Genomic DNA, 113,973 nt, shown 5'->3' on the forward strand with positions numbered 1-113,973 from the left:
TTTCTCAATAAGGCAGAGGAATAAATTCCTCACTACAAACCTGATTACACTTTCTCAATAAGGCAGAGGAATAAATTCCTCACTACAAACCTTATTACACTTTCTCAATAAGGCGAATTTCCGTCATCGGTACTGGGTGGTTTTTGCCCAATTCCCAATTGCTTCTTAGACGATTTTAAGTCTTTCCAAAGCGCCTTAATATCTTTATAGGCTTTCTCGGCGCTAATTTTACCCCCAGTTTCTAGCGAGCAAATATAAGTTATTTTCTGAGCAAATTCCTGCAAATTGGCATTAAAAGCCAAGTTTTCAGGCGTAAAATCACCGTAGTAGCGACTGCGAGGATGTAAAAAATCTTCCCGCTCTTTCATTGCCCCCTCCTAATTCAACTTGTGGTTCTGTCTCTGCTATTAATAGCAGTCTTGGCACTTAGTATCGCCGCGCTAACTTACTTTTATTGTATTCCGCTGCTAACAATTGTGCTTTTTTGCTGTCTACTTCGTCTATTAAGGCAATTTTAACCTTTAATTACCCGTATTTTAACCTTGATTTAACCTAAAAGCACAAAAATTGGGAGATGCCCTGGTTGCATCTCCCTTTAGATAGACTTTACGGTTGTTTCTTAACCTGTTCTGAACCGAAATATTTATTTGCTGCACTCGCAGGCGGTGTGGCCGCAGCCGCACCCGTTGGGGTGGCCGTCAGCGCAAGCAGTGGAACAGTAGTTTTTGCCACTTTTTTCGATGGCTTCACTGAGGCTGACAACGCACAGGCAAGAAGGACAGGCGCATTTCATTTGGGTGACAGTGGTCATTTTACATTCTCTTGGTTTGTTTTGGTATACTAATATATGAGCATGTATTCAGATGTATGTCAAGGGAATGTAAAAGTTTTGTAACAAAAGGTTGGTCGATCGCGCTAATATGAAAATGAGAATTAAAATCAGCCGGGAAAAGATGTCACCGAAGTCTGCTGTTAACAAAGCGATAAGTCAGCCTGACCAACAAAACGATACACCAACTTGCGGGCGATCGCACGCAGTTAACCCAGAGCGGGCCGGGGACATCCAAACACAGATGCTCAACACCGCAAAAGCCCAGCGGATGGCAGAGTTTTTCAGTCTTTTGGGAGATGCGAACCGACTGCGGCTGCTATCTGTTTTGGCAAAACAAGAATTGTGCGTGTGCGATTTGGCCGCCGCTTTGAGTATGAGCGAATCGGCGGTATCGCACCAGTTGCGGGCGTTGCGGGCGATACGTTTGGTAAGTTACCGCAAAGTTGGCAGACAAGTTTTTTATAGTTTACTCGATCGACACGTTTTAGAACTTTACCAAGCAGTCGCCGAACACTTGGACGAATAATCTTAATTAGTCAGTTGTCATTAGTCATTAGTCATTAGTCATTAGTCATTAGTCATTGGTAATTTCTGTAGGGGCGAGTTCACCGATATCTATGATGCACATCCAGAATATGTGTAAACTCGCCCTCCCCAACCAAAGATTCAAGTCAGCAATAATCTGTAAAATAGCCCCGATCGCAAACCAGGGCTTATCCTAATATTATGCTTCGAGAACAGTGTGACCGGAAGCAACCACAGCTTGTTTAATAGACTCTTCCGAGGCTTGAGCTTCCACAGTCACAGTTTTGGCTGCTAAATCCACATCAATCTTAGCTTCGGGTTCAACAGTTTTGATGGCTTCGGTAATAGTGTCTCCGCAGCCGGAACAGACGATGGAGGGAACATGAAGTTTGAGTGCCATAATTAAGCGATATCTTGTAGATGACAGGATTGATTCTGCTTTTATTTTAATCAAATTGCGGTTGGCTCTCATAATATTTCGTAAAAGTTTAGCTGCGGGTAGAGACTTCGGCATTGCCTTTCACCGTGTCAGCCGCGCGCTTTCCGACAATCCGGCAGGGGTTTAAACCCCTGCCTCATAGCTACAGTCGGTTTTAACCGACTGTAGAGTCTGACGTTAAAAATTATACATTTTAGTCCTCTTTGAGAGGACTTTCGCTTTGAGACAGGGGTTTTCAACCCCTGTCGGACTCTTGGATTTACAGAGAACACTGGTACTAAGTTGCGTATTAATTTGACACGCTTTGGACAAAGCCTAATTCCCTACAAATATCACCTAACACTTAATACCTTTGAAGGTAAATTAGCCTCCGGTACCAACCGCCCGACGGCCACCGCCACAGGCCGCAAACTAGCAACTAAATCAATCATATCCGGCAAAGAAAGAGCTTGTCGCGCGTCAGAAACAGATTTTTCCGGTTGCGGGTGACACTCAACAATCAACCCGTCAGCACCGCAAGCAACCGCTGCTTTTGCCAGAGGTGCGACTAATTCCCGCTTGCCGGCGGCGTGAGAAGGGTCTACAATTACTGGCAAATGAGTTAACTGTTTCAGCGCCACAACCGCACCCAAATCTAAAACATTTCGCGTGTAATTGTCGAAGCTGCGGATGCCTCTTTCGCACAGAACTACATCAGGATTTCCGTGGCTGAGAATGTATTCGGCGGCCATCACAAATTCTTCAATCGTGGCTGACAAACCGCGTTTTAGTAAGACTGGTTTTCCGGCTTGACCGATCGCCTTTAGCAACTCAAAATTTTGCATATTGCGACTGCCTACTTGCAGCATATCAGCATAGGCGACAACCGGCTCGATTTGGGCGATCGACATTACCTCTGTCACCACGGGTAAACCGTAACGCCGGCTGACATCAGCTAAAATTTCCAGCCCCTCAATCCCCATCCCTTGGAAAGCATAGGGAGAAGTGCGGGGTTTGTAGACTCCCCCGCGCAAAGCCTGCACCGGTGCCACTGAGAGTTTGCTGGCGACTGTCTCCATTTGTTCGGAACTTTCGACGGTACAGGGCCCGCCGACGATTAACAATTCTGTGCCGCCGACAGAGACTGTTTCGGATAGTTTGACAATAGTTTGGTGTTCGGGATGAGATTTGGTTGCGAGTTTGGCATCTAACATGAGGGAATTCTCCTGGAAAATCGAGTGATTGGTTGACAAGAAAAAACCCGGAACCTTTAAGGAGTTCCGGGTTGGCGCGAAAAGACAGCACGACAGTTTACCCAGAACTCCTGCGGGGCCAAAAATAAAAGCCGTAGTACCAGTTACTGAATAATGTCATTGCTGTTTTCGCTTGTGCTTGATTGGTGGTTGGGACAAGAAGTAGAAAAAACAAAACCGCAGGTGTTAAGCTGCGGTTCGCCCGGATGTTCACTGTGAATTATAAATTCACTCCGGGCGAACTTGACCGTACCAAAAATAAAAATAGCTGTTGGTTGCGAACATAGGTGAAGCGATGCGATTTATTGATTAAATGCAATACTATTCGTTAAGCTAGCACATAAAAACTGGAATGTCAAGCTATTTTTAGGAATAAATTTGTAGGGGCGGGTTCACCAACAATATCTCACAAATACAAACCATCTAAATAAACCCGCCCCCTCCCCACCAATAACCTATATGAACTTTCCGTATAAGTCGATTTACCGTGTTCGTGGGGGCGGGTTTACGAGATTGTGGATTATTGACGATTCTTGTTGGTAAAACCCGCCCCTACAATTCTCGAAATGATTAGTCCCAGCCGAAGTCTCGATCGCACAATTGAGCTAATCTCTGATTGGGCGATCGATAATATGCCCTCAATTGCTCGTATACTGTCTCGCTCACGGGCGGATATTGGTTGGAATTGTATTTTTCGTAGGTTTCTAGTTGGTGCGGCGGCAAGCCTAGGAATTCTAATACACTGTTGTAGGTGCCGCAAGGATTTGCATACAAATCTTCGCTTTTGAGGATTAAAAGTTGTGATTTGGGGAATAGCTGCATCCACGCTGGAAGTTGCGAGGCGTATATACCGCGGCTTACATAGGCGTGATGCTGGTGTTCGTAACTGTAGTAATTTGGACTGGCTAGGATTTTTTCGATTTCGCCTTTGAGTCTTTCGGGTTCGTGGGCGATCGCACTTTCGAGAGACAGCGATTCGTATCCAATTTTTATGTAGTAATGATAGTGGGAAATTGCGCGCTCTACAGGGTTTCTGAGTAAGGCGATTATTTTAACTTTCGGACATAAATCGCGGATGCGCTGGGCGACTCGGGGATGAAAAATATAGTAGGGGCTGGCTTCTCCAGTTAGCAGGTGTTCGCCGCTTTGGGCTTGAGGAAATTGGGAATAATACCAGTCAGCCGTTTTGTCGAAGTTGAGGTCGAAATAATGGATTTCTTTTTGGGCGGCGGGGGCGATTTGGGGATGTTGGATCAGGTAGTTGTACAGGGATGTTGTGCCGCCTTTTTGGACGCCGATGATGATGAAATCGGGGGGTTTGGAGGGTTGTTTCATTGATTGGTGATGATATCTGGGGCTTCGGGGCGTGTCAATTTGGGCGCGGAACTGTCGATCAATATAGCTTACAGCCGAGTTGCGATCGCGCGATCGTCCAATTAACTCGGCGCGGTTGTCGTTTTTTTAGCCGATCGTGCTAGCATTACGTATATCTTGATTGCGCGCAATACGTAGTGAGTCGTTCTCGATCGCCAGATGCGAGAATGCAGATATGCGCGCAATCGAGATATGGCTAAAAAAATTCCACCTGACATGGCTGAGCTGAGCGTTTACGTAGACAAAAAGCTAAAGTTGCAATTCAAACTAGCTTGTACGGCCCAAGAAAAACCGATGAGTGAAGTCGTTGGTTTACTGATGAAGCAATGGCTAGAGATACAAGCAACCTCGCCAGAGTCTGAACCCAAGCGCGTCAAGACGGCCGCCAAAACTGAGGAAACAAATGTTGAGAGATTCAGACAACCCTGAGAAATCTTGGGAAGATTTAGAAGCTGAGCTAGCCGAAAACCCGGACAGACCTTTTTATGCCCGGAGTGACGCAGAAGCTTTTAAACGCTGCGAGAAACAAAATCGCGAAGCAACGAGACACTCGGATGTAACCGGGAGAGCCTATTACACTTGTGATGAGAAAAGAGGGAAAAACTCATGACTGAATATCGATTAACACCCGCAAAGTACCGCCACGTTCAGGTAGTGGTTTGTCTCAACCGCGTTCGATTAGACGGCTACGCTAACCCTGATGAGGCTTTGGCAAAGCTGAGCGAAATGGGTTACAGTCCCCAATTGCGCTATCAATGGAATCCAGAGCGAGATGAATTTGATTTGTATGCTCTGATTCATGATTTGCCGCTAGATGAGTCGCTAATGACTGACGAAAAGTGTCAGGAGTTTTTTAAACATTTTAAGCACAGTCAGATATATTCCATCGGCTGCGGACACGCTGACCCCGATTGGTTATTTGCTTGGGGCTTTAATGACCCGCGCCGTCATGCTACGCCGGAGGAAATTGAGCCTCTGCAAGCAAATGCTACCGCTGCTGCTTGATATTTGTGGGCGGGGATTCCGTAGGGGATAGGTTGGAGGAGGACACGGCGCCGTGCCCATTGGTGTCAGCAAACACGTCAAACGTATTGCCAATCTTCTGTCTAACGATTAAGGCTCGATCGCCCTGGCGCCCCCCTTCTTAAGGGGGGGACAAGAGCAGTACCGGTCTGCTGTCTGAGTCCACAATCATCTCGATCCCCCCTAACCCCCCTTAGGAAGGGGGGGACAAGAGCGTTTCCGGTTCCCCCCTTCTTAAGGGGGGCTAGGGGGGATCTAGACTCGGCTATAAGCGAGAGATACAAACGTAACCGGGAGCGCTTCTTTCCTAAAATCTGTAAAGAGCGCTGAAGGGCAACTACGTACCTTACCGATATGGCCTACAATCGCACAATTGAGTTAATCTCTGATTGGGCGGATCGAAATTATGTTTTCAGTGACAATTTTATGCGATTTTTCACTCCACCAGCTCATAACCAAGCTCTCTAGCTAAAGGATTTACCACGCTATTTAATAATCTCAATTCTTCGGGCGCTGCCTGACGCTTTGTACTGTATATGACTTTTTCGATAGTGGTTTTATTGAGCTTGAGTTCTAAATAATTTTCTAATTCAGTAAAATCAAAGTTTTCATTGCATAACTCTTCATATTTTATTAGCATTCCATTTACTTTATGACTGTCTGCAATGTATCCTTGAAGTAAATTTGTCCAGTGCATTCCAAACTGCTCTGGTGTGTATACAGGCTCGTTCGGCCATTTTTTGTACCAGTAAAATCCCTGAAAAGAAGCATAAGCATTATAAGGATTTCTATACAAAAATAGGAATTTTGCCTTGGGAAACAGCCATTTTAAGTAAATAGCGTGATCCATAGTCAACCTCACTTCTTTTAGCCCCCACCGCACAATTCCCCTTGCCTTTGCGGGTTTTTCAAAATGATTTACCAAGCAGGCAATATGAGATTCAAGTAAGTAATTTATGTCGGGATAAAGGTTGGCAATCCATTCACCAGCTAAGTCAGACAGTGGAGCCCGATCGCTTAAAACTTCATCAATGAACCATTCAGCAGCAGGATAGGTATCAGTAATTGATTTGAGCGGGCTAGATAAATGGTCGATTAATCCTGCGCGACCGTAGGGTTCACCCCATACGATGATAGAACCCGATGACATCACTAACCTTTGCAAAAGAGTTGACCCTGACCTCCAACCAGCAGAAAATATAAATACAGGACTGGAATCGGAATTACTTTTAATGTTCGGCCACCTGACCGAAAATGTTTTAAGGGCTTCTTCGATTGTGGGAACTTTTTTTAAGTCCTCTTCATGTTTGATTTTAAAGTCCATATTTAAAATTAGTGGCTGTTATAATTGATGTGGGTTGTTGGTTATTTAATTTTAGCGGCAATCTGCGAAAACTTCAACTCTAGTTTAAGTTTATATGCAAGTGGTATAACTCCAAATACCGAATCCGGCCGGCCTTTGATGAGTACGATCGCTCGCGCGATCGCTGTTGGCGGGCGATCGCTCTTCGGGATAGCCTTGCCGCGCGTACTTTTGGAGATCGCGGACATTCGATCGCGCCTTGGGGTTGGAGGAGGCGGGGCGGTGCCTGCGGGCGATCGCACAACAACCAAAATTCGATCGCACGATGGGGTTAGAGGAGGACACGGGACTGCCGTTTCCCTACAGATATCGCGTACAATTTAGTCCCAGCCGAAATCTCGATCGAGCAATTGATGTTTGGGAAATGTCTATTGAGCAGTTTTAAACAGTTGAGTTCTTACAAAATTAGCATACTCCTTGGCGCTCGACGTAACTAAGTGAATCCCATCATTAGTTTTCCACTCTCTTGACGGCGGTTCTGGTAGCCACTCATAGATATTTTCCGGAAAAATATCTCTCAATAATTCTCGCAGTTGCTTTTCCACGATTGTGTCCTTGACTCGTTGTTCATTAGGTACATCCATAAGAATAACTCGCACTCCTGCATTCTTTAATTGGGTAATTTTAGTTTTGATGTACTCAGACTCTTCAATGATTGCGTTCTTTACTCCTTCAGATATAGGATTTTTTTTTGTTTGTATTTGCTGTCGAATTAGCTTTTCTATTAATCCTGGATCTATCTGTTTTTGCGTGCTATTTGCTTCTTCTAAAAAACGAAAAGAAACTTTTTTTTCATTTGTAACGGCTTTGATTGATGATTGAATTATACTGCTCAATGGCTGGTATTCTTGTCTAAACATTGGAAATTGTAAACGAATAAAATAAAATAATGGTTGGTATAGGTTGCCTATAAAATCCTGGCTAGCTTTATATTTTTCACCTTTGAGAATTGTTTCGCTTAGTTCTACTAATAATATTTTGGGTTTAACCTTCTCTCTTTCAATGATTTGTAAGCCAGTTGGGCTAGACATTCCTAGAAGAGCTAGACTTACGGCTTGAGGGCTGATGTACTCTGGATCGAGCCGTGCAGTTATTGAACTTCCTACCAAAACTATTTCTCGCTCGGATTTTTGATGGTAAATGTAACGTTGAGCTTTTATCGTATTGCTCTGCGGCCCATTAATTCCATCGCTGGGTAACACAACTCCACCTAAAACTAAGGTATGATAGAGGGTTAAGAAAAAAATACAAATTAAGAAAGAAATAAAAATTGGGCGGAGTCTATTAGCCATGGAAATAAAAATTATTTACGACTATCTATATTATTTTAACAAGACTGATGCCGGAACATCGCACTTACAGGAACAAAGCCCGCCGCTGTTTAGCTTCAGTCTTGTTGACCCTCAAAAGAATCTAAGGGTGGGATCGGAATTACACGAAGAGGTAAATTAACCTGCTTTGCTGTGAGTGGGCGTTTGGGGCGGTGCGATCGCGATCGCTCTTTTTTGGCGATCGGACTCACTCTGACTCTGGGCACTGACAATATCATTGAACTAGACTAGAGTGGAGTTCCCCAGCCCAAATCCTTGCAGGGCAAATCTTTCGGGGAAAATATATCAGCGGCGAGTCCCGTTGCGGGTTTGTCGGTTTTATTTTTCACCCAAAGTACACATTTTGTGAAATTTTGCAAGGGCTGATATGGATGTTGTGGAAATTGGGAACTATGAGAATGAGCTCGTACTGTCCAGCAGTAACTACCTGCAATACTATCTCTGAAATTATTCAGGAAGGCGTCAATGTTTAAGAGCAAATTATCCAAAGTTATCGTATCGCTGCTGCGGCGGATTGCTGGTGTTACCAGATCCGGGGCCAAGCGGCTGATGAGAGCAATGCTGCAAGCCCTCATGGCTATGGGCCGCAGAGCAAAGTTGCCGGTGGCGGGGTTTGTGCTGCCGACGGTGACGATGGTGTTGCTGGTAGTGATATTGTTGACGGTGGCGATCGTCCTGCGATCGTTCGATCGGGGGAATATGGCTCGCAACGTGCGCGTCAACCAGCAGGTGCTGGCGGCCGCAACTCCCGCGCTCGATCGGGCAAAAGCAAAAATTCAGTTTCTGATGGAGACAACCCAGCAGAGGGGTACTCCTTCCGATGCAGATTTGTACCTGAAGATTGCCACCATTGACGACTATACCTTTGGGGGTGAGGAACGGCTGGTACTTAGAGCGGATCTGAACGGTGGAAGTATCGATCCCGCCGCCGATCCAACAAAACCGCCTGTCGATCCGAGCACAGGTGTGGAAAATGAAGCCATCAATACTGCTTGGAGATATCCCGTAGATACGAACAATGACGGAAAATTTGACACTTTTACTCTCTACGGCATATTCTTCCGCACCCCCTCAATAGACAAGAATCTCGGCCCTACTTTTGGCGAGTTCCTAAGACCCAGAAAGCCATTGGAAGCAAGAACGCCGCCGATGTCGGTGGGGGCAACCAATCCTCTTTGCAAGCAGGGGGGAGGTACAGTCGCTACTTTAGCCGGGGATTCAGGCTGGTACAGGCTAGACGGCAAACTTAAAAAAAGTTTCTTTGTTTATACGGTCAACGTACCGATGACACCGAGAGAAGCTGCTATCGATCCTGGTAAATATCAGGTATTCACAGGCACTCCCAGCATTTCAGCCCTGGAATATCAACAAGATCAAAGCCGCATTCCTCTCCCCAACAACGCAGTTGTTTATGAAGACGATTTAGATATATCGCCGGTGCCTCCGTTGAATCTAAACGGGCGGTTATTTACCAACAGTAATTTGCTGATATCAGGAAATCAGACTGATAACAGTATAAAACTTTATCAGGTCAGCAGCCCAGATTCTTGTTACTACGACCAAGAAAACAGCAAAGTTGTGGTAGCAGGCAATTTAGTAAATGGTATTTCGGGTAACAACACGACTAAAAAAATCGTAGACGTACACCGTTTCCAAAAAGCCAGCCTCCCTCCCAGTGGCAGAAACGGATTTATGCTGAGTAAAAAATTAGAAATTAAGACGGGAGAGGAATCATCTTCAAAGCCTAGCTTGGATGTTCTATACAACAACGAAGCCTATGCAGATCGCCTATCTTTGCTAGTAGCAGCGCAGATAGGAAACCCTGCCAGTCCCAATCCCGAAACTAACGATCCGTTGTCAGTTCAAAAGCCACAGCGACCGGACACCCAAAATCGCGAACAAGCACTGAGAGAATATTTTAAACAGCTTCTCCGGAAGGTTCCGTTTGCAGAAGTCCCGCTTAAAGAAAACGCAACAGCAGGCTACGGTCTTTCCTGGGAAACGCCGCCCGGAACCCCACCCATTCAAGGCACTCCAGACAATCTAAGACCAGTAGACGCATGGAGCATTCCCAGTGATGCCAACACCAAAATCACCCTAAATATTAATAAGCTAGAAGCAACAAACCCCGCAACAAAACCTGAGGAAGAAACTTTTCTGGGCGATCGCATTGTGGTAGGCAACAACTTGCCAGCCCTCAGATGGGACGGCACCGAGTTGACTAAGAAGCCGGAAACAGTACCCGCGAAGTGGAATGCGAGCGACCCCGGCACTACGCGCGAGCGATCGCCCCAAGTGACCAAGCTCGCTGACGTGGGAGCGACAGAACGCGGCGGTTTCTGGGAAGGAGAAGCAGCGAGAAACCCGAGAAATCCCTTGGACGGCAATGGCGGCTTGCGCGTAATTACTGGTGCAGGGGTTTACGAGCGCACAAATTCTTTCCTACCGCCCCCGAGTTGGGTAGATCCTGCAACTGGTTCCACTGTAACAGGGGACACGGCTACTTACAACGATCCGGCAACTCCCGAGACTGAAACGTTCCCCGTCGTCTGGCCGGACTCGATGCCGATGTCGCCACTGGGACCAGGGTCTCAAGTTTACAACAATCGTCTTCCAGGCGCTTATAGTCCGGCAAACTGGGTTCCCTTCCCCGGAACTGTGCCAGCCACACCAGCGCCTCCTTATCCTCCCGGAGGACTACCGTCGGAGGGGCTGCCAGTAGTAGCAGTATCAGGCTCTATCGACCCTAATACTCCCCTGTACGCTAAGGGCGATTTGCGAATGCGGGCGACAGTAGTTTACCACTATGCTGACGATGCCCGGGCGCCGGGAACTTTTAATGACAAACCCCTGGCCTGCGTCAGCAGCTATTACGACCCCAGCACTTCTTCCACGGCAAGAAATTTAAGTACACTTCCAACAGATTTCAGCGGCGATCCTACGCTAGGGGTTCGCGGTACTCAGATTGGCTCCAATAACGGTATCACCTACGGCCCCCCACCAGCGAGACCGGGCGGAATAGCAACAGTCGATCCTGCTACTGGGTTGTTGAGCGGTAGTGGCAATCCGAAGTTGGACAGGCAAGCTAATTTAGTTTTCCCTGACGGTCGTTTTGTCAATAAACCTTTGAGAGATGCTCTTCAGGCCGATCCCACTCCGAGTCCGGGACGAGAATTAGCACGAAAAGCTGCCATTGACTCTACTCTTTGCGCTCTGGGCATTCTTGATGGTACGATCGGCCGTGGTGGACCAATTCCCGACGGGGCGATCAAAGAAGTAGCATTTTTAAACGGCAGAGAAGTCAAGGCGATCGACCGCGATGACTGGAACACCAACGTTAACGAAGCCTTTACGCTGAGCAGCCCCACCACAGGTGCCCAAGCTGCAAATTTAACAGGGAACTACAATCTGCCTTTAGAAGAACGGCAACCCCTAGAAATTCGCGCCACTCGGATAGACCTAGATGTACTGCGAAAAACTCCATTTGGAACGGGCGAGTTTTTACTGCCAAACAGCGGAATTATCTATGCCAGTCGCGACGACGCGCTGCCCGATCGCAGTGCTCGCCCCGCTCTTGTTACAGGTGGCATAAATGAAGATAGAAGTGCAACACTCAGTCCCACAGATTCCCTGCTAGATCCTACTCGCAAGCCCAACGGAATTTTACTTGTTAATGGTTCAGAGCTAGGCAGAGTTCCCACCGCCACTACAGTGGCAGGCGTAGTTAAGGAAAAGGGGCTAACATTGGCCTCTAATTTGCCCGTTTACATCCAAGGGGAGTTTAACCGTCACACTGGTGAAGAATTTCAAGAAAAATTATTTACGAGCACAGGGAGCGATTTTAGTAGGTTTTACGATCGCAAAAACCTCAATGGGAACTTTGCTTGTCGCCCAAACGACCCGAGATTAGGTGGTAAGTGTACAACAGGCGACACTTGGCGTGCCGCAAACATACTATCAGATTCAGTCAACCTGCTTTCAGCAAATTACCGTTTTGGATTCCGCAACGAGGGAGATTTCGATCTGAGAAATAATGCCGGTGCTGCTGCTGTAATGCCTCGCAAACAACAAGGATTTTACAGCAACAACTTTGTCACGAACGGACTTTCCAGCGGGGCATTCACAGCAGCTACGGACCGCACTTTAGTCAACACAGGAGGCACGCAGCTTACAGACAACAACTACATCAAAAATAGCAATAATCCTGTTAACAGTTCTTACTTCAACAATTTCGTCACTCCAGTGCAGCGGCGCGGGACTTTCCCAGAGTATTTAATGGAGGTTTGTAACAAAATCCCTGTTTCAGCGTGTGAGGATAAGGACTGGTATGTAAATCCATCAACTCCTAAAAGGGCAGATATTACCATTACCCAGGCAGAATATACAGCCGGAGCCGGGACAACTGTTGTTCCCCCGGCACCAGAACTGCAACGCTTCCCTCGCCGTGTTGCTTTTAAGAGAACCGATCCTAATAACGGTACACCTGATGTAACACTGGTTACGCCAAATACTCCTATAGCATTAGGGATTAGTGGCACAACAGTTATTGACGGAGCTGGCATTCCAAAAGCTAATTCCCTGTGGTTTGCGACAACCGCTGCGTATCCCGCTACTGCAGTGACTTACGGCTCAGATAATCTTCCCTATGTGTTTAACCAGGCTCGGAAGGACGGGGGCGGTGCAGAACTGCCGCAATTGGCCAGAGACTCAGCACCCGTATACCCACTATCACCACCCCCAGGAACCTTAGCTCAAGGCTCGCAGCCGCTACTAATGCCGGTATTGCAGATCCAAACCGTGACAGTGGCGCCAACATCGGCTGCTTCATCGACCAGCTTGCCACCAGGTGGGGATATCGTGAAGAATACCGCGTGGCTGCCACTAGCCAGACAGACAACATTTAATATGGTTGCAGGCTCGAACGATACTCCTTCACGAGCGATGGGAAATGGCTTCGGCGACTTTAACGGCGGCTTGCAAAACTTGCCCAGATTCGTGGAAAACTGGTATGACGGCACAGCGGAAATTGCCGCAAACATCCAGGGTTCATTTATCCAGTTCAACCGGAGTGCCTACAGCACCGCGCCCTATCAGCCGATTATCAATCCGAATGCACCGCAGCAAACAAATTTAGAGCTGAAGTTGCGGAGTCTTTTCGATGCACCTCCACCTACTGCGTTGACTCCTCTGAACCCACCTGCGCCACTCCCAGCCCCTGTGACTTACAATGGCGGCGCTCCAGAAGTTTTGTACAGAACTGATAACTCCAGCGTTCCGGGGAAAGGTGGTCGCACTCCGTTCTTCAGCCCTCCTACTCGGAATTGGGGTTTTGATGTGGGATTGCTATCTCAGCCGGCCGACTTGTTTACCCAAAAGTTCACGACTCCTCCCTCAACACCAACTCCGAACGAGTATTTCCGGGAAGTAGCTCGGGATGATGAGTGGGTAAAAACTTTAATGTGTGCTGAACTTGCTGCATCTCCAGGGACGCGAGCTCTTAGTGGTTCTAATCTCCCGACAGGCGGCTGTTCTTAAGAATCTAACTTTCTGCCACGTAATTACTGGAGTTCTACTTATGAGCGAGCAAAAACAACACCAAAATTTATCCCAGTCGCGAGATGACGGCTACACGATTATCGAGTCATTGGTAGCGATGATTGTAGTTTCAGTGCTGATGATCGCGATCGCCCCCGTGATGGCCTTCTCAGTAGCAACTCGCGTCCAAGCGCGGCGGGTGGAACTAGCTACGCAGGCGGCGAGAGCTTACATTGACGCTCTCAAACCGAACCCGAGGACGGGTGATGCGGCCATCAAATTTGGTGGAAGTATACCAGGGTTCCCAACCCCTGGCCCAACAGGCGATTTGGCAGATGCACCAGTTCCGAAAAACGGCACCACTTTATACTGTGTTGACATGGATGGAGAAGGTTGTAGCGCTACTAGCAGTAAAGACTTTTACGTGCAAGGCGCTTGGAAAAATACAGATGTAACTACAAGCGATCCCACATCAAAAGGCTACCAACTCTTAGTCCGGGTTTACAGGGCTGATTCCTTTGCTGGGGTAACTTTGAGGCCTCCCAAGGATGCGAAGCAATCTGTTGTGGGTTCTGGTTTGGGCGACAAGACAATCCCAGTAGTAGAAATGTCTACAGAGATTCCTGCTACCGGAATTCCTTCACATAAGTCAATCTGCAATCGCCTCAAAACCGGAACTACTGTATGCCCATAATTACCGTGAGTGTGATTAGAATAAAATCTCTCCCAACCACTCGGCAAAGGAAGAAGTAAAAATGAAAAGTTTACTCAGGTTGCTTCTCAAAACTCAGCACCAGCCAAACCGCTCTGGGCAAGCTCAAACAGAAAAGGGCATGACTCTAGTAGAGCTATTGGTCGGAGCGATTATGGCATTTTTAATCATTACGCCGATGCTTGCCTTTGTAGTCGATATGCTGAATACCGACAGGAGGGAACAAGTCAAGTCAAATACCGAGCAAGACGTTCAGGCTGCCGTTGATTTCATCGCCCAAGATTTGAGTCAAGCTATCCATATCTATGATCAAAAAGGAATCAATGCTGTTAATAATAGCACTACTCCTACGAGTGGAAAATTACCTGCTCCTGCTAACGGAACTCCGATCCTCGTATTTTGGAAGCGCCAACAGATTAAAAACTCTCTTCCTATTTACCCTGCTGCTGCAAAGCCAAATACCTGCGATCCGAGTAAATGCAACGATACCTACGTACTTTCATTAGTTGCCTACTACCAGTTTAAAGATGATGATCGTACTTGGTGTCAGCCTTCAGGAAAACCTTGTCCTACCCGCATTGTCCGCTATGAAATTAAGGATGGAATAAAAGACCCGTCTACTTTGGCTTACTACCCGGATACAGAGACAACAGATGGTCAAGAAATAGATCCAGCTTTTAACCAACTGTTCGACCTCAACAAGCCAACAGAAAATGTGACTGTTCCGGGAGTGGTTCCAAAAAATAAGGAAGTTCTGGTTAATTACATCGACCACAGTACAGTTAACGTTCCACCTCTACCCGTCTGCAAAACTACTCTTGATGTCAAAGACCCACCAGCACCAAAACCACCACTAACTGAAGCAGATTTATTAATAACAGACCGCTCTACTAACAGCTTCTACGCTTGTGTAGATTCAGCAAGAAACATAGCCAGAGTTACTATCAGAGGAAACAGCCTGCGCCGCCTTCAAGCAGATGCTCCTTATAACCCCAACAATCCGGCCTTTTTCCCAACAGCAACCGTGCAAGTACAAGGTCGCGGCGCGTTAGGACAGTAACTTATACTTGAAACACATTTCCGAATCGTCCCCGCCGATCAAAAACAGGAGACTACAATGAAAACGCCACAAATATTATTAAAACTTTTGCAGAAATCTGCCGCCAAAGCCCGCCCTAATTTCAACAATACTGCATCCAGCAAAGGCGAGGTCGGGTACACTATTATAGAATTGCTAATCATAGTGCTTATTTTAGGTATATTTGCTTCGATCGCAGCTCCGGGCTGGCTGGGATTCATCAACCGACAAAGAGTCCGCACTGTGAACGATCGCGTCCTCCAAACCTTGCGCACTGCACAAAGCGAAGCCAAGCGAACTAAGCGAGATGTGACTGTTATATTTGACACCTCTGACCCGTCAAAAGTCACGTTTAACCCGGCAATAGCTACGGGTGGTAGTACGCAGCAATTAAATGGTGGAGGTGAAATTAAACCCGGACAGATTCAACTTGCTGTTATTGGTGGAGATACTCCTGCTCCTGTTCTTACTCCTCCTCTTACTGCTACTCAAAAATCGCTGACCTTTAAATTTGATGGTGCCTTCGATCCAAACAGTAAACCAACCCTACCTTTTATTGTCACAATTTCTTCAGTTAACGGTGGTACAAATCAGTGCGTAATTGTTCAAACTCTCCTAGGAGGAATGCGAACTGATGAGGGAACTGGTTGTCAATAATAGCTTTCAATGTATTTAATTTTAATCTCTAACAGCGATTCCCCATTAGTTATGAACCTCCAAAAAATATTAACATAAATTATTTGGTATTTCAAATCCCATTAAAACACTCAAACTATGCAGCTAAAACTAAAACAAATAAAAGTCCAACCAGGAAATCAATTACTACTAAAAGACATAACCTGGCAGATGTTTGAAACCATCTTAGCAGAACTCGGAGAAAACCGCTCATCCAGACTTTCATACAGCAACGGAACATTATAAATCATGGTTCCGTGCATGGAACACGAAGTTAACAAAGTCCTGATTAGCGACTTAATAAAAATTCTCCTCGAAGAACTAGATATAGAATTTTGACCGCTGGGTTCAACCACATTAAAAAATGCAAACATGGCTCAAGGATTAGAAGCAGACAACTGTTTCTACATCCAAAACGAAGCCGCAGTCAGAGGCAAAAATCGCATCGACTTAGCCACAGACCCCCCTCCAGATTTAGCCATCGAAATCGACATCACCTCCCGCACTCAATTCAACAACTACGAAGCATTGGGAGTTCCCGAATTGTGGCGCTACAACGGCCGCAGCCTCCAAATCAGCGTATTGCAAGATGGAAAATACATCAAGGGCGATCGCAGTCTCCAATTTCCCAACTTCCCAATAACCGAACTCAACCCCCAGTATATAGAACAAAGCAAAACAGCCGGCAGAAACGTCGCTATGAAAGCCTTTCGATCTTGGGTACGATCGCAAAATTAGCACTCCCGCACCCTCTCATCCACAGCGGGCGATCGCATCAATACCCGCAATTTCTCCCAAAGGGCGATCGACTCTCATCCACGGCGGGCGATCGAATCAATGGCGCGATTTATCCCCGCAGGGGATCTCTGTAGGGAAGCTGCACTGCCGTGTCCTGACAGCCATCTTGTCACAAAACATACATTTCAAGCGATGTCAGCAAAACAGATGTACTGCCGTATTATGACTGTTTTATAGTTATAAACTATACACTAAATGCGATGTCTGTAGGGAAACATCACTGCCATATCGGGCGCGCAGCTTTTGTGAGTAGGTATAAAATTTCAGTAAATACCGAGCTACACACTAACCAAACTCAAAAGTTAAAATCGACACATCAAAAAATACTTCCTCCCAGCCATTTTTCATTTCAAGCCAAATATCAAGGAGTGCATCAAAATGTTAATCAATAAAACGCTCAAAGGCAGAGCCGCTAAACCTGCCGGTGGTTTTACAATGGTTGAGACATTGATACTTATTTTAATCATCGGGATATTTTGTGCGATCGCCAGCCCCTCTTGGCTCATGTTCATCAACAACCACCGTTTGAAGGTATCAGTCGATCGGGCTTATTCATTAATGGAACTTGCACGCAGCAACGCCAAACGCGACAAAATTGCATGGCAAACCAGCTTCAAACAAGTCGGAGAAAACCTACAAGTAGCAGTCCACAAAGCCGAGATTACACCAGCCCAAGTACCAGCCAATCAATGGAAAAACCTCGAACACAAAATTAAAATACATACACATGAAACAACACTGCTTAAAGTAAATGAAAACAACAAAGCCACAGGCAATAAAACAATCCGGCGAGCCACCTTCAACTTCCGAGGTTGCGCCGTTTATAACGGTACCGACGAGTGCGGCCAAACAAGCCTACAAGCAAAAGGGAGACTAACACTCTTCCATCCTGATTTAAAAAATAGCGAACGGTGCGTCATAGTCTCAACTATTTTAGGACACAAGCGCATTTCCCAAAGACAGCGCAAAGCTCTAGACGGAAGATATTGTTACTGACACAACATCCAGGCCTCACCCTTGTACTCTTTTACCCCCTTCTTCGGGGGGAGCTAGCAGGGTGGATTAATTGTAGGTAAAAAAATCTGAAACTACTTAATAAAGGTACGTATTTGGGCTGAAGCCCTCTTTATATATAGCGGATCGAGCGAAAGATTCGCAGGCGTTGTTGGTTCGAGAGCCCTATAGGTTTATAGGTTATACAAGCTGTCAGTCATACCTCATCTTTTTGAGAAAGGCTATATATGTCTAAAGAGGGCCGGGGCCCAACTACGTACCTATCTCTCTCCCGACAATAAAACCACCCTACTTCTCAAGGGGGGCTAGGAGGATCGGGCTTAATCATCAGTTCATAACCCAAAATTCAAGGTAGGTTAAAAGAATAAAATTATAATACATCTTCCTTATTGTGCAGGACTACCGGCAACGCCTACGCACCTACCATCGCAAACGCGCGCTTCCCCGGTGCGATCGCACAACCGCCCCCTAAAAAGCTGAGCTAGCTCTCATTTAGTTTGCATATTGTAATTATTAAGATAACCTATACTTTTTTCTTGATGGCTTTGCGCTGCTCCCCATCCGTTTAACATCAATACTTAAATACATATGAGCTTATCTGCACTGCGCGAAAACTTTTGTTACAATAGTTAAGCTGTTACAAATCGTAACTTATGCTGGTTTCTATTTTAATAATTGACGTTGCCCTCGTTGCCTGGTCATTGCATCTAATGCAAGAGGCGATCGCGCAACGAGAATTTTCACTAATCCTAGCCGGCACCCTAGTTGCGGTTTCAGCCGCCGCCCTGGTAGTCGTCTACTTCCTCATGGGGTCTTGTTTGAGCCATTTAACCGAAATATCCCAGCACACCTACTAAATCGTAGTAGCGATCGACAATTGTCAAAAAGCGAGGAATTTTTTTGAAAAAAAAGCCAAAAGCCTTGCCAGTCCAAGGCTCTCAACTATTTTTTCAAAAAGGCTTGACAAACATCGGTCAGTTAAGGCATGATTGAAAACGCGAAAAGAAAGGGGAATTAGCTCAGTTGGTAGAGCACTACAATGGCATTGTAGGGGTCAGCGGTTCGAGCCCGCTATTCTCCATAAGATTAGACGGCGGTTGAAACCGCGTCTACAAAAACCAAGTCCAGATGGTGCGCGGACTGAAGAGAATAACATAATTTTCACCGCGTATTCTTCAACCCACGGAGATGGGTTTTGTCTGTATAGACGCGGTTTCAACCGCGAGCGTCTTCTGAAAGTCGATCGCACTTTCCCGTAAAATCAAAACAGTCTACCCGCAACCAACAAAGCGCTACCTGTGGCAAACTCAACTGAACCCAACAATCCAGAGATACCGAGTCAGCTCGCGCGATCGCCTCTCTACGAACTATCATTACAGCTCAAAGGTCGGATGGTGCCTTTTGCCGGGTGGGAGATGGCCGTGCAGTACGCAGGCATCAGCAGCGAACATCAAGCAGTACGCCAGCAAGCAGGAATGTTCGACATTTCTCACATGGGAAAATTCTGTTTGAGAGGGAAACAGGTAATAGAAAAATTTCAACCCTTAGTACCCTCAGACTTAAGCCGCTTGCAACCAGGACAAGCTCAATATACAGTCTTATTAAATGACAAAGGCTGCATCCTAGACGACATTATATTCTACAGCCAAGAACCAGACGCTATCACTGGCGAAGAACGTGCAGCAATCATTGTCAACGCCGCCACTCGCATCGCAGACAAAGCCTGGATAGCGGCCCATTTAGACTTGAGCGAACTTACTTTCACCGACATCTCAGAAAACCAAGTTTTAATCGCAATTCAAGGCCCGGAAGCAGTTAACTATCTCCAGCCTTTTGTCGAAGACAACCTCGCACCAATCAAAGCATTCGGACACTTAGAAACCAAGCTGTTGGGACAGCCGAGTTTTATCGCCCGAACAGGTTACACTGGCGAAGATGGATTTGAAATCATGATGGATATAGAAACCGGAAAACAAGTCTGGCAAAAATTCCTAAATGCTGGCGTTGTACCCTGCGGTTTGGGTGCGAGAGATACCTTGCGTTTAGAAGCAGCCATGGCACTTTACGGTCAAGATATTGACGACAAGATCACACCTTTAGAAGCTGGATTGGGTTGGGTAGTTCACCTCGATAGCAAAGGCGATTTTATTGGGCGTGAGGTTTTGGAACAGCAGAAAGCTACGGGAGTATCGCAGCGATTGATAGGGTTGGAAATGCAGGGGCGGCACATTGCGCGCCACGGCTATCCGATAATAGTTGCAGGGGAAAAAGTAGGAGAAGTTACTAGCGGTACATTATCGCCTACATTGAATCGGGCGGTAGCCCTCGCGGTTGTTCCGGCAAAATTAGGTAAAATTGGCCAGCAGTTAGAAGTTGAGATTCGTGGCAAAAATTACCCAGCTACGGTGGTGAAAAAGCCATTTTATCGATCGCCAAATCGCCCAAATTAAATAAAGTTCGATCGTTCGGACTTTAGTCCTCTTCCCGTATCTAAAGAAGGACTAAAGTCCTCACTACAAACTTAATGTTTCAGGTTCGATCGTTCGGACTTTAGTCCTCTCCCCGTATCTAAAGAAGGACTAAAGTCCTCACTACAAACTTAATGTTTCAGGTTCGATCGTTCGGACTTCAGTTTTTTCCGCCCTATGGCGAAGATTTGTCTGGCGAATTCGGCTCCTTTTTGGCGGTTTTCCCAAGTGATTCGGTGCCGGTGCCCGATCGCACTTCTGCAATTCCCAAGCCCCTAGCTAAGGCGATCGATCGCACTTTGGTTGATTATCTTGAAATTTACGAGAAAAGTGCCGCGGAATTTAAGCAAGCCCTAGTAAAGAGTTTGTCATAAAATTAGAATTTTTGCGATAAGATAGCAGATTGCAGGTCGATCGACTGCACGGCAGAAACCGGGAATCAGGGCAGGCAGAGGACGCGGCCTTACAGCAACCGGGTTTTCGCGTAGCTACATACCTGAAAAATGCTGTAAGTTTGTACTCAGAACTTGACCGCTTAAAGCTGAAGTAAGGAACGATTGAAGGCAAAAGAAAAATTCTCCCATTCCTCGTCTCTTCTTCCTTCGAGTGCCGATTTGCGGGCGTTGGTCTAAAATCAATACAGTCGTCCTCTGCTGCCTTGCTTTCAGCAAGATTTAAGCATACTTACCCTGCAACCTCATAATAATCCTTGTGCCTAACGCTTCCCAGAACCGCCAAGAGCTGGATCTGAAGACCATATTTCCATTCGAGCTAGATAACTTTCAGAGAGACGCGATCGCCGCCCTCGATGCAGGTAAATCCGTTGTCGTGTGTGCTCCCACGGGCTCAGGGAAAACTTTAATCGGCGAATACGCCATCCATCAAGCACTCTCTAGAGGGCGGCGCGTCTTCTACACCACTCCCCTCAAAGCTCTCTCCAACCAAAAGCTGCGCGACTTCCGCCATCAATTTGGAGACGAGATGGTAGGTTTGCTGACGGGGGACATCTCCTTCAACCGAGATGCGCCGATTTTGGTGATGACTACCGAAATATTTCGGAATATGCTCTACGGTACGCCCATTGGCGCTGTCGGTGCTTCCCTCACCGGAGTCGAAACCGTCGTGCTCGACGAGTGTCACTACATGAACGATCGCCAGCGCGGTACAGTCTGGGAAGAATCAATCATCTATTGTTCCAGCGAAATTCAACTCCTCGCCCTCTCAGCAACCGTTGCTAATAGCGACCAACTCACAGACTGGATTAACAAAGTCCACGGGCCCACAGAGCTTGTCTACTCAGACTTTCGGCCAGTACCGCTACAATTCCACTTCGCCAATCAAAAAGGCGTATTCCCCCTGCTAGACGAAACCGGCAAAAGAGCTAATCCGCGATTAGTCCCCAAAAAGAAGCAGCAAAAAGCAGAAAGAGGTAGCATTCCGACTCCCACTTTGACCGATGTTTTGTCTCGGTTGGACGATCGAGATATGCTACCAGCAATTTACTTCATCTTCAGCCGTCGCGGGTGCGACCAAGCAGTAACAGAAGTAGGCAATTTCTCCCTAGTTAACGAAGCCGAAACAGCCGAACTCAAACGCATCATTGACGATTTTTTACAGCGCAACCCAGAAGCAGAACGTTTCGGTCAAAAAGAAGCACTTTTAAAAGGCATCGCCGCCCACCACGCAGGCATTTTACCCGCTTGGAAAGGTTTAGTAGAAGAACTTTTTGGCAGAGGTTTGATTAAAGTCGTATTTGCCACCGAAACCCTCGCAGCCGGGATAAATATGCCCGCCCGCACCACAGTCATTTCCACCCTGTCCAAACGCACCGACAAGGGACACCGACTGCTAAACGCTTCAGAATTCCTGCAAATGGCCGGTCGGGCGGGTCGCCGGGGCATGGACGAGCTGGGGCACGTGGTGGCAGTTCAAACGCGCTTTGAAGGCGCAAAAGAAGCCTCCTATTTGGCAACAGCGAAGGCCGACCCCCTCGCCAGTCAGTTTACGCCCAGCTACGGCATGGTGCTGAATTTGCTGCAAACTCACACTCTCGATGAAGCTCAAGAGTTGGTAGAACGCAGTTTTGGTCAATACCTTTCTACCTTGTACTTGCAACCGCAGCAATCGGAATTAGACCGGTTGCTAGGAGAATTGGCGGTGCTCGAAGAGTCTCTGGCGGCCGGAGGTAATGTCTCCAACCTGGAAAAACAGTTAGCCCATTACGAAAAATTGCAGGGAAGGCTTAAAGAAGACAAACGTTTGCTGAAAACTCTATTGCAGCAAGCAGAAGAAGCGCGAATTAAGGAGATGTCCGTAGCTGTGGCTTTTGCAGTCCTCGGCACGGTTCTGAGTCTGAAGGGCAAACACGTCCCGACAGCCAAACGATCGCACACAACCCCCGTCCCCGCCGTACTCGTTGCCAAAATCGCAGGTTCCGGTCAAGCACCAAATTTGGTATGTTTGGGCAAAGACAACCGCTGGTATATCGTCGCCATTAGCGATGTCGCCACCCTCCACGCCCAACTGCCCCGCTTGAGTGTCGCAGATACCCTCAACCCGCCACCGGAATTGACCATGAGACTCGGCCAGTGCCGCTTGGGAAGTGAAGAAACTGCTGCAATTGCTCAATCGATTCCAGAATTGCCCGCACCGGAACCGAGCCCAGAGGCGATCGAGCAACAGCAGAAAATCGCCGCCCTAGAAGATAAACTAGAAATTCACCCAGTTCTAGAATGGGGCAATCCCGGTACTTTGCTCAAGCGCCAGCGCCGCCGCGAAGAATTGAAAAAAGAAATCCGCAAAAGCGAACAAGACTTAGAAAAGCAGCGAGCTCGCTACTGGGAGCAATTTCTCAACCTAATTGACATTTTGCTAAATTTCGGCTGTTTGGAAAGAGTAATTTCGGCACATGGAAACCGAGATAATTCCTCCGACAGGTTGGTGCCGACAGTCTTGGGCCAAGCTTGCGCCGCCATTCGCGGCGATAATGAACTGTGGCTGGGTTTGTCCCTAATGTCTGCGGAGTTTGACGAACTCGATCCCCACCACCTCGCTGCTGCTTGCGCGGCCTTGGTTACAGAAGTTTCCAGGCCCGACAGTTGGACTCATTACTCCTTGTCGCCGGAAGTTTTGGCGCCTTTGGACAATCTGCAAAAAGGCCTGCGCCGCCGGTTGTTTCAAGTGCAGTACCGCCACGAAGCTGCGATCCCGATTTGGCTGGAACGGGATTTAGTGACTTTGGTGGAACAGTGGGCTCTGGGCGTGGAATGGCTGGAACTGATTAGCCATACGAGTTTGGATGAAGGGGATGTGGTGCGGATTTTGCGCCGGACTTTGGATTTCTTGTCTCAGATTCCTCATGTTCCTCACCTGTCGGATTCTTTGCGGAAGAATGCTTGTCGGGCGATGCAGTTGATCGATCGATTCCCCGTAAATGAAGCTGCAACTCAGTAAACAAGGTTCGTAGTGAGGACTTCAGTCCTTCTTTGTGCAGCAAACAAGGTTCCTAGTGAGGACTTCAGTCCTTCTTTGTGCAGCAAACAAGGTTCCTAGTGAGGACTTCAGTCCTTCTTTGTGGAGTAAACAAGGTTCCTAGTGAGGACTTCAGTCCTTCTTTGTGCAGTAAACAAGGTTCGTAGTAAGGTTCGTAGTGAGGACTTCAGTCCTTCTTTGTGGAGTAAACAAGGTTCCTAGTGAGGACTTCAGTCCTTCTTTGTGGAGTAAACAAGGTTCCTAGTGAGGACTTCCGGACTAAAGTCCTCACTACGAACCTATTTGATGGCGGTTGTTCGATCGCACGCAGTATGAGACTAACCGTAGAGTGCGGAGCGGGCAAAAATTATTAGTCTATGCTTAAAACATTCTGACAGTAAACGCACCCTACAATAACTATGCCCTATGCCCTATGCCCTATGCCCTATGCCCTATGCCCTGTGCAGGCCAGTCATCCGCGAATCTTTCTGAGACTCGGCTATATTTTCCTGATTCAGGTTGCAGAACGAGATAAAAAATTGTATGGTGCGGATTAATTGCTCTAAATTGTTATTTAAATTTTGCTATAAATAATTAGTTTAAAGCCAGAGCCCTTTGAGGGAGAAATTAAAAGAAGACTATTCATTGCTTCAATCCTCGGACTGACCGGAAGAGGTAGCTGTCAACTGTCAACTGTCAACTGTCAACTGAATGAATAAGTGGTGTGGTGGGTAATTCTCGTGTCAATGCAACAAATCAAAAAGCCCGATCGAATTCCTGAAGCCTGCTCTCAGGCTCAAAAAAAACGCTTTTTCACCTTCTTGCAAAGAGTCTTAGTTGGAACTCTAGCGAGTACATTACTCAATCTCTCAATCCTATTTCCCTCTCCGAGTTTCGCAGAAGTAGTTTTGGGAGTTGTTCGCAGTTCCGAGAATTCCCCCGACTGGGTGAAGATTACCACGCGCCTCTGGGAAAGCGGCATTGCTTACAAACCAATCAATCTCGAAGACATCAAAAATTTGGCAGATTTAGCAGGCGTCAACGTGCTGTTTTTGCCCAATATTGAAACTCTGAGTCCGGCACAAATTAAAGTTTTAGAAGCTTGGACAAAACAGGGCGGCCGCTTGATTGCTTCGGGCCCAGTCGGCCGCAGTTCCCCGGCTTTGGTGCGTCAATCTTTACGATCGCTCCTCGGCGCCTATTGGGCTTTTCCGTTGACTCAGCGGGGCGCTGTGCAACCCCGCACCCGCTGCCGCGATCTCGCTTGCACCGCTTCTAGCAACTGGGTTCCCGCCGAACAAAAAAATGCCTCAGTCCAAGGCGGTGTCTTGATTCCCGCCGACGCGAACAGTCAAACAGTCGCTACTTGGAAAGATAGTTCCGGTTCCTCCGCTGCGATCGCCACCGATCGCGCTACCTATCTCGGCTGGCGCTGGGGTAGCGACGGTTCCCCCAATATAGACTCGGCTTGGCTGCGGGCCTCGATCGCCCGCTGGGGAGGAACAATCGGTGCGCCTGCTAAACCGCCAACAGCAGCCGCACCACCGCTGCCAAATCCCCCCTCAAGAGTCACGAGAAATACCCCCAGTTCGCCGCGCAATACCCCGCTGAGCCGACTTTCTCCTTCTCCCCCCCTTCCCGAACCCGTACCTGCAACTTTTACAGACCCTTCCGATCAGTCGGCGCCGGCAGGTTTGGACGTGCAGGCAAATTCCAATAAGCCGATCGTCAGCATTGAAGCCTACTTGATGCGCCAAGAACTCACCAACCTCCTCGGCAGGTTTGAAAGCGCCCTCACAGCAGCTAATTCAGGCAATACCGCCGTCAATCTCAATGCTGCTACCCCCCCTCAACTGGTGGCCTCCACCAACAGTGTCGGTGAACCTGCCCAGAGTCGCCCGTTGGTTTTGCAGGGAGCAACGACGCGGGCGATCGCCCAAGCCCGCCAGGTTTTGCAAAATTTTGACCAACTCCTGCAAGAGCAAAAATACGCCCAGGCCAGACAGCAGTGGGTGCAAGCGCGCCAACTTCTCTGGCAAAATTACCCCCAGGAAGGGCAGCGCGTTGGGGCGGAAATTCGAGCCGTTTGGCTCGATCGCGGTACGATCGTCGCAGCGCGATCGGAACAGGGTTTGGCCGCTGTGTTCGATCGGCTCGCCGCCGCCGGCATCAACACCGTTTTCTTTGAAACTTTGAATGCCGGATATCCGATTTATCCCAGTCAAGTTGCACCGCAACAAAACCCCCTCACAGTTGGCTGGGATCCCCTGGAATCTGCGGTTAAATTAGCCCGCGAACGAGGCATGGAACTCCACGCTTGGATTTGGACTTTTGCCACCGGCAATAAACGCCACAATACTTTAATTGGCAAACCTGGTTCTTATCCAGGCCCGGTACTTTCTGCCTATCCAAATTGGGCAAATATTGACAATAAAGGACGCACGCAAAACCCTAACGATGGTAAATTTTATCTCGATCCGGCTAACCCGGAAGCGCGCAGTTATTTACTGCGAATTATCAACGAAATTACCAGCCGCTACAAAGTAGATGGCGTGCAATTAGACTACATCCGCTATCCTTTTCAAGATGACAATGCAGGTTTTGTCTACGGTTACGGTGCAGCAGCAAGGCAGCAATTTAAACAGTTAACTGGTACCGATCCGGTCAATATCTCGCCGAGTTCCGGCAATTTGTGGCGGCAGTGGGTTGAGTTTAAAACCAATCAAATTAATAGTTTTGTAGCTGAAGTATCTCAGCTTTTGCGGCAGAATTATCCGCGCACAATTCTGTCAGTAGCGGTATTTCCGCACCCCGAAAGTCAGCGGATTTACAAAATTCAGCAAAATTGGGAAGTTTGGGCGCGTCAGGGCATTGTAGACTTGATTGTGCCGATGACTTATGCTTTGGATACTAATCGACTTCAGCGCATAACTGAACCGCTAGCAAAGGAACAAATGCTCGGTTCGGCTTTGATTTCTCCCTCGGTTAAGTTGTTGACTCTCCCGGAAGTTGTGGCGATCGACCAAATTCAAGCTTTGCGCGATTTGCCGACAGGGGGCTATGCTATTTTTGCGGTGGAAAGTATCAACAGCGGGATGCAGGGCTTTTTTAACCGCACTCAAGGGCGATCGGTACGTTCCACTTCCGCTTCCGAACCAATTCCTTACCGCCAGCCCTTTGCAGCAGCAGCTTCGCGGTATACTGCTCTCAAGCAGGAATGGAGTTTTTTGTTGGCTAACAATCAGTTGCGGGTGTCGGAATCTGAACTGAAAGTTCTCAAAAGTCGATCGGACGAATTGGGTCTTGCTTTGAGTAGATTGGCAGCCACTCCTTCTGGTGAAAGTCTAGCAACCGCTAAAAGATTGTTGGCGAGTTTTCAATCTCAATTTCAATCTTCGATGCGCTTGCATTCTGGGGAGAATAGCTATCAGGTGCAAACTTGGCAAAATCGTTTGGAAAGCTTGGATATGCTGTTGCGTTACGGCGAAAGGGTGGAGTTGAATCGCAGGTAAATGCAGGTGTTTCGGGTGCCGGTGGCTGCGGATAGTGCGATCGTACCCAATCATCGGCTCTGGGCAAAAATACGCTATAGTTATTTGAATTCATACCTGTACAGTTGTCAGTAAGCTAAAATCCCAGTCCTGCACTCATAGTAATGTCCATTGCCTGCAATAAGTGGTGGACATCTACAGCACTTTTCAGGTAAGTGCTCCATCATGTCCTCCGAGAACAACTACAATAAAATCGGTTTGTAGTGAGGACTTTAGTCCTCATCAAATCAAAGGACTAAAGTCCTCACTACAAACACTTTTTTTAGGTAATTAACTGGATTTGAGATGACTCGTTCGTGTATCGCTCCAAGATTTTAACATCTACTAATTTCCCTTGCCAATTTCAATTACTCTTAGGATGAATATGTTTCCTAAACCGCTGAATCGCTTTGCTACCAAAATTATCGGCAAAGCTCCATTACAAACTGTGCTCGTGGTTCCTTTTTTAGTGCAAATTGTCGGCACCGTAGGAGTTGTAGGTTGGCTCTCGTTCCAAAACGGTCAGCGCGCGGTCAACGATGTGGCCGCTCAGTTGCGGGGAGAAACTAGCGCTCGCATCAAAGACCGTATTGAAAATTATATGTCAATTCCCCACATTGTCAATCACCTGAACGTTCAAGGCATAAAATTGGGGCAGTTGAACCTAGAAGACAAACCAAAACTCGAACTTCATTTCCTCGAACAAATTCAATATTTTGATTCAATCAGCATCATTTACACAGGCAAAGAAAATGGATACCACTCGGGAGCAATCCGCACTAAAGATCGGATTATGATATCTGCTGCTGACAGTTCGACTGGCAATAAATTGGCTCGATATACTGCTGATTCTCAGGGAAACCGCGTTAAATTAATCGAAATTTCCCCCCAAAAATACGACCCGCGATCTCGTCCTTGGTACATAGCAGCGGCTCTAGCCAAAAAACCTATTTGGAGTCCAATTTATACAGACTTCTTGACCAGAGAACTGGCAATTACTGCTGCTTTGCCTATCTACGACAATGCTGGCAAGCTGTTAGGAGTAGCTGGCAGCGATTTGCTGTTTTCCAAAATAAAAGAATTTCTCGTCAGCCTCAAAATTGGCAAGTCGGGACAAACTTTTGTGATGGAGCGATCGGGGATGTTAATTGCCACTTCCACGCCCGGTAAAGAATTCGCAATGGAAGGTAAAGAAGCCAAACGCATCAAAGCTTCAGCAAGCGAGAATCCAATAATTCGCCAAACCGCACAGCATTTAGAAAAATCATACCAAAACTTAGCTAAAATCAATAATTCTCAACAGCTTGCGTTTGATGTTGACGGCAAGCGAAATTTTATTCAGGTAACTCCTTTTCAAGACGATCGAGGGTTGGATTGGCTGATTGTGGTAGTTGTGCCAGAGTCCGACTTTATGCAGCAAATTAACGCCAATACGCGCAGCACTTTTTTGCTGTCGGTTGCAGCTTTGATTGGGGCGACTATTCTGGGAATTCTTACTGCTAAATGGGTGGTGCGACCGATTTTAAAATTGAATGCGGCGGCGCAAGCTTTGGCACGCAATGAATGGGATACAAAGCTCGCTCTGAATCGCGAAGATGAACTCGGAGAACTTGCCGCTGCTTTCAACAGCATGGCAGAGCAATTGCAGCATTCATTTACTTCGCTCTCGGAAAGCGAAAGCCGAGTCAAACAATTTCTCAATGCAGTACCGCTAGGCATTTTTATTACCGAGCCAAACGGTCAACCTCACTACATTAATCCTACAGGAGAGCAACTTTTAAGTCAAGGCATTATCGAAACAGATGCCGAAAATTTGCGCCAAGCTTACAAAGTTTATTTAGCTGGAACCCAGGAAATTTACCCGGCGGAGCGCGACCCAATGTTAAATGCTTTGCAGGGTAAAAGTGTCACTGTTGATGACATTGAAATCTCCTCGAATGACAAAACTGTTCCCATGCAAATTTCGGGAACTCCTATTTACGACGCCCAAGGACATATCATCTACGGGATGTGCGCTTTTCAAGATATTACGGAACGCAAAATAGCGGAAAAAATGTTAAGGGAATACAACGAAAATTTAGCAGTCCAAGTTGCCGAACGTACCGCCGATCTTGCCAAGGCAAAAGAAAAGTTTTCTAAAGCTTTTCGTTCTAGTCCAAATGCAATTACGATCACAAGAATCCGTGACGGTCGTCATATAGAAGTCAATGACAGCTTTTGCCGGATGATCGGCTACAGTCGGGAAGAAATTATTGGTAAAACAGCGGTAGAACTCAATTTTTGGGCGAGTTTGGGAGAGCGCGACCGCATGATTCAAATGTTAAAAAATAAAACTGCCATTCACAATTACGAGCTGAGGTTTCGCAATAAAAATGGTACAGAAAGAACGGCGCTGCTGTCGATCGAAACTATCGATATTGACGGAGAAGCTTGTTTTTTGTCGATTTCTAGCGATATTACCGATCGCCAAAAAGCAGAAGCAGCCCTCCGGGAAGCAGAAGAAAAGTACCGCAATATTTATGAAAATGCTTTAAACGGGATTTTTCAAACTGCTGGTGACGGAAAATACATCAGCGCTAACCCCGCTTTAGCTGAACTCTACGGTTACGCATCGCCCGCAGAATTAATCGCAGCACAGCCGAATTTCAAAAACCGGCTTTACGTGAAACCCAACCGCCGCAGCGAATTTATAGCGTTGATCGACGAGTACGGGATACTGTCTAATTTTGAATCGGAAATTTACCGCAAAGATGGTAGCATCATTTGGATTTCTGAAAATTGTCGGGCTGTGTGCGATCCTGCAGGAAATTTACTTTACCACGAAGGTTTTATTAAAGACATTACGGATAGCAAACAAGCACAAATTAAAATGCAGCAGGCGAAAGAAGCCGCCGAAGCAGCAAACAAAGCTAAAAGTACCTTTCTCGCCAATATGAGCCACGAATTGCGATCGCCCCTGAACGCAGTCATCGGCTTTGCTCAAGTCATGATCCGCAGTAAAAATCTGTCTCCCGAAAATCAAGAAGATGTCGGAATTATTCTGCGGAGCGGTGAACATTTGCTGGCTTTAATTAACCAAGTTTTAGACTTGTCAAAAATTGAAGCCGGACGCACTACCATCAATGAAAAAAGCTTCGATTTATATAGACTTCTCGACGATTTAGAAGATATGTTTGCTCTCAAAGCTGAGGAAAAAGGCTTGCAATTAATCTTCGATCGAGACGCGGAAGTTCCCCATTACATTTCCACCGATGAAGTGAAATTGCGTCAAGTATTAATTAATTTGCTCAACAATGCAATTAAATTTACTTCACAAGGTGGAGTGTCGGTGCAAGTGAAAGGAGGAAAGCGGAATTTACACAAAAACAGCGCTGATGAAATGCCCGGCCGCTACTCGCTCCATTTTGAAGTTCAAGATACTGGTGCAGGCATTGCTGCCGAAGAAATCCATCAGTTGTTTGAAGCATTTGTGCAGACAACAACGGGTAAAGATTCTCAAGAAGGCACGGGTTTAGGTTTAGCGATCAGCCGCCAGTTCGTGCAATTGATGGGAGGTGAAATTACTGTTAGCAGCGAGGTTGGCAAGGGTGCACTATTTCAGTTTGACATCCAAGTTCATCTGGTGGAAGCTAGTGATATTGAAAGCAAAAAAGCTCTAGGTCGAGTTGTTGCCCTCGAACCGAATCAGCCACCTTACCGCTTGCTAATTGTGGACGACAAACCTTTGAACCGCCAACTGTTAGTAAAACTTCTCAGTCCGTTGGGATTTCAGTTGAGAGAAGCGAATAACGGTCAAGAAGCGGTGGATATTTTTAGGGATTGGGAACCGCATCTGATTTGGATGGACATGAGAATGCCTGTAATGGACGGGTACGAGGCAACGAAACAGATTAAAACTACAACTGGCGGGCAAGCAACGGCGATTGTGGCCCTGACTGCTAGCGTTTTGGAGGAAGAACGGGCGGTGATTCTTTCGACGGGTTGCGATGATTTTATGCGGAAACCGTTCCGAGAGGAGGATATCTTTGCGGCCATGGGGAAACATTTAGGAGTACGCTATATTTATGAAGAGCCAACAGAGGTCAGTGTGGCGGGTGCAGGGGAGTCAAGTAAGGAGGTGCTGACACCGGAGGATCTCGCCTCTCTTTCTCCAGACTGGAGGACTCAATTTAAGCAAAATATTTTGAGTGTGGACATGGAGGCGATCGCCAGTTCGATCGCACAAATCGGCACTATCAACCCCTCTCTAGCTGGCACGCTTCAAGATTGCATTAATAATTTTGAATACGACAAGATTTTGAACGTAATAGATCGCAGCGAACAACAGTAACTACCGATGAATTTAACTTTACCGAACACCAATCGAGCTAATATTTTAGTAGTGGACGACACGCCACAAAATCTGCGGCTGCTGACCGGAATTTTGAGCGAAAAAGGCTATCAAGTTCGCCCTGTTCCCAACGGCAAGCTAGCACTGTCTGCCGCTCAAAAAATGCCCCCAGATCTAGTGCTGCTGGATATTATGATGCCGGAGATGGATGGCTATGAAGTTTGTCAGCGACTCAAAGATTCTGAACTAACAAAAGACATTCCGGTAATTTTCATCAGTGCGATTAACGACGTGATGGATAAAGTTAAAGCTTTTGGAGTTGGAGGAGTGGACTTTATTACCAAACCGTTTCAGGTTGAAGAAGTTTTAGCCCGGATCGAAACTCATTTAAAAATTTGTTTGCTGCAGCAAAGTTTGCAAGAAAAAAATCAAGATTTAGCAACTGCTATTTACCAACTGCAAGCCACCCAAGAGCATTTGATTCAATCGGAAAAAATGGCGGCACTGGGACAACTGATTGCGGGCATTGCCCACGAAATCAATACCCCTCTGGGCATTATAGGTTCCTCTATTGATAATATTTCTAATTTCTGGGACGAAAATTTAGCAAAAATGCCTCAATTTTTTCAACAACTTACTGAAGAAAGTCAAGCTGGTTTTTTAGCTTTGCTGCACAGGTCTACCAATCAAGAAACGCTATTTACTAGCAGAGAAAAACGAAAGATTAAGCAGCAGTTGAGTAACGAGTTGATGGCAGGAGGCATTGAAAATGCTGAAGAAATAGCGGATAGTTTAGTTGATATGGAGATTTACGATAACATAGAAGAATTGTTGCCATTTTTAAAATTACCGGATTGGGAAGTGGTTTTCAATACTGCTTACCAGTTTGCGAGCTTTAAGAAAAGTATTAGCCTGATCCAAAGAGCGACAGCCAAGTCGGGAAAAGTAGTATTTGCCTTAAAAAGCTACGCTCATTTCGATAGCAAGCAAGAAAAAGTCCAGGCGAACTTGCACGATGGCATTGAAACGGTGTTAACTCTTTATCAAAATCAACTAAAACACGGGATAGAAGTAGTCAAGAATTATGGAGATTTACCGAAAATTATGTGCTATCCCGATGACTTAAATCAAGTTTGGACAAACCTAATTCACAATGCCCTGCAAGCAATGGATTATAAAGGTATTTTGATGATTGAAACTCAGCAGCAAGAGGCAAATATTGTCATCAAATTTACTGATGACGGCAAAGGTATTCCCCCACAAGTGCTTCCCAAAATTTTTCAGCCATTTTTTACGACTAAATCTGCCGGCGAAGGTAGCGGTTTGGGATTGGACATTGTGAGAAAAATTGTTGACAAACATGAAGGTACAATTGCTGTAGATTCGGTACCGGGGCAGACAAGCTTTACAGTCTCGCTGCCAATTTATTAACCAAAACTTACCCGCAGGGGGCTGATTCCCGGTGGCACTCGGGGCACTCTCGCTGACAAAGACAAGATTTATTGCGAGAAACCGGGTTTCTGTTCGGAAGTCCTATTAAAATAAGATAGGAGACAGATATAGTGCATCCTCGCCCCAAATCAATAACACAGAAGCAAATCATGTCGGTAAACCCATTAAAATAACAGCAGAGAGCAAAAGATGAATAAGCCTGTAATTCTTTGCGTTGACGATGAACCCGATATCTTGAAGACTCTCAAGATGCAGCTCAAAAATGAATTTAAAGATGATTACTTTTACGAATTAGCCGAAAGTGGTGATGAAGCTTTAGATTTACTGGAGGAGTTTCCAGAAGAAGCTGAGGTGATTGTGGTTGTTTCTGATTGGCTGATGCCGGGAATTAAAGGTGACGAACTGTTAATTAGAGTTCACCAAAAATATCCTAAAATCGTTAAGGTGATGTTGACGGGGCAAGCGGATAAAGCTGCTCTTCAGCGGGCAGTCAAAGAAGCCGACTTGTACTGCTGTTTGTACAAACCGTGGAAAAGCAAAGAGTTAATAGATACGATAAAATCTGGGCTGGCAAAGTTATCATGAAAAAACCTGTGATTGTGTGTATTGATGACGAACCTGATGTTTTGAACAGTTTAAAGATAGAACTGAAAAAGGCGATCGGGGATCGGTGTATTATTGAAACGGCTGAGGGAGGGGAAGATGCTTTAGAGTTGCTGGAAGATTTGCAGGCCGATGAATACGAGATTGCTTTGGTGCTTTCCGATTATATCATGCCGGATATTAAAGGGGATGAACTGCTTAAAAAAATCCACGAACGATCGCCGGAAACCCTGACTATTATGCTGACGGGGCAAGCTGATTTGGAAGCCCTGAGCAATGCTATCAAGTATGCTAAGTTGTACCGTTACATCCCTAAACCTTGGCAAAATGAAGATTTAAAATTAACGGTAGTAGAAGCAATTCACAGTTACTTGCAAGACCAAAAGTTAACAGATGAAATTCTGAAGCGGCAAGAAGTCAATGAGGAGTTGAAGCTAGTAAATGCGGCGCTGTCGGCGAGCGAAAGCCGCCTGAAGCAATTTTTAGCAGCTTTGCCGGTGGGGGTATCTGTTTACAATCCCGATGGCTCGATCGCCTATTTCAACCAAGCAGCGCGGGATTTGCTGGGTGCAGACACGATCCCGGAAAGCACTGCGGAACAATTAGCTGCAACTTATCAACTGTATGTTGCCAATACCGATCGGCTTTACCCGCCGGACAATCTGCCAATTTTGCGCGCGCTTAAAGGAGAATTTGTCAAGGTTGACGATGTAGAAATCCGTCAAGATGGCAGAATAATTGCGATCGAGATCAATACTACGCCGATTTTTGACGGTAGCGGAAATATTGTTTATGCGATCGCAGCTTTTCAAGATATTAGCGATCGCAAACAAGCCGAAAAAATACTAGCAGATTACCAGCACACCTTAGAAACCCAAATTGACGAACGCACAGAACAACTGCAACAAGCAAAAGAAGCGGCTGAAGCTGCAAACAAAGCTAAAAGTACGTTTTTGGCAAATATGAGCCACGAGTTGCGTACTCCTCTCAATTCCATACTGGGTTTTGCACAAATCATGGAAGGCAGCCTCAATCTTGCTGTCGAAAACCGAGAAAATATGAGAATAATTCGCCGCAGTGGCGAACACTTGCTCACCCTGATCAATGAAGTTTTGGACTTGTCAAAAATCGAAGCGGGGCGGATGATTGTCGATCCGAAAAACTTCGATCTCTACCGCTTGCTTGACGACTTGCAAGATATGTTTTTACTGCGCGCCAAAAAACAAGAATTGCAGTTGCTCTTCCAGCGCGAGGCTGAGGTTCCCCAGTACGTGCGAACCGATGATATTAAACTGCGACAAGTGCTGATAAATCTGCTCAGCAATGCGATTAAATTTACGCAAACTGGTAGGATTATATTAAGAGTTAGAAACTTAGAAAATTCGGGAATTGTTGATTTATTGGCGAGTCCAACAGCTTGCTTTGATACTACAAAAAGTATTAGGAATTTTTCCAGCGATAGAAGTGAGTTTGCTCTAGTTGAATTGAGGGATGATGTTGATGATTTAACTAGGGATCAGGTGGTTTTTCTTCAGTTTGAAATAGAAGATACAGGAGTTGGCATTGCTCCGGAAGAATTGGGCAATGTTTTTAAGGCATTTGTGCAAACAGCTTCCGGTCAAAAAACTCAGAAAGGCACGGGTTTAGGATTGACAATCAGCCGTCAATTTGTCCGCCTGATGGGAGGAGAAATCGTCGTAGAAAGTCAACTGGAACGCGGCACTACTTTTAAATTTGAGATTCCAGTCGGTGCGGTTGATGCTGCTGATATTCCCGCCCCGGAAATTAACCTCGAAGTTACTGGGTTGGAACCAAATCAACCCTGCTACCGGATTTTAATTGTAGACGATCGCGAAGATAACCGCCAACTTTTAGTCAAAATGCTTTCTCCATTGGGTTTCAAGCTGCAACAAGCTGCCAACGGCCGCGAAGCAGTAGAAATCTGGGAAAATTGGCATCCGCACTTAATTTTGATGGATATGCGAATGCCCGTGATGGACGGCTACGAAGCTACTAAAGAAATTAAGGACAGAATACAGCAGAGAGAGCAAGAGTACCAAGGAAGCGGGGAAATGAATATTTCCGGTTTCGATCCCCTGATTCCGAAGATTATTGCTTTGACAGCTAGTACCATTGAAGGGAGGCGATCGTTTGCTTTATTGGTGGGCTGCGACGATTTTATTAGCAAACCTTTCCACAAAACAGATATATTGGATACCCTCAACAAACATTTGGGTGTCAAGTATCTCTACTCTAACTCAACGGATTTGATGTCAGCGGGCGATCGCCACAATCAATCTGACTCACCCTATAATGTTGCGCTTGCTTATTTACCCACACTTCCCGCAGAATGGATAGATAACATGAGGCAGGTAATCCGCTGTGCTGATTTTGACTTAATTGCTAGGACGATCGAGGAAATAAGGGATGATCATCCTGAATTTGCCGAAATCCTCCAGGGTCATCTCGATAATTTTGATTACCAGAAAATTCTCAATTTAATTGCCGAGGCGGAGGAATCAGATCGTGGAGATGAAGGCGGAACAAACTGAAAACTATCAAGCAGATATTTTAGTAGTTGACGATACGCCAGATAATCTGCGTTTGTTGATTAGAATTTTGCAAAAAAATGGCTATAAAATTAGACCTGTTACTAATGGGTTTTCTGCTATAGATGCAATTCAGTCTAGCGTCCCTGATTTGATTTTGCTGGATATTATGATGCCGGATATTAACGGTTATGAATTATGTCAAAGATTGAAAGTGCAACCGCAATTTAGCGAAATTCCTATCATTTTTATCAGCGCGTTAGAAGAAGGAATAGATAAGGCAAAAGCTTTTGAAGTTGGCGGAGCAGATTATATCACAAAACCTTTTCAAGTAAAAGAAGTATTGGCGCGAGTGAGCAATCAACTTACTGTGCGTTCCTTGCAAATGCAATTGCAAGAAAAAAATCAAAAGTTAACCGATCAAAATGTCCAGTTGCACCAGGAAATTGCCGATCGCCGTCAGGTTGAAATGGAAACAAGATTGCTGCTGGAGGCAACTCAAGCTATTAGCAAGTCTGAGGATTTTGAATCTGCTATAGATGTGATTTTAGGTTTAATTTGCAAAACTATTGAATGGAATCTGGGCGAAGCTTGGATTCCTAGCAGTGACGGTGGCGTTTTAAGATGCGCTAGAGGCAGGTACGTCAGCGATTCGAGTTTTGCCCAATTCCGACAGACAAGTTGGCAGTTAACTTTCTCTCCGGGTGCGGGACTCCCGGGGAGGATTTGGCAGTCGCAGCAGTTTGAATGGATCGAGGATGTTGCTACTGCACCGGAACAAGTTTTTTTGCGATCTGAAATTGCGGTGAATGTGGGCTTGAAAGCAGCTTTTGGTTTGCCAATTTTGGTGGACAACCAAGTGTTAGCTATTTTGATTTTTTATCGCGAAAAAGTTCTGGAACCTCAGCCGCGCTTGGTGGAATTGGTGAGTGCGGTTGCTACGCAGCTCGGTTCGATGATTCAGCGGAAACAGGCTGAAGCAGCGCTGAAATTGCAGCAAGAGCAAACAGAGAAATTGCTGCTGAATATTTTGCCTAAACCTATTGCTGAGCGCTTGCAAAAAGAGCAAAAGCTGATCGCGGATCATTTTGATGAGGTGACGGTATTGTTTGCTGATTTGGTGGGTTTTACGGAGTTTTCGGCTCACAAAAGTCCGACGCAGTTGGTAGAAATTTTGAATGGGATTTTCTCGGAGTTCGATCGCTTGTCTGAGTTGCACGGGTTGGAAAAGATTAAGACGATTGGCGATGCTTACATGGTGGTTGGAGGTTTGCCGACGGCGCGCCCGGATCACGCGGAGGCGATCGCACTTTTAGCTTTGGAGATGCAGGCAGCTTTGAGAAAGTTTAATATCAAAATTGGAGAAAGTTTTCAATTGCGGATCGGAATTCACAGCGGTTCGGTGGTGGCGGGAATTATTGGGATTAGCAAATTTAGCTATGATTTGTGGGGAGATACTGTGAATGTTGCTTCGCGGATGGAGTCGAACGGATTGCCGGGTAAAATTCAAGTGACTGCGCCGACTTACGAGGGTTTGAAAGAGCAGTTTGTTTTTGAAGAACGGGGTCATATCGCGGTGAAAGGTAAAGGAACAATGCTGACTTATTGGTTGGTAGAAGAAAAAACTAAATCTATTTAGTTTTGAGAGGTCAATTTCAATTAATATTAAAATTAGATCTAAATCGCACTTTCTGGAGGACTCATCTGCATGCAAACAGTTGAAACAAAATCGCCGACAGCATTGAAAAGAGTCCTAATTGTTTTAATATCGCTGGTAGCTGTGGCGGTACTGGCGATCGCAACTTTTATCCTAATTCCCGGAGAAAAAACAGTGTTTGCTGGAAAAAGACCTACCAATATCGGCATTGTGTCAGGAAAACTGGCAGCGTGCCCTGCTTCCCCCAACTGCGTCAGCAGCTTCAGTCAAGATGCCGAACACCAAATTGAGCCTTTGGCTTACACTGCGTCGCCTGCTGAGGCTATGGCCAAGCTCAAAGGGGCGATCGAGTCCTCGGGCAAAACTAAAATTATCACCGCAACCGATAATTACCTCTATGCGGAGTTCACCAGCGCTTTGATGGGTTTTGTGGATGACGTGGAATTTTTGGTAGATGATGGGGCAAAGGTGATTCACGTGCGATCGGCTTCGCGTCTGGGAGAGTCGGATTTAGGAGTCAACCGCAAACGCATAGAAACCATCAGAGCTCAACTAAGTCAAGTCTAAACTTAAAATTTCTAGCTTTCCTGAAGCCCCTCTCCTGCAACATTCTGAAACTACCGGCACGTAGTTGGGATGCAAGCCCTCTTTGCGATATATACGTCTAAAGGAGGCTCAAGACCAACTACGTACCTAATTTTTATTTCGTTCCTCGCAATCACACTACCCCTAACTGAACCGTATGGTGACTCAATATGGAATTGAATTGCTGAGTACGCTAGTACCGACACCGCGCTGTATTCCTATAGTATTAAACGCCCTAAATTGAACACTTCAGACTTTAGGGAGAGGGAAGTTAAGCCATTAATTTCTACTATTAATTTAAGTAGAGCGACGAGGAAAAAACACATGGCACTTCAAAGAATTGCAGATTTTGAGCCTAACTATAAGGAAGAAATATTTGCCGGAGACGACATCAAGGGATTTGATGTTTATGCCGGCGACTCTGACGAAAAAGTAGGCACCGTTTATGACGCTTTGGTTGATGAAACTGGCCGCTTTCGCTATCTGGTAGTTGATACCGGAATCTGGATTTTTGGTAAAAAAGTATTGCTGCCGATCGGCTCGGCCCGGTTCGACTACGGAGCCCATCGCGTCTACGCCACAGGCCTTCGCAGCAAAGCTCAAGCAGAACAACTGCCGGCTTACAATGAATTAGAACCAGTAGATTACGATCGCGAAGAACAGGTAAGAGGCGTCTACCGCAATCAAGGCACAGCAGCAAGCACAGCAGCAGCAAGCAAAGCAACTCCTGCTAGCTACGATCGCAGCAATTACAGCTACGATATGGATCGCCCCCTCTACGAAACCAACGAACAGAACCACCAAAATCTCAAGCTTTATGAAGAACGCTTGGTTGCCAACAAACAGCGCGCCAAAACAGGCGAAGTAGCAGTTGGTAAGCGCGTGGAAACTGAAACAGCAAGAGCTTCAGTTCCCATTGAAAAAGAACGAGTGGTAATCGAGCGAGTCACACCAGTCGAAGCTGGTAGAGTAGTTTCAGTCGGCGAGGCTGACTTCCAATCAGGGGAAGTTGCACGCATGGAAGTCTACGAAGAAACGGCCGACATTCACAAGGAAGCCTACGTGCGCGAAGAAGTCAACGTCAGAAAAGAAGTTGTTCGCAGCACGGTTGACGGGGAAGAAACCTTGCGCCGTGAAGAATTAGACATTCAGACTGACGGAACTCCGGTTGTAGATAATAAAACTATCTAAACCAACCGCAGGAAGTCTTGAATAGGAATTACGCATTAATCACATAATTCTCTTACCGCACAGGTTTGAATTTGGCGATCGCGCAATTCCTAGATGACGCGATAGGCTTCAGTTAAGCCAGATCGTCCTGGCGCTCCCCCTTAAGAAATACGGTGGTTTTATTCTGAGGATAGGAGATATAAAACTACCAAAAGTATCGCTCAAAGATCGGCTCGCACTTGGGCCAAGGTACGTAGTTGCGCTTCAGCGCTCTTTGCTTATATTATAAAGAGCGCTTTCATCGCAACTACATACCTAATTTTTCTGACGACGATAACACAGCTATAACGGGGGGTGGAGTGCGAAACTTGTCGGTTTTTGGCAAAGTTTATGCACTTTCCCAGAAATAATTAGTTGAAAGCCCCAAGCTTTTTCGGGAGAAATTAAAATCAGACAATTCATTACTCCATTTCTCTTCCTTCTAGGTAGAGGTCGCTCTCAAACTGTCAATTGTCAACTGTCAACTGTCAACTGTTGAACCGCCTTTACCAATTCGCCCCAATTCATAATAAAAATCCCTAAGCAGGAAAGTTTAAAAAATGAACGGTCAAGCATCCGCCGGAAAAGTAGCCACAGCGAAATCAGCTACCCGTCTCAACCGGGTGCCGGAAAAAGTCAGAACTAAGCTAAAAAGTTTTACAGTCAAAGACAACCAAGGTCACTTGGTAGGCAAAATCAAAGATGTCTATTTCGATCCTAACGGTCAGCTAAACTTTGTGGTATCAGGGCTAGGTCGCGAAAATCCCCGCATTTTTTTATTAAGTATTAAGCTGCTCAAAAAAGTAGATTATCATCAAAAAACTCTGTTTGTAAGTATTAAGTCCGATGCGGTCGATCTGCTGCCCGGATTTGTGGGAACGGCAGAGTATGAATATTTAGGAAAATCCTCAGAACAGCTTGATGAAGTGAGCAATAGCGAGTCAACTAATCCCTCAACAGTTATGTCAAATCTAACAGATGCCGATCGCACAAATGAAAATTTGGATACGGATGAGCACGACGAAAACTTGGATGTGGTCGATCGAGAAGTAATTCGCCTGCTAGAAGAACGATTGGTAATCAATCGCAGCAAGCGCAAAGTCGGCGAAGTCATAGTCCGCAAAGAAATTGAGACTCGGATGGTACAAGTGCCGATCCAGTGGGAAAAGTTGATTGTCGAACAAGTCGGCGACGAGCCCAAGGTGTTGGCAGAGATAGATTTGGGCGAGGGAAACATCACCGGTATAGATTTGGCAGAGATTAAGAGCGATCGCCAGGAACCGACAGTTAAGGCAGAATTTACGTCTGTGCAGAAAGCTAGCAAAATCTTAAATGCGATCGCCTCTCAACCCCGCCACGGTTGCGTCAAAGTCCGCCTAGAAATAGTTTTGGAAGACAAGCAACTTGAGGATACGTACCAAAAATGGATGACGGAACACCATTCAGATGACCAAAATCAAATGAGTTTGTAGTGAGAACTAAAGTCCTCAGATTTTGAAGATCGCGAAAGTCCCAACGATCGAACATTTTGAAATTTTGGGCGATCGGCTTTTTCGACAAAATCTTACCAAATTGCGGTAAAATTGTGCTGGTCAAATTTAGAAGTATGTGAAAATGCCCAGCACCATCTCCGACATTAATGTAAAAACGATCGCAGGCGCAGACAAGCAGCTAGGAGAGTACGCTGGCAAGGTACTCTTGATAGTTAACGTAGCTTCTTACTGCGGCTATACACCTCAATACAAAGGACTCGAAGAATTGAGCCAGAAGTACGGCGCCCAGGGCCTTTGCGTGTTAGGATTTCCCTGCAACGACTTCGGAGCTCAAGAACCTGGAAGCAACGCAGAAATCGTCAATTTCTGCACTACCAAATACGGTGTCAGCTTTGAATTATTTGACAAAGTAAGCGCTAAAGGCAGCCAGCAGCACCCGCTGTACGCTAAGCTTACGAATGCAGTCGATCCCAAGGGCGAGGTTTCCTGGAATTTTGAGAAATTCTTAGTTAGCAAGCAGGGTGAAGTTGTTGCCAGATTCCGCAGCAGCGTGGGCCCAGATTCGCCGGAATTGATCGCTGCGATCGATCGAGAATTGGCAAAATAAAAAGTTATTGTAGGGTGCGTCAGGGCTGAATGTTTTAAATACAGACTAACACTTTTATCCCTGACGCACCCTACGGTTAGTTAGCTTGTTTTTTCTTCTCTTTTCCATTGTTGAGAAGCAATCAGCAATTAACAAATACCGATGATTGGATTTAATTGGAGAACGTTTTAATTTAATGGAAAACACATCGGGATTAGATTTAGCTGTAGGTTTACTGGCGTTCGCGATTCTGGGAGGCGGGCTGGCCATGCTATTTGTAGGTATGGCATCGTTCCCTAAAGAAAAGTAACAATAATTGAGATTATGTCCTAACTACGATCAAACTTTAAATTGGTTCGTAGTGAGGACTTCAGTCCTCATAGAAATCTGAGGACTGAAGTCCTCACTACAAACTTGGGATAAATTTCACAGCATCCAATTTTAACATTCGCAATTGACAACCATGCAAACTACCGAAAGCACCGTCAAAATTGTCCTGGCGCCGGGGAACTTGCGCCGCGTGCACCACATCGCTTTAAACGTGCGCGATATGGAAGCTTCCCGCCACTTCTACGGTACAATTCTCGGCTTGCACGAACTCACAGGTGCAGAAATTCCCGCAAGTTTAACCGAAATGGTCGCGGATGGCAAAGTCGCTAATTTCATCACTCCAGACGGGACTGTGATTGACTTATTTTGGCAGCCTGATTTGGAACCGCCAAACCCAGATCCCGAGAAAGCTTTTACTCGCGCCAACCACTTGGCCTTTGATATCGATCGCGATTTGTTCGATCGCGCCCTGGAAGTGCTAAAGTCTAATGAAATTGCGATCGACAGCGGCCCGGTAACGCGCGCTACAGGACGCGGCATTTACTTTTACGATCCCGATGGATTTATCATCGAAATCCGCTGCGATGCAGACAATACGGCGGTTTGAACCAGGTTTAGACAAACGAAGTCCATGCCAAGCCGGCTGAAGAAAATAACGTAATTTTAACCGCCCCCTCGGAAACCCGCTTGGAGTGGGTTTTGTGTGTGTAGACGCGGTTTCAACCGCCGTCTTATAGCGGTTCTCAAAAAAGTGAGGTATGCGCGGTTTGGCCTATGCCCTATGCCCTATGCCCTATTCCCAGTCGTCCGCGAATCTTTCGCTTGGAAGGCTATATCTTATTTACTAACAGGTTGCTTCGGCCAAGTAAACCTAAAAATTGCTCCCTCACCTTCCGCAGATTCCAGAGAAATAGTGCCGCCTTGAGATTCGACAATTTTCTTCACCAGCGACAAACCAATGCCAGTATTTTCAACTTTATCGCGAGCTTCCAAAGTCTGAAAAATCACAAAAACTTTATCGTGATATTGAGGAGCAATCCCCGGCCCGTCATCCGCTACAGCAAACTCGTAAAAAGTCTCTAACTCTTTAACCGATATGTGGACTTGACCGGATTCACTTCTATTGTGCTTGATGGCGTTGCTAATTAAATTAGAGAAAACCTGCTGCAACGGCAATCTTTCGGTCACAAAAGTTGGCATTCCCGGTTCAACTTTCACCTCAAATCCCGACGGCGGCGCTAAAGAATCAATAATTTCTGCTAATAATTTCCCAACTTTTACAGTTTCTGAAGCTACTTGAATGCGTCCGACGCGGGAATATTGCAGCAGTCCCTCAATCAATGATTCCATGCGGTGAACTCTGCCGCGCAGCAGGTTCATTTGGTGCAGAGTATCCTCTGTCATCGAGTCGCTGAGGTCTTCTTCTATCCAACTGCTGAGATTTGCGATCGCCCTGAGCGGCGCTTTCAAATCGTGAGAAACTACATAAGCAAACTGGTCTAACTCTTGATTCCGCTTTCTTAACACACTTGTCGTCTTAGCCAGCGTTTGCGCCGTCCAACTCAATTCTTCTGCACGCAACCTGAGCGATTCCTCAGCTTGTTTGCGCTCCCTAATATCTTCTACCACACCCATCAGAAAGTGAGTGCCATTTTGTTCTTGCAGCAGCGACACTGTCAAGTTTGCCCACACCAAATCTCCGTCTTTGCGAACATAGCGCTTTTCTACACAATAATTATCAATTTCTCCTGCTAATAATTGACCTAAAAGTTCCAATTCATTTCCCAAATCTTCCGGCCAAGTAATCTCCTGAAATTTTTTCTCGCTCAATTCTTGGCGGCTGTAGCCCAAAATTTCGCAAAGTTTTTGATTGACTAACAGCAGCTTGCCATCGACACTCGCTTGGGCCATGCCCACTGCCGCCTGCTCAAAGGTATCGCGAAACCGCTGCGCGCTTTCGGCTAAGGCAATTTCTGAGCGCTTGCGATCGCTAATATCGTTGCTGATTTCCAAAATAGCCACGGGTTTATCTTGCTCGTCGCGCTGCAAAGTCCACCGACTCGCCACCGTGATTTTTGTGCCGTCTTCCTTGGTACGCACCAGTTCTCCTTGCCAAGATCCCCGCTCGAAAAACACTTTTTGAATTTCCTCAAAAGGCTGCGGCCATTCTGTTTGCAAAAGATCGTGAAGATTTTTGCCGATTGCTTCCGACTTCCGCCACCCGTAGAGCCACTTCGCCCCCAAATTCCAATAAGAAATCGTCCAGTTTAAGTCGAGTACCGCGATCGTATCGTTCGCCAAATCGAGCATTTGCGCTTGCTTTCGCAGAGTTTCCTCAGCTTGTTTCCGTCCTCCCACATCGCGGCAAATCGCAATAAACAAGCGTTGATTTGCCAGACGCATTTCGCTGATGGCCAACTCCATCGGAAACTTGGTGCCGTCGCTGCGGACTCCCACTGTTTCTTCCTGGTAAGTCTTCAGCTTAGCATCGGGATTTAACACAAAATATTCGATCGCATAATCTCCCGCGCTGCTGTCCGGCTGCGGTTGAGCTATCAGTTGGCGCAGGTTCGAGCCAATTGTGCGATCGGCTTTTTCGCCAAAAATCTTTTCTGCCGCCGTATTAAAAGACTCAATATTTCCCGATTCGTCCAAAGTAATAATCCCGTCAGCCGCATTATCTACCACAGCTTGAATGCGAGTTTTACTTTCTTGCAACCCAGCTTCCCGCTTCCTCAATTCCTGCTCTAAACTATCAAATAAATACCAGGAAGCCGCTGCACCCAAACAGCCGACAAGCAAACCAGCAACTTGCAGGAAATTAATTAAATCTACCAACTCACTTACTCGTTGCTCTTGAGCTTTCTGGTAGGCTTCGCTGGCACCAGCAAACGCATCAATTTTTTCGCGCAGCTTATCCATCGTCAATTTGCCTTTAGCGAACAACTGAACTCTTGCCGAAGACTGCACTTTTGTTGCCGAACTTTCGAGCTGATTCAAAGTATTTTGCAAGAAATTTATTTGCTGTTCGGTAATTTTTTTAATTTCTTCAAATTTCTGAGCTTGCAGTTGATTTTCTGCCACCGAAACCCTGAGTTTAGCCAGCAGCGGAGGCAAACTCTTCTTTGCTTCAAAATATGGTTCGAGAAATTCGCGGCGCTTCGTCAACCCGTAACCCCGAATGCCAGTTTCCGCATCCACCACCGTTTTTAATAAGCGGTTAGTTTCCTGAAGTATTGCCTTATTAGTATCTACTCGCCTTCTTACCTGTATGGCATTATCCCGCAGCCCTGCAATTGCGCTCAGCGAAGCCAACAGACAAATTAGGGGGATAGCAACGATGACTGTTCCCCGCTGGCGAATTGGTCGGTCTGTCCATACAAAGTGGACGAAGCGATCGAGCAAATACTTCACGGATATTGTGAGGAGAAATTTTGCTGCCAGTATATCGCTTTTTGGCAATTTATGCTAGGGATAACTTGGTTTTGTTGCGACAGGCGATCGCCCGGGCGTAACCGTAGAAACTAGATTAGGCCCCGGCGATGGCTAGCTACTGACAGTGACAGCAGATTTTTTAGCAAGGTTTTTCAGCGGAGGCAAGGAGAAGGAAAAGCGTTTTTTCGGCAGCAAGACAGCAGGCACAGCAGAAAGACTTGTTTCTACTTTACTTTTCTGTTCGCTTTCGGCTTGTGGTTTCAAACTAGAGTCTGTTTCGCAAACATTCTGAACTGTTGGAACTACAGTCCATTTGCCTGTAACTGGATCGCGATAAGAAGTGAAAGGATTTATTTTTAGCGGTTGACTGCAAGGTTTAATCATCTCGATGCACTCCTTTAATTTTGAGAACTTGTGCACTGCTATCGGTGGCATTGCTATCTCGGCAGTGGAGGCAGCAGTTTGAAGGTTCAAGGGAGAAGGCAAAAAGCCGAATTGTGTTTCTGGGTTCTTATGCCTTTGATAATTCCTGATTTCCTGTTAACTTTTGCCTTCTACTGGTTAGCGACGATAGCATTACTTTTACCAAATTGCCTTTCTACAAGCAATACCCCCCCCGATCGGGTTGAGGTGCGAATTTTGAATGCAGCAAGGCGGTATATCCTGGTTGTGGCACCAGTTTGGGATAATGAAAGTATTCTAGGCTGGGAAAAAATGTTAATGTGCGATCGGCAACAGAGGTCGATCGCGATCGGTGTCACAATTAACAGGGGAATTAGTCAGTAGTCATTAGTCAGTAGTCATTAGTCAGTAGTCATTAGTCAGTAGTCATTAGTCATTAGTCATTAGTCATTAGTCATTAGTCATTAGTCATTAGTCAGTAGTCAGTAGTCATTAGTCAGTAGTCAGTAGTCAGTAGTCAGTAGTCATTAGTCATTAGTCAGTAGTCAGTAGTCAGTAGTCAGTAGTCATTAGTCAGTAGTCATTAGTCAGTAGTCAGTAGTCAGTAGTCATTGGTAATGGCGAATTATTGCATCTTTCACCAATCCGTTAAATCCGTTAAATTCCCATCGCGCGATCGTTGCCTTCTTCGCTTATTGCCTTCGGGAGCATCTCATTTTTGAAAAAAGCATTTTTCATTATAGTGCTGTCCCCGCTCGCGAGTATTGTACAGCTCGCGAGCGAGGACAGCACTATATGCAAAACTGAGATGCTCCCGTTGCTTTCTTCCTTCTTCCTTCTTCCTTCTTCCTAATGACTAATGACTAATGACTAATGACTAATGACTACTGACTACTGACTAATGACTACTGACTAATGACTAAATGACTAATGACTACTGACTAATGACTAATGACTAATGACTACTGACTAATGACTAATGACTAATGACTAATGACTACTGACTAATGACTACTGACTAATGACTAATGACTAATGACTAAATGACTAATGACTAATGACTAATGACTAATGACTAATGACTAATGACTAATGACTAATGACTAATGACTAATGACTAAATGACTAATGACTAATGACTAATGACTAATGACTAATGACTAATGACTAATGACTAATGTCAACTGTCAACTTTGACCTTTAATTGAACAGTAAAAGTAGAGCCAACACCTAACTGACTCTCAAGAGTGATATCGCCGCCCATTATCTGGCAAAACAAGCGGCTGATCGCCAATCCCAAACCAGTGCCTCCGTACTTGCGAGTAGTCGAAGCATCCCCTTGCATAAAAGGTTGAAATAAACCCTGCTGCTGTTGTTCAGACATTCCAATCCCCGTATCAGATACCTGCAAATAAACCCAATCGCTTCCCCGTGCTGGTTCCCGACTAGCGCTCAGCACAACCGTTCCACCTTCGGTAAACTTGAGGGCATTCGAGAGCAAATTGAACAAAATTTGCCTGACTTTAGTTAAATCTGCATACATTATTTCCAAATTTGGAGAGCAAGAGACTTGCAATTGATTGTGATTCTTTTCAACCAAAGGCTGCAAAGTTTCAACAACTTCTTCTATTAAATTGCCGAGGTCAAATTCTTCTAAGTAAAGCTCCATCCGACCGGCTTCTATCTTAGAAAGGTCGAGAATATCGTTAATTAAAGTCAGCAAGTGTTTGCCGGCGTTACGAATTTTTTGGGTATCGGGGATGAAGTCATCGAGTCCCGAGTCCAGTGCTTCTTCTTCTAGCATTTCGCTGTAACCGATAATCGCGTTGAGGGGCGTCCGCAGTTCGTGGCTCATGTTGGCTAAAAAAGTGCTTTTTGCTCTGGAAGCTGCTTCTGCTTTGTGTAAGGCTTCTTGCAAGGCAATTTCGGCTCTTTTGCGATCGGCAATTTCGCTGCGGAGCAGTTGATTGGTGGCGGTGAGTTGAGCGGTGCGCTGATCTACGGTCATTTCTAGCTGCGCTTTGGCTTTGGAGAGTGCTTCCTGAGCTCGCTGGCGTTCAAATCCTTCGATCGCCAGGGCGACTAAATTTGCCAAAGAATCGGCGAAGGTGCGCTCCTCCAGAGCCCACTGGCGGGGCGCGCCGATATGTTCTAGAGAGAGGATGCCCACGATCTGGCCGCCGAGCCTAATTGCTACATTTAAGATCGATGAATTTGGCTTGCTCTTATTCGGCAGCACACCGGAATGTTCGGCGATCGATGATAAGTGGCACAAATTTGTTTCGATCGAGTTGTGAGTGTTGGGCGCCGGTTCTAAATCATTGTCTTCAGATATGTTTTCGCCCGGTGCGCCGTCTTCTATATCTAAAATTGAAAATTTTAAATCGCTTGCTGATATGCACTGGCGGCTCAAATGATGCTCGTGAGTGCGATCGTACAAGTCGAGACAAACTAATTTGAGATTGGGGATTTTAAATTGAGAATGATTGACCGACTCGTTTTCCTCTGGGGCGGCCGCCTCTGTATCGAGTGATTCTTTTTGGTTGTGGGCGATCGCTCTGTGGGTAAAATTTAGCTGAGGATCGATCGGGTAGCCAGTTCCAAATCTGTCGCGGTTGTAAAGCCAGACGCTGACTTTTTCCACCTCTAAAGTGCGGGCGGCAGCCTCGGTAATTTCGCGAATTCCCACAGTCAGCGCACCGCTGTTGAGAGTCCTCTGCCGTCCTAGCTGCAACAAAGCCAGACTCTGGCGGCGGAGCCGCTTTTCGCTCTCTTGGAGAATGTTTTCTGCTTCCTTGCGCTGGGTGAGGTCGTACAAGGCGCACAATGCCGTCGGCTGACCGTTAAACAGCAGCGACTGAACCGAGATCGTCGCCCAGAAAGGGGTTCCGTCTGATTTTTTGCAGTGGAGTTCGTAGTTTTGCAGGTATCCGTCTTGGGCGAGGGCGTCGAGTACAAGGGGGCGATCGGCGGGGTTGAAGTAAAAGTCTGGGGTACAGCAGCCGATCAATTCTTCTAGGGGTATGTTTAGCAGAGAAGCCAATTGAGCGTTCGCATACAGAATTAAGCCGTCCGAGAGACGAGAAACCAATACCGGAACGGGAGTTGCCGAGGCGATCGCCCGAAACTGCTGTTCGCTTTCGCGCACAGCCAGCTTAGCTTGGCCGAGCAAGTGAGCTTCCATCGTATCCGAATGTTCGGTGGTTGTCTCCAGCAAGATTTCTAGATCCGACTTTTCGCGCTTCAAGTTTTCAAGTTCCGCACTCAGTCGCTGAACGTCCAAAAGTAGCTGTTCTCTCGATGGTTCTTCCTGCATGGCAATTGAAAATTGGTAATTTTTAGTCCGAGAGCGAAGTTTTTTACAGTTTGGTGCTAACTTAACTATGACTTATTCGCATTAACTTCAGGTGCCCTCATCCTGGTTCCCCAACGCGGGATAGGTGAACACCTTTACCTTGTGCGATTGACTATTCCAATTCTAAGTGCAAGGAAGGCATCAGCCGCTGCAAGTTCTTCAGCGATTTTCCCTGCCACGGTATCTGTTTAGAGCCTTGTATGGTGATTTGAATATTTTTTAGCTGGCGCACTTTGATGACAAATTTTGATATAATGTTAATTCCTGAACTATTTAAAAATTCTAGTTTTCGGAAGTCTAGAGTAATCATATTAGGCGAGGAGTCCGCCACTTCGTTGAGCAGATCGACGATCGGCGCGTATTCTTCCATCTGGCCGATCCGAAACGAGCCGCACCAGGTAACTGTTTGGGTAGCGCGATCGTACTCAATGCTGTAATCTTTAGTCTGAATATCCATACTTTTGTCACTTGTCGGTTATGAACGGTAAAGGGGCTTTGGCTGCGGGAGCGAGGATGGAGAGTCAGTGGATGTTAGATTAAAAAATTGAAGAATGAGAGATTTACTACTCCATAGATCAATCTGGGAGCAGGAACCTAATTCTAAAATTTGGGGCGGCTGGCGACTCCTGTCGGGGACTTCTATCCGTGTTTGGGCGGGGGTCACGCTGGCACGATCCAAACTGGGCCGTTTGCCTTTGTTTGTGTAACTTGCACTAGATATACTGCCAACTGTATCATTGTCAGAGGGCAGTTAGGAGTGTTTTTTGGGCTCGATCTGTTGCGATGCAATTTGAAAAAAATCATGCAACAGTAGACCAGCTCTAAACCCTGGTATTGATAACTTATTGCCCATCTCTAATCTTCTATACTCCAATGCGAAAATTGTATGAGTTGTCAAGGTTGACGAGACCTGGTTTTTCTGAAGCTCCGAACATCAATTCTATTTTTTAGATCTAGTTGCCATTGACAAAATTACCAAAATGTGAGAGATATTTCATATCTGGTACAGCAGTGAGTTGGAGAATATTTAATGGCAATTTCAGAAATTACAGAAAAGCTTTTGGCTGCTAAAAAAGCTAAGGGAATGAGTTTTGCTGAATTGGAAAAAGTTTTGGGTCGCGATGAAGTTTGGATTGCGGCGGTTATTTACCGTCAAGCTACCGCATCGTTGGATGAAGCCGAGAAAATTGTCTCGGCTTTGGGATTGGATAGCGAGACGGCTGCGGTGCTGTGCGAACCTCCGTTGAAAGGTTCTTTGGATGCAGCAGTTCCGGTTGACCCGCTGATTTATCGCTTCTATGAAATTATGCAGGTGTACGGGATGCCGCTCAAAGCAGTGATCCACGAAAAATTTGGTGACGGGATTATGAGCGCGATCGACTTTACTTTGGATGTGGAGAAAGAAGCAGACCCAAAAGGCGATCGAGTGAAAATAATTATGTCGGGAAAATTTTTGGAATACAAAAAATGGTAAGCCAGTTTGGTTTCGGCAGAAGGCTTGCTTTCGGGACTTATGTAGAAGGCCTTGCCTTCGTCAGAATTTTTTATTATTCCCAAGGACTAAGGTAATATAGGGGTATGAAGCGGTCGGACTATGCCAAGAAAGCAGGAGTTTCCTATAATACTGCTCGCAGATGGTGGAAATCTGGTCAGAGCGAGGGCGATCGGCAAGGAAAACCGAGAAGTGAATTTTAGAGTTGCAGTCGAGTTCAGCTAGCAAAGGAGAAGAAGAATGAGATTGGTAGAGCGTCACATTATTGATAAAAGTCACAGTTTCTCTAAGGAGTGCGACGATTTAGCATGGCGTTCCAAAAATCTCTACAACTATTGTAATTACTTAGTGAGGCAGTCTTTTGTTTTAGAGAATACTTATCTTGATAATTGCCAAATCTATCATGAAGTTAAATCTCATGAATCCTACAAGGCGCTTCCTGCCAAAGTCAGCAATCAAGTCCTGATTAGTCTGCATCGAAACTGGAAGTCATTTTTTGAGGCTATGAAGGAATGGAAACAAAATCCAGGCAAGTTTTTGGGCAAACCTAAATTGCCGAAGTACAAAGATAATCTCAAAGGACGTTTCTGCGTTGTCTATGAGAAAGGAGCGATTAGCAAGCCTGCATTAGTCAAGGGATTAGTAAAGCTTTCCAAGACAAGCATTGAATTTCCCACTAAATGTCAAAATGTTCAACAGATTAGAATCATCCCGCAATCAGGTCAGTATGTCATCGAGGTAGTCTATGAAATAGCATCAAAGCTTAACCAGTTAAACTTCCAGCATATTGCAGCAATTGATATTGGAGTCAGTAACTTAGCGGCAGTAACTTCAAATCAGAAAGGGTTTAATCCTTTATTGATTAACGGCAAGCCACTCAAAGCACTCAACCAGCACTACAACAAGCAGAAAGCTAAGCTGCAATCTCTGCTCAAAGGTAAAGCTCAAACATCAAAGCGAATTCAGCAATTATCCGCTAAGAGAAACAATCAAGTTGATGGTTACTTGCATAAGGCTTCTCGCTTAATCATTAATTATCTGCTCCCGAATGAAATAGGAACGCTGGTTATCGGTAAGAATGATTTATGGAAGCAGGAGTCGAGTCTGGGAAGAAGAAACAATCAACAATTTGTTTCTATTCCTCATGCAAAGTTTGTGGAGATGCTGACTTACAAAGCTGAGTTAGTTGGAATTAAAGTAATTCTCACCGAAGAAAGCTACACTAGCAAATCAAGTTTCTTAGATAATGACCCAATCCCAACTTATGGAAAGAAGGACTCAGCACTCAAGTTCAGTGGACGTAGGATAAAGAGAGGACTCTACAAGTCAGCAGGCGGAACAATAATCAATGCTGACGTAAATGGTTCTTATAACATACTCAGGAAAGTATTCCCAACAGCACTTGTGTATAGGGATAGTGGGCGTGCAGTTCGCCCGATTCGGATAACACCGAATGAATTTAAAAAAGCATGACAGGATATTTGTCCATGTTTTTGCTAACTGTTAACTTAGAAATAGAGTCCGCGAAGCTTGACTGGTTTTGGTGTCAGATCGGGAAACCTTTCTAGGGCTGAGCACTCGATCGAGCCCGCTGCAACTTCCCCAGTCAAAACAAACAACCGCAACCGTAAAGTAAGAGGCTAAATATGTCAAAATATGACTCCCATCTCAGATGCTCCTTTTGCGGTAAGTCGCAGGAGTACGTCCGCAAGTTAATAGCTGGGCCCGGCGTCTACATTTGCGATGAATGCGTGGAATTGTGCAATGAAATTTTAGAGGAGGAGTTCTTTGACTCTAGCAAAACAATTGGTCAACAGGTTCCCCAGTCAGAGGTGCGAGAGTCTCAGGGACAAGGATCGAAACGCCAGAGTCGATCGAGCAAATCGAAAATTGTTCTAGCCCAAATTCCCAAACCCACAGAAATTAAACAGCATTTAGACAACCACGTCATCGGCCAGCACTCAGCCAAAAAAGTCCTTTCTGTAGCAGTTTACAACCATTACAAGCGCTTGAGTGTAGACCAAGCCAAAGACAGCGGCAAATCTTCCCCCGACAGCGATGTGGAACTGCAAAAATCCAACATCATGCTAGTCGGGCCCACAGGTTGCGGCAAAACCTTATTAGCGCAGAGTTTGGCGCAAATGCTAGAAGTGCCGTTTGCGGTAGCTGATGCGACGACGCTGACAGAAGCTGGATATGTCGGCGACGATGTAGAAAATATCTTGCTGCGGCTGTTACAAATGTCAGATTTTGATGTCGAATCTGCACAGCGCGGGATTATTTATATTGATGAAATTGACAAGATTGCTCGCAAAAGCGAAAACACTTCGATTACCAGAGATGTATCGGGAGAAGGAGTGCAGCAAGCGCTGCTAAAAATGTTGGAAGGAACGGTAGTTAACGTGCCTCCCCAAGGTGGCCGCAAACATCCTTACCAAGATTTTATTCAAGTTGATACGAGCAAGATTCTATTTATTTGTGGCGGTGCTTTTGTCGGTTTAGAAAAAATAGTTGACCAGCGTTTGGGTAAAAAATCCTTGGGCTTTATTCAGCCAACAGAAACCGAAAGCAACTCGACTTTGCCGGCAAAAGATAAGCGGGCGGCTGATATTTTGCAGCAGGTACAGCCGGATGATTTGGTCAAGTTTGGTTTAATTCCTGAGTTTGTGGGGCGGATTCCGGTGGTGACGGTGATTTCGCCGCTGGATGAGGCGGCTTTGATGCAGATTTTGACTGAGCCCCGGAATGCGCTGGTGAAGCAGTATCAGAAGCTGTTGAAGATGGATAGTGTGGAGTTGGAATTTGACCCGGAGGCGCTGCGGGCGATCGCCCAGGAGGCCTACCGACGCAAAACCGGCGCGAGAGCTCTCCGCAGCATTTTGGAGGAGTTAATGCTGGATGTGATGTACGAGTTGCCTTCTCGCAAGGATGTGGCTCAGTGTACGATCACGAAGGAAATGGTCGAGAAGCGATCGACTGCGGAATTGCTGTGGCATCCGGCATGGCACAAACAGCACGAAACTGCATAATTTATAGTTTGTAGGGTGCTTGTGGCGCACCCTACAAGCTTGGCAAATTTACTTTATGACAGTTAAAAAAATGTCAGTCAATGTAGTTAAAGCCAGTAAAAAATCGAGATTGTCAGTATCCAGTTTGCTGCCGAGGATTGCAATTTACAGCGCGCTTGTGGCTGGCATCATGGCGTCATGTTACGATTTCAAACTCAATACGATCGCCCTGCCCTCGTCCCCGCCAAGGGGTCAGACATTTTTAGAAGGCAGACAGTATATTACAAGCATCAATAGAGGGCAGCAAGCTTACTATGCAGAGTACGGTCAATTTAGCGATTCCATTGCAAAATTGGGTCTGGGACTTAAAGAACAGACCAAGAACTATAATTACACGATCGTCTCATCAATGGGTCCGGTTCAAACTAGGCACAATCACCGCGAACCAGCACAATTTGAAAGCGCGATCGCGAGCGCCAAACCTACTGATAGGAACCCCGAGAGATCCTACACTGGCGCAGTATTTGCTTACAAAGAAAAGGGTAGCAATCTAATAAAAACTATTAGTGCTATATGCGAGAGCGATCGCGAGAACGGAACTTATGCAGAAACTTGGAACCCGCCAACTTTTGACGGCAAAGAAATTAAATGCCAGCCCGGAACAACTATGTTAAGGTAAAACCTTGAAACTATTTTGCGCCACTCTTTGACCCCCTAAGTAAAATTGAAACTGCCAATTGCCAGGTTTGTCATCTTGTTTAAAATTGTACCAGCACCAAGTATTTAATCGATCGCCCGTCGTTTTTAAATAAGATTGACTCTGGGCTGCGAATAGTCCTTCAGGGTTGACAACCTTACAATAACTTCTATATTTTCCTTCTGGCAAGTTAGTAGCACTTACACTAAAGTAGACTTTCTTTTTTTGTTTCAAAGACCAAACATCTCTAGTTTTTTTCGATTCTAATTCGTCAGTTAACATCACTTGAGTCTGAGTATTTAACTTTTCTGCGGTGATTACTGGTTTGAGATCGACAAATTTCCAGAGCAAAGGAATAAAAATAGCAGCAATTGCTGTTAATAATCCGACTGATATGAGTGCGAGTTTTGACTTGTTACGCTGCTGAACTACCTCTAGGGGAATCAAAGCATTGAGGGCAGCATCCGCCGAAGGATAGCGGTGTTTGAAATTAGGTTCCACCATTTTTTGCAGCCAGTCAAGAAACTCTGGAGTTAGCTGCGGCAAGCGATGTTTAAAATTAATCCGCCCGGTATCGTCCATCAAGCTGCCAATTTCGGTAGAATTGATGCCGATTAGCAAGCAAATTAGCGTCGCGCCGAGGCTGTATAAATCGGATGCGACTGTTAGCTGGCGGTTGAACATTTGTTCTGGCGGCATAAAGCCCAAAGTGCCTTTGACAACGCTGCTGGCGGCCACTTCTCCCCCCCCGATTCTAGCAAATCCGAAATCGACAAGGCTGACATTCATCCTGTCATCAACCAAGATATTTTCCGGCTTCAAATCTCTGTGGATAACTGGTGGCACCCGATTTTGCAGGTATTTGAGTATTTCTAAAACAGAGATAGCAATTTGCTTGATTTGTGCGGGCTTCCAGCGGTTAGAATTTGCCAAGGAAGGGGCATCTTTGTATTCTTGCACCATGCAGAAACCCGATGCAGTTGGGAAGGAATCTAAATACCGGGGAATGCTGGGATGGTCGAGTTCTCGCAAAATCTGAATTTCTTGTTCGCAAGCTTGATATTGAGCCCAATTAGCGCCTGTTTGGGCAAATTGAAATTGTTTGACGGCGACGGAACGTTTGGTATTAATTTCGGTAGCGAGATAAGTAACTCTACCGCCAGCGCGATTGTGTCCGAGTTCGCGGGTTATTTGATAGCCGTAGTTGGAAAAGTCAGGAAAAGCATTCATAGGTAAATAGTTGATAGTTGATAGTTGATAGTTAGTAGTTGAGAGTTGTGATAGTTAATAGCGAGGTTTTTAAAAGTTGGATTTAAAGCGAACTCTCGAAACAATCCGCCAACAACAGGCAGGAATGCAGACTCTTAATGTTTGGTAAGGTTTGTAGTGAGGACTTCAGTCATTGAGGTTGAAAGTCCTTGCTGCGAACAAGTTTTTACAGTTTAATTAAATTTGGTCGGGATTTGCGATAGTTGGCAAGCATTCTTTTTGGTTTAAAAACGAGCGAGTCAATTAACGGAATTCCAGTGACGGCTAGAGATGTTATTATCGTTCCTCCTACAACTAATATTTCTATTGTTTCAACCCCTTTTAAGGAAAAATCTAATCTTATAAACAGAAGAAATGCTACAGACAAACTCATACAAAATCCGGCAGTAAGAAAAGCTCTTTTGGTAGCATCTACTTCAATAATTTGTTTGGCTATCTGCTGGTCAATCAGCTTGTTAAATACCGAATAGACTATTTTGTAAATCAGGGATGCCAGCGCTAGAATCAAGACGAATCTAACGGTCTGAGTATACAATGAAAATGATAAAAGCAGCATAATAACTGCTACTGTAACATTTTCGATCATAAGATTCGTAATCCTTCGTCCTAGTATTAAGGCTGCAAGTAAAGTTACTGGGATCGAAACCAGCCCTGACCCAGCATACACAAAATTTATTAATTGATAATCGATCGTACCCTTCGCGATATCAACAAGAAGACTGGTTAGTATGCTGCTAATAAAACCCGAAAAAATCAATCCTATTAACCCTCCACATAAAGCTAGAAACCAATTAAAATCATATTTGTTTGATTGGGCTGTAATGGCGATTTCGGCGACTAAAAATCCCAATAAGCCACTGGTAAAACAGATTGGAAGCAGGATAGTAGTAGTCCCAGAATACAAAAAGATGTCAACCTCCGGAGGGACGAACTGATAATCAATCCAGTAAAATATGAAAACTGTTAACAGCAAACAGCACATAAAACTTGCTAATATCAAACAGAACATAAAAATCAGCCTGAATACCGACAAAAAATTAGTTTTTTGCGGTACGGGCAGCGGGGCTGTTGTAGCTTGCAATTCTATTGTATGAGTTTCGGGTTCAGAATTTGCGCGCAAGATGATTTGGCGGTTGTAAGTTTGACTTTCCAGCAATTTGCTCGTATCGACGGCGATTGTGCACTCGATATTATTGCTTTCAAATGCCTGCGGTTCAAAGGAGATCCAAGAGTGGTCGTAGGGCGTGTGGGGCGGATCGTTCGGATGCGGCGCGACTTCCCACCTGCCACAAAGCATTGTATCGGGAATTGGGTTGCTAATGGCAATAGTTTGTGTTAAGATTTCTCCATATTCTGTGGCGGTAAATTGAATGCGATCGCGCTCAAGCCTCACTTTCGGCAAACTGCTGGCATCAAGAGACCTCAAAGCCGTCAAAGCATCAGCCGCCGACTTGTATCTATCTTGAATTCTCGGCGCTACCATTGTTTCCAGCCAGTTCATCCAACCCTGCTGCAATGGCGGTACTAAATGCCGAAAATGAATGCTATAATTATCGTCGATTAAGTTGCCGACATCCCCAGATTTCGTACCAGTCAACAAACAAATTAGCGTCGCGCCCAAGCCGTACAAGTCGGATGCTTCTGTTAATTGCCGGTTAAACATTTGTTCCGGCGGCATGAATCCCATTGTGCCTTTGACAACGCTGCTGGCTGCGATGTTTCCGCCTCCTAAGCGCGCAAAACCGAAGTCTACTAAGTAAACATTTAACTCGTCATCGATTAACAAGTTTTCTGGTTTGATGTCGCGGTGGATTACGGGCGGTTTTTGGGATTGCAGGTAAGCTAGAATTTCTAAAGTGGCGATCGCAATTTGTTTAATATCCGGCGGCGAGAAATTACGGGCGATCGCACTTTCGGCATTTTTGTATTCCTGCACCATGCAAAATCCGCTGTCAGTCCCGAAAGCATCGAGATAGCGGGGAATTCCCGGGAAATCCAAACTTTCGAGCACTTTGATTTCCTGTTCGTAAGCATCGTATTCTGTCCAGCTAGCACCTAATTGGGCGAATTGAAATTGCTTAATTACAACGGACTTGTTTGTGTTAATTTTTGTGGCGAGATAGGTGACGCGGCCGCCCAAACTGTTGTATCCGAGTTCGCGGGTTACTTGATAGCCATGTTGGGAAAAGTTGGGAAAATCGTTCATAAGGTTCGTAGTGAGGACTTCAGTCCGCAGAAATATCAGAGGACTAAAGTCCTTACTACGAACGGGGTTAATTTATGTGGGTAGATATTAAAACTTGCTTTTACCAAGATAACTTTTTTGGGAAAGGGCGGCAAGTATGATAGGATTTGAATTCGCGATCGGTTCTAGCGGGGAGCAGCCGCCAGAGGAAACGGGGAAAGTTCGGTGCAAGTCCGGCGCTGTCCCGCAACTGTAATAAGGCTTGTAGTAAGGACTTTAGTCCTTCGCCTTTGAAGTCAGAATGCCCGCCGATATCTAACTAACTTTTGAACGCATCTACGAGGTATGGATGATGAATGGAACTAAACGAAACACTGTTGTACGCACAAAACACTGTCTTTTAGTTTGTACTGCTTGCGCTAGTGTTTGGAAAGACGGCAAGCGCCAAGGTAAAAGCGGCGGTCAACAATTCATGGAAGACTTATCGAAACTCGCTCAAGATTGGGAGTTTTGCGAGCAGTTTGATATTCTAGAAGTTGAGTGCATGAGTGCTTGCAGTCATTCTTGTGCGGTGTCTTTTGCTGCTGCTGGAAAGTATACTTATCTGTTTGGTGATTTGCCTGCCAATGAGCCGGAAAGTGTCGAGGCTGTACTCGAATGCGCGGGTCAATACTATGCTAAGCCGGATGGTTTGTTACCTTGGTCTGAGCGTCCTCAAGCTCTGAAAAAAGGCGTTTTGGCTAAGATTCCACCGCTGGGAAATTAGAGATAAGTAGCGAAAATTTGGCGTTGCTGAACTTGGGTATGAATTCACATTTTTTACCCTTGAGTAAAACATAGACTTTTTGGGCAGAACTCGATTCATACTGTCAATCAGCAATGCGATTGCGTGCTTAGGTGAAGGTTCGTAGTGAGGACTTTAGTCCTCTGTTTTGATGAGGACTAAAGTCCTCACTACGAACCTGTCGTTGATGCTTGCATTCTCAACCAGCTAAATACTTGTTCGGCGGTGATATTCAAGGGAATGATTTCGGGCACGGGAAGGACATCGCTACCTTCGCAAAATTGCGGTTGTTGATTGGGTAAAAATGCTAAAATCGATCGATCGCCTGGATCGACTAGCCATCCCAACTGACAGCCATGTTCGAGACAGTGAATAATTTTTTTAGTTACGCGGTTTGAGCTTTGTTCTGGCGATAGAATTTCGATCGCCCAATACGGTGCAATTAGCACATTGTCTACTAATTCGCCACTCTCATCAAATTGAATTTGTTCCCACAATAGTACAGAAATATCGGGAACAATCGAGCGCCCGCCAAACGTACACCGCAACTCTGGAAAAGCATAAGCTATCTTGGGAGTTTCCGTCACCTGATTAATTTCGTTACAGGTTCTCGATCGCAATAGGCTGTGCTTTGTTTTCGGCAGAGGTTTTTGTACGATCTCACCCTGAATGTATTCACTGGCTGGTTTAGTTTCTGGCAATTTCAGAAATTCTTCAACGGTGATGCGCTCAGTTGCGATCGTCATAAATAAATTCCTCCATGCTAGCGATCTTCAGTATAAGCGAAACAATATTTATCTGGGATACAACTGGTGTTAATTTGCCTAATTTTTGGGAACAATCTGCTGTTTAAATTCAAACACGTTAGGATTTTTGGGGTCATAAAAAGCCCGCAACCAATGCACGTTTGGAGAACCAAAAGTTTCAACTCTGGTAAAGTTTAGCAGTCTGGGGAGTTGGGTATCATCGTCAAAACGAGGTAAAGGTTTGTCGATGCGGAAATAGTGAGTATCGCCGTGCACGAATACGACTTGTCCGGGAAAATTGCGCGTTTCTGTTTCCAGAGTTGCGATAAAATCGTTGTATCCGGTTATTCTTTTGTCGGTTCGATCGAGTTCAAAGCCCGGATTTGCCTGTGCAACTAACATGATTCCTTTGCTGTTGCTGCGTTTTGCTGAAGCAAAAGATTCTTTAATCCAGGCTAAATTAGCGAAATTGCGATCGGCATATTCTTTATCCTGTTCGGGAGTCCGGCCAAAATTGTTGTTGCTTCCCGGCATATTTATCGCCAAAAATGTTATCCCGTTATAAATCCAGCGGACATTTTCACGATATTTAGCAAACTGCGAATTTTCGCTTTGGCGGGTGAGAGTTAAGGTACGTTTCCCCAAACTTTGAGTACCTTTGCTGAAGATTTCTCGCAGTTTAGCAAGTCTTTCTATGGGATTGTTGTAACTGGCGTTATTTGAACGGTGACAGTCAGTCCATTCGTTATCACCATAGGCGAGAATGAAGGGCATTTCAAATTTATTAAATAACTGCTGGCGGCTGACAAAAGTTGCATCATCGCAGACAGATCCACCGCTTTTGATATCGCCGTCGTGAATGACAAAGGCTGCGGGCGATCGATTGATATCTGCAATCAAATTCGGAAATTTTGCTTCTTGTTCTGCGCTGTAAGGCAAATCGCCAATTAAGGCAAATTCAAAAGGTCGATCGCTCGAACTCTGAGCGTAACTCAAAATACCAAAACCCGTAATTGAGAAGAAAACAATAAAGGCAATAATGAGATATTTTTTTGTCATTTATTTGGGTGTAACTAATCGAGTCATTATAAATTGCGTAATCCGAACAAATAACCCGGGTTTTTTAAGGAAGATTGAGAGTTTTTAGCCAATATTTTTGTTGAAAAACCTAGTTTCCAGCCAACGGTGTGCAAGGCATAATGATGATATCATAGATGCCGATAAATCACTCTTAAAAGTTATGACTTTTCGTCGGTTGCTTTCGGTAATTGCCGTGGTTTCGATCGCAAGCTGCGACATCCAAACGGCAAAAACCAATACACAGCGTACAGAAACTCCTAGCTTGCGGGGCCCGACGCCATCGCCAAGGGCAACATCTGTGCCGGCTAAACCCAAGTCAGAGATTAAAGAAGCGCAACTAATTGCTGTCGGCGATATCATGATGCACATTACGCAAACGCGATCGGGCTACGATGCAAAAAAGCAAACATACAATTTTGACAGCTTCTTCGCACCAGTTAAAAGTATCCTGTCAAAAGGCGATTGGGTAACGGGAAACCTGGAAACACCTTTAGCGGGCGAAGATGCGGGCGGATATACGGGATATCCGCTATTTAACGCACCGGCTCAATTACTGGATGCTGCGAAAAAAGCTGGATTTAATATCTTGACAACGGCGAACAATCATGCTTTGGATCGGGGGGAAATAGGGGTAATTAGGACGATCGCAAATTTGGGCGATCGCAAAATTGCATCAACAGGGACAGCCAAGTCTAAAGCAGCGGGCGATCGCACTTTAATCATCACCAAAAACAACATATCGCTAGCAATGCTAGCCTACAGCTACGGCACCAACGGCATCCCGATACCGAAAGGCAAAGATTACTTAGTTTCGCTAATTGACGAAAAACAGATAGTCAAAGATATCGCCAAAGCCCGAAAAAAAGGAGCAGATGCGATCGCAATTTCCCTGCATTTTGGCGACGAATATCAACGACAGCCAAACGCCCAACAAAAACAATTAGTTGAAAACCTCTTAAAAGCTGGTGCAGATATCATTCTCGGCAGCCATCCCCACGTCGTCCAGCCTTACAAAATATTTAAATTCAAAGGTAAGAATGGGAAAACAAGAAAAGCCGTAGCAATTTATTCTATGGGAAACTTCATCTCGGGGCAGAGCAAAGATTATACTGACTTAGGCGTAATTTTGCAAATAAATATCCGCAAGAAATTCCCCGAAAAGACTACAGAAATCACCAGCATCAAAATAATTCCGACTTGGGTACACCGCTACACTCTGAACAATAAATCTAAGTATCGCGTTTTGCCGTTAGAAATAACTGTCATTCAGAAAAAAGATGCGCTGCTCGCAACTTCGCAGTATCCAGTTTTGAAAGGATATCTACAAGAGATGAACGCTCATCTTAACTCATTAAACAGCATTCGTAAAAAATCCATCAAATAGGTTCGTAGTGAGGACTTTAGTCCTTCTTTATGCGGACTAAAGTCCTCACTACCAACCTGACTTTAGTCCTTCTTTATGCGGACTAAAGTCCTCACTACGAACCTGAACAATCATCTTAACTCATTGAACAGCACTCGGAAAAAATTCATCAAATCGGTTCGTAGTGAGGACTTTAGTCCTTCTTTATGCGGACTAAAGTCCTCACTACGAACCTGTTGTCTTTAAATGTATAATGGTTTTACTTCAACTGCTGAATCAGCCAATCAATCGCCCCTGCCACATCAGCAACCCACTCAACATTGGGAATCAAAGTCCGCTGCACCATTACAACAGGAATACCTAACTCCCTAGCCGCGATAATTTTCGCATAGGTAGCAGCGCCACCGCTGTTTTTGCTAACAATTGTATCAATCTGATATTCTAAGAGCAATTGCCGCTCATCTGCCAATGAAAAAGGCCCCCTTGCTAATAATAATTCACCGTGAGGAATAGGAGTATTTGGTGCTGGAGGATCGATCGCCCGCATCAAACACCAAACATCCTCCAAACCCGCAAACTCCGCCAATTCCTGCCTCCCAATCGTGAGAAACACCCGCCGAGAATGCCCTGACAAAGCCCTTGCAGCCTCCGAGTGGCTGGCGACTTCTATCCAGCGATCGCCCTCCACCCTCTCCCAAGGTGGGCGCACCAGCATCAAATGAGGGACATTACACTCAACCGCAGCCACCGCAGCATTCGCTGAAATCTGCGCGGCAAACGGATGAGTTGCATCGATTAAAAAGTCGATCGGGCTACAACGCAAAAACTCAGCCAGCCCAGCAGCCCCACCAAACCCCCCAATCCGCACCGTACCCGTTTTTGGGGTCAAAGGCTGTTTAGTCCGCCCTGCCAGCGAAGATATCACCTCCATATCAGCAATTTGAGAAGCTCTGGCAGCTAATTCAACAGCATCACCCGTTCCGCCCAAAATTAATAAGCGTTTTTTCATAAAATTAGTCCTAACATATCGAACCAATAGCCGGAATTTTGGTTAATAATATCTTTAAGTAAAGTTTCAACTGCCACCAAAGATGATTCGCTCACTTTTCACATTTTTTACAGTATTAATTGTAACCGGGTTAGTTTGGTTGGGAAATATCGCGCCCGCCGCCGCACAACTACAAGCAACAGAGCTCACCCCTCAGCAGCAGGAATTAGGAGAACTTGTTCAGAAAGCTTTTGAGGCTACAAACGAAGGCAAATTTCCCGCCGCAGAAACTTTGTGGACAGAAATTATTGACAAATTTCCCTCACAAGCCGCCGCTTGGAGCAACCGAGGCAATTCGAGAGTCAGCCAAAACAAACTACAATTAGCAATTGCTGACTACGAAAAGGCGATCGAACTAGCTCCCAATGCCCCCGATCCCTACCTAAATCGCGGTACAGCTTTAGAAGGTTTAGGAAAATGGGAAGATGCGATCGCCGACTACAATCACGTACTAGAATTAGACCCCAAAGATCCAGCCGCCTACAACAACCGAGGTAACGCCGAAGCAGGTTTAGGACAATGGGAAATAGCCATTAAAGACTACAGCAAAGCCTTTGAATTAGCTCCAGAATATGCCTTTGCGCGTGCCAACCACGCCCTCGCACTTTATCAAAACGGGCAAGCCAAAGAAGCAATTCGCAACATGAAAAACATTGTCCGCAGATATCCCCAATTTGCTGATATGAGAGCAGCCCTCAGCGCCTGTCTTTGGGAGGTCGGACAGCGCGGTGAAGCTGAGAGCAATTGGGTAGCCGCAGTCGGTCTCGATTCTCGCTACAAAGACCTCGACTGGGTGGCAAAAACCCGCCGCTGGCCGCCAGTTGTTGTTAGCGCCTTAGACAAATTCTTGAACTTGAAATAATCTCTAAATGGTAATGGGTAATGGAAAATTGGTAATATCGCATCCGAGCCATTAACCGCAGTAAAAAAGGTTCGTAGTGCGGACTTTAGTCCGCAGCATTTTGCGGACAGTAAAATTGGTTCGTAGTGCGGACTTTAGTCCGCAGCATTTTGCGGACGTGCGGACTTTAGTCCGCAGCATTTTGCGGACAGTAAAATTGGTTCGTAGTGCGGACTTTAGTCCGCAGCATTTTGCGGACAGTAAAATTGGTTCGTAGTGCGGACTTTAGTCCGCAGCATTTTGCGGACTAAAGTCCGCACTACAAACCTTTTTTTTATGGCTTTAGACCGGGATTGTAGGTATTTTGGGAATCAGCAGCAGGTTGGATTCTTACTTAACTAATTCTCCAATTCGTGCAGTATTCAATTCTTCGACATTCCTGAAAACTGCTGCTGCACCAGCAGTTTTTAGCGCCAGAGCATAGGATTCACAGCGAGCAGAATCATCCAAAACGTGAGGTGGCAAAATTCCTGCACCCAGCCAAAGCCGATTCGGTTGTAATTCCCGCGCTTTCACAACAGTGTAAATATCAGCAACAGTATCTCCGGCGTAAATTACGGGCAAATTGCTTTCTAAACCGTGCAGGTTTTCCAACTGTTCAATTGCTGCGAAAAGTCCAGTCGGATCGGGTTTTCCCGGTGCATCTTCCATGGCGACTAACACGGGGGAATTTAAACTCAGTTTCCCTGACAAAACATAAGCTGCTTCATCTCGCATCGCGCCGCTAAAAAATCCCCAAGCAACGCCTCCAATTGTTAAAGTTTCCAGGTAAGCTGGACTTAACAGCAGCGGTTCGTCACAAATATAACCAGTCCAATTTTTATCATCATTCCCGCGATAGCGACTTTGGAAAAAAGCGATTAATTCGTCATATTTGAAATCGAGTTGATTTCGCGATCGCCCAATCCGCTCAAAATAACGGCAAACCAACTCCAAAGACGCTTCCCAGTCATTATTCCACACACCCTCAGACTTGAGAGAGTCGATATCCACAGAATTCGGGCGAAAAGCACCAGCCGTGAAATGTTCTACCGCATCGGCGATCGCCCGCCGATAGGAACCGGACACATCCCGCACTACACCATCAATGTCAAAAACTAAAATAAATCTACTCATAACTTAATTATTCCTGTAGCTGGGGCGAGTGAGTTCATAAATTTTATCGGTTTCCAGCCCCTAAGCAGCGGTAAACCCAGCCGCGCGACAAAACTTTTAATCGCCGATGACTCATTATTGAACAGAATGTGCTACGCTTAGCGATTGTAGAAATTTTTAATAAGTTCGATCGGAACCCTGGAGGTTTGCTTGTCCAAGTTCATCTTAAAAGTTCTCTGGCTAGAAGAGAATGTTGCCCTCGCCGTTGACCAAGTTGTCGGCAAAGGAACTAGCCCGCTGACAGCTTACTTTTTCTGGCCCCGCAAAGATGCGTGGGAAGAACTCAAAAACGAACTCGAAGCCAAACACTGGATTGCTGACAACGATCGCGTCGAAATCCTCAACCAAGCTACAGAAGTTATCAACTACTGGCAAGAAGAAGGCAGACGGCGCCCGATGCCTGAGGCTCAGTCAAGGTTCCCCGAAGTGACTTTTACCGGCAGCAACTAAGCCCAGCTTGCAGTTGCTACATCTATAAATTGCCTGTGATGGCTGACAGGAAAACGATAGAGGGGGAGAAGGCGAGAGGATTTGCTTTTTCCACCTCTGAAAAATACAATTTAAATGCGCTACAGCCGATCGATATTTTAAATATCATCTCCGAAAAACAGGTTTGTAGTGAGGACTTTAGTCCCCATGAATTTAAATGCGCTACAGCCGATCGATATTTTAAATATCATCTCCGAAAAACAGGTTTGTAGTGAGGACTTTAGTCCGCAAAAATTGATGCGGACAGGTTTGTAGTGAGGACTTTAGTCCGCAAAAATTGATGCGGACTAAAGTCCTCACTACAAACCGTATTTTTTCAAAATAATCTGTTTTTTTTTAATCTCAAATTGTACAGTCAGCGATCGACAAACCTCCCTCGAACCTATTCTCAAAGCGTGTCTACCTACATCTAAAATCCTTTGTATCTATGGTTTGTATCAAAGTCTCGATCCCCCTAAATCCCCCTTAAAAAGGGGGACTTTGACAAGACTCTTGTCCCCCCCTTTTTAAGGGGGGTTAGGGGGGATCGAAGGCCTAATCGTCAAACAGAAGACTACATTTAACGCGCTTGTTGACACCAATAGCCTCTTCCTTCTTCCTTCTTCCTTCTTCCTTCTTCCTTCTTCCTTCTTCCTTCTTCCTTCTTCCTTCTTCCTTCTTCCTTCTTCCTTCTTCCTGGAACTTATGGGCGCCGAAAACACGATCGACCAAACCGAACAAATGCCGCTGGTAGTCAATCCCGAAATTCTCCAGCAAGCCATCCTCTACAAAATTAACACTCGCGTCACCGCACGCGGAGAATTAATTTTCCCCTGCGTACCGGGAATGGTAAACCACTATCTCAAGTCAATCGAAAAGCTATTTAGCACCCTCGACAGACCCCTGCCAGAAGACCGTAAAGAGGAACTCAGAAAGCTTTTAGCGACTAAATTAGAACAGGGCTACCGCACTTCAACAGCATCGATGATGATTCTGCAATACGAATCAGTGCAGCCGCCACAAACCGGTTTAGCTTGCAAAGTAATTGTCACTACTTCAACAGTAGGAGAACAATATAAAAGCTGGGTTGACACCAGAGAACCGCCTCTATTTGGTTCCCATCCCGATGCAAAATTGATGGCAACGGCTGCTAAATTGGGAAATCCCGATCGCATCCGCATCTTAGACGTGGGGGCCGGTACCGGGCGCAATACCTTACCGCTGGCGAGATTGGGCTATTCTGTAGATGCGATCGAGCTAACCCCAGCTTTTGCAGAACAACTGCAAGCAGCCGCAACAGCCGAAAACCTTCCCGTCACAGTAACAGAAGGCGACGTGCTCGATCCCTTAATGCGGATGAAACCAGCCCGCTACCAGTTGGCAGTTGCCGCCGAAGTCATCTCGCATTTTCGGGACATCGATCAAGTAAGGCTTTTCCTCGCGAAAATGTGCGATTTCCTCTGTCCCGGAGGCGTGTTGCTATTCAGCACATTCTTAACCGTCGGCGACTACCAGCCAGACGCCCTCGTGCGACAAGTTGCACAACTTTCCTGGTCTACTTTATTTACACCCCAAGAGCTCGCCTCCGCCATGGAAGGCTTGCCCTTAGTCCAAATATCCGACGAATTGGTGTGGGAATACGAACGCCAGCACCTGCCAAAAGAAGCCTGGCCGCCGACGCCCTGGTTCCCGAGTTGGGCCACCGGTAGAGATGTTTTCCCGATGGCAAATGGACGGCCGCCCATGGAATTGCGCTGGATTTTGTGCCGCCGCAGCTAAGTAAGAGTTGAGGTATGTAGTTGCGCTTGGGCGCTCTTTCATCAAGAGCGCCCAAGCGCAACTACGTGCCTTTAATACTTGAGGTAGGTTGTTGCGCTTCACAAGAGCGCCCAAGCGCAACAACCTACCTTGATTTGATGTTATTGTTCCGTCTCGGGCTGATTTATAAACTGCCCCAGCAATCACAGGTCTTGACAGGCGGTAATAGTTCCATCAACTCTTTTTATTTCCCCACTATAAAGACAACTTGTTGTCAAATGTTGCGGAGTTTTTACACAAAATTTACAAATATATATATTAAAATGTAAACATAGCGAAGTAGAATCGCCCCTGGGTGAGAAACCCGCTTGCTGATTAGATCCTATCTTGGCAAACCTGTGATTGCTTGCGATAAATTTGGTCGCTCTGGCGTTGAAATTACGTAAAATTCGATACGCCATCTACAAGCGGTGCAACTATACTTAACAATGAATCAACAAAACCTATTCCTCAAGATAGACGACACTTTAGGGGAAGAGGATTAAACCATACATTAGCTCGCTAATTGGCGAAGCTCTTGAGAACAAAATATGCTTTTAACACGTCCACTACAAGCGTTTGGAGCAATCTTCGGGCACAAACCTTCAACAAAAAGATCGATCGAGCAAAAAAGCAGTAAAAATTATTTAGGAGGGAATATTTATCCCGCTCCAAACCAACAACTTGACTGGTATATCATCCAACTGGAAACGCTGATGAGTAACGCAAAATCGAACTGCACGGATAGAGAGATTGCCGCTTGGCTGCGGGGATTGCTGACAATTGCTTGGGCTGACGGCAACTTTGACGAAAACGAGCAAAAAATGATTGCTAGCCTGACTCAGGATGAACTAAATCCGGTATCTTTTGAGACCGGTTTTGAACCGATTACCGCAGAGGAACTAGCTGCTGTGTTCGGGATAGGTACCACCAACGGGGAGAATTTTTTGAGAACAGCAGTCATGGTAGCCTTAGCAGACGGTACGTACTCGCTCTCGGAAGACGAGGTACTTTACAATTTTTGCACAGCTTTGGGTCACAACGTGGAGGCGATCGAATCTCTGCGACACACGATCGAAGACAGCAGCGATCGGCCTCCGGAATCAAGCAGCCAAACAGCCGTTGATTATGCAGCAACACCGCTTTCATCGGGGCTACATAAACCTCACCATAAAAATGTCCTGCAACCCGTCAAAGATTGGCTTGACGGCTGGGAAGTTCACGATCCGAGAGTGGCACGTTTTGTCTGCAAAATGATTCCACCGCAGTGTCCGTTTGAGCGAGATGTCGTGTTATTTGGCCGCAAAATCGTCCACATTCCGGCGATGTGCAAGATTAACCCGCTGTACGAACAATTGGTGGGGATGCGCTTTCGAGCTCTCTGCTATTTGGCAGATGATTGCAAGGAAGATGTATCAACCTATTGTTAGGGGCATTGGGAATTGGGAATTGGGAATTGGCCCGCGCAGGGCATTGGGAATGGGGAATTGGTAATTGGTAATTGGTAATTGGTCAATTTTGTGAGATTTTCGATTAATGACTGTATGCTATGAACCAATGACTACTAATTAGTTGAGTAGGAGGGTGCATTTTAGTTTGGTAAAAACATTTTTTGTTTGAGTGCTGTCACTGCTGGCGTGATTATATAAGCACCCGAGCGGGGACAGCACTACAAAAGCAAAACAGAGATGCTCCCGAGTAGGGAGTAGGATGTGTAATGCACACCAAAAGATCAAGATTGTAGTTGGATCTGGTATCATAACGAATGACTAATGACTAATGACTACTGACTGCTGACTAATGACTACTGACTATTAACTAAATTATGCAATTTATCGATCGCGCAGATATTCAAGTCGCAGCCGGGAAAGGCGGCGACGGTATGGTAGCTTTTCGCAGAGAAAAGTATATACCGGCGGGCGGGCCGAGCGGGGGCACCGGCGGGCGGGGCGGTTCTGTGTTTATGGTGGCGGTGGAAAGCCTGCAAACGCTGCTGGATTTCCAGTACAACCGGATTTTTAAGGGCGAAAACGGGAAGAAGGGCGCGCCGAAGAATATGACTGGTGCTTCAGGGAGCGATCGCACGATCGAAGTTCCCTGCGGTACAGTAGTTTACGATGCGGAAACTCAGGCAATTTTAGCAGATTTGGTGACGCCCGGACAGACTTTTTGTGTTGCCAAAGGCGGCAAAGGCGGTTTAGGAAATAAGTGTTTTCTGACCAATTCTAACCGCGCTCCAGATTATGCGATGCCGGGAAAAGAAGGAGAACACAAGTTTTTGCGGTTGGAATTGAAGCTATTAGCTGAAGTGGGAATTATTGGTTTGCCGAATGCGGGCAAATCAACCTTAATTTCTGCTTTGTCGGCGGCGCGCCCGAAGATTGCAGATTATCCGTTTACAACTTTAATCCCGAATTTGGGCGTAGTCAAAAAACCGACGGGCGACGGTACTGTTTTTGCTGATATTCCAGGATTAATTGCCGGGGCTCACGAAGGCGCGGGTTTGGGTTACGAGTTTTTGCGGCACATTGAACGGACTCGGTTGTTGCTGCATTTGGTGGATATTACTGATGAAGATCCGATCGCCGATTACATCACAATTCAGGAAGAGTTGAAGGCTTACGGGCGGGGTTTGGCGGATCGGCCGCAGATTTTGGCTTTTAATAAGGTAGATGCGATCGATCTTGAGGATGAGGAAATTGGAAATGCGATCGCGCGATTGCAGGAAATCAGCGGTGCTCCGGTGTTGATGATTTCGGCTGTGAGTCGAGTTGGGTTGGATGAGTTGATGCAGCAAGTTTGGCTGAAACTCGACGAGATGAATGAGGTTGAGGCGGAGGCGCTATCAGCAGTGGGAGTTTTGTAGCCCGGTTCTGAGTTTTCGGTTGTATTTAATCCTTGCATAATTAAGAGAAACCGGGTTTCTGCCAAAATCTCTCGCCACCAAACCTAAATTTTCCCAGAAACCCGGTTTCTTAATCTTTGCATAATTAAGAGAAACCGGGTTTCTGCCAAAATCTCTCGCCACCAAACCTAAATTTTCTTAGAAACCCGGTTCTTAATCTTTGCACAATTTCCAGAAACCGGGTTTCTGCCAAAATCTCTCACCACCAAACCTAAATTTTCCCAGAAACCCGGTTTCTTAATCTTTGCAGAATTAAGAGAAACCGGGTTTCTTCCGAAATCTTTCACCACCAAACCTAAGAAACCGGGTTTCTTCCGAAATCTTTCACCACCAAACCTAAATTTTCCCAGAAACCCGGTTTCTTAATCTTTGCATAATTAAGAGAAACAGCCGATCGCGCATTCCACTCAAACTCAACAATACAAACAACCGCAGCAACCATAATATCAGATAATTGGAAAGCAATTAACCTCCGCCACCAGCATGAGTATTGACCAACTAAACACAGACTACAGCATCGCCGGCCACCTCACCTTCGCCAGCGGAAACGGCGGTTTCCCGATGATTCACATCGACAACGGCCAAGCCAAAGCCTTGATATCTGTGTATTCCGGCCAAGTGCTCTCCTTCCAACCAGCCACCGAAACCGCAGATTTGATGTTCCTCAGCGACAAAGCTTACTACGCCGAAGGGAAAGCCATCAAAGGCGGTGTACCCATCTGCTGGCCCTGGTTTGGCCCAGATCCCGAAGGTTTGGGCCGCCCAGCCCACGGGTTTGTCCGCAATCGCCTGTGGAATGTCGTCAACACCGGTACAACTCCTGACGGCGCAACCCAAGTCACCCTAGGCCTCAAGGATACTGAGGAAACTAGAGCAATTTGGCCCCAAGCTTTTGAACTGGCGATCGCAATTACCGTCGGCACCACTCTCACAGTAGAATTAATCACCCGCAATAAGGGCGAAAAAGCATTTCCCCTCACCCAAGCCTTCCACACCTACTTCCTAGTCGGAGACATCAACCGCGTGCAGGTGTTGGGTTTAGAAAACAGCCAGTATCTTGATAAAGTTGACGGTGGAGTCGAAAAAACTCAAGTAGGTGCAGTGGTAGCAGTCGGTGAGGTCGATCGAATTTATCTCAATGTCACCAACGAATTAGTCATAGACGACGCCTCCCTCAACCGTCGGATTCGCATTAAATCATCTGGTAGTAAATCCGCCGTCGTGTGGAATCCCTGGGTGACAATTTCTGCAAACATGGCCGACCTCGACGATGCAGATTATCAGCGCTTAATCTGCGTGGAAACGACCAATGCGGCGACGGATATTGTCGAAGTCCCCGCCCATGGTGAGTTCAGTTTGCAGGCAATTTACAGCGTTGAGCGCGACTAAGGAATGAGAGTTTAATCTCAGCGGTGATGGGGCTATAATTTTCATGATAGAGTTGAAAAACTCTGTCACCGTAATGCCTAAGTCTTACCCTCAGAGATATTGCTATAATGAGATATCAAGAGAAGTTATGGACAAATCAACAGCTAATATCGTTTAAGCTTGGATCGGAATGATTTAACCGCAGAGAGCGCAGAGAACACAGAGTCAGAAAAGAGAGAGATGAATAATTCTAATACCAATGAATTTGATATAATATCCGAATATACTGAGTGGCAAAGTACCGAGTGGCAAGACTATTCATTAACGCAACTTTTCTACGAAGATGATGAAATTGAATATTCCTTGGAAGATGCTCAAGAAATCTATCAAATTAATCAATTTAAATCTACATAATGGATACAAATAAAAGACCATTCTTTGTCGTAAAATAAACCTCAAAGAACAAAAAAGTGATTTTTCTTATTGGCAAACTCAATCTTATCAAGCCAGACTTAAGGCATTAGAAGAAATTCGTCATAGTTATCACCAATGGAAATATAAAAATGCTGAATCAAGACTTCAAAGAGTTTATACAATTTCTCAACGATAATCATTAATTACTATGGCAAAAGACATATTTCATAACACCGTCAAAATCGCTCTTCAAAAAGAAGGTTGGCAAATCACCCACGATCCTTATCAACTGCGCTATGGTATAGCTGATATCTACATTGACTTAGCTGCCGAATCAGCGATCGCAGCCGAAAAAGAAGGCAGTCAAATCGCAGTAGAAGTAAAAAGCTTTATTAGTGGCTCTAACATTTCAGCATTTCACACGGCTCTTGGTCAATTTCTAAACTACCGAATTGCCATAGAAGTTTCTGATGAACCAGGGCGTATTTTGTATCTAGCAGTACCAAGAGATGCTTATCAAACCTTTTTACGTTTTGAACCAGCAAAAACTGTCATTGAGCGGTATCAGGTTCGGTTAATTGTTTATAATCCAAATAGTGAGGCTATTGAACAATGGATAGAATAAATGAGTATCGCCAAATTGTTTGTCAATTTCTCGAAGACTTCGCCAAAGACGACACCCAAGCTCAGTTAATTTTTGACCATTCACGCGATCGCTATTTGGTGATACATCATAGTTGGCGCGATGAATATCGCATATATGGTTGCGCCATGCACTTAGATATCATCGAGGGCCAAGTTTGGATTCAGCAAAATAGCACCGAAGTCTTCATCGATCAAGAGCTAATTCAGCGCGGTGTCTGTAACAAAGATATCATTTTGGGATTTCGCTCACCCACAATCCGCAAACATCTTGCCGCTATCCTAGACAGTCAAGAAAGTGATACAGTTTGACAAGGCTTTTAACAATGGGCAATTGATAATTGGATCGAAAGCGGGTTTAACTCCCTCACCTATAATATGGATTGTTTGAGGGTAGGGTTTGAATCTCCATCCAAAAAATTCACTGTCAACTGTCAACTGTCAACTGTCAACTGTCAACTGCTATACTTACCATCAATGATTATGCAAAACTATAACTGGAAAAAACTCCAAAATGGCTCGGACATTCGCGGTATCGCCCTCGAAGGGGTTCCCGGCGAAACAGTCAACCTCACGCCGGAAATTGCGACAATTTTAGGTCAATCCTTTGTCAGTTGGCTGGTGCAAAAAGTCAATAAACCTGCTGAAAAGTTGATAATTGCGATCGGGCGTGACAGCCGCCTCTCCGGGCCAACTTTAATGCAAGCAGTCATGGAGGGCATCGCCTCAGTTGGTTCTACAGTATATGACTTTGAAATGGCATCAACTCCCGCCATGTTTATGAGTACAATCACCCCCGGTTTTGAGTGCGACGGCGCAATTATGCTGACTGCTAGCCATTTACCATTTAATCGCAACGGCTTAAAGTTTTTCACCGCTAAGGGTGGATTGCAAAAAAAAGATATTACCGACATCTTAACATTTGCCGAAACCAATGAGTTTAAAAAAGCTGCCGTTCCCGGTACTATTACCAAGCATGATTTTATCTCAGTTTACGGTAATCAATTTGTCGAGAAAATTAGGGAATCAGTCAATCATCCCGAGAATTTTGAGCAGCCGCTGACAGGGTTGAAAATTGTTGTGGATGCGGGTAATGGTGCGGGCGGATTTTATGTTGATAAAGTCTTAAAGCCTTTAGGTGCAGACACGACGGGCAGTCAATTTTTAGAACCGGATGGTACTTTCCCCAATCACGTGCCGAATCCCGAAGATAAACAGGCAATGCAGTCAATTTGTCAAGCGGTTATTGCCAATCAAGCTGATTTTGGGATTATTTTTGATACGGATGTCGATCGCAGTGCGGCGGTGGATTACATTGGCAAGGAACTCAATCGCAATCGCTTAATCGCGTTGATTTCGGCGATCGTCCTACAAGAGCACCCAGGCTCAACCATCGTTACGGATTCTATCACATCCGATGGCTTAACGCAATTCATCGAACAGGATTTGAAAGGAATTCACCATCGCTTTAAACGCGGTTACAAAAATGTGATCGATGAGTCGATTCGCCTGAATGCAGCGGGACAGGAATCGTGGCTGGCGATTGAAACTTCTGGACATGGCGCTTTGAAGGAAAATTACTTTCTGGATGATGGCGCTTATTTGGTCAGCAAATTATTGATTGAATTGGCTAAATCCAAGCTGGAAAATAAATCTTTGCCCGACTTAATTGCGAATTTACAAGAACCTGAAGAAAGTTCCGAGTTTCGGATTAAAATTGGTGTGGACGATTTCAAAGCTCAGGGAAATTTGGTCATTGAGCAACTGCAAGAATTTGTCTCAACCCAAGCCGACTGGCAAATTGTACCCAATAATTACGAAGGTTTGCGAGTTTCCTGCACGTCAGCTAGCGAATCGGGCTGGTTTCTGCTACGCTTGTCACTGCACGATCCGGTGATGCCTTTGAATGTTGAGTCGAATGTTAAGGGTGGTGTTGCTCAAATAGTCGATCGGCTTTTAGCTTTTTTCCAAACAACAGAATCCCTTGATTTGTCGGCTTTATCGAGTAGATAAGGAAGACGGCGGTTTCAACCGCCTCTACAAAAACAAAGATAAAGAAGACGGCGGTTGAAACCGCGTCTACACAAACAAAGTCCGGATGGTGCGCGGACTAATGAAGAAAATAGAAGAAAATCACGTTATTTTAACGGTTCGCTCTTCAACCTGCGGAGGCAGGTTTTGGCTGTGTCGCCGCGGTTTCAACCGCCGAGTTTTCTCTTAATAAACCAAACCCAAGGAGGGATTTGATCGTGTGGCTTTTAATGATTAAATGTTCTGCGGAAAGCTGGACTCTCAATTCCAAAGCTTTCAAAGTCATTGCTGACAAATATCCGGCTACGCCTCTTTCTTCTAAAAAGATGAAAGGCGACGGTGAACGTATCATGGAATATCAATTGGAAAATGTCAATGATGTAGAGGATTTTATGGATGAATGCTTGACTTTAGAGGGTTTTACTGCTACTTTTGAATCTCTGTAAATATCAAATCGACTGACAGGGCTTATTTGTTACGTCTGAACAGTTTGGCGCCTCAGAAACCGGGTTTCTACGAGATTTTACGCCCAGCAATCAAAAATAGAAGGAAGAAACCCGGTTTCTCGCCCTCTCAAGAGTTTGGCGCCTCAGAAACCGGGTTTCTACGAGATTTTACGTCTAGCAATCAGAAATAGAAGGAAGAAACCCGGTTTCTCGCCCTCTCAAGAGTTTGGCGCCTCAGAAACCGGGTTTCTACGAGATTTTACGCTTAGTAATTAGAAATATAGGAAGAAACCCGGTTTCTCGCCCCCCATGCGTCACGCTTCTGTAAATCTAAAATTGACTGACAGCGCGATCGGCCTACAATAATTCTAGGATCGATCGCAACTGTTCAAAGCCTTCTTAAAATCGGTTTGAGCTGCGAATGCGTCCGTTGTAATTGACTGTGATTCTTCCTTCTTGGGAAACAGTCACAACCGTCTCAACCGTATATACAGACGAACCGGGTTTGTAACCTTGAAAAGTAAATGTCCAAGTACCGTCACCATTGTCAACAAAAGGCGATTCTGCTGATGCGCCGTGCATTGATGCTTCGGCTCGATATTTGCCCAAACCGCCGTTAGCATTTTCTGCTGCTTGACGGGCTAGGTTTTTCGCTCGATTCAGTTCGATATTATTGGAAATAACTGTAATATCCGTGAATTCACTTTGAGAAGAGCGAAGGGGATTGCTGAAGGCGGGGGAGACTCCCACGGCTAAGGTTGAGAGTGCTAGCAAACAAGCAAGTCGGGTGGTTAGTTTCATAATACAAACTCATTTATAGTTTGTAAACTCTACGGGACTTGCGCTAACATACCCGGAAGAGTTAAAAATTCTCTGAATAGCCTCGAATTTAGAGGTTTTTATCGGTTTGTAGTGAGGACTTCAGTCCTCGGATTTGGATGCGGACTGAAGTCCTCACTACGAACCTATTTTAGGTGAGGAATGCTAGTCCTCGGATTTGGATGCGGACTAAAGTCCTCACTACGAACCTAGAATCAATTAATTTTTAATTTTTACTTGGGAATCGGCGGGCGTTTCCCCGTCGTTCAAATAGCGGTAACTCATCTTAGAAATATCCCGAATCAAACTTTGAGCGGGCTTCTCGGTTTCCGGCGGATGCTTCACCATCACTGCTACTAAATAGCGCTTGCCGTTGGGCAAATCTACCATCCCCGCATCGGCTAGCATTGTATTGATGTTGCCGGTTTTGTGAGCAATCACTGCTCCTTCGCCCAAGCCTCTCGGTAGCAAAGTATCGTTTTTAGTTTGCCGCATGATTTGCAAAATTCGATCGCGCGATTTGACAGAAACCAAATTTCCGCGATCGACTTGAGCCATAATATTTATCAAATCCTTCGGGCTGCTAGTATTCGTTCCCTCCAAATCCGGCAACTTATTCCGCAGCACCGTCGCCCTCAATCCCCAGTTAGCAAATTGCTGATTTAAAACCTCCGCACCTCCCAACAACTCAATCATCATATTTGTCGCCGTATTGTCGCTGACAACAATCATCTTTTTCGCAACTTCCAAAGCCGAATATTTCTGGCCCGGTGCGTCGTCTTGCATATCCCCAGAACCCTCAGCAATATGTTCCGGTTTCAGCGTCAACATCTGATCTAACTGGATTTTGCCCTCATCTACTGCTTGGAAAAAAGCTACTAAAATTGGGACTTTAATCGTGCTCGCTGAAGCAAAAGGAGCATCGCCGTTAAAATTTAGGTAGCTTCCTGTATCTAAATCAACTAGAAATATTCCGGCTGTTAAAGTAGGATTTTCTGTTGCTATCACCTGAACTTGTGTTTTCAAAGCTGCTAATTCTTGATTCAGTTGCAGGGCTTCTGGGGTGGCTGGTGCGGCAACTGCGCTATCGGCTGGGTTTTTCTGGTCTGCGGGGGTTTCCTGTGTGGCTACGCCCGATCGACTTACAGCATTCACCACTGACAGCAGCGTACCGCAAATCACCGCCATCCCAACTCCCAAAATCAGCAACCGAGTAGCGTATACCAACGGCGGCACGTTCCGAGTTGCAGAGCGTTTTCCCGGTCTCTGATTCGCTTGGGGGCGCGGTTTCGGCACGGGGGCTTTTTTGAGCTTGGGGGCTGTTACCGGGTCTGGAATGCTCTCTGGCGGTGCGCTAACCCGACTTTTACGGGCTGGGGGGGGACTTGTCGTTTCGGGTTCGCTGATGGGATTGCTGGCCCGAGTGCTGACAGGGGAATTCGGTTCGGGAAAAGCGAACATATCGACAGCAGCGAGGCCTTTTTTGCGAGGTTGGCGGCTCTTCGCCTCCCCAATTTTGGTGGTTTTAGCGGTTTTGGGTTTTCTGGGATTAATTGCTGATTGGGGATTGGACAAAAAGTCCTGCGCGCTCAATTCTGCGGGGGTAGGTGCGGGAGATTTTGCTCTACTTCTGCTGCGGCTTGTTTGCGGTGGGAAAGTCGCAGTTTCTGATGTGGGAATTTCCCCATTGCTGTTTTGCGGTTGGGGAGGGCGGCGACGGCTGGATTTGCCAGACTCGGTTGAAGCGCCGGATTGAGGCGGCTGCGGGCCGGAGTTGGCAGAGGCTATCGAGGACATCACTGATAATATCGATCGTTTGGGAAACCGCTCTGCCACGTCTTACTCCTTCTGCACTGTAAATTTCAAGTTTAAGATTTTTTAGCTTAACAGCCAATCACTTTTAGATTTTAGATTTTAGATTTTAGATTTTAGATTTTAGATTTTAGATTTTAGATTTTAGATTTGGGATTTTAGATTTACTCCACACGCACCCGTGCACGCAATTGTCACCCAAGAAACCGGGTTTCTTGACTAAAAACCTAGGCTTTAAGGTAATTTCCCGGCAAGAAACCCGGTTTCTAATACCACTACACCTAGCTATCCGTTGGATTTTCCGGCAGCGCCCCATCCAGAGTATCAGAAACTGGCGATCGCGGATAATTTTTCAATCCCCATTCTGTTTGACGGATCGCGCCCCGCAGCATGGCGACTTCATCCACTGTCGGATAAGCCCTGTTGTACAAACGCCGAAATTTTTCCATCCGACTTGCTGCTGTGTGCGGCTGCAAATACCCAATTTTCAGTAGCAGCCCTTCTAATTGCTGGTAATATCCCTCCAAATTTTCCAACGGAGCACTGTTGGGAGAGGGGGAGAGGGGGAGATTGGGAGATTGGGCAAATATTGCCTCTTCCTTATTCTTTCTATCCGTTACATCCGCTACAGAATCCGTTGCTGAACTTCCCTCTTCCTTCTTCCCTCTTCCTTCTTCCTTCTTCCTTCTTCCTTCGTCTAGATACAATTCATAGCAGCAAATAGCTACGGCTTGAGCGAGATTTAAGGAAGTGTAAGCATCGCTGCTAGGAATCCGAATCAAGCGCTGGGCGCGGTTTAATTCGGCGTTAGTCAATCCACAATCTTCTCGACCAAAAATTAGGGCGCTGGGGGCTTCTAGCAACCAAGGTAAAGCATCTGCGGGTGCTTCTAGCGGCATTGGGTGCGATCGACAATCATCTCCTGTAGTTGCGATCGCCCTGACACATCCTACCAAAGCAGCCGGCAAACTCTCAACTACTATCGCCGTTTCTAGTATTGAGGCGGCGCGCACAGCCATCAACCGGGCTTCTTCCCCTAAATAATCGCACTGGGGATTCACCAAAATTAATTGGTGCAAACCCATATTTTTCATCACGCGGGCCACAGAACCCACATTTAAGGGCCCTGCGGGTTCGACTAAGACGATTCGGATGTTGGCTGATGCCGTTGCGAGCATTTTTACTGGGGAGATTTTTGGCTGAAATTGGGTTGTTTCTTCAGCAACAGGCAAGATGCCTGTTCCACAAGAATTTAATTCTCTTGTGGAACAGGCATCTTGCCTGTTCATAATCAGAATAATACAATATCTAAGTTAGTAATCCACTGTCAAAATTAGCATGGCAAAGCAACGATCGAAGTCCGATTTACCGACTAAGATGTGTCCGGTGTGCGATCGACCTTTTACTTGGCGCAAAAAATGGGCCGACTGCTGGGATGAGGTGAAATACTGCTCGGATCGCTGTCGCCGCCGCCGTAATAGCACAGAAAATTAAGAATGTCTTGCCATTTGCCAAACTGAGGCTAAGATTGCAAAGGAAAAATTTCACGGTTAGAAGTATGGCATCGCAACAGGTGCAACCAAAGCTAGTTATTCACGGCGGTGCCGGTAGTTGTCTGCAAAGCAAGGGCGGAATTGAAGCGGTGCGGAAGTCGCTTTACGATGTTTTGGAGGCAGTGTATCCGCTGCTGAAAAATGGCGCAAGTGCCGTAGATGCAGTAGTGCAGGGCTGTCGGTTGTTGGAAGATGACCCGCGATTTAATGCGGGCACGGGTTCTGTGGTACAGTCGGACGGGCAAATTCGGATGAGTGCTTCGCTGATGGACGGTTTGGCGCAGCGTTTCAGCGGCACAATTAATGTGGCTCGCGTTCAAAATCCGATCGAACTTGCTCAATTTTTGCAGACTTCGGACGATCGCGTACTCTCAGATTACGGTGCGGCGGAATTGCTGCGAGAACTTCACTTACCGATTTACGATCCGATGACGGATTTGCGGTTGCACGAGTGGATGCAGGAACGCCAAGGCAATTTTAACAGAGCAATGGCTAATGTGGTCGCGGAACCTGCGGGTGTTGGCACCATCGGAGTTGTAGCTTTGGATACTGAGGGACGCTTGGCTGCGGGAACATCGACTGGCGGCAAGGGTTTTGAGCGCATCGGGCGGGTTAGCGACTCAGCAATGCCTGCGGGAAATTACGCGACGGGCAATGCGGCGGTTAGCTGTACTGGTATCGGCGAGCACATCATGGATGAGTGTTTGGCGGCGCGAATTGTGATTCGGGTAACGGATGGTTTGAGTTTGAAAGCTGCTTTTGAGCGTTCTTTTGCGGAAGCTGACGATCGCAAACGGGATTTTGGTGCGATCGGGATTGATGCTAATGGTGCGATCGCGATCGGCAAAACTAGCGAGATCATTCTCGGTGCTTTTCACAACGGTACGGAAATGGGCGATACTTTGGAAACAAAGAAGGGAACGTTAGTTTTTGTTGCTTAAATTTGCATAGAAGCGGTGGTTTAGATTCCCGACTTCGCAGGAGTTGTCGGGAATCTCGATCGGCGTTAGTTTAATATCATGTCCGGTAGCCTCGTTCCGATTCGGACATGATATTAAGATAAGACGAACGGTAGCTATCTCGTAACGAGCCAAAAACTTCACCCCAAGGTCAGGATTCCCGCCGCCAAATCTACCACTAACCGTTTAGTTTTCAGCCATTCCATCCCGATGATAATTTCTGGTATCTCATCTCCTGCTACCACAGGAATATTAAATTCTTGACCGTCAATTTGCACAGTGCCGATATAAATATTAAAAGTACCTTCTCCTCGTGCAGTCTTCATGGGGTATTCATCATCTACAAGCAGCCAATTAAAATCTAAATCTTGGCTGTTTATCGCCAACCAACCGCTGAATCCTGTATCTAGAAGCGCATCCGCAAATATGACTTCCCCATCAGCAGCTACCAAACTTATTTCAAAAAATAGTTGATTTGTCTCTTCATCAAACTTTCCTTGAATCATAAAATACTGCCACAAACTCCGGTCTCATTCAAGCGCCGAACAACCATTAGTTTTTGGGGAGAATTTGTTAACAGCTTCCCAAAAGCGACGAGTTGATCTTTCTCAACAAAATATTCGCCACTATCAGGATCGATAACAACGTACCAATTGTAGTGAGTCGCCATGAGTTCGTCGCGGACTCGTTCAAAAATCGGGCGACAGCGCTGCCACCGCAGTTGGCTTTCAGCTTTTTGTTTTGCTTTCTCTTCGGGAGAAATCGGAGTTTTTTTGTATTTGTCAGAGATGTGGCGGGGTTTCCATCCGGCAGGTGCTGTTATCATAGTTTTTGTATTAGCTCTGAATCTAGTTTAGCAAAGATCGCCGACTCATTCCGGCTCCAGACTCAGAAATTAAGCGAATTTTTTCCTGCAATCTGGCAAAAACTACTTCACCATCAGTCACTTTTCCTTGAGCAATTTGCTCAGTACCGCTAGCAATTTTTTGTCTGAGTGCTGCCAGACGCTGCTGTTTCAATGCGCGATTTCTTTCTTCTAGCAGTTGCAATGCTTCGCTAAGTAGTTCTTGAACGCTGTCATAGTTGCCACCTTGTAATTGCGAGCGCACGTAATTTTCTTGTTCGGGTGTTAGGGTAACGTTCATTGTCTGGGCCCTTCTAAAAAACCTTAAATCAATTATACTATAATAATTTAATCATCACCATTCACCTCAACCATCTTAAATTCGCAACTGCCAAAGTTTAACTGTACCATTATCGCTACCGCTGACCAGAGTGTCGCCCAACTTCCCGATCGCCACCGCCGACACCGGGCCCGAATGTCCCTCCAAAGCGTGCAGCAATTCGCCTCGCAAATTCCAAAGCCTAACAGTACCGTCAAAACAGCCCACAGCAAAATATTTCCCGTCGGGGCTAATGGCGGCGGCGGAAGTGATGCGAATTCCGGTTTGCACCGAATGCAATAATTCGCCTGTTTCCAAATTCCACAGGGCGATCGTTTTGTTGGAATGACAGACTAGAATTTGGCTGTCTGGAGTAATTGCTACATAATTTTCGCTACCAAATGTTCGCCGCACTTCTCCCCCCGGTAATTCCCACAAAGTCACGGTAGCGCGACAGAAACCGCTGGTTGCATTCAGCCCGCTGGCTATTAACATTTTGCCGTTGGGACTCAGGGCGATCGCACTTATGTCATCTCCTTGATAGCCTTTCAAAACTTGCAGCAGTTGGCCGCTGTTGAGGTGTTGCAGCTTGACAGTGCCACAGGTGGTGCCGATCGCCAAAATTTGCCAGTCGGGACTCACAGCGACAGATTCGTGGCGGTGTACGTCTGCTAAACGCTTCATCTGTTCTCCATTTTGCAGGTTCCACAGTTTGACTGTACCCGCGCGCGATCGCGTCAGCAGCGTTTTGCTAGCGGGGCTGAAAGCAACTAGCAACACGGCGGTTGAATGTCCGCAAATAGTCCGCAGCAGTTCCCCGCTGTGCAAACTCCAAACTTTCACTGTACTGTCGTGAGATCCCGTTGCTAGTAATTGTCCGTCGGGACTGATCGCAGCCGAGAGAATGCTGTCTGAATGGTGGAGAGTGGCTTTTAAGACTGCGCCGGATGAGGTTTTTGGTTGTTTTTTATACCCGGCTATTACCAGCCAGTCGATCGCATCCCTCCAATTTTTGAGCGCATTTCGGGGTCGATTTGTCAATATTTCTATGTATCGGTACAAGGTTTTGGATAAGTCAACCTCTACACCCTTGATTTGTTTGTTAAGAAGTACCGCCATCTCGGCGGGGCTGTAACCGCACAGCAAGCCGCACAAGTGCCTTTTTTCCACGGGTGTCAGCCCTCTTCGGGTGTGGGGGGCGAATTCTAGTTTGGCATTGGCTAAGTCGCTGTAGAGCTTTTCGATGTCCCAGTCGTAAATTGCCCGTACAAACGGTTCTTCGGGTCGATCGAGGTTTGAGGGTGTCATTTGTGGCAGTCGCGATCGAGTTCCTAGTCAAATTCCTAACCAAAATCCTAACATTCGCTGTGCGCGATCGGACTGCTTTCACCACTAATCTATTTTTAACACAGCAAACAGCCAAAAGAGCTTTCGGTAAAAAATGTGCCGAAATCCTGACTTTTACAGTTTGCTAAATAATTCTACATTAACCGGAGAAATAAAATGCCTGGAATTGCGATCGCCTTATTTTTCGTCCTCGGTTTGGTTTTAAGTCTTGTTGGTTATATTTGGGGATTAGTTCAAGCTTTTGGAGAGGAAACTCTTTGGGGAGTCCTTTACTTGCTTGTTCCCTTTGCAGGCTTTGTTTTTTATGTCAAAAATTGGAGCAACACAAAAATCAGAAAAACCTTCTTGATTCAATGTGCTGGTTTGCTAATGTTTGTCTTGGGAGGTGTTACTACTTCAGTATTTTATGGCGGAAATTTCACACAAATATCCGATCCTAGCCAGAATCAAGAACTAAAAAATAACGATAGCTCTCCTTCTTCTTTTCCTTCGGATCTTAACACTTCTCCATCACCAAGTCAAGAATCATCTCCGGCTGCTGAGCCATCTCCTCAAAGTTTTATAGCGCCGATTCAAAAAGACGAATTCAAACAATCGATGAAACTTGGCTATATCTACTACGGACAGAGAGAATATCAAACGGCTTTAATTAATTTTAACAGAGCTTTGCAGGTGCGTCCGGGCGATGCTTATGCTATCAAGGCTGTTGACAATACCAAAATGGCGATCGCCGGCAGTCGGACTAAATAATCCACGTTCACATTCACTTGAAATTCATTAAACATAAAATCATGAAACAAACATCAGACAAACTAGAATTCGTAGAAATGTCCGCATTTTGGATACAGCTATTTGTTGGGGGGAGTTTTTTGTTGTTCGGTTTGTTTGCGGTTTTGTTTTCTGGAGGTTTTTTCGCTGCTTTATTTGCGCTCCTTGGTTTGGCATTGGTAATATTTGTAGAAATTGAGACTATTACCTTTGATAAAAATCTCGGTCATATGACCATCAAACGACATAAACCACTTATTGCAAAAAGGAAATTCCTCAAACAGTTTATTCAACGTATTTCAGGCATAGAAATACAGGAAACAAAACTTATTAACCACCTGCTTCAAGATATTTCAGGTGTGGAAATACAGGAAATTTCAGATAGTGAGAGTAATAAATATCGTATCTGCGTTGTATTGCACTCAGGTAAGCAGCGTGTTCCTCTAACTTCTGGTTTTACCACTGGTAGTTTGGGAGGCTATCATAAACAAGCTGAAGTCATTGCGATATTTTTGGGTATCCAAAATTACGGTATAGACGGCTTTCCCACAGACAGATCTAACGAACTTCAATGGAAGACTATAGAAGAGGAAATTGCCCACTGGAAAACTGCGATCGAAAGTGATTCTAATGATGCTGATGCTCACATGAGATTAGGATTGGCTTTGATTAGTCAAGACAAAACAAACAATAAAGAACAAGCAATGGGCTACCTAAAACAAGCCGAGGCTCTTTTCAAAAGTCAAGGTTATGACGAGGAAGCTATGCAGGCGGCTCAACTTTACGGTGCGGCTTATTGGGGAATGCTTGGAAAGTGAGGTTAATCCGATCGAGATTGATGCACTTAGACTCAAGAAACCGATGTTTCCCCACCAGCAACTCAAGAATCATCTCCGGGTACTCAGCCATCTCCTCGACTTGATGCAGCATCTGTACCCGGTAACAAAGATGAATTCAAAAAATCAATGAAACTTGGCTATGTCTACTACACGCAGAGAGACTACCAAACGGCTTTAATTAATTTTGATAGAGCTTTGCAGGTGCTTCCGGGCGATGCTTATGCTATCAAGGCTGTTGACAATACCAAAATGGCGATCGCAGGCAGTCGCACTAAATAATCCGTGCATGACAAATTGCGTACAGCAGAGAAATCAGTAATTTAGATCGTTCTCAAAAATAACAGGATAAGCTTATGAAAGTTCTCAAGCAAACACCAACTAAACTAATAATTCAAAATTCTAGCATCTGGGACGGTTTAGTCTTAATTTCTCCCTTCATTGTAATTGGATTATTGCAGATCATCTTGGCGTCCAACTGGATCGGTGGAGGTATATTTCTGTTATTCTCGCTGTGCTTGTTGGACGGCGCGATATCTGAAATATATATCTTTGATAAGATTTTGGGGAAAATGACCGTTAAACGACGGGGTTTGTCGCTTAATCATGTTGTCGAACGATCGATTCGCGATATTTGTGCAGTCGAATTGGAGGAAATAGGAGATGGCGAAGGAAATTATAGCTACTATGTTGAGCTATTGATGTTGGGGTGCGATCGCATTTGTTTGAGAAGCAATTCAGTAACAGAACAATGCCAAATGGTTGACTTGATTCGCAGCTATGTCTCGACGTGCGATCGCAGTCATAGCACTGAAGCAATATCTTTGCCCAGCAAGTGCACCGGAGGCCTTGTCAAATAATCTGTGCATGATAAAATTGACGCAAAAAAGAAATTGCCACTTCAAGTTTTTGTGTCATCAAAAGGATGAATTCATGAAAAAACTCCAGGGAACACCATATAATGAACTAAAAATTCAAAGTTCTAACATCAGGCTGAACTTGTTATCTAGCTTGTTCTTAATTATCGCTGGATTATGGCTGGTTTTTTATGCACCAAATGCAACTCTAAGTTGCCAACGTATAGAATCTAAACAAGGCAATTGTAAACTCACAAAAACGATCTTGTTGGGTTCAAATACTCAAGAAATATCTCTGGATAATTTAGTGGGAGGCAAAGTTACCAAAGGTTCCAAGGGTAGCACCAGAGTTGAACTGTTAACCAAATCAGGGGGAATTCCGTTTACGGATTACTACACTACTTCTTGGGGGGATAAAAATGATCTTGCTAATAAAATCAATGATTTTGTTGCAAATCCCGATCGCAAATCGTTGAATCTCAGTCAAGACGATCGCCGGGGTGCATGGATATTTGGGAGCATATTTGTGCTGGCTGGGGTATTACCATATGTTTGGAAGCGCGAAAAATTAAATCTATAGCTTTGATAAAATTTTCGGTAAAATGACTGTTGAACAACGGGGTTGGCGGGTGAATAATTTTACCGAATACTTTTATTCCGAGATTTATGAGTAGAAGTAGGTACTGGAAAATATAAAAATTAACGTATTCGCTATTATAGGCTTTCTCAAAAAAGTGAGGTATGCCCAATGCCCTATTTGGCCTGTTTGGCCAATGCCCATGAGTACCTCATCTTTCGCTCGAAAGGCTATCTTTCGTAGAAAAACCCGTTTCTAGGCTGAATTTTCAAGAATACAATTATGACTTTTATGAAGTTAATCAATGACATTTATGAATTGACCTGAAAAGAAAACTGTTGCATAATTGTAGTTAAGAGCTTTGCTATAGAAATCATATAATAACGAAAGTTCTTAGTCCCTAGTCTGCTAATTTTTGTAACCCCGTCAATCACTTACATCGGAGATTATACCTAACATGAAAGTTATTAAAAAAAACGAACATCTTCTAATGCTTAATAATTTATGGGAAATGATTTATAGTGCGATATCTCCTACCATATGGGTGACGGGATTTTCAGGAATACCTTTATTTATGATGTTCTTGATTATGGCATCTACTGGAGTGGAAAGACTTTCCTGCAAAAAGATTGAGCCAAAAAGCGCAAATTGCGAACTCAGTAGGTCAACTTTTATGGGATTAAATAAAGGCGAAGTAACCTCGATAGATCAAGTTCAGGGAGCTAGATTTGAGACAAGCAAGACCACCGATAGTGATGGCAAACCCATGACTGTGAACAATGTATTTTTGGTAAGCAAGGAATGGGAGTTTTTGTTGACAAATCAAAGTGCCAAGGATGCAAATTCGTTTAATAAATATATACAAACCTCGACCGGAGTGTTGGTGATAGAAACAGACAATCGGTTATTTGGTTTTGGAATAATGCTTTTTCCCAGTTTGTTTTTAGTTATTGGTTTTAGGGTATTTTCTGGTGTATTGCGTTATTTTATTGTTGAAACTTACATTTTTGATAAAGATGCAAGTACCTTAACTCTTAAGAAAAAAGGAATATGGGTGAAGGAAGTTGCCGAACGATCGCTCAGCGAAATTTCGGAGGTTAAATTAGAAACAATATACGGCGAAAACAGTATGTTATGGGAGGTTTGTTTGCTAATGAATGAGGGCGATCGCCTATCTTTAGGCAGTAGCTCAAATCAGAAAGAGCAACAAAAAATGGCTGATTCGATTCGCAGCCACCTCAATGGTTGATCCCTCTGAATATATACATAGACTTCAAGAGCAATCTGGAAAATTTTGCAGACTATCAATTAATTAAACGGGAGTGGATACCGATGATGAAAATAATTGAAAAAACCGAACATCTTCTCAAGCTTAAAAATGGATTAAGTTTGTCTGGTTTGCTATTTCCTACTGTATGGGTTACAGGATTTTCAGGAATACCCTTGTTAATGATATTTATCACGATGTCCTCTTCTGGAGTGGAAAGACTTTCGTGCACAAAAATTGAGCCAAAAATCGTAAGTTGCGAAATGAGTACATCAAGTTTTATGGGATTAGTTAAAGGGGAATTAGAGTCCATCCAACAAGTCAAGGAGGCTAGAGTTGACAAAATAGAGACTACTGATAGCGATGGGAATTCAACTTTCAAACAGAATGTATTTCTGGCAACTAACCAAGGAGATGTTTATCTACCGTACCAAACTGTTAAGGATGCAGAGTTGTTCAATAAATATATACAAACCTCTGTCAGTAAATTAGTAATAGAAAAAGATAATCGGCTAGCAAATTTCGGCTCGATACTTTTTCAGGGCAGCTTTGTCGTTATTGGTTTCGCTGCAATATATTTTGTGTTCCATAATTTATTCAGTGTTGAAACTTATATTTTTGATAAAAATGCAAGTATCCTAACTATTAAAAAAAGGGGGATAAGGGTGAATGAAGTGACCGAAAAATCGCTCAGTGAAATTTCTGAAGTCGAATTAAAAACAGTTCACGTACACAAAACAGAACATATGGACAGCTATACCTGGTACGATGTGCATTTGCTAATGAATGTGGGAGATAGCCTATGTTTAAGCGGTGGCTTGAATCGGGAAGAGCAACAAAAAATGGCTGACTTGATTTGCAGCTATTTGGACAAGCGATCGCACTAAATGAATGCACCTGCGACTTTAAGTACGCGCGGCGCAGCTATCCCTCTTGGCTGAATCGCCCAAATCAATAATTAACGATACTTAGGTAGGCGCTAATAATCTTTACATTCTGTTACATTATAAAGTTTTCTTCATTTTTGTTAGCCATTACTTCCTGTACAATCGCGCTATAAAGCTAAGGTTTCACTCCCAATGAAATAATTAATATATTTTTCAGATTCATCTCCTTAAATCACGGAAAGGTCTCTCAAACGCAGCCGCAGGTGAACTCGCGACATTTGTTGTCGGTTAGACATTTTAGTGCTAGCCTATTAGCAAGATAAAAAGGGTTATCCTATAGGATCGCTTCCAATAATATATAACTTAACAATTTGACGTAGCCTGGTCGGGAAGTCGATCTGTAACATCAGTTTTGGATTTAAAAGGTGAAGTAAATGAAAATAATCAAGTACACAGCAACGGAACTAATAATTCAGACTAAAAGCATATTAGATTTTTGGTTCCCTAGTTGTTTATTAATGACATTTGGACTGATCGGGCTGACTTTTGACTATCATGCAGCAACTTTGAGCTGCCAGCGATCGCACGAAAAACAAGGAAATTGTCAGTTGGTGCGATCGCACTTACTGGGATCGAACATCCAAGAAATTCAGCTTGCTGCTTTGCAGGGAGCTAAAGTTGAAAGATTTGGCTCCAAAAGCAGAGTTGTACTTGTGACGAAGGTTGGGGATGTTCCTTTCAGTGCTAACTCGACTAACTGGGGGAATAAAGACGCTGCTGCTTCGGACATCAATTTTTTTGTTAAGAATGCAAAACATCGCTTGCTGCGCTTAAGCCAAGACGATCGCTGGTTGGGATGGACAGGAGGCATATTTGTGCTCGCAGCAGTCGGAGTCATCGTCTTGGGAAATAAAGAAACCTACAGCTTCTATGGAACTTCCAACACCTTGACTGTTAAACGGCGGGGTTTGTTGGCACGTAAAGTAATTCAACGCTCTCTGTGCGACATTTATGGGGTGGAAGTCGATCGCACAAAAGATCGGGATCATGATGTTTGGTACGAAGTCAGACTGTTAGTTAGTGGAGGAGATCGCATATCCCTTCCCCACACTATGAGCCCGTACAAGCAACTAGAAATCGCCAAAGCGATTAATAACTACCTGCACGCGCGATCGCACGAAAGTGTTTGTAATGAGGACTTTAGTAAAAATTATGCGGAGTAAAGTCCGAACGATCAAACCTAGTTCTTTTTGCGGACTAAAGTCCTCACTACAAGCCTAGTTATTTGTTTCCATCTTTCAACTTCCAACCTGGTTTGACAACTTGGCGGGAACGGGCAATTACTAAGCAGTCATTGGGCACATCTTCTGTTACTATAGAACCCGCAGCTACATTAACATCTTCTCCCAAGGTTATCGGCGCCACCAAGACACTATTGGAACCTGTTTTGCTCCGATCGCCTATTTGAGTTTTGTGCTTGTTTTTGCCGTCGTAATTGGCGGTAATTGTCCCAGCGCCGATGTTGACTTTTTCTCCCAAAGTCGCATCGCCTAAATAGGACAAGTGAGCGACATTCGTGCGATCGCCTAGTTGAGCATTTTTCAATTCTACAAAATTGCCGACGCGACAGTTGGCCCCTATTTGCGCGTGTCCCCGCAAGTGTGCGTAGGGGCCAATTCGCGCATTTTCCGCCACCATACTGTCCGAAATTACCGAATAAAGCACAGTCACGTTTTCCTTAATTTGACTGTTTTCAATCAAACTACCGGGCCCGATGCGACTTCCTGAGCCGATCGAAGTTTTCCCCCGCAGATGGGTTTGCGGTTCAATTACCACATCCGGCTGCAACTCTACGGTATCATCGATCGTGATGCTTTGGGGATCGATCAGCGTCACGCCCGCCCTCATCCACTTATCCTTTACCCGCCCTTGCAAAATATCGGAAGCTGTGGCTAAATGTTTGCGATCGTTAATTCCCAAGATTTCTTGATAATCTTCAACATCCACCGCCATCACGGGAGAGAGAATACTTACCGTATCAGTTAGGTAATATTCTTTTTGGTCATTGTCTGCTTTCAAATCTGGCAAAATTTTCTCTAAATGCGGCCAGTGAAAACAGTAAACACCTGCATTAATTCGCTGGTTTTGCTTTTGATCTGTTGTACAATCGCGGTCTTCGACAATTTGCTGCACTAAGTTTTGACTGTCAGTAAATACTCGCCCGTATCCTTGAGGATTCGGCAAATTAGCTGTCAATATAGTAGCAGAGTTTTGGTGCTGTTGATGAGTTGCCATCAATTGTTTGATAGTTTCTGCTCTCAGCAAAGGTACATCGCCATTTAATACCAGCAAATCTCCTGAAAATCCCTGTAAGTGAGGCAGCAATTGCTGGATGGCGTGGCCTGTTCCTAATTGTTCGGTTTGTTCGACAAATTCTAGGGGAGGGAAATCGGATTTTTCGGATATTTCTTGATCTCCAATCAGCGCTTGTTTAACGAGTTCGCCTCGATAACCGACGATGACAAGTCGCCGGGAAATTTCAATTTCTTGACAGCTTTGGAGGACTCGCTCAACTAGCGATCGCCCGCCCAATTCGTGAAGAACTTTGGGCAAGTCAGATTTCATGCGGGTGCCGCGTCCAGCAGCTAAAATTGCTATTGCTATCATTGTGCGATCGAGCTATTTGCTATAAAAACTAGAATATTGACTAAATGATGATATCACTCGCTGTCCGTCGGTGGTGGTGCGATCGCACAATTTTTTAATCTCCAATCTCAAATCCAGGCGCCGCAGGTCTTTTTGCAGCCAGATGTCGGTTTGAGAGGCGATGCTTGCGGTATCTTGGAGTTGCGCGCGGTATCAAATTGCTGAGGACTGAAGTCCTCACTACGAACCTGAGTTCTGTTCGTAGTAAGGACTTCAGTCCTTCCCCGAGGGATGCAAGGGGGAGCGAGAGTGATAATTTGCATCTTTGAGCTTGAATTTACCGAGAGCGATTATATAGATTATACTGTTCGTTGAATTTCAGTTATGCTCTTTTCAGCTAAAAAAAACTATTGTTTCGTGACTTTTTCATTCCTTCTTCCTTCTTCCTGATGACTAATGACTGATGACTAATGACTAATGACTAATGACTAATGACTAATGACTAATGACTTCTTCCTTCCTTTCTGCATTATCAGGTGTCGAGCTATGACAGAGCTTAATTTTCAGGAACTTGCCAAGCAGGGAAATCCACAGGCGATCGCATCTTGGCTCAACAGCAACTTACAATCAGAAGGCATCACAGCCTCCGCGAATCTCGACGGCGACTGTTTGGATGTAATTTTGGAGGCCGAGCAATTACCGATAGAAGATATATTAGTTGATTTTGTCCGTGAAAAACTGACAGATTTGCAGCCGAAGTCGATTCGGAAAGTGAAGGTTGAGGGGCGAGAAAGCGGTGAGATTGGGGCTGTTTGGAGTCAAGAGTTTAGTTTGGAGAGCAGTATTTTGGAACCACACAACTTTGCGGGAGAAGCTGTCCCAAATATTGCGGTTGCTAATGTTGCTAATATGGACGATCGCACAGAAGGGGAGAGTACAAATATGGATGAGGAGAAATCGCCGGAATTGGCTGCATTTGAGAACCGATTGCGATCGACTTTCATTGTCGTCGGGCTGGTAACGGGTTTGTTGGCGATCGCCGTGGTGGCCTTTGTCAGTAAGATGTTAAACGAGCCGCCAGCCACTGCGGGGCAGAATCCAGATGAAACTGCCAATGTAGCAACTGTACCGGATACCTTTCGAGAGGCCGTTAACAGCGCCCTCAAAGCAGCAGAGTTAGGGCGAGTGGCAAAAACGAAGGAAGATTGGGCGATCGTTGTCGATCGCTGGCAAGAAGCGGTATCGTTGATGAGAAGAGTACCCGTATCCAGCGCCAACCACGAACTAGCTCAGACAAAAGTAATTGAGTATCAAAAATATCTGCTTTACGCTCAAGAATCAGCAGTAAATCCACCTCCCCTAGAGCCAACTCCCGCAACAGCAGAAAAAGCTACTTCTAAGAAAGCCAATTCCGAAAAAGCAGAACCGGAGAAACCAACTTCTAAAAAAGCCAATTCCGAAAAAGAAAGCTCCGAAAAACCTAATCCTAAGAAAGCCAATTCCGAAAAAGCAGAACCTCAGAAAGCAACTCCTTCTCGATAAATTAGTTCTGGACGCAACGAAAGGTACGTAGTTGCGCTTCAGCGCTCTTTGTTGCATATATAGCCTTTCTCAAAAAGATGAGGTATAGCCTTTCTCAAAAAGATTCGCGGATGTTGTTGGTTCGAGAACCCTATACGTTGATAGGTTCTACAAGCTGTCAGTCATACCTCATCTTTCTGAAAACCGCTATATAAGAAAGAGCGCTGAAGCGCAACTACATACCTAAGAATTAGCCTATATCTTCTGGTTTATTGGGTATTTATGTGTAATTGTCGATGTCCCACCCCAAATTAGAATAGTTATGAATGACAACAATTTAATTGTTTCCGCTGAATGGTTGGCCGCCAATACCCAAAATCCGCAAGTTGTAATTGTGGACTGTCGGTTTGCTCTCGCTGACGCAGAATTAGGACAAAAACAATATCAAGAAAGTCATATTACCGGAGCTTTCTATTTAGATTTAAACCGAGATCTCGCTAGTGTAGTTGGCACGCACGGCGGCAGACACCCGCTGCCAAATATTGCAGAATTAGCTGAGAAATTGAGCGCGATCGGCATTAATTCATCAGAAACTTTAGTCGTGGCTTATGACGATTCGCGGCTGGCTTTTGCATCTCGCTTGTGGTGGCTGCTGCGATACATGGGACACAGCAAAGTCGCTTTGTTAGACGGCGGTTTCAGCGCCTGGAAAGCGGCGGGATATCCGGTAACAAATACTTTGTCGGAACCCCGCGAGGGTAAATTCGTGGTGAAATTGCAGCCGGATATGGCGGTTGACATTGAGGCTGTAAAAGAGCGAAAAGACTTGCCGGAGACGGTTTTGGTTGATTCGCGAGAAAGTGAGAGATACGAGGGCTTGCGGGAGCCGATCGACCCCATTGCAGGCCACATTCCGGGTGCTGTCAACTACCCTTGGCAAGGGGTGACGGATGAAACTGGAAAAGTGCGATCGACCTCCGAACAAAAACAGCGGTGGGCGGAATTAGAAAAAGCCGAAGAAATCATCGTTTATTGCGGTTCCGGGGTGACAGCTTGCGTAAATTTACTCTCCTTAGAAATCGCCGGAATTCCCGATGCTAAACTCTATGTCGGTAGCTGGAGTGACTGGTGTTCCTATCAGTTGTAGGGTGCGCAATGCGCACCTCAATATATTCGTAGGGTGCGCAATGCGCACCAAAGCACCAAGAAGATTCGGCGGTTGAAACCGCATCTATACAAACGATGTCCGCCTCCGCGGACTAAAGAATGGTGCGCAATGCGCACCTTACAGGGAATCAAACTTATCTTCAACCCACGGAGGTGGGTTTCGTCTGTACAGACGCGGTTTCAACCGCCCGGTTTCTTGAACCCGCGGAGGTGGGTTTGGTATGTACAGACGCGGTTTCAACCGCCCCGTTTCCTAAAAATCGAAATAAATATAAGGCAAACCGCCCTCCGGGGCCAACATCCAAACCGCATACAAACAAAGCGGCACCAACACCAATTTCACGGGCCAATTTAACTCCAATTTCAAAGCCCGACTCAACGCATAATTCCCCAGCATCGCCGCAGCCACAGCAGCCAATATCCACGTTAAATGTATTCTTTCCAAACCCAAAGCTTCCACATAAACTTTATGCGAAAACTGCACGTCAGCAGGATGTCCCCACAAATGCGAAATCGCCCATCCCGAATTCTTTAAATCGGGAAGCCGGAAAAATATCCAACTACCAAAAACCATCGTTTGAGTTAACAGCCAACCCATTGCCATTCCGATCGGATTTTCCCACAAAAACTCGATCCGCAACTTCTTAAAAGTCACATCCGTCACCCGGTGCACCGCCAAAGCCAAACCGTGCAAACCTCCCCACACTATAAATCCCCAAGCCGCCCCGTGCCAAATTCCCGCAATTAACATCACCAGAGATAAATTCAGACAAGTGCGCCACAAACCAACGCGCGAACCTCCCAAGGGAAAATACAAATAATTCCGCAGCCAATCCCCCAAAGTCATGTGCCAGCGCCGCCAAAAATCAGCGATGCTGGTACTAAAATAAGGAAAATCAAAATTTGGCGGCAAATACCAACCCAGCAGCAAAGCAGTACCGCGCGCCATGTCAACGTAGCCGCTAAAGTCGAGATAAAGTTGCAGCCCGTAAGCAACAATCGCCAGCCACAAATCCTCGCTTCCCGCCCGCTGCAAGTTGGTAAAGCTTAAATCGACATAAATTCCCAAGTTGTCGGCGAAAAGACCTTTTTTTACTGCACCGAAGGCGATCGTCCAAAGGGCCTCAGAAATGCGATCGGGCGTCGGAAATTTCTGGGATTTCAGTTGATATATCAAGTTATGATAGCGAGTAATGGGCCCGGAAATTAGTTTCGGAAAAAACAACTTGTAAGCAGCAAAGTGCAGCAGCGAAGTAGCAGCCGGCGCGCCTCGGTACACGTCAATCAAATAAGCAATACACTCAAAGCAAAAGAAACTCAATCCCAGGGGTGCGATGACGTGAGTTTTTACCCAGTTAGCGCTATCTAAAGCAACAGGCCAATTTAACAAAGTGCCGATCGAACTCAAGAAAAAAGGTACATACTTAAAACCCAGCAGCAGCAACACATTCAGCCCTATTCCCAGCCACAGTACCAACAAGCGCCGGCGATTCCAAGATTCATTAGCAATCCGCCAATCCAAAGGTTCCCCGATCGCCATCGCCAAGCAGTAATTAAACACAACACCGATTAACAGCAGAGGAATGTACCAAATTTGCAGCGAAGCGTAAAAAATCAGACTTCCCGCCAGCATGACAAACAGCCGCCACCACCGCAGGGGAACCAACCAGTAAGCCGCGAACAAAACTAACAAAAACAGGGCATATTGAAGGGAAATGAAAGTCATGCGATTTTAGATTTTGGATTTTAGATTTTAGATTTAACAATTGGGAAGGGCTGATTCTATGTGGGTTCGCATCTTACCTACAGTTGCATTATTTTTTATCGATATTTTGCTAATACCAATTTAAAAAAAGAATGCAACAGTATTCTTCCCCCGCAATACAGCGGGGGGGCTAGGGGGGGTCGAAGAGTGTTGCACGATTTTAGAAAAATGGTATAAGAACGAGATTTATCATGGATTTTAGCCGATCGCAAACACGAACAAAAGCACAGTCTCAGTCCCTACGGTATAGTCGGCAACTGAGAACTGCTACATTTTACAGCACAAAGTTAAATGCTGTTGCAAATTAAATAAACTTCGTTTATGTAGACGCGGTTTCAACCGCCGCCCGATCAATCTTCAAATTATCTGCGTCGATCTGGGTTTATCTACCTTACATCTGCGGTTGACTATCAATCAAAAATTTATGCCATAAGTCTCAAGACTAGCCGATCGCAAATATTCACCATCGTTGGCGGCGCACGTCGCAGTACAATGAATTTCTGCCCGCAAGTCTTTCACCAAATACCGAAAAACTCTTTTGCTCCTTCACAATCAAAACTTTTGGTGTCCGATCCCGCCCAGCCGATCGCAAATTCTCCATCGCCCGCCCTGTTTCCTCTGGTTGAGATCCAGAAATTTCCGCAGATACTTCTGAATCTCCAACATAGGCGATCGGCAAATTCACCAAAAAAGTCGAACCCACCCCGGGCGAACTTTCTATTTCAATACTTCCCCCCAGAAATTCAGCCATTTTCCTACACAGAGACAATCCCAATCCCGTACCTTTCACGCCCTTCTGCAAGTGATTTTCTACTTGGACAAATTCTTCAAAAACTCGCGTTTGGTCGGCGGGCGGAATACCAATACCCGTATCAGCAACAGAAAAAGTAACCATTCCCCCCTCTCCCATTTCGGCCGCAACTCTCACTTCTCCCGCTTCGGTAAATTTCAGCGCATTAGAAATCAGATTTCGCAAAATCTGAGAAACTTTTCCCTCGTCAGTGGTAAGCGTTGGTACTTCCAGAGGCACTTCAAAAATTAGACTGACGGGCGAGTTTTGCGGTAGCAGGGGGCGCATCATTCCGCGCAGCGCGCTGAACAAATCTTCGACTTCAAAATCAGTCACGCGCACAGTTACTTTTCCGGCTTCGACTTTAGCTAAATCTAACGAATCATCAACAAGTTCTGCCAGAGATTCGGCGGATTTGCGAATAAAATTTACTTGCTTGTCTTGTTCGGGCGAAAGTTCTCCGTCGATGCGATTTAACAAGATTTCGGAAATACTGAGAATTGTGGTTAGCGGAGTGCGAAACTCGTGGCTCATGTTGGAGAGAAAGCTAGTTTTGAGTTCGCCCTCTCGCTGGAGAGATTCGGCTTTATCGTTCAATTCGGCATAAAGTGCGACGACTCCGCGATTGGTATCTTCTAGTTCTTGATTTAATTGTACGAGTTCTTCTTGACGCTGGCGGAGTTCGTCTAAAGTCCGCAGCAATTCTTGATTTTGCTGCTGAATCTCGGCGTAGGGATCTTCAGGAATTTGGCGTGCTAGTTTGTCAAGTAATTTGTTGAGTTCGATCGCACTCAGCGCAGGCATCAGCTTAGAAAACTGCTTGATTAATTGTACAGCCGTGCCGCGATCGGGCGCCGAATCGATTTGCACCTCATCCATCAACCGCTTTGCTGCTGCTAAACCCATTCCCGCACCAGTTTGCGATCGAAAATTGGGGCCCAAAACCGTCGGTAAATCAGGAATTCCCGGCCCGCTGTCAGAAATCCGAGTCCGAAAAACCTGCGGCGATTCCCCTTCCACAAAAAATTCTACCTTGCCGCCGCCTGCATATTTAAAAGCATTGCGAGCAATTTCGGAAACTGCTGTCGCGATGCGCGTTTGTGTTTGGGAATCGAATCCCAACAATGCGCCTATTTGGCGAGCTCTTTGGCGTACTTGTACGATGTCTTGTTCAAAGCGGACTTCCGTCGTCAGGATTGGGTAAATCATGCCATTTTCGATTTTCGATTTTCGCATTGAAGATTGGGGAATCACTGATGACTATCATGGTTTAGAGCTCACAAAGCAGTTTCATGCTTTTTGGGAACTAATATCAAGCTGGTTGTCTCACCTTGGCTACCACAACAGTCATGTCATCGCGGGTGCGTTTAAAGTCTCGGTAGAGTACGGCTGCGATTAAAGCCGGATGTCTCGCAGCCAAACCCGGGTAGCGGTTTAAATCCCACTGCGCCGCCAAACCATCGGAGTGCATAATTAACAAGGAATGGGACGACCAAGGATAGACAAATTCTGCTACTTTTTGCATCCGATGTCCCACAGTGCCGTTGTGGGAAACCATGCTGCGGGTTTGGTTATCTGTGAACACTACACCAGTAATGTTGCCAACTCCGGCAAAACAGATGGTTTTTTGAGTACGATCGATCAGGGCGATCGCAGCAGCCGCTCCTCTGGTATTTTTTAAAGCAGCGTGGGCCTTCTCCAAAATAGCTTTCGGCCCGAGTTTAGCGTTTTCCCCAAAAACTCGCACAGCTTCCTGCGACGCTTCCTGGGCCAAAACCCCGTAGCCAAGGCCATCAGCAACTAAAATCAGATTTTTGTTCAGGTAATTTTCCCTCGCCCAGGAATCGCCACAAATTTGCTCTCCTGCTTTCGGCAAGTGAACGACCCCAAATTCCAAGTAATTGCAGTTTTTGGAAGCTTCCCGGCTATTTTGTGCCACTTCCAGCCGCATTAACAAAGCAGTCCCCAGTTTCGGCACAGAATGAATATCAAAAAAACTAGAAAGGCGTTGAATCGCGCCGAGTCCGGTTCCCAGAGTTCCCGCAGTTGAAAAACCATCCCGCAAACACTGACCGACATTTGCCATACCCGGCCCCCGGTCTAGCGCTACTATTTGAATGCTATATCCTGTCGGTGTTTGTACCGTTTGCAGCAAAATTTCTCCTTCGCGGGCGTGTTTGACCAGGTTTTTTGCTGCTTCGGTAGTCACAATTGCCACTTTACCGCGATCGGTCTCATTAAATCCGACTTCCGCCGCGAGGGCGACAGCGATTCGCCGCGCTTCTGAGACTTGACTTTCTTCTATTACGGGTATGGCTACGGTATCGATCATTATTTTTGTAGTTCTAATCTTAAGGTGGTGCACATTTCAAAAGGAAGAAGTCATTAGTGGTTTCAGAAACCGGGTTTCTTCCTAGATTTATCGCAACCAAACACAAAACTCGTAGAAACCCGGTTTCTCGCCTCTCATCAGTCATCAGTGGTTTCAGAAACCGGGTTTCTTCCTAGATTTATCGCAACCAAACACAAAACTCGTAGAAACCCGGTTTCTCGCCCCTCATCAGTCATCAGTGGTTTCAGAAACCGGGTTTCTTAGAAGATTTATCGCCACTCAATGCAAAACTCAATGCAAAACTCGTAGAAACCCGGTTTCTCGCCCCATCTCCCCCTCTCCCCATCTCCCCCTCTTCCCATCTCCCATCTCCCCATCTCCCCCTCTCATCTCCAACGGACGATCGCAATTTTAGTCCCCTTACCCACCGTAGAAACAATCTCAAATTCGTGCATCAACCGCTTAGAACCGCTGAGCCCCAAACCCAAACCGCGATCGGAAGTATAACCGTCAGTCATTGCCAATTCGATGTCTGGAATTCCCGGGCCCTTGTCTTCAAATATCAGCCGCAGCCCTTTACGAGTACCTAATTGGAGCGTTTCTAGAGTTACAGTTCCCCCCTTGCCGTAGTCTACAGTATTGCGGGCGAGTTCGCTGGCTGCGGTAACAATTTTCGTTTGGTCTACCAAGCCGAATCCCATTGCTACAGCCCAACTTCGCACTTGCTGTCGGACGTGGACTATATCGGAGGACGATCGAATTTCTAGTGTCTCACGTTTTGACATGGCGGCTACTCTAGTAAAATAGAACTTCTCCACAAAACATAGAAGTTACACTCCTCAACCTAGTTCCTTTTCAGTTGACAGTAGACAGTTAACAGTAGACAGTTAACAGTTGACCGCAAGAGGGCGATCTATACCTGGAAGGAAGATGATTGGAGTAATGAATCGTCTGATTTTAATTTCTCAAAAACGAAAAGTTTTGGGGCTTTAAACCAATTCTTTCTGGCAATAAATCTTCACTGTCTCAAAAACGTATTTACAAACAAACCTGTTTTTAATTCTCCGTCTCTAAATACCGGACAATTCATCGATTATTTACACCTCTGAATCAGACAAACCCAAGGATTTTCGCAATAAATTCATCCCCTTCTCAACGCTTAAAGCTGTCCGAACTCCTGTCAAAGAAAGCCCCAATTCAACCAGCGTAATCGCCACCGCTGGCTGCATCCCGACCACAACTGTTTCAGCATCTAAAAATCGCGACATGGTAGCGATATTGTTGAGAATGCGACCGATAAAAGAATCTACGATTTCCAAGGAAGAAATTTCTATCAAAACACCTTTAACTCCCGTTTTTACTATGCGGTTTGTCAGGTCGTCTTGCAACGTCATTGCCAAGCGATCGTGCATATCCACTTGGATTGTTACTAGCAAAAACTCTCCCATTTGCAGGATAGGAATCCGTTCCATAAATTCACCTCTATTTGAGTTTTGAATTAAATGAATTTTTAGCAGCAATAAACACAATAGAGCGGTTTTCAATGTAAATAACAGAGGAATTACCAATTACCAATTACCCATTACCAATTACCCATTATCAATTACCAATTACCCATTACCAATTACCAATTACCAATTACCCATTACCAATTACCAATTACCCATTACCCATTACCCATTACCCATTACCAATTACCAATTACCCATTACCAATTACCAATTACCCATTACCCATTACTATATTTTATCTTTCCTCTTTAATATTTTTGATAGTTAAACCTTGGCGCTGCAAAGCGACTTTAAAAGCATCTGCCAAAGTAGCTTTGGTCAGAATATCCTGCAAGTCAACTCCCAAATGAACAATGGTTTGAGCGATTTGTGGGCGAATGCCGCTAATGATGCACTCAGTACCCATCAAACGGGCGGCGGCTACAGTTTTCAATAAATGTTGAGCGACTAAAGTATCAACAGTAGGCACCCCTGTAATATCTAAAATCGCAAATTCTGAGCCTGTTTCCATGATTTCCTGCAACAGAGTTTCCATGACTATTTGAGTGCGGGCGCTGTCAAGAGTTCCAATCATGGGTAAAGCGAGAATACCTTGCCAAAGTTTGACTACGGGTGTTGACAATTCGAGCATTTCTTGCTGCTGGCGTTCGATGACTTCTTCGCGAGCTTTGAGAAAGATTTCTGTCACCCAAAGACCGAGCTGGTCTAATAAGCTGGTGGACAGCCAAAGTTGTTCGACAAGTGCGTCGCGGTTTTGTGTCAATTCGCGACACAGCCGATCGAACAATGGCTTTTTGAAGCATAAGATAAAACTGGCTATCTCTGAGGGAGTAAAGCCTCTCTGAACGCGCGATCGCGAAACTTCGGCCAGCAGCAGCCGCATATTTTCCCACTCTGGTGTCTGGATGTCGCTCAAGTTACCGTGTCCCACAGCTATTTGGAGCAATTGCAGGAACTCTTGACACTCCGATCGCAATTCTTTGGCTCTCATCAAGTCGTCCCGCCGCAGCCCGGTGTTTTGCAGTTCTTTGAGCCAGTCTGCTAGTAACTCAGCTTTGTTTTTTTCGAGGATTTGGGCGATCGTGTGATTGCTTGTGAGTTCCATTAAAATTATCTCCTGCTTAGCAATTTGGATAAAATTGTACGAGCGATCGCACTCTTGGTATTTTGGATGGGGTAACTTCTGAGTTTAGCTCACTGTTTGCTATTTGCGATCGGGGGTTAAACGCCTAACTGCAAAATGCGTTTGACGATCGCACTGGTAGAACTCGGAACTTCTATTTCGATCAAAGAAATCTTGCCACCTCCGGCAATAACTGCCGGTGCTTCCGGCAAACTTTCGAGTTGATAGTCGCCTCCTTTAACGTATATATCAGGCCTCAGGATACTTATCAGTTTAGTAGCTGTAATTTCGGAAAAAATTACCACGGCGTCTACTGGTTTGAGAGCAGCCAGCACTTCGGCTCGCTGAATTTCCGGTACGATCGGACGGGGCGGCAATCCCGGCTGCTGCGGTTTGATAGCTTGCACGCTAACGTCGCTATTCAAGCCCACCACGAGCGATCGCCCCAAAGCTTTTGCCGCCTGCAAATAGCGGACGTGCCCCGCGTGCAGGATATCGAAGCAGCCGTTAGTAAACACGATCGGACGCCACTTTTGAGGATTGTCGGCGATCGATCTTTCAAGTTCTCCCAACCTGTAAACACCCGAAATCATTGCACTCATGACTAAAAAAATTGCACGGCGATGAATCATCCTAGCAAAAAATGTGAGACAAGAGCGCGTTTGCCATTGAACGAGCGATCGAGCAGCCAATAATTAGTAGTTCGCAATTAGTAATTGGTAATTAGTAATTGGTCACTCTTAAGCAGGAAGCAACAAACAAGAATGCCCTTCGGCTGCGCTTTCCGGCAAACAGAAGGAAAAAGGGGGAAATAGCTACTCCTGTATCTCTCCTCCCACCAAAAAAACCGATACTTGCTTTCCCACAGCCGCCAGCAGCCCCAAATTTGAGACTAAGAGTTCAAACTCCCAGATGAGTCTGTGCAGTAGTAACATTTTCGATTTTCCATGGGCGGTGAGCAACGAGCAATGACTTATTCCGTATGGATTCGATCGCGAGCCGAGAGTTGCATTATTTTTGCCAATAGGTCTAAATCTTAAATCCCAAACGGAAAATCTCAAATCGATCGAGTGACTGCCGGGAGCATCTGAGTTTTGGATTTAATAGTGCGAGGGTCCCCGCTCGCGAGTCCTGCAATACTCGCGAGCGGGGACCCTCGCACTATAATAAAAAATGCTTTTTTCAAAACTGAGATGCTCCCGTGACTGCCGTGTTGTGCAGTTGGTAATTCCAGGGTCAAAAGATTGGGAAACAATTATTTCTTTCAGCTCTCTGTGGATCAATTACTATAAGACAGGGGATGAAAGTGCAGCGCCATCACCGCAGGCGAGAGATATAGGGGGTGAAACCTACCTAAACCTTACCGCTCGTAAATGTCTACCCATAGCTACACAGAACTAAACATTTTGGGTAGGTGGGATGAGCGTGCATGACTGAGCCGTAAAAAGAGTTACCTGCCCGAAAAGCAAGGTTGGCTACGCTCTCAAGGTCATGACACCGGAGAATGAACGCTAGTTTTCCGCTCTGTCGCAACTATCAACTAAAGGCGAGACATCTAGAAAGCCCTCTGATACTGCATGACAAGCCTTAAGAGCATTGTCGAAGCAAACATTACTAAGGATTGGTCAAACCGACCAAAACACCATGAGCAACTACGTTTTTCTGATTGATGCAAACAAAACACCGATGAATCCCATTCATCCGGCTCATGCTCGAAAGCTGATGGAAGCAGGCAAAGCTGCCGTGTTTCGGCGTTATCCATTCACGCTGATCGTGAATCGGGCTGTGGAGAACATCGTCACTTATCCGCTCGCACTCAAGATCGATCCAGGTTCTAAAACGACCGGAATCAGCCTTGTCACTAACCAGAATGAGGCGATCTGGGGGATGGAACTGGAACACCGAGGGCAAGGCATCAAGGACGCTCTCTTAGCACGTAGAGCTGTTCGCCGAGGGCGAAGAGGGCGCCATACTCGCTACCGTCAGGCTCGGTTTCTCAACCGCAGTCGTGCAAAAGGTTGGTTAGCACCTAGCTTAATGCACCGTGTTTTGACGGTTGAAACGTGGGTGAAACGACTCTGCAAATTTGCGCCTGTGGCCCAAATCAGACAAGAACTTGTCAAATTTGATATGCAGCAAATGCAGAATCCAGAAATCTCTGGAACTGACTATCAGCAAGGAACTCTAGCAGGCTATGAGGTGCGCGAGTATCTTCTTGTGAAGTGGGGACGCAAATGTACTTACTGCTCAAAAGAAGGTGTGCCCTTGCAGATAGAACATATTCAAGCACGGGCCAATGGTGGCACTGACCGAGTTTCTAACCTGTGTTTGGCCTGTGAGAAGTGCAACTTAAAGAAAGGAAACAAAGACATTCGAGACTTTCTTAAAGGCAAGCCCGATCTGGTTTCTCGAATCCTCAAACAAGCTTCATCACCGCTAAAAGATGCGGCTGCGGTGAACTCTACTCGCTGGAAGCTATTCTTGATGCTAAAAGCAACTGGGTTGCCAGTTAAGACGGGGACAGGTGGGCAAACCAAATACAACCGTACTCGGTTAGGACTGCCTAAAGAGCATTGGTTAGATGCTGCCTGTGTAGGTGTGGTTGAATCTCTTAAAGTCTTAACCAGTAAAATTCTGCGAGTCAAATCGACAGGTCAAGGCGGACGGCAGCGATGTCAAACCGATAAACTCGGCTATCCACAGAAGTACCGTCCGTTGCGTCCGATTCATGGTTTTTGCACTGGTGACATTGTGAAAACAGTGATTCCTCTCATGTGTGAATGCTGGAACGTATATCGCGAGGCTATGCCCGTACAGCAATGGTAAGGGCGAAATCTATCTCACTTTCGGCAAAAAACGGATTGGTATCAAGCTCGAATATGTCGAAAAACCAATTCATCAAAAGGACGGTTACAGCTATGGGTGAAAAAGTACCCAAACAGGAAGGAATGTCCAAATATGTTGGGAAAACAACGAACAGTTTCTTACCCTCTCATCAGTCAACTCATTAAACAAAATTTCGTTGAATCTAACGGTGTAGAATTATCTAACAGGAATTATGAAAGCAACTAACAGCCGTCAATTTTCTTCAGTAGCTGCTCGTACTCTCAAAGTAGTCGGGATTATCTTGATTCTCTCTGCCTTGCTTAACAGCATTGTTCTATCGCTGCCGGGAGAAATCTCGGACATCAGCAATCGAGGCTGGCAGCTTGCCGCAGCAACTCAGATAGTTGACCGAGGCATTATTCCTTTGATGGGTATCGCCCTGCTGATGACGGGCTTTTGGGTGGACAGCAGCAGTGGAGTCTCTATTGACCGCCGCAATGTTTGGGTTGATTTGCGATTTTGGGCACTATTGATTTCCAGCTTGTTAGGGCTAATTTACCTATTGCTGGTTCCCGTTCATCTCAACAATACTCGCCTGGAACTCAAAGATGCTCTGGTTCTACTCGACAAAGAAGCCGGACAAGCAGAAGCTAAACTAGATGCACAAATTAAAAGCGAGCAGTATAAATCTGAGTTAGAACAGCGTAAAAGCCTTCTCCGCAGCCAGATAGGCGCGCTACTGCAAGACGACGGGAAGCTGCAACAAGAACTCAAGAATCCAAATCTTCCCAAGGAATTAAAAACCGTGCTTCAGGAGTCGAAAAATGACCCGAAAGCCCTCGATAAGTTCTTGGAACAGCAAGCCCAAGAACTGCCAAATCAAGCTCGCAAAGAGATTAGTACCCAGAAGCAACAAAAAGAGAAAGAGTTGAGAACTCGATCGAGAAATTCGAGTTTGCAGACTGGAATCAACAGTTTGCTGTTGGCCATCGGCTACATTACTGTTGGTTGGAGTGGACTCAGAAGTATGGGAATTATGCGGTTCGGCCACCGCAAAAATTGACCGGCGCAAAAACGGATACAAGCGCCACACCTAAGTCGTAGAAAGATCGAAATTTTAGACGCAAGTTCAATCTCCAGATTCACGGAGCTGCAAGTAAATCTAAAATCTAAAATCTAACATCTAAAATCGACTGACCGACGCCATCACCGAAAGCGTGCAAGTCGAGACATCCCTGAAAAATAAATACTTGATTTGCCGGATAGTTTGCCCTTACTGAAAGCTGGGAATGTTCTCAATTTATATTCTGACTTACAACGAAGAGATTGATATCGCCGCTTGCATTGAATCGGCACTGCTTTGTGACGATATCATTGTAGTTGATTCTTTCAGCAGCGATCGCACCCTTGAGATTGTTAAAAACTATCCGGTGCAAACAGTGCAGCACCGCTTTGAAACTCACGGACGCCAGCGGACTTGGATGCTCCAAGAAGTAGAATGCAAGTACGAATGGGTTTACATCCTCGAAGCTGACGAGCGGATGACGCCTGCACTGTTTGCTGAATGCTTAAAGGCGATCGAAAGTCAAGAATATATCGGTTATTACGTAGCTGAAAAAGTAATATTTATGGAGCGCTGGATTCGCCGCAGCACTCAATATCCGCGCTATCAAATGCGCCTGTTTCGCAAAGAGCGAGTATGGTTTACTGACTACGGTCACACAGAACGGGAAGTCTGCAACGGCCCGACTCACTTTTTGAAGGAAACCTACCCTCACTATACTTGCAGCAAAGGTCTTTCTCGCTGGATTGAAAAGCACAACCGCTACTCGACTGACGAGGCGGCTGAAACTCTCCGCCAATTAGCAGCGGGTCAAGTAAATTGGTGGGATTTATTGTTTGGCGCGTCGGAGGTGGAAAGGCGCCGCGCTTTGAAAGATTTTTCTTTGCGTTTGCCTTTGCGGCCTGTGGTGCGCTTTTTCTATATGTATATTTTACTCGGCGGATTTCTTGACGGTCAAGCTGGATTGGCTTGGTGCACGCTACAAGCTTTTTATGAATATTTAATATTGCTCAAAGTGTGGGAAATGAAGCATATGCCGCTGCCCAATTTAGATGCAGGGTCGGAACAGTCTATTTCGGAAGTAATAACAGTTGAGCAGTCTAAAGTTTCTTACAATCTTGGCGCTTCCGATACTCGCAGTTGAAAATTGGGAATTGGGAATTGGTAATTGGGAATTGGGAATTGGACACTGATTGAGTTGCTAGGGTGCTAGAAAACCCAGCCCTGTCAGGCGTGGTGAATTTGAACCAGAGAAAAAGTATAAAACCGCTATTTCAGCTCAAATCCGTTAGCATCGGAATGATAATTTTCTCTCGTCTTTCTCTGATTCTTCTGTGGTTGAATAATTCCGCAGTTACCGGATTTGAGCTGAATAGTTTTTATTCGGTCGCGTAATTGTGTACGTTCGTACACGAAAAAACTAGCGAAATTCATTAAGGTTTTTTTTTGCCGAAGATGAACGGCCGATAACTCGCGATCGACTAAAACAAGTCCGCCGCCAGATGCCGTCGCTGCAACACCGAGTTTTTCTGGGATCTCGAATCCGGTAGCATGGGAATGATAAATTTCTCTCCTCTTTCTCTGCTTCTTCTGTGGTTGAATAATTCCGCAGTTACCCGATTTGAAATCGCGAGCCGATTTTTCTCTCCTTCAAACAAGAAACTTTGCTATATGGAGTTACAGAAAAAACCCGGTTTCTTGAAGAACCGGGTTTCTGAATAACCTCAAAGTTTGATGCTTAATCAAGTTTTGATTGTTAACTCAAAACTCTCACAACTTAAAACTCTTGAGATTTTGCTCCTGTTTTTTCCCGATCGATCTTTAAGATCAACACACCCAAAGGCGGCAAACACAAGTCGATCGAATAAGCACTGTTGTGGAACCACCACTCATCAGTCCACTTACCCCCCAAATTCCCCATATTGCTGCCGCCGTACTCCCGCGCGTCGCTGTTAAACAACTCCGTATAGAAACCCGGTTCCGGCACTCCGACGCGATAGTGAGAGTGCGGTTGCGGCGTAAAATTGCACACCGTCACCACAAACTCGTCGCCATCCTTCTGGCGGCGCACAAAGGCCACCACGCTGTGTCTGTTGTCGCTGCAATCAATCCACTCAAACCCATCCTCAGCAAAATCTTGACTGTAAAGTGCCGTTTCGCTGCGGTACAAATTGTTCAAATCCTTGAAAAATAGCTTCAACTTTTGGTGTGGCTCAAATTGCAGCAACTGCCACTCCAAGTCGCCCCAAACGTTCCACTCTTGCCACTGGCCGAACTCCATCCCCATAAACATCGTTTTCTTTCCGGGATGGGCAAACATAAAGGTAAACAAACACCGCACGTTTGCAAACTTTTGCCATTCGTCCCCTGGCATTTTCCCGATGATGTGGGACTTGCCGTGGACGACTTCATCGTGGGATAAAGCCAGCATGAAATTCTCGCTGTGGTTGTACCACATACTAAAAGTTATGTTGTTCTGGTGGAACTGGCGGAACCACGGATCCATGTGGTAATAGTCGAGCATATCGTGCATCCAACCCATGTTCCACTTGAGGTTGAAGCCCAAGCCGCCCACATAAGTCGGCCAAGATACCATCGGCCAAGAGGTAGATTCTTCGGCGATCGACAGCGCACCTGGGAAATAGCTAAAAATTGTATGATTTGTCTGGCGCAGAAAATCTGCCGCCTCGATATTTTCGCGGCCGCCGTACTGGTTGGTCAGCCATTCTCCGGGTTCGCGGCAGTAATCTAAGTACAGCATCGAGGCTACTGCATCTACGCGAATGCCGTCGATGTGATACTTGTCAAACCAGAACAGAGCATTTGATACTAGGAAATTTCTAACTTCGTTGCGGCCGTAGTTAAATACTAGGGTTCCCCACTCTTTGTGCTCGCCCTTGCGGGGATCGGCGTGTTCGTACAAGTGAGTTCCGTCAAAGAAAGCTAAACCGTGGCCGTCTTTGGGGAAATGTCCCGGCACCCAGTCCACGAGTACGCCTATGCCGCTGGCGTGGCATTGGTCAACGAAATACATGAAATCTTCGGGTGTGCCGTAGCGGGATGTTGGGGCGAAATAGCCTGTTACTTGATAGCCCCAGGAACCGTCGAAGGGATGTTCGGCGATGGGCAGCATTTCGATGTGGGTGAATCCTAAGTCTTTGACGTAGGGAATTAGCCGATCGGCCAATTCGCGGTAAGTCAAAAAGCGCGCGCCCGGATTCAGTTCCGAAACCGGCACTGCTGGTTGTATTTCTCCGTTTGGCAGTACCGCAGGTTCGGCTGTACCCGCGTGCAGCCAAGAACCGATGTGGCATTCGTAAACCGAAACCGGCTGCGTTAGTTGGTCTGTGTGCCGCCGCTGTTCGATCCAATCGCTGTCGTGCCAAGTGTAGGTATCTAAGTCGGTGACAATTGAGGCTGTTTTGGGCCGTACTTCTTGCTGGAAACCGTAGGGATCGGATTTTTCGTAGGGATGTCCGTCTTGGTTTTTCACTTCGTATTTGTAGTGAGTTCCTAGGTCTAGTCCCGGAATGAATAATTCCCAGATGCCGTTTTGCGATTTCCGCATTTGATGTTTGCGGCCGTCCCAAAGGTTGAAATCTCCTAAGACTGATACGTTGCGGGCATTCGGAGCCCAAACTGCAAAATATACTCCTGTGATGCCGTCTACTTCGGTGAAGTGGGCTCCTAGTTTTTCGTAAATCCGGTGGTGGTTGCCTTCTGAGAATAGGTGCAGGTCAAATTCTGTGAGTTTGGGCGATCGAAAGGCGTAGGGGTCGTAGATAAAGCGTTCGTGTTCCCCTTCTTTGACCCGCAGTTGATAGTTTGCTAGTTCTGGGGTGTCGATCGTACATTCAAAAAAGTGAGGGTGATGCTCTGATTTCATTGGGTATTCGGCCCTCGCCTCGGGCAAAACTACCGATACTGCTTCGGCATTGGGCAGATAAGCTCGGACGGCCCAGACTTTTTTGCCATTTTCTTCGATCGCGTGGGGGCCTAGCACTTCAAATGGATCGTGGTGCTGATTCCAAACAATTCGGTCAATCTGTTCAAAGGGGACGGTCACGGGCATAAAACTACTTACCTCAATCTTTTGACTAAATGGTGGCTTTCAAAACCTAGAGGGGCGCTGCACTTTACATTTGGATACATTTTTGATCGCTAATGCTACCACGCTCGCTGCAATCGAGTGCGTGCTGTCGCCTTGCTGGCGATCGAGCTGTGCTTTTACTGCTAAGGGCTAACATCTAAGTATAGAAATATTAAAACAGATTGAAAAATTTATATTTTTCCGATAATATCCTTGACTTTTTTTAACCTTTGTGATACCTAAGTTTTTGGCAAATTCTGGTGGATTTGCGAACCGAGGGGGCCAAGGAGGGTGAGTTTGGCCGAGAACTCAATGATGATTAATTGGTGGAATTTTCAGGCTGGGGCGATCGCCCGCCCGCTACACTTTAAAATCCCGGAGGCAGGGTTTCCCCGCAAACTTCGTGAATGTTGACAATGCGCTCCAGCAGCCAAGGATACTCAATCCGGTATTGAGGAATCAAAGCTAAAGGACTCAGCAGCGCGACAGCAGTAATATCTGCCACGCTCAAGGAGTCGCCTACCAAATAGGAACCATCTTGCCAGCGACGCTGCAACAGGCCTAAAGCAGCGCTCAGGCGCAACTCGGCGAGTTTTGCAGAAGCGCGGTTAATGCCGAACTGGCGGCGCGCCAACTGAATCACTAACTGGCTCAAAAGAGATGGGTCGATTTCCTTGCCCGCACCGGCGCGAAACTCGTAGTAAACAAATCGAGTGGCAATGCCGATGCTTTCATCGAGCCAGTCTTCCAGCATCCAAGCCTCTGCTTGCAAACTCTCGTCTGCAGGCACCAGGGGTGGCGAAGGAAAACTATAATCGATCCAGTGCAAAATTTGCGTCGAGTCTGCGATCGCCCCTGGTTGACCTTCAAGTTGAGGCAGCAGTACCGGCACTGTCCTCAAACCCCCCGTGAGAGGCTTGAGTTTCAAAACGTGCAGGCCCGGTGTCAAATTTTCTACTTGAAAGGGGATGCCCTTGTAACCGAGGGCTAAGCGGACTTTGCGGCAGTAAGGGGAGGTGCTGAACTGTAGTAAAAGCATCTGACTATAAATAACACCCAACTTGAGACCTAGACTGATGAGATTGAAAAATGCGAAGAGCGAACCATTTTTCACGCTTGAGCCTAGGCCCGTTGGGGTTGTACTCCGCGATCGCCCTGGTTAGGGCTTTTTAGGAGAAGGGGAAGCAGTTCCACCAGCAGCCGGAGACTTTTCAGCGCCCGGTGACTTTTCAGCGCCAGGAGAAGCCTTTGGAGATTCCTTTGGTGTTGCTGGAGCAGAAACAGGAGGAGGAGGAGTTGTGCCGCCACCAGCACCGCCGGGAGAGGGGCTAGAGCTGGGGCTGGTGGTATCTCCTCCACAGGCGCCGAGGGCTGCTGCAATGCCAATTGCCAAAGTCAAACGAATTAATCCCTTGTTCATAAACACTCCTTAACATTCAAAACCCATCGCAAGGAAGGGAATAGTGTACTTGAGAAACAATGCTGGCACGAATAGATCGACGATTCGCTCGTTGATTACAATACTGCATTTATTAATAAATTTCACATTGATTCTGGCGAACCGGCAAAAAATTCATTTTTTTTGGCAAATCCTGAAGTAAAAGTGACCAGTGGTAGGATGGGTTGGTTGGTTTGTGAGGTATCTTTGGTAAGGATAACCGATCGATCCGAGATTTCCAGAAATTGGCGATCGGCAACCGCAAAAACTTCTAACCTCACTCAAACTGCGATCTGCCCCACTTTACGTATTGGTGAACTCTATGACTGCTGCTATCAGATCCCCGGATTCTCCTCGCCGCTCCCGATCGACCGGCAAGCCCACCACAGACGCTGCCAAAAGCAAAGTTACTTCTATTGCCCGAGCTAGACGGGCAAAAACTGGGCCCCAATTGCCTAACTACTCGCGGGCCGACGAACAGGCCAAACAGAAAGCCCAAGGATCGGTGCTGAAAGTGATGCCCGATCGCTCCTCGCATCCGATGTGGCTGCGATCGCTCCTGCGGGTGGAGCGCGCCTCCTGGGCCTGTGCGGTGCTGCTGTTGGGCGGTGCTCTGACTCTCTACGGTTTGACTGTTTACGGCGAGCAGCGCTGGAGTCAAGAGTATCAAAAGCTGGAAACTCTGCGCCGGGGCGAACAGCAGTTGAGTGCTGCTAGCGAAGTCTTGAAACACCAACTTGCTAAAGAAGCTGAAAATCCAGAAACCGGTTTGGTGGCGCCGAAGCCTGCGGACACGATTTTCTTGCGCCCGGCCCCGGAAAACCGATCGCCCGGTGCGGCGGCACCAAACTCCGAAGAACCTGCTCTCAAGAATCGATCGGGTGGCGAAACGCCACTGGGCTATTGAGGCAATGTCGATTTTAGATTTTAGATTTTAGATTGACTCGCAGCGCCGTGAATCTGGAGGCTTGAATCTTGAGTCTAAAATTTGGGGATATGCACAAAGATTGTCTGTCGGAGCTGCGGTATCCGTTTTTGGGCAATGTCAACGCGGAGAGGGCCCTCTTGGGAAGTGTCCGAGGGCCTTGCTTCGGGTTTGATTTTTGTGCAAGTGCCGATCGATTTTTTCATCCCAACCGTCGGTAAAAATTTTAAAATATTATTTTAAAATAATAGGACTTCAAAAAAATAATGCTAAAGTAAGCAGCAAATCCAAATCCAATATTTATAAATTATTGCCAATTATTCAATTATTCAATTCATAAATCTAAAATCTAAAATCTAAAATCTAAAATGGTAGAACTTGTCGGTGAACTTTGAATGCTATGAGCTACGATCCCCGTTTTGACCGCTACAGATCGCCGAATTTTAAACGTCCAAAAGCGTCGAGCGATCCCACTTGGTGGGGCAAGCCAGCCAAACCCAGAGTTGCGGCTACGGCTAGCAGCCAGCCCCGGCCACCGCTGGAACGTTTAAAACGCAACAAGTTCCGCTTGTGGGCTGTGTGGGTGGTGTTGATGCTCGGGGGGGTGGGGCTGGCAGTAAATTTGTTTTATTTGCAGGTGACGCGGGCTCCGGCACTCCGCAAACAAGCCGAACAACAGCAAACTCTCAAAACGAAGCCGTTTGTGCCGAGACGCCCGATCGTCGATCGCGCGGGGAATGTGTTGGCGATCGACAGACAGGTGTACACGCTCTACGCTCACCCGAAGTTGTTCAAGCACTCGAAGGCGGAGATTGCGGCCTCATTGGCTCCGATGCTGCCGATCGAAGTAGCCCCTGGCAATACGGCGGAAACTGAACTGCTGCGAAGGTTTAATCTGGCCGAAAGCGGTATTACGATTGCTAGTTCTTTGGCTCAAGAGGTAGCCGATCGCGTGGGGCGGATGCAAATTAAAGATAGTCCCGTGGATGGGCTGGAGTTGGTGCGGCAGCAGCAGCGTTTTTACCCGCAGCAGGAGTTGGCGGCGGATGTTCTCGGTTATGTGGATGGGGAACGGAAGGGACAGGCTGGGGTGGAATACAGCCAGCAGAATTTGCTGGAACGATCGATGCCGTCGATTCAATTTAGTAAGTCGATCGACGGGCGTTGGCTTCCCGATCGACTGACGGCGGGTTTTGTGCAGCTTGATGACTTGAAATTGCAATTGACGATCGACAGTCGCTTGCAGCGGGCGGCCCGGATTGCTCTGAAGGAGAAAATGCTCAAACACGAGGCGAAGCGGGGTGCGGTGATTGTGATGGATGCCCGCAACGGGGAGTTGCTGTCGGTGGTGGCGGAACCTTCCTACGATCCGAATCAATATTTTAATTTCGATTTGTCGCGCTATAAAAATTGGGCTGTAACTGATGTTTATGAGCCTGGTTCGACTTTTAAACCGATTAATGTGGCGATCGCCCTAGAAGCCGGTGCGGTCAAACCTAACAGTGTGTTTAACGACGAAGGTCGGATTTATATGGATGTCTGGACTATCCAAAATTCCGATTACAAACAAGCAGGCGCCCGCGGCCCTTCGACTGTTACGGAGATTTTGAAACATTCTAGTAATGTGGGGATGGTGCACGTAATGAACACCATGAAATCTTCTCTTTACTATCAAGCTTTAGAAAAACTGGGACTGGGACAAACTGCGGGTACAGATTTGCCTTTTGAAGTAACGAGTCAGCTTAAAAATCGAGACCAATTTATTAATTCTCCGGTGGAAGTTGCTACTACTGCTTTTGGTCAGGGTTTTTCGATTACTCCGATGCAGTTGGTGCAGCTTAATGGGGCTTTGGCTAACGGTGGCAAGTTGGTAACTCCTCATGTTGTGCGGGGACTTTTCGATCGGGATGGTCAACCTTTTTGGAAGTTGCCGAGGGCTGTTCCGAAGCAGGTTTTTTCGCCGCAAACTACCAAGCAGGTTTTGGAAATGATGGAAACTGTGGTGGATGGCGGTACGGGGAAAGCTGCACAAATTCCTGGGTATCGGATTGCTGGCAAAACGGGGACGGCTCAAAAAGCTAGCGCTGGTAGGGGTTATTCTGATAAGGCGATTATTACTAGCTTTGTGGGGATCGTGCCTGTGGAGGCTCCTCGGTATGTGGTGCTGGCGGTGATTGATGAGCCTAAGGGTGGTGGTACGGGGGGAGTTGTGGCGGCGCCGATTGTGGAGTCGGTGATGGAGGCGCTGATTTCGATCGAGAAAATTCCACCGAGTAAAAAGTAGGAAGTTGCGTGTTAAATGGAGATGATTCGCGTGGGACGGGTTCACCGATGCCTGATATCCTTGCAGAATATTTTGATTCATCCAACGAACCTATCTCCGCACCGAGATACAGATTGCTGAAGTTTCACTGCGCTGATGGTTCTGGTGCTAGCACTCACTATCGTACTGGAGATTGGTTCGTTGTGAGGGTTGAGGAGTACCCAACTGCAATACCGACTCACGAGTTTGAGGTGATTGTTGTCGGATATTGCAAATATCTACCCGTTCAATCTCCGTTGATGGTAATGCCAAAAGCTCAAATTGCGATCGACTCTTTTGGAGATGAATCGGTTTATCAAGAATTCCTTCAGAGCGAGACAGTTAAACCCACATTCCGCAGATATTCGATCGGATTTAATTTCAAAATAATTCAGAATCAAAAAAGCCTCAAATGATTGCTATGCAATCATTTGAGGCTTTTTT

98 protein-coding genes, 1 tRNA gene, 1 pseudogene and 1 riboswitch are annotated in these 113,973 nt (G+C 45.8%); of the genes and pseudogenes, 63 read left to right on the forward strand and 37 right to left on the reverse strand.

What is annotated here, in order from left to right:
• Positions 1 to 104: 104 nt before the first annotated feature.
• Both JGK39_RS15050 and JGK39_RS15055 read right to left on the reverse strand, forming a co-directional pair.
• Complete coding sequence (locus tag JGK39_RS15050; RefSeq protein WP_293128251.1) at positions 105 to 368, reverse strand: hypothetical protein; 264 nt, start codon at positions 366 to 368, stop codon at positions 105 to 107.
• Between the two features lie 275 nt (positions 369 to 643).
• Positions 644 to 811 (reverse strand): metallothionein, encoded by a 168-nt coding sequence (locus tag JGK39_RS15055; RefSeq protein ID WP_293253271.1) that lies wholly within the window; start codon positions 809 to 811, stop codon positions 644 to 646.
• 142 nt (positions 812 to 953) lie between these two features.
• Between JGK39_RS15055 and JGK39_RS15060 the strand changes: the two genes are divergently transcribed.
• Entirely contained in the window at positions 954 to 1,358 is a 405-nt protein-coding gene (locus tag JGK39_RS15060; RefSeq protein ID WP_293253465.1) for a metalloregulator ArsR/SmtB family transcription factor, read from the forward strand.
• Between the two features lie 198 nt (positions 1,359 to 1,556).
• Here the strand turns inward: JGK39_RS15060 and JGK39_RS33600 are convergent, their stop codons facing one another.
• The 3 genes from JGK39_RS33600 to JGK39_RS15075 form a co-directional block, all read right to left on the reverse strand.
• A complete protein-coding gene (locus JGK39_RS33600; protein WP_366048892.1) occupies positions 1,557 to 1,871 on the reverse strand; it encodes a heavy-metal-associated domain-containing protein in 315 nt (104 codons plus the stop codon).
• A 257-nt stretch (positions 1,872 to 2,128) separates the two neighbouring features.
• Positions 2,129 to 2,989 carry a 3-deoxy-7-phosphoheptulonate synthase gene (gene aroF, locus JGK39_RS15070; protein ID WP_293253273.1) on the reverse strand — a complete coding sequence of 287 codons (861 nt, stop codon included), beginning with the start codon at positions 2,987 to 2,989 and terminating at the stop codon, positions 2,129 to 2,131.
• A 609-nt stretch (positions 2,990 to 3,598) separates the two neighbouring features.
• Complete coding sequence (locus JGK39_RS15075) at positions 3,599 to 4,363, reverse strand: sulfotransferase domain-containing protein (RefSeq protein WP_293296704.1); 765 nt, start codon at positions 4,361 to 4,363, stop codon at positions 3,599 to 3,601.
• A 255-nt stretch (positions 4,364 to 4,618) separates the two neighbouring features.
• Here JGK39_RS15075 and JGK39_RS15080 point away from each other — a divergent pair, with 255 nt between their 5' ends.
• Both JGK39_RS15080 and JGK39_RS15085 read left to right on the forward strand, forming a co-directional pair.
• Entirely contained in the window at positions 4,619 to 4,831 is a 213-nt protein-coding gene (locus JGK39_RS15080; RefSeq protein ID WP_293296706.1) for a hypothetical protein, read from the forward strand.
• A gap of 177 nt (positions 4,832 to 5,008) precedes the next feature.
• Positions 5,009 to 5,407 carry a hypothetical protein gene (locus JGK39_RS15085; protein WP_293253282.1) on the forward strand — a complete coding sequence of 133 codons (399 nt, stop codon included), beginning with the start codon at positions 5,009 to 5,011 and terminating at the stop codon, positions 5,405 to 5,407.
• 454 nt (positions 5,408 to 5,861) lie between these two features.
• Here JGK39_RS15085 and JGK39_RS15090 read toward each other — a convergent pair whose 3' ends face one another.
• Positions 5,862 to 6,749: a sulfotransferase gene (locus JGK39_RS15090; protein WP_293296708.1), complete on the reverse strand. Its 888-nt coding sequence runs from the start codon at positions 6,747 to 6,749 to the stop codon at positions 5,862 to 5,864.
• A 27-nt stretch (positions 6,750 to 6,776) separates the two neighbouring features.
• On the opposite strand from JGK39_RS15090, the gene JGK39_RS15095 reads away from it, so the two are divergent.
• Positions 6,777 to 7,112: a hypothetical protein gene (locus tag JGK39_RS15095; protein ID WP_293296710.1), complete on the forward strand. Its 336-nt coding sequence runs from the start codon at positions 6,777 to 6,779 to the stop codon at positions 7,110 to 7,112.
• 44 nt (positions 7,113 to 7,156) lie between these two features.
• Here JGK39_RS15095 and JGK39_RS15100 read toward each other — a convergent pair whose 3' ends face one another.
• Positions 7,157 to 8,080: a hypothetical protein gene (locus JGK39_RS15100; RefSeq protein ID WP_293296712.1), complete on the reverse strand. Its 924-nt coding sequence runs from the start codon at positions 8,078 to 8,080 to the stop codon at positions 7,157 to 7,159.
• A gap of 504 nt (positions 8,081 to 8,584) precedes the next feature.
• Here JGK39_RS15100 and hpsA point away from each other — a divergent pair.
• The 23 genes and pseudogenes from hpsA (at position 8,585) to JGK39_RS15215 (ending at position 42,801) form a co-directional block, all read left to right on the forward strand.
• The gene (gene hpsA / locus JGK39_RS15105; RefSeq protein WP_293296714.1) at positions 8,585 to 13,654 is read left to right on the forward strand and encodes a hormogonium polysaccharide biosynthesis protein HpsA; all 5,070 of its coding nucleotides are present in this window, start codon (positions 8,585 to 8,587) and stop codon (positions 13,652 to 13,654) included.
• 40 nt (positions 13,655 to 13,694) lie between these two features.
• Positions 13,695 to 14,348, forward strand: coding sequence for a hormogonium polysaccharide secretion pseudopilin HpsB (gene hpsB / locus JGK39_RS15110; RefSeq protein WP_293296716.1), 654 nt, complete (start codon positions 13,695 to 13,697; stop codon positions 14,346 to 14,348).
• Positions 14,349 to 14,409: 61 nt separating this feature from the next.
• On the forward strand, positions 14,410 to 15,426 hold the full coding sequence (gene hpsC, locus JGK39_RS15115) for a hormogonium polysaccharide secretion pseudopilin HpsC (protein ID WP_293296718.1): 1,017 nt from the start codon (positions 14,410 to 14,412) through the stop codon (positions 15,424 to 15,426).
• Between the two features lie 57 nt (positions 15,427 to 15,483).
• Positions 15,484 to 16,101 (forward strand): GspH/FimT family pseudopilin, encoded by a 618-nt coding sequence (locus JGK39_RS15120; protein WP_293296720.1) that lies wholly within the window; start codon positions 15,484 to 15,486, stop codon positions 16,099 to 16,101.
• Between the two features lie 117 nt (positions 16,102 to 16,218).
• A pseudogene (locus tag JGK39_RS15125) lies at positions 16,219 to 16,857 on the forward strand (Uma2 family endonuclease).
• A gap of 438 nt (positions 16,858 to 17,295) precedes the next feature.
• Positions 17,296 to 17,913 carry a transcriptional regulator gene (locus JGK39_RS15130; protein ID WP_293253302.1) on the forward strand — a complete coding sequence of 206 codons (618 nt, stop codon included), beginning with the start codon at positions 17,296 to 17,298 and terminating at the stop codon, positions 17,911 to 17,913.
• Between the two features lie 671 nt (positions 17,914 to 18,584).
• Positions 18,585 to 18,788 carry a hypothetical protein gene (locus JGK39_RS15135; RefSeq protein WP_293146445.1) on the forward strand — a complete coding sequence of 68 codons (204 nt, stop codon included), beginning with the start codon at positions 18,585 to 18,587 and terminating at the stop codon, positions 18,786 to 18,788.
• 151 nt (positions 18,789 to 18,939) lie between these two features.
• Positions 18,940 to 19,012, forward strand: a tRNA-Ala gene (locus JGK39_RS15140).
• 217 nt (positions 19,013 to 19,229) lie between these two features.
• Positions 19,230 to 20,381 carry a glycine cleavage system aminomethyltransferase GcvT gene (gene gcvT, locus JGK39_RS15145; protein ID WP_293253305.1) on the forward strand — a complete coding sequence of 384 codons (1,152 nt, stop codon included), beginning with the start codon at positions 19,230 to 19,232 and terminating at the stop codon, positions 20,379 to 20,381.
• Positions 20,382 to 20,533: 152 nt separating this feature from the next.
• A complete protein-coding gene (locus JGK39_RS15150; RefSeq protein WP_293253309.1) occupies positions 20,534 to 20,773 on the forward strand; it encodes a hypothetical protein in 240 nt (79 codons plus the stop codon).
• A gap of 337 nt (positions 20,774 to 21,110) precedes the next feature.
• Positions 21,111 to 23,852 (forward strand): DEAD/DEAH box helicase, encoded by a 2,742-nt coding sequence (locus tag JGK39_RS15155; protein ID WP_293253312.1) that lies wholly within the window; start codon positions 21,111 to 21,113, stop codon positions 23,850 to 23,852.
• A 764-nt stretch (positions 23,853 to 24,616) separates the two neighbouring features.
• Complete coding sequence (locus JGK39_RS15160; protein WP_293253315.1) at positions 24,617 to 27,382, forward strand: family 10 glycosylhydrolase; 2,766 nt, start codon at positions 24,617 to 24,619, stop codon at positions 27,380 to 27,382.
• A gap of 403 nt (positions 27,383 to 27,785) precedes the next feature.
• The gene (locus JGK39_RS15165; RefSeq protein WP_293253318.1) at positions 27,786 to 31,730 is read left to right on the forward strand and encodes a PAS domain S-box protein; all 3,945 of its coding nucleotides are present in this window, start codon (positions 27,786 to 27,788) and stop codon (positions 31,728 to 31,730) included.
• A 6-nt stretch (positions 31,731 to 31,736) separates the two neighbouring features.
• Positions 31,737 to 33,161, forward strand: a complete 1,425-nt coding sequence (locus tag JGK39_RS15170; protein ID WP_293296722.1) for a response regulator — start codon at positions 31,737 to 31,739, stop codon at positions 33,159 to 33,161.
• A 210-nt stretch (positions 33,162 to 33,371) separates the two neighbouring features.
• Complete coding sequence (locus JGK39_RS15175; RefSeq protein ID WP_293253324.1) at positions 33,372 to 33,767, forward strand: response regulator; 396 nt, start codon at positions 33,372 to 33,374, stop codon at positions 33,765 to 33,767.
• Positions 33,764 to 36,337, forward strand: coding sequence for a response regulator (locus tag JGK39_RS15180; protein ID WP_293296724.1), 2,574 nt, complete (start codon positions 33,764 to 33,766; stop codon positions 36,335 to 36,337). Before JGK39_RS15175 ends, JGK39_RS15180 begins: the two co-directional genes overlap by 4 nt.
• Positions 36,312 to 37,973, forward strand: a complete 1,662-nt coding sequence (locus tag JGK39_RS15185; protein ID WP_293253330.1) for an adenylate/guanylate cyclase domain-containing protein — start codon at positions 36,312 to 36,314, stop codon at positions 37,971 to 37,973. Before JGK39_RS15180 ends, JGK39_RS15185 begins: the two co-directional genes overlap by 26 nt.
• A gap of 69 nt (positions 37,974 to 38,042) precedes the next feature.
• A complete protein-coding gene (locus JGK39_RS15190) occupies positions 38,043 to 38,558 on the forward strand; it encodes a DUF1499 domain-containing protein (protein WP_293253333.1) in 516 nt (171 codons plus the stop codon).
• A gap of 342 nt (positions 38,559 to 38,900) precedes the next feature.
• Positions 38,901 to 39,767, forward strand: a complete 867-nt coding sequence (locus tag JGK39_RS15195) for a DUF2382 domain-containing protein (protein WP_293253336.1) — start codon at positions 38,901 to 38,903, stop codon at positions 39,765 to 39,767.
• Positions 39,768 to 40,345: 578 nt separating this feature from the next.
• Entirely contained in the window at positions 40,346 to 41,257 is a 912-nt protein-coding gene (locus JGK39_RS15200) for a DUF2382 domain-containing protein (RefSeq protein ID WP_293253339.1), read from the forward strand.
• Positions 41,258 to 41,399: 142 nt separating this feature from the next.
• The gene (locus tag JGK39_RS15205; RefSeq protein ID WP_293253342.1) at positions 41,400 to 41,885 is read left to right on the forward strand and encodes a glutathione peroxidase; all 486 of its coding nucleotides are present in this window, start codon (positions 41,400 to 41,402) and stop codon (positions 41,883 to 41,885) included.
• 145 nt (positions 41,886 to 42,030) lie between these two features.
• Positions 42,031 to 42,174, forward strand: a complete 144-nt coding sequence (locus JGK39_RS15210; RefSeq protein ID WP_293181231.1) for a hypothetical protein — start codon at positions 42,031 to 42,033, stop codon at positions 42,172 to 42,174.
• A 153-nt stretch (positions 42,175 to 42,327) separates the two neighbouring features.
• Complete coding sequence (locus tag JGK39_RS15215) at positions 42,328 to 42,801, forward strand: VOC family protein (RefSeq protein WP_293253345.1); 474 nt, start codon at positions 42,328 to 42,330, stop codon at positions 42,799 to 42,801.
• Between the two features lie 230 nt (positions 42,802 to 43,031).
• Here JGK39_RS15215 and JGK39_RS15220 read toward each other — a convergent pair whose 3' ends face one another.
• Together JGK39_RS15220 and JGK39_RS15225 are read right to left on the reverse strand one after the other, a co-directional pair.
• Positions 43,032 to 45,656, reverse strand: coding sequence for a PAS domain S-box protein (locus tag JGK39_RS15220; RefSeq protein ID WP_293253348.1), 2,625 nt, complete (start codon positions 45,654 to 45,656; stop codon positions 43,032 to 43,034).
• An 84-nt stretch (positions 45,657 to 45,740) separates the two neighbouring features.
• The gene (locus JGK39_RS15225) at positions 45,741 to 46,013 is read right to left on the reverse strand and encodes a hypothetical protein (protein ID WP_293253351.1); all 273 of its coding nucleotides are present in this window, start codon (positions 46,011 to 46,013) and stop codon (positions 45,741 to 45,743) included.
• A gap of 30 nt (positions 46,014 to 46,043) precedes the next feature.
• Between JGK39_RS15225 and JGK39_RS15230 the strand changes: the two genes are divergently transcribed.
• Positions 46,044 to 46,415, forward strand: a complete 372-nt coding sequence (locus tag JGK39_RS15230; RefSeq protein WP_293253354.1) for a hypothetical protein — start codon at positions 46,044 to 46,046, stop codon at positions 46,413 to 46,415.
• A 796-nt stretch (positions 46,416 to 47,211) separates the two neighbouring features.
• Here the strand turns inward: JGK39_RS15230 and JGK39_RS15235 are convergent.
• Positions 47,212 to 49,347 (reverse strand): ATP-binding protein, encoded by a 2,136-nt coding sequence (locus JGK39_RS15235; protein WP_293253357.1) that lies wholly within the window; start codon positions 49,345 to 49,347, stop codon positions 47,212 to 47,214.
• A 151-nt stretch (positions 49,348 to 49,498) separates the two neighbouring features.
• Positions 49,499 to 49,843 carry a hypothetical protein gene (locus JGK39_RS15240; RefSeq protein ID WP_293253360.1) on the reverse strand — a complete coding sequence of 115 codons (345 nt, stop codon included), beginning with the start codon at positions 49,841 to 49,843 and terminating at the stop codon, positions 49,499 to 49,501.
• A gap of 573 nt (positions 49,844 to 50,416) precedes the next feature.
• On the opposite strand from JGK39_RS15240, the gene cynS reads away from it, so the two are divergent.
• The 4 genes from cynS to JGK39_RS15260 all read left to right on the forward strand — a co-directional run bounded on the left by cynS (position 50,417) and on the right by JGK39_RS15260 (position 54,565).
• The gene (gene cynS, locus JGK39_RS15245; RefSeq protein WP_293253363.1) at positions 50,417 to 50,860 is read left to right on the forward strand and encodes a cyanase; all 444 of its coding nucleotides are present in this window, start codon (positions 50,417 to 50,419) and stop codon (positions 50,858 to 50,860) included.
• A 258-nt stretch (positions 50,861 to 51,118) separates the two neighbouring features.
• On the forward strand, positions 51,119 to 52,351 hold the full coding sequence (locus JGK39_RS15250; protein WP_293253366.1) for a transposase: 1,233 nt from the start codon (positions 51,119 to 51,121) through the stop codon (positions 52,349 to 52,351).
• Positions 52,352 to 52,524: 173 nt separating this feature from the next.
• Positions 52,525 to 53,907: an ATP-dependent protease ATP-binding subunit ClpX gene (gene clpX / locus JGK39_RS15255; RefSeq protein ID WP_293296726.1), complete on the forward strand. Its 1,383-nt coding sequence runs from the start codon at positions 52,525 to 52,527 to the stop codon at positions 53,905 to 53,907.
• 55 nt (positions 53,908 to 53,962) lie between these two features.
• Positions 53,963 to 54,565 (forward strand): type IV pilin-like G/H family protein, encoded by a 603-nt coding sequence (locus JGK39_RS15260; protein ID WP_293253372.1) that lies wholly within the window; start codon positions 53,963 to 53,965, stop codon positions 54,563 to 54,565.
• Here the strand turns inward: JGK39_RS15260 and JGK39_RS15265 are convergent.
• Together JGK39_RS15265 and JGK39_RS15270 are read right to left on the reverse strand one after the other, a co-directional pair.
• A complete protein-coding gene (locus tag JGK39_RS15265; protein WP_293253375.1) occupies positions 54,557 to 55,813 on the reverse strand; it encodes a serine/threonine-protein kinase in 1,257 nt (418 codons plus the stop codon). The genes JGK39_RS15260 and JGK39_RS15265 overlap by 9 nt on opposite strands.
• A 205-nt stretch (positions 55,814 to 56,018) precedes the next feature.
• Complete coding sequence (locus JGK39_RS15270) at positions 56,019 to 58,058, reverse strand: serine/threonine-protein kinase (RefSeq protein WP_293296728.1); 2,040 nt, start codon at positions 58,056 to 58,058, stop codon at positions 56,019 to 56,021.
• 142 nt (positions 58,059 to 58,200) lie between these two features.
• Positions 58,201 to 58,365: riboswitch (cobalamin riboswitch) on the forward strand.
• A 21-nt stretch (positions 58,366 to 58,386) separates the two neighbouring features.
• Between JGK39_RS15270 and JGK39_RS15275 the strand changes: the two genes are divergently transcribed.
• Positions 58,387 to 58,803, forward strand: coding sequence for a DUF1636 domain-containing protein (locus tag JGK39_RS15275; RefSeq protein WP_366048894.1), 417 nt, complete (start codon positions 58,387 to 58,389; stop codon positions 58,801 to 58,803).
• Between the two features lie 188 nt (positions 58,804 to 58,991).
• On the opposite strand, the gene JGK39_RS15280 is transcribed toward JGK39_RS15275, so the two are convergent.
• Positions 58,992 to 59,567, reverse strand: a complete 576-nt coding sequence (locus JGK39_RS15280; protein WP_293296730.1) for a Uma2 family endonuclease — start codon at positions 59,565 to 59,567, stop codon at positions 58,992 to 58,994.
• A 78-nt stretch (positions 59,568 to 59,645) separates the two neighbouring features.
• A complete protein-coding gene (locus JGK39_RS15285) occupies positions 59,646 to 60,626 on the reverse strand; it encodes a metallophosphoesterase (RefSeq protein ID WP_293253381.1) in 981 nt (326 codons plus the stop codon).
• Positions 60,627 to 60,807: 181 nt separating this feature from the next.
• On the opposite strand from JGK39_RS15285, the gene JGK39_RS15290 reads away from it, so the two are divergent.
• On the forward strand, positions 60,808 to 62,031 hold the full coding sequence (locus JGK39_RS15290) for a CapA family protein (RefSeq protein ID WP_293253384.1): 1,224 nt from the start codon (positions 60,808 to 60,810) through the stop codon (positions 62,029 to 62,031).
• A 238-nt stretch (positions 62,032 to 62,269) separates the two neighbouring features.
• Here JGK39_RS15290 and JGK39_RS15295 read toward each other — a convergent pair whose 3' ends face one another.
• The gene (locus JGK39_RS15295) at positions 62,270 to 63,019 is read right to left on the reverse strand and encodes a cobalt-precorrin-6A reductase (protein ID WP_293253387.1); all 750 of its coding nucleotides are present in this window, start codon (positions 63,017 to 63,019) and stop codon (positions 62,270 to 62,272) included.
• Between the two features lie 82 nt (positions 63,020 to 63,101).
• Between JGK39_RS15295 and JGK39_RS15300 the strand changes: the two genes are divergently transcribed.
• Positions 63,102 to 63,920, forward strand: a complete 819-nt coding sequence (locus tag JGK39_RS15300) for a tetratricopeptide repeat protein (protein ID WP_293253390.1) — start codon at positions 63,102 to 63,104, stop codon at positions 63,918 to 63,920.
• A gap of 369 nt (positions 63,921 to 64,289) precedes the next feature.
• Here JGK39_RS15300 and JGK39_RS15305 read toward each other — a convergent pair whose 3' ends face one another.
• The gene (locus JGK39_RS15305) at positions 64,290 to 65,075 is read right to left on the reverse strand and encodes a TIGR01548 family HAD-type hydrolase (protein WP_293253393.1); all 786 of its coding nucleotides are present in this window, start codon (positions 65,073 to 65,075) and stop codon (positions 64,290 to 64,292) included.
• Positions 65,076 to 65,252: 177 nt separating this feature from the next.
• Here JGK39_RS15305 and JGK39_RS15310 point away from each other — a divergent pair, with 177 nt between their 5' ends.
• The 4 genes from JGK39_RS15310 to obgE all read left to right on the forward strand — a co-directional run bounded on the left by JGK39_RS15310 (position 65,253) and on the right by obgE (position 70,245).
• Positions 65,253 to 65,564 carry a 30S ribosomal protein PSRP-3 gene (locus JGK39_RS15310; RefSeq protein ID WP_293253474.1) on the forward strand — a complete coding sequence of 104 codons (312 nt, stop codon included), beginning with the start codon at positions 65,253 to 65,255 and terminating at the stop codon, positions 65,562 to 65,564.
• 723 nt (positions 65,565 to 66,287) lie between these two features.
• On the forward strand, positions 66,288 to 67,361 hold the full coding sequence (locus tag JGK39_RS15315) for a class I SAM-dependent methyltransferase (RefSeq protein WP_293253399.1): 1,074 nt from the start codon (positions 66,288 to 66,290) through the stop codon (positions 67,359 to 67,361).
• 569 nt (positions 67,362 to 67,930) lie between these two features.
• The gene (locus JGK39_RS15320) at positions 67,931 to 68,809 is read left to right on the forward strand and encodes a Mo-dependent nitrogenase C-terminal domain-containing protein (protein ID WP_293253402.1); all 879 of its coding nucleotides are present in this window, start codon (positions 67,931 to 67,933) and stop codon (positions 68,807 to 68,809) included.
• A 395-nt stretch (positions 68,810 to 69,204) separates the two neighbouring features.
• Entirely contained in the window at positions 69,205 to 70,245 is a 1,041-nt protein-coding gene (gene obgE / locus JGK39_RS15325; protein WP_293253405.1) for a GTPase ObgE, read from the forward strand.
• Between the two features lie 334 nt (positions 70,246 to 70,579).
• Here obgE and JGK39_RS15330 read toward each other — a convergent pair whose 3' ends face one another.
• Positions 70,580 to 70,726 (reverse strand): hypothetical protein, encoded by a 147-nt coding sequence (locus JGK39_RS15330; RefSeq protein ID WP_293322261.1) that lies wholly within the window; start codon positions 70,724 to 70,726, stop codon positions 70,580 to 70,582.
• 41 nt (positions 70,727 to 70,767) lie between these two features.
• On the opposite strand from JGK39_RS15330, the gene JGK39_RS15335 reads away from it, so the two are divergent.
• From JGK39_RS15335 to JGK39_RS15360, 6 genes are all read left to right on the forward strand, one after another.
• Positions 70,768 to 71,673, forward strand: coding sequence for a D-hexose-6-phosphate mutarotase (locus JGK39_RS15335; RefSeq protein ID WP_293253411.1), 906 nt, complete (start codon positions 70,768 to 70,770; stop codon positions 71,671 to 71,673).
• A 219-nt stretch (positions 71,674 to 71,892) separates the two neighbouring features.
• Positions 71,893 to 72,066, forward strand: a complete 174-nt coding sequence (locus JGK39_RS15340; RefSeq protein WP_293181301.1) for a hypothetical protein — start codon at positions 71,893 to 71,895, stop codon at positions 72,064 to 72,066.
• A 208-nt stretch (positions 72,067 to 72,274) separates the two neighbouring features.
• Entirely contained in the window at positions 72,275 to 72,691 is a 417-nt protein-coding gene (locus JGK39_RS15345; protein WP_293231397.1) for a XisH family protein, read from the forward strand.
• Positions 72,679 to 73,020 carry a XisI protein gene (locus tag JGK39_RS15350; RefSeq protein ID WP_293192269.1) on the forward strand — a complete coding sequence of 114 codons (342 nt, stop codon included), beginning with the start codon at positions 72,679 to 72,681 and terminating at the stop codon, positions 73,018 to 73,020. The genes JGK39_RS15345 and JGK39_RS15350 overlap by 13 nt, the downstream gene beginning before the upstream one ends.
• Positions 73,021 to 73,191: 171 nt before the next feature.
• The gene (locus JGK39_RS15355; protein ID WP_293296732.1) at positions 73,192 to 74,721 is read left to right on the forward strand and encodes a phosphomannomutase/phosphoglucomutase; all 1,530 of its coding nucleotides are present in this window, start codon (positions 73,192 to 73,194) and stop codon (positions 74,719 to 74,721) included.
• A gap of 248 nt (positions 74,722 to 74,969) precedes the next feature.
• Positions 74,970 to 75,185, forward strand: coding sequence for a hypothetical protein (locus JGK39_RS15360; protein WP_293253417.1), 216 nt, complete (start codon positions 74,970 to 74,972; stop codon positions 75,183 to 75,185).
• A gap of 399 nt (positions 75,186 to 75,584) precedes the next feature.
• Here the strand turns inward: JGK39_RS15360 and JGK39_RS15365 are convergent, their stop codons facing one another.
• From JGK39_RS15365 to JGK39_RS15375, 3 genes are all read right to left on the reverse strand, one after another.
• Positions 75,585 to 75,986, reverse strand: coding sequence for a hypothetical protein (locus JGK39_RS15365; protein WP_293253420.1), 402 nt, complete (start codon positions 75,984 to 75,986; stop codon positions 75,585 to 75,587).
• Positions 75,987 to 76,223: 237 nt separating this feature from the next.
• Positions 76,224 to 77,840, reverse strand: coding sequence for a serine hydrolase (locus JGK39_RS15370; RefSeq protein ID WP_293253423.1), 1,617 nt, complete (start codon positions 77,838 to 77,840; stop codon positions 76,224 to 76,226).
• Positions 77,841 to 78,097: 257 nt separating this feature from the next.
• Positions 78,098 to 78,994 (reverse strand): RNA methyltransferase, encoded by an 897-nt coding sequence (locus JGK39_RS15375; RefSeq protein WP_293253477.1) that lies wholly within the window; start codon positions 78,992 to 78,994, stop codon positions 78,098 to 78,100.
• A gap of 160 nt (positions 78,995 to 79,154) precedes the next feature.
• On the opposite strand from JGK39_RS15375, the gene JGK39_RS15380 reads away from it, so the two are divergent.
• Both JGK39_RS15380 and JGK39_RS15385 read left to right on the forward strand, forming a co-directional pair.
• Positions 79,155 to 79,310: a DUF2256 domain-containing protein gene (locus tag JGK39_RS15380; RefSeq protein WP_293216634.1), complete on the forward strand. Its 156-nt coding sequence runs from the start codon at positions 79,155 to 79,157 to the stop codon at positions 79,308 to 79,310.
• A gap of 64 nt (positions 79,311 to 79,374) precedes the next feature.
• Entirely contained in the window at positions 79,375 to 80,310 is a 936-nt protein-coding gene (locus JGK39_RS15385; protein ID WP_293253426.1) for an isoaspartyl peptidase/L-asparaginase, read from the forward strand.
• A 158-nt stretch (positions 80,311 to 80,468) separates the two neighbouring features.
• Here JGK39_RS15385 and JGK39_RS15390 read toward each other — a convergent pair whose 3' ends face one another.
• From JGK39_RS15390 to JGK39_RS15405, 4 genes are all read right to left on the reverse strand, one after another.
• A complete protein-coding gene (locus JGK39_RS15390; protein ID WP_293191276.1) occupies positions 80,469 to 80,834 on the reverse strand; it encodes an aspartyl protease in 366 nt (121 codons plus the stop codon).
• Positions 80,831 to 81,154, reverse strand: coding sequence for a hypothetical protein (locus JGK39_RS15395; RefSeq protein ID WP_293253429.1), 324 nt, complete (start codon positions 81,152 to 81,154; stop codon positions 80,831 to 80,833). Before JGK39_RS15395 ends, JGK39_RS15390 begins: the two co-directional genes overlap by 4 nt.
• A 22-nt stretch (positions 81,155 to 81,176) precedes the next feature.
• A complete protein-coding gene (locus JGK39_RS15400; RefSeq protein ID WP_293225000.1) occupies positions 81,177 to 81,473 on the reverse strand; it encodes a type II toxin-antitoxin system ParD family antitoxin in 297 nt (98 codons plus the stop codon).
• Between the two features lie 75 nt (positions 81,474 to 81,548).
• Complete coding sequence (locus JGK39_RS15405) at positions 81,549 to 82,799, reverse strand: WD40 repeat domain-containing protein (RefSeq protein ID WP_293243028.1); 1,251 nt, start codon at positions 82,797 to 82,799, stop codon at positions 81,549 to 81,551.
• Between the two features lie 195 nt (positions 82,800 to 82,994).
• Here JGK39_RS15405 and JGK39_RS15410 point away from each other — a divergent pair, with 195 nt between their 5' ends.
• The 8 genes from JGK39_RS15410 (at position 82,995) to JGK39_RS15445 (ending at position 89,253) form a co-directional block, all read left to right on the forward strand.
• Positions 82,995 to 83,588 carry a tetratricopeptide repeat protein gene (locus JGK39_RS15410; RefSeq protein ID WP_293253432.1) on the forward strand — a complete coding sequence of 198 codons (594 nt, stop codon included), beginning with the start codon at positions 82,995 to 82,997 and terminating at the stop codon, positions 83,586 to 83,588.
• A 41-nt stretch (positions 83,589 to 83,629) separates the two neighbouring features.
• On the forward strand, positions 83,630 to 84,424 hold the full coding sequence (locus JGK39_RS15415) for a hypothetical protein (RefSeq protein WP_293253435.1): 795 nt from the start codon (positions 83,630 to 83,632) through the stop codon (positions 84,422 to 84,424).
• A 147-nt stretch (positions 84,425 to 84,571) separates the two neighbouring features.
• Positions 84,572 to 84,724, forward strand: coding sequence for a hypothetical protein (locus JGK39_RS15420; protein ID WP_293253437.1), 153 nt, complete (start codon positions 84,572 to 84,574; stop codon positions 84,722 to 84,724).
• A 74-nt stretch (positions 84,725 to 84,798) separates the two neighbouring features.
• Positions 84,799 to 85,302, forward strand: a complete 504-nt coding sequence (locus JGK39_RS15425; RefSeq protein WP_293253439.1) for a hypothetical protein — start codon at positions 84,799 to 84,801, stop codon at positions 85,300 to 85,302.
• 73 nt (positions 85,303 to 85,375) lie between these two features.
• Complete coding sequence (locus tag JGK39_RS15430) at positions 85,376 to 85,879, forward strand: hypothetical protein (RefSeq protein ID WP_293253441.1); 504 nt, start codon at positions 85,376 to 85,378, stop codon at positions 85,877 to 85,879.
• A gap of 454 nt (positions 85,880 to 86,333) precedes the next feature.
• Complete coding sequence (locus JGK39_RS15435) at positions 86,334 to 87,125, forward strand: hypothetical protein (protein WP_293206497.1); 792 nt, start codon at positions 86,334 to 86,336, stop codon at positions 87,123 to 87,125.
• An 83-nt stretch (positions 87,126 to 87,208) separates the two neighbouring features.
• Positions 87,209 to 88,030, forward strand: coding sequence for a hypothetical protein (locus tag JGK39_RS15440; protein ID WP_293181351.1), 822 nt, complete (start codon positions 87,209 to 87,211; stop codon positions 88,028 to 88,030).
• Positions 88,031 to 88,464: 434 nt separating this feature from the next.
• The gene (locus tag JGK39_RS15445; protein WP_293296733.1) at positions 88,465 to 89,253 is read left to right on the forward strand and encodes a hypothetical protein; all 789 of its coding nucleotides are present in this window, start codon (positions 88,465 to 88,467) and stop codon (positions 89,251 to 89,253) included.
• 58 nt (positions 89,254 to 89,311) lie between these two features.
• On the opposite strand, the gene glmU is transcribed toward JGK39_RS15445, so the two are convergent.
• Positions 89,312 to 90,697 (reverse strand): bifunctional UDP-N-acetylglucosamine diphosphorylase/glucosamine-1-phosphate N-acetyltransferase GlmU, encoded by a 1,386-nt coding sequence (gene glmU / locus JGK39_RS15450; RefSeq protein WP_293253445.1) that lies wholly within the window; start codon positions 90,695 to 90,697, stop codon positions 89,312 to 89,314.
• A 525-nt stretch (positions 90,698 to 91,222) separates the two neighbouring features.
• Here glmU and JGK39_RS15455 point away from each other — a divergent pair.
• Together JGK39_RS15455 and JGK39_RS15460 are read left to right on the forward strand one after the other, a co-directional pair.
• Positions 91,223 to 92,218 (forward strand): hypothetical protein, encoded by a 996-nt coding sequence (locus JGK39_RS15455; RefSeq protein WP_293253449.1) that lies wholly within the window; start codon positions 91,223 to 91,225, stop codon positions 92,216 to 92,218.
• A 301-nt stretch (positions 92,219 to 92,519) separates the two neighbouring features.
• Positions 92,520 to 93,344, forward strand: a complete 825-nt coding sequence (locus tag JGK39_RS15460) for a sulfurtransferase (protein ID WP_293253452.1) — start codon at positions 92,520 to 92,522, stop codon at positions 93,342 to 93,344.
• Between the two features lie 273 nt (positions 93,345 to 93,617).
• Here JGK39_RS15460 and JGK39_RS15465 read toward each other — a convergent pair whose 3' ends face one another.
• The 7 genes from JGK39_RS15465 to JGK39_RS15495 form a co-directional block, all read right to left on the reverse strand.
• A complete protein-coding gene (locus tag JGK39_RS15465) occupies positions 93,618 to 95,090 on the reverse strand; it encodes an MBOAT family protein (RefSeq protein ID WP_293253455.1) in 1,473 nt (490 codons plus the stop codon).
• A gap of 499 nt (positions 95,091 to 95,589) precedes the next feature.
• Positions 95,590 to 97,128, reverse strand: coding sequence for an ATP-binding protein (locus JGK39_RS15470; protein WP_293253458.1), 1,539 nt, complete (start codon positions 97,126 to 97,128; stop codon positions 95,590 to 95,592).
• A 103-nt stretch (positions 97,129 to 97,231) separates the two neighbouring features.
• Positions 97,232 to 98,251, reverse strand: a complete 1,020-nt coding sequence (locus tag JGK39_RS15475; protein ID WP_293253461.1) for an ATP-binding SpoIIE family protein phosphatase — start codon at positions 98,249 to 98,251, stop codon at positions 97,232 to 97,234.
• A gap of 386 nt (positions 98,252 to 98,637) precedes the next feature.
• Entirely contained in the window at positions 98,638 to 99,036 is a 399-nt protein-coding gene (locus tag JGK39_RS15480; RefSeq protein WP_293254983.1) for an anti-sigma regulatory factor, read from the reverse strand.
• 312 nt (positions 99,037 to 99,348) lie between these two features.
• Positions 99,349 to 99,723, reverse strand: a complete 375-nt coding sequence (locus JGK39_RS15485) for an STAS domain-containing protein (protein ID WP_293146581.1) — start codon at positions 99,721 to 99,723, stop codon at positions 99,349 to 99,351.
• Positions 99,724 to 99,997: 274 nt separating this feature from the next.
• Entirely contained in the window at positions 99,998 to 100,867 is an 870-nt protein-coding gene (locus JGK39_RS15490; protein ID WP_293254980.1) for an STAS domain-containing protein, read from the reverse strand.
• A gap of 116 nt (positions 100,868 to 100,983) precedes the next feature.
• A complete protein-coding gene (locus JGK39_RS15495) occupies positions 100,984 to 101,478 on the reverse strand; it encodes an adenylyltransferase/cytidyltransferase family protein (RefSeq protein ID WP_293254986.1) in 495 nt (164 codons plus the stop codon).
• A 1,051-nt stretch (positions 101,479 to 102,529) separates the two neighbouring features.
• Here JGK39_RS15495 and iscB point away from each other — a divergent pair.
• From iscB to JGK39_RS15510, 3 genes are all read left to right on the forward strand, one after another.
• Entirely contained in the window at positions 102,530 to 103,711 is a 1,182-nt protein-coding gene (gene iscB, locus JGK39_RS15500; protein ID WP_293254977.1) for an RNA-guided endonuclease IscB, read from the forward strand.
• Between the two features lie 232 nt (positions 103,712 to 103,943).
• Entirely contained in the window at positions 103,944 to 104,774 is an 831-nt protein-coding gene (locus tag JGK39_RS15505; RefSeq protein ID WP_293254974.1) for an HpsJ family protein, read from the forward strand.
• A gap of 226 nt (positions 104,775 to 105,000) precedes the next feature.
• Complete coding sequence (locus tag JGK39_RS15510; protein WP_293254971.1) at positions 105,001 to 105,918, forward strand: glycosyltransferase family 2 protein; 918 nt, start codon at positions 105,001 to 105,003, stop codon at positions 105,916 to 105,918.
• Between the two features lie 633 nt (positions 105,919 to 106,551).
• Here JGK39_RS15510 and glgB read toward each other — a convergent pair.
• The 4 genes from glgB to JGK39_RS15530 form a co-directional block, all read right to left on the reverse strand.
• Positions 106,552 to 108,846, reverse strand: a complete 2,295-nt coding sequence (gene glgB, locus JGK39_RS15515) for a 1,4-alpha-glucan branching enzyme (protein WP_293254968.1) — start codon at positions 108,844 to 108,846, stop codon at positions 106,552 to 106,554.
• A 385-nt stretch (positions 108,847 to 109,231) separates the two neighbouring features.
• Positions 109,232 to 109,903: a glutathione S-transferase family protein gene (locus JGK39_RS15520; protein WP_293254965.1), complete on the reverse strand. Its 672-nt coding sequence runs from the start codon at positions 109,901 to 109,903 to the stop codon at positions 109,232 to 109,234.
• A 120-nt stretch (positions 109,904 to 110,023) separates the two neighbouring features.
• Entirely contained in the window at positions 110,024 to 110,284 is a 261-nt protein-coding gene (locus JGK39_RS15525) for a serine protease (RefSeq protein WP_293296735.1), read from the reverse strand.
• 122 nt (positions 110,285 to 110,406) lie between these two features.
• Complete coding sequence (locus JGK39_RS15530) at positions 110,407 to 110,583, reverse strand: hypothetical protein (RefSeq protein ID WP_293254959.1); 177 nt, start codon at positions 110,581 to 110,583, stop codon at positions 110,407 to 110,409.
• A 41-nt stretch (positions 110,584 to 110,624) separates the two neighbouring features.
• Between JGK39_RS15530 and JGK39_RS15535 the strand changes: the two genes are divergently transcribed.
• From JGK39_RS15535 to JGK39_RS15545, 3 genes are all read left to right on the forward strand, one after another.
• Complete coding sequence (locus tag JGK39_RS15535; protein WP_293254956.1) at positions 110,625 to 111,209, forward strand: hypothetical protein; 585 nt, start codon at positions 110,625 to 110,627, stop codon at positions 111,207 to 111,209.
• 418 nt (positions 111,210 to 111,627) lie between these two features.
• Entirely contained in the window at positions 111,628 to 113,511 is a 1,884-nt protein-coding gene (locus tag JGK39_RS15540) for a penicillin-binding protein 2 (RefSeq protein ID WP_293296737.1), read from the forward strand.
• Positions 113,512 to 113,558: 47 nt separating this feature from the next.
• A complete protein-coding gene (locus JGK39_RS15545; protein WP_293296739.1) occupies positions 113,559 to 113,945 on the forward strand; it encodes a hypothetical protein in 387 nt (128 codons plus the stop codon).
• Positions 113,946 to 113,973 lie beyond the last annotated feature (28 nt).

Source organism: Microcoleus sp. PH2017_12_PCY_D_A (assembly GCF_020738565.1).
In the GTDB taxonomy this organism is placed as follows: domain Bacteria; phylum Cyanobacteriota; class Cyanobacteriia; order Cyanobacteriales; family Microcoleaceae; genus Microcoleus.

Excerpts from the sequence above, each read along its gene's own strand:
- obgE (WP_293253405.1), top strand. The coding sequence starts at position 69,205 with ATGCAATTTATCGATCGCGCAGATATTCAAGTCGCAGCCGGGAAAGGC.
- JGK39_RS15455 (WP_293253449.1), top strand. The coding sequence starts at position 91,223 with ATGACAGAGCTTAATTTTCAGGAACTTGCCAAGCAGGGAAATCCACAG.
- JGK39_RS15315 (WP_293253399.1), top strand. The coding sequence starts at position 66,288 with ATGGGCGCCGAAAACACGATCGACCAAACCGAACAAATGCCGCTGGTA.
- JGK39_RS15400 (WP_293225000.1), bottom strand. The coding sequence starts at position 81,473 with ATGAACGTTACCCTAACACCCGAACAAGAAAATTACGTGCGCTCGCAA.
- JGK39_RS15345 (WP_293231397.1), top strand. The coding sequence starts at position 72,275 with ATGGCAAAAGACATATTTCATAACACCGTCAAAATCGCTCTTCAAAAA.
- hpsB (WP_293296716.1), top strand. The coding sequence starts at position 13,695 with ATGAGCGAGCAAAAACAACACCAAAATTTATCCCAGTCGCGAGATGAC.
- JGK39_RS15430 (WP_293253441.1), top strand. The coding sequence starts at position 85,376 with ATGAAAAAACTCCAGGGAACACCATATAATGAACTAAAAATTCAAAGT.
- JGK39_RS15525 (WP_293296735.1), bottom strand. The coding sequence starts at position 110,284 with ATGAACAAGGGATTAATTCGTTTGACTTTGGCAATTGGCATTGCAGCA.
- JGK39_RS15510 (WP_293254971.1), top strand. The coding sequence starts at position 105,001 with ATGTTCTCAATTTATATTCTGACTTACAACGAAGAGATTGATATCGCC.
- JGK39_RS15410 (WP_293253432.1), top strand. The coding sequence starts at position 82,995 with ATGCCTGGAATTGCGATCGCCTTATTTTTCGTCCTCGGTTTGGTTTTA.
- JGK39_RS15420 (WP_293253437.1), top strand. The coding sequence starts at position 84,572 with ATGAAACTTGGCTATGTCTACTACACGCAGAGAGACTACCAAACGGCT.
- JGK39_RS15470 (WP_293253458.1), bottom strand. The coding sequence starts at position 97,128 with ATGATTTACCCAATCCTGACGACGGAAGTCCGCTTTGAACAAGACATC.
- JGK39_RS15425 (WP_293253439.1), top strand. The coding sequence starts at position 84,799 with ATGAAAGTTCTCAAGCAAACACCAACTAAACTAATAATTCAAAATTCT.
- JGK39_RS15375 (WP_293253477.1), bottom strand. The coding sequence starts at position 78,994 with ATGCTCGCAACGGCATCAGCCAACATCCGAATCGTCTTAGTCGAACCC.
- JGK39_RS15100 (WP_293296712.1), bottom strand. The coding sequence starts at position 8,080 with ATGGCTAATAGACTCCGCCCAATTTTTATTTCTTTCTTAATTTGTATT.
- JGK39_RS15520 (WP_293254965.1), bottom strand. The coding sequence starts at position 109,903 with ATGCTTTTACTACAGTTCAGCACCTCCCCTTACTGCCGCAAAGTCCGC.
- glmU (WP_293253445.1), bottom strand. The coding sequence starts at position 90,697 with ATGATAGCAATAGCAATTTTAGCTGCTGGACGCGGCACCCGCATGAAA.
- JGK39_RS15300 (WP_293253390.1), top strand. The coding sequence starts at position 63,102 with ATGATTCGCTCACTTTTCACATTTTTTACAGTATTAATTGTAACCGGG.
- JGK39_RS15170 (WP_293296722.1), top strand. The coding sequence starts at position 31,737 with ATGAATTTAACTTTACCGAACACCAATCGAGCTAATATTTTAGTAGTG.
- JGK39_RS15330 (WP_293322261.1), bottom strand. The coding sequence starts at position 70,726 with ATGGTTGCTGCGGTTGTTTGTATTGTTGAGTTTGAGTGGAATGCGCGA.
- JGK39_RS15075 (WP_293296704.1), bottom strand. The coding sequence starts at position 4,363 with ATGAAACAACCCTCCAAACCCCCCGATTTCATCATCATCGGCGTCCAA.
- JGK39_RS15505 (WP_293254974.1), top strand. The coding sequence starts at position 103,944 with ATGAAAGCAACTAACAGCCGTCAATTTTCTTCAGTAGCTGCTCGTACT.
- JGK39_RS15395 (WP_293253429.1), bottom strand. The coding sequence starts at position 81,154 with ATGATAACAGCACCTGCCGGATGGAAACCCCGCCACATCTCTGACAAA.
- JGK39_RS15095 (WP_293296710.1), top strand. The coding sequence starts at position 6,777 with ATGTGGGTTGTTGGTTATTTAATTTTAGCGGCAATCTGCGAAAACTTC.
- JGK39_RS15235 (WP_293253357.1), bottom strand. The coding sequence starts at position 49,347 with ATGCAGGAAGAACCATCGAGAGAACAGCTACTTTTGGACGTTCAGCGA.
- JGK39_RS15090 (WP_293296708.1), bottom strand. The coding sequence starts at position 6,749 with ATGGACTTTAAAATCAAACATGAAGAGGACTTAAAAAAAGTTCCCACA.
- JGK39_RS15460 (WP_293253452.1), top strand. The coding sequence starts at position 92,520 with ATGAATGACAACAATTTAATTGTTTCCGCTGAATGGTTGGCCGCCAAT.
- JGK39_RS15225 (WP_293253351.1), bottom strand. The coding sequence starts at position 46,013 with ATGATTAAACCTTGCAGTCAACCGCTAAAAATAAATCCTTTCACTTCT.
- JGK39_RS15285 (WP_293253381.1), bottom strand. The coding sequence starts at position 60,626 with ATGACAAAAAAATATCTCATTATTGCCTTTATTGTTTTCTTCTCAATT.
- JGK39_RS15360 (WP_293253417.1), top strand. The coding sequence starts at position 74,970 with ATGATTAAATGTTCTGCGGAAAGCTGGACTCTCAATTCCAAAGCTTTC.
- JGK39_RS15050 (WP_293128251.1), bottom strand. The coding sequence starts at position 368 with ATGAAAGAGCGGGAAGATTTTTTACATCCTCGCAGTCGCTACTACGGT.
- JGK39_RS15215 (WP_293253345.1), top strand. The coding sequence starts at position 42,328 with ATGCAAACTACCGAAAGCACCGTCAAAATTGTCCTGGCGCCGGGGAAC.
- JGK39_RS15480 (WP_293254983.1), bottom strand. The coding sequence starts at position 99,036 with ATGTCAAAACGTGAGACACTAGAAATTCGATCGTCCTCCGATATAGTC.
- JGK39_RS15260 (WP_293253372.1), top strand. The coding sequence starts at position 53,963 with ATGACAGTTAAAAAAATGTCAGTCAATGTAGTTAAAGCCAGTAAAAAA.
- JGK39_RS15545 (WP_293296739.1), top strand. The coding sequence starts at position 113,559 with ATGCCTGATATCCTTGCAGAATATTTTGATTCATCCAACGAACCTATC.
- JGK39_RS15415 (WP_293253435.1), top strand. The coding sequence starts at position 83,630 with ATGAAACAAACATCAGACAAACTAGAATTCGTAGAAATGTCCGCATTT.
- JGK39_RS15340 (WP_293181301.1), top strand. The coding sequence starts at position 71,893 with ATGAATAATTCTAATACCAATGAATTTGATATAATATCCGAATATACT.
- JGK39_RS15180 (WP_293296724.1), top strand. The coding sequence starts at position 33,764 with ATGAAAAAACCTGTGATTGTGTGTATTGATGACGAACCTGATGTTTTG.
- aroF (WP_293253273.1), bottom strand. The coding sequence starts at position 2,989 with ATGTTAGATGCCAAACTCGCAACCAAATCTCATCCCGAACACCAAACT.
- JGK39_RS15405 (WP_293243028.1), bottom strand. The coding sequence starts at position 82,799 with ATGACACCCTCAAACCTCGATCGACCCGAAGAACCGTTTGTACGGGCA.
- JGK39_RS15485 (WP_293146581.1), bottom strand. The coding sequence starts at position 99,723 with ATGGAACGGATTCCTATCCTGCAAATGGGAGAGTTTTTGCTAGTAACA.
- JGK39_RS15250 (WP_293253366.1), top strand. The coding sequence starts at position 51,119 with ATGAGATTGGTAGAGCGTCACATTATTGATAAAAGTCACAGTTTCTCT.
- JGK39_RS15205 (WP_293253342.1), top strand. The coding sequence starts at position 41,400 with ATGCCCAGCACCATCTCCGACATTAATGTAAAAACGATCGCAGGCGCA.
- JGK39_RS15365 (WP_293253420.1), bottom strand. The coding sequence starts at position 75,986 with ATGAAACTAACCACCCGACTTGCTTGTTTGCTAGCACTCTCAACCTTA.
- JGK39_RS15390 (WP_293191276.1), bottom strand. The coding sequence starts at position 80,834 with ATGATTCAAGGAAAGTTTGATGAAGAGACAAATCAACTATTTTTTGAA.
- glgB (WP_293254968.1), bottom strand. The coding sequence starts at position 108,846 with ATGCCCGTGACCGTCCCCTTTGAACAGATTGACCGAATTGTTTGGAAT.
- JGK39_RS15190 (WP_293253333.1), top strand. The coding sequence starts at position 38,043 with ATGCAAACAGTTGAAACAAAATCGCCGACAGCATTGAAAAGAGTCCTA.
- JGK39_RS15120 (WP_293296720.1), top strand. The coding sequence starts at position 15,484 with ATGAAAACGCCACAAATATTATTAAAACTTTTGCAGAAATCTGCCGCC.
- JGK39_RS15295 (WP_293253387.1), bottom strand. The coding sequence starts at position 63,019 with ATGAAAAAACGCTTATTAATTTTGGGCGGAACGGGTGATGCTGTTGAA.
- JGK39_RS15240 (WP_293253360.1), bottom strand. The coding sequence starts at position 49,843 with ATGGATATTCAGACTAAAGATTACAGCATTGAGTACGATCGCGCTACC.
- JGK39_RS15445 (WP_293296733.1), top strand. The coding sequence starts at position 88,465 with ATGAAAATAATCAAGTACACAGCAACGGAACTAATAATTCAGACTAAA.
- JGK39_RS15270 (WP_293296728.1), bottom strand. The coding sequence starts at position 58,058 with ATGAACGATTTTCCCAACTTTTCCCAACATGGCTATCAAGTAACCCGC.
- JGK39_RS15320 (WP_293253402.1), top strand. The coding sequence starts at position 67,931 with ATGCTTTTAACACGTCCACTACAAGCGTTTGGAGCAATCTTCGGGCAC.
- JGK39_RS15535 (WP_293254956.1), top strand. The coding sequence starts at position 110,625 with ATGACTGCTGCTATCAGATCCCCGGATTCTCCTCGCCGCTCCCGATCG.
- JGK39_RS15290 (WP_293253384.1), top strand. The coding sequence starts at position 60,808 with ATGACTTTTCGTCGGTTGCTTTCGGTAATTGCCGTGGTTTCGATCGCA.
- hpsC (WP_293296718.1), top strand. The coding sequence starts at position 14,410 with ATGAAAAGTTTACTCAGGTTGCTTCTCAAAACTCAGCACCAGCCAAAC.
- hpsA (WP_293296714.1), top strand. The coding sequence starts at position 8,585 with ATGTTTAAGAGCAAATTATCCAAAGTTATCGTATCGCTGCTGCGGCGG.
- JGK39_RS15200 (WP_293253339.1), top strand. The coding sequence starts at position 40,346 with ATGAACGGTCAAGCATCCGCCGGAAAAGTAGCCACAGCGAAATCAGCT.
- JGK39_RS15160 (WP_293253315.1), top strand. The coding sequence starts at position 24,617 with ATGCAACAAATCAAAAAGCCCGATCGAATTCCTGAAGCCTGCTCTCAG.
- JGK39_RS33600 (WP_366048892.1), bottom strand. The coding sequence starts at position 1,871 with ATGCCGAAGTCTCTACCCGCAGCTAAACTTTTACGAAATATTATGAGA.
- JGK39_RS15440 (WP_293181351.1), top strand. The coding sequence starts at position 87,209 with ATGATGAAAATAATTGAAAAAACCGAACATCTTCTCAAGCTTAAAAAT.
- JGK39_RS15490 (WP_293254980.1), bottom strand. The coding sequence starts at position 100,867 with ATGGAACTCACAAGCAATCACACGATCGCCCAAATCCTCGAAAAAAAC.
- JGK39_RS15055 (WP_293253271.1), bottom strand. The coding sequence starts at position 811 with ATGACCACTGTCACCCAAATGAAATGCGCCTGTCCTTCTTGCCTGTGC.
- JGK39_RS15060 (WP_293253465.1), top strand. The coding sequence starts at position 954 with ATGTCACCGAAGTCTGCTGTTAACAAAGCGATAAGTCAGCCTGACCAA.
- JGK39_RS15280 (WP_293296730.1), bottom strand. The coding sequence starts at position 59,567 with ATGACGATCGCAACTGAGCGCATCACCGTTGAAGAATTTCTGAAATTG.
- JGK39_RS15495 (WP_293254986.1), bottom strand. The coding sequence starts at position 101,478 with ATGATTTCGGGTGTTTACAGGTTGGGAGAACTTGAAAGATCGATCGCC.
- JGK39_RS15350 (WP_293192269.1), top strand. The coding sequence starts at position 72,679 with ATGGATAGAATAAATGAGTATCGCCAAATTGTTTGTCAATTTCTCGAA.
- JGK39_RS15380 (WP_293216634.1), top strand. The coding sequence starts at position 79,155 with ATGGCAAAGCAACGATCGAAGTCCGATTTACCGACTAAGATGTGTCCG.
- JGK39_RS15080 (WP_293296706.1), top strand. The coding sequence starts at position 4,619 with ATGGCTGAGCTGAGCGTTTACGTAGACAAAAAGCTAAAGTTGCAATTC.
- JGK39_RS15335 (WP_293253411.1), top strand. The coding sequence starts at position 70,768 with ATGAGTATTGACCAACTAAACACAGACTACAGCATCGCCGGCCACCTC.
- clpX (WP_293296726.1), top strand. The coding sequence starts at position 52,525 with ATGTCAAAATATGACTCCCATCTCAGATGCTCCTTTTGCGGTAAGTCG.
- JGK39_RS15150 (WP_293253309.1), top strand. The coding sequence starts at position 20,534 with ATGTTTCAGGTTCGATCGTTCGGACTTCAGTTTTTTCCGCCCTATGGC.
- JGK39_RS15540 (WP_293296737.1), top strand. The coding sequence starts at position 111,628 with ATGAGCTACGATCCCCGTTTTGACCGCTACAGATCGCCGAATTTTAAA.
- JGK39_RS15265 (WP_293253375.1), bottom strand. The coding sequence starts at position 55,813 with ATGAATGCTTTTCCTGACTTTTCCAACTACGGCTATCAAATAACCCGC.
- JGK39_RS15135 (WP_293146445.1), top strand. The coding sequence starts at position 18,585 with ATGCTGGTTTCTATTTTAATAATTGACGTTGCCCTCGTTGCCTGGTCA.
- JGK39_RS15385 (WP_293253426.1), top strand. The coding sequence starts at position 79,375 with ATGGCATCGCAACAGGTGCAACCAAAGCTAGTTATTCACGGCGGTGCC.
- JGK39_RS15085 (WP_293253282.1), top strand. The coding sequence starts at position 5,009 with ATGACTGAATATCGATTAACACCCGCAAAGTACCGCCACGTTCAGGTA.
- JGK39_RS15195 (WP_293253336.1), top strand. The coding sequence starts at position 38,901 with ATGGCACTTCAAAGAATTGCAGATTTTGAGCCTAACTATAAGGAAGAA.
- JGK39_RS15175 (WP_293253324.1), top strand. The coding sequence starts at position 33,372 with ATGAATAAGCCTGTAATTCTTTGCGTTGACGATGAACCCGATATCTTG.
- JGK39_RS15275 (WP_366048894.1), top strand. The coding sequence starts at position 58,387 with ATGATGAATGGAACTAAACGAAACACTGTTGTACGCACAAAACACTGT.
- JGK39_RS15130 (WP_293253302.1), top strand. The coding sequence starts at position 17,296 with ATGTTAATCAATAAAACGCTCAAAGGCAGAGCCGCTAAACCTGCCGGT.
- JGK39_RS15165 (WP_293253318.1), top strand. The coding sequence starts at position 27,786 with ATGTTTCCTAAACCGCTGAATCGCTTTGCTACCAAAATTATCGGCAAA.
- iscB (WP_293254977.1), top strand. The coding sequence starts at position 102,530 with ATGAGCAACTACGTTTTTCTGATTGATGCAAACAAAACACCGATGAAT.
- JGK39_RS15475 (WP_293253461.1), bottom strand. The coding sequence starts at position 98,251 with ATGATCGATACCGTAGCCATACCCGTAATAGAAGAAAGTCAAGTCTCA.
- JGK39_RS15305 (WP_293253393.1), bottom strand. The coding sequence starts at position 65,075 with ATGAGTAGATTTATTTTAGTTTTTGACATTGATGGTGTAGTGCGGGAT.
- JGK39_RS15355 (WP_293296732.1), top strand. The coding sequence starts at position 73,192 with ATGCAAAACTATAACTGGAAAAAACTCCAAAATGGCTCGGACATTCGC.
- JGK39_RS15435 (WP_293206497.1), top strand. The coding sequence starts at position 86,334 with ATGAAAGTTATTAAAAAAAACGAACATCTTCTAATGCTTAATAATTTA.
- JGK39_RS15465 (WP_293253455.1), bottom strand. The coding sequence starts at position 95,090 with ATGACTTTCATTTCCCTTCAATATGCCCTGTTTTTGTTAGTTTTGTTC.
- cynS (WP_293253363.1), top strand. The coding sequence starts at position 50,417 with ATGGCAATTTCAGAAATTACAGAAAAGCTTTTGGCTGCTAAAAAAGCT.